The following is a 112,273-nucleotide window of genomic DNA, read 5'->3' on the forward strand; positions in this document are numbered from 1 at the left end:
GCTGGGCCCCCGCCCGGCCGCCGTCTGCCGCGAGATGACCAAATTGTTCGAGGAGGTGCGCCGCGCCCCCCTGGACGCGCTGGCCCGCCATTATGCCGAGGCGGGCCCGCCCAAGGGCGAGGTGGTGGTGGTGATCGGCCCGCCCGCCGCCGATGCCGGGCCCAGCGCCGGCGATCTCGATGCGGCGCTCCGCGCCGAACTCGCCCATGCCGGGCCGTCCGCCGCCGCCGCGCGGGTGGCCGCCGCCCTGGGCCTGCCGAAGCGCCAGGTCTATGCCAGGGCGATGGCGCTCAAGGCCGAGCCGTGAGCCGTGAAAAGCGCCGCCAGGCGGCCCGGCGCGGGCGCCGCGCGGAAACCCTAGCGGCGCTGTGGCTGATGGCGCGGGGCTGGCGCATTCTGGCGCGGGACTGGCGCTGCAAGGCGGGCGAGATCGATCTGATCGCCCGTCGCCGCCACACCGTCGCCTTCATCGAAGTCAAATATCGCCCGGCCCTGGCGGGTGCCGGCGAATCGCTGCAAGCCCGCCAGCGCCGGCGCATCATGCGGGCGGCGGGCCAGTTCATGGCGACGCGGCCGGCGCTGGCGGGCCTGGACATGCGCTTCGACGCCGTCCTCGTCTCGCCCTGGCGCCTGCCCGCCCATATCGTGGATGCATGGCGAATCGAGTGAATTCTTCGTGGAAGTGAACATGAAAACGAATGGAACCGCCGCCCTCCTCGTCCTCGCGCTTGCCGCGCCGGCCATGGGCGGCTGTGTCGCGGCGGCGGTCGGCGCCGTCGGCACCGCCGGCTATGTCGCCGCGCAGAACCGCAGCCCGACCCAGGTGGCGGATGATTCCGCGACCCGCATCTGCATCAACGACAAGCTCCTGAAGCGCTCCACCAGCCTCTTCTCCAACGTCTCGGTCGAAGTGGTGCGCGGGCGCGTGCTGCTGATCGGCACCGTCGCCTCCGAAGCCGACCGGGCGGAAGCCGAAAGCCTGACGCGAACCTGCGAGGACGTGAAGGAGATCGACAACCGCATCGAGATCGCGGACGACGGCGGTGTCGGCGGCTATGCCAGCGACAGCTGGATCACCGCCAAGGTGAAATCGAACCTGGTGACCGACTTCTCGCTGAACGGATTTTCGATCGGGGTCGAAACCGTGAATGGCATCGTCTATCTTTCGGGCGTCGTGCGCAGCGCAGAGCAGCGGGACAAGGCGGTCGAGATCGCCCGCTCCATCTCCGGCGTGCAGAAGGTGGTGAGCGCGATCCAGGTCGATCCCGAGTGAGATTCGATCCCGAATGAAGCACGCCCGTCAGTGAAACAAGCCCGAGCGAGTAACCCCATGCCGCGTCTGGACCCCGTGCCGCCCCTGCCCCGCGAGATCGAGGATGCGCTCGACGCCGCCGGACGGCAGGAGGACCGCGCGATCGATCTGGCGGAGACGGCGCTCCTTCTCGCGGCCATGGACCGGCCCGGGGTCTCGCTTTCGCCTTACCGCGACCATCTGGCGGAACTGGTCGCCGCCGTGAAGGATTGCCGCGCCCATACCGCCTTCGAGGCGGCGGCGGCGCTGCAGCGCGTCTTCACCGATCGTTTCGGCTATGACGGCGACCGCCTCACCTATGACGATCCGCAGAACGCCAATCTGATCCGGGTCATCGACCGGCGGAAGGGCCTGCCCGTCGCCCTCGGCGTCCTCTTCGCCCATGCCGCGCGCGGCGCCGGCTTCGCCCTGTCCGGCCTCGCCTTTCCGGGCCATTTCCTGATGCGCCTCGAAGTGGCGGGGGAACGGGTGATCATCGATCCCTTCAACGGCGGCCGCCAGGTCGAGGCCATGGAGATGCGCCGCCTGGTCAAGCAGTTGATGGGCCCCGAACAGGAGCTGACGCCGCAGCTGACCGACACGGTCGGCAACCGCGCCATCCTGCTGCGCCTCCAGAACAACCTGAAGACCAGGGCCCAGGCCGACGGCAACACGGAACGCGTGGCCCATCTGGCGCGCACCATGCTGCGCCTCGCGCCCGAGGACGGCGCGCTCTGGCTCGACTATGCCAAGGCGGAGCACAAGCTCGGCCGGCTCGGCGCCGCCAGCGGCGCGCTCGAACAATGCATCGAGCATTCGCTGGACGGTTTCGAGATGATCGAGGCCCAGCGCCTCCTCGAGGAACTGCGCCTGCGCCTCAACTGATCCCCCTCAACACCGCCGGACGAGACAGACCCATGGCCCTTGCCGTCGCCATCCAGATGGACCCCGTGGAGTCCTTCGACATCACCGTCGATTCGACCTTCCGCCTCGGGCTCGAAGCCCAGGCGCGCGGCCATCGCCTCAGCTATTACCTGCCCCGCGACCTCTCCCTGAAGAACGGCCGCGCGGTCGCCTTCGCGCGCGGCCTCGAACTCCGGCGCGAGGCGGGCAATCACTTCACGGCGGGCCCGGGCGCGGAGGTCGACCTCTCCACCCTGGACGTCGTCCTGATGCGCCAGGACCCGCCCTTCGACATGGCCTATATCACCGCCACCCATATCCTCGAACACATCCACCCGAAGACCCTGGTGGTGAACGACCCGGTCGAGGTGCGGAACGCGCCCGAGAAACTCTTCGTCACCCATTTCCCGCAGCTGATGCCGCCGACCCTGATCACCTCGCGGAAGGAAGAAGTCGAGGCGTTCCGGGAGGAGCATCGGGACATCATCGTGAAGCCGCTGTTCGGCAACGGCGGCGCCGGCGTCTTCCACCTGAAGCCGGGGGACGAGAATCTGGGCAGCCTCCTCGAGACCTTCACCCAGCTCTACCGCGAGCCGGTGATCGTGCAGCGCTACCTGCCGGAAGTGCGCCAGGGCGACAAGCGCATCATCCTGGTCGACGGCGTCGCGGTCGGCGCCATCAACCGCGTGCCGGCAGAAGGCGAAGCCCGCTCCAACCTCCACGTCGGCGGCAAGGCGGTGCGCAGCGCCCTGACCCCGCGCGAGATCGAGATCTGCGACACCATCGGCCCCGTCCTCGCTGAAAAAGGCCAGATCTTCGTCGGCATCGACGTCATCGGCGACTATCTGACCGAAATCAACGTCACCAGCCCGACCGGCATCCAGCAGATCGAAGCCTTCGACGGCACCAATGTCGCGGGGCTGATCTGGGACGCGATCGAGAAGCGGGTGGGCGGTTAACCCCCAATCAGCCCCAGCCCCGCCCCCGCCAGCACCAGCCACTGCACCCCGACATTGAACCGCAGCATCGCCGCGACCGTCACCCCGGCCACCGCCACCGCCCGCCAGTCCACCGCGCCGCCCGGCACCAGCACCGCTTCCCCGAAGAAGAGCGCGAGGTTGGCCATGACGCCGACGACGGCGGCGGTGATGGCCTTCAGGGCGGCGGTGGCGGCGGGGGCTTTGGCGAGATGTTCGATCAGGGGGCTGCCGGCGAGGATGAAGAGGAAGCTGGGGAGGAAGGTGACATAGGTCACCAATAGGGCGCCGAGCACGCCCGCCAGGGCGGGTTCGAGGGCGCCCGGCTGTTTCCAGGCGGCGAGGAAGCCGACGAATTCGAGGACCAGGATGGTCGGGCCCGGCGTGGTCTCGGCCAGCGCGAGGCCGTCGACCATTTCCCCCGGCGTGAGCCAGCCCTGCACCGCGACCGCCTGATCGGCGATATAGGGCAGCACGGCATAGGCGCCACCGAAGGTGACGAAGGCCGAGGTGGTGAAGAGGCGCGCCAGGTCCGGGAAGATGCCGCCCGCGAGCGCGATCACGGCGAAGACCGGCACCGCCCAGAGAGCGACGAAAAGAGCCGCGAGGCCTAGCACCCGGGCACTGTGGCGGGCAACGGTGCCCTTCGATCCAGTCGCCGGTTCGGCGGGGGCGGGTACGCTCGACCCGAAGCGCCCGGCCAGGAAGCCGATGAGCCCGGCGCCGATCACCACCAGGGGAAAGGGCGCGTGGAGGACCTGGAGGGCGAGCAGGGCAGCCAGCGCCAGGGCCGCCGGGGCCCAGCCGGTCAGGGTCTTCCGGCCGAGGCGCCAGAGGGCGGCGGCGACGATGCCGACGACGACGGGCTTCACGCCGTCGAAGAGGGCGGCGACCAGGGGCGCCTCGCCATGGGCCGCCGCGACCCATGAGAGGGCGCCGACGATCAGGGCGCCGGGCAGGATGAAGAGCGTGCCGGTGACGAGGGCGCCGCGCCAGCCGTGCAGGCGCCAGCCGATGAAGGTCGCCAGTTGCTGCGCCTCCGGGCCGGGCAGCAGCATGCAGAAATTGAGCGCGCGGAGATAGGTCGCCTCGTCCAGCCAGCGCCGTCGCGTCACCACCTCGTCATGCATCAGGGCGAGCTGGCCTGCGACGCCGCCGAAGGAGATGACGCCGATGCGGGCGAAGAGGGCGGCGAGGGCGGGCAGGCTCGGCAGGGTGGCCATGATCGGGAAACCGGATCGTTGAGGATGCGGTACAGGAATAGCGCTGGATTGTTACAGGCGGTGGGGCCCGTCATTCCCCTATCCCGTCATTCCGGCGAAGGCCGGAATCTCGTGACGAGAAGGCGCCCCTTCCGGCGGAAGGTCCCGGCCTTCGCCGGGACGACGAGTTGAACCGGAGCCTCAGTCGTTGGCGAGGATCATGTTCTTCACGCGGGGGTAGATCTGGCCTTCCCACTTCCGGCCGTTGAAGACGCCGTAATGGCCGACGCCGGGCTGGAGGTGGTGGGTCTTCTGATAGGGCCGGATCCTGGAACAGAGGTCCTGGGCGGCAACCGTCTGACCGACGGAACAGATGTCGTCGCGCTCCCCTTCGACGGTGAAGAGCGCGGTCTTGCGCACCGCCGTCGGGTCCACCTTCTGGCCCTTCCACTTCATGATGCCGCGCGGCAGTTCGTATTCCTGGAACACGCGGTTCACCGTTTCCAGATAGAATTCGGCGGTGAGATCGAGGACGGCGAAATATTCGTCGTAGAAGGTGCGGGTCTGTTCCGCCTTGTCCCATTCGCCCTTGGCCAGATTGGCGAAGAGTTCACGGTGCGACTTCACGTGGCGGTCGGCATTCATCGACATGAAGGCGGAAAGCTGGGTGAAGCCCGGGTAGACCTTGCGCCCGGCGCCCTTGAGGCGGCGCGGCACGGTGGCGATCAGATTCTTCTCGAACCATTCGATCGGATTGTCGGTGGCGAGCTTGTTGACCACGGTGGGATTCACCCGGCAGTCGATCGGGCCGGCCATCAGGGTCATGCTGCGCGGCTGCATGGGATTGCCGTTCATCGCCATGACGATGACGGCGACCAGGGCATGGACGCAGGGCTGGCAGACGGCGACCAGATGACCCGGCGTGCCGATCTTCTCGAGGAAGAGGGCGACGTGCTCGACATATTCGTCGAAGCCGAACTTGCCGGCCGAGAGGGGAATGTCGCGGGCATTGTGCCAGTCGGTGATATAGACGTCGTGGTCCTGCAGCATGGTCTCGACCGTGCCGCGCAGCAGGGTGGCGAAATGCCCGGACAGCGGCGCCACGATCAGCACCGGCGGCTGGGCGACGGGCGTGTCCTTCTTGAAATGCAGCAGGGTGCCGAAGGCGGTGGAGAATTCCTTGACCTCGGTCACCGGCACTTCGCGGTTGCCGACCTTGACGTATTTGATGCCGAAGGGCGGACGGTCGTGGGTCAGGCGGGTGTGGCCGAAGACGTCGAAGGCCGCCGTGAACGCGCGGTAGGGATAGAAGGCGGACAGTCCCGACAGCATCGGGTTGCGCAGCACCGTCGCGGTCCCGCGCGCCGCCGCGCGCAGCGGATCCAGCATATCGGACTGCGCTTGATAGATCTCATAGATCATGCGTCACCGGCTCGCTTGGCATCAGTTCCAGAAACTCCCCCTCGGGGCGAAGGCGGCGGCGGCGCCATACCGGGGCACCATCCGGGCTTTCGGAATGAAAGGGGGCATTCGCGTCGAATTCTCCCGTGCATTTTTCGCTGCACTGCCACAATATCGTCAGGACCGATCACGAAGCGCAACAGGGAACTGTCGCCACAAGGTGGGATTGGTCGAATTTAACCCCACGTCTCTCGCTCGGGCGCTACGGGCCGGCGGCGTGGCCGCCGGTTGCCTCCGCGAACCATAAAAAGGTCAGGGCAGGAACCAAGTCAGGTCAGGTACCAGATCGGGCTGGTACCCGAAACAGAGGCAGGACGTCCATGGCGAAGGCCACACTAACGATAAGCAGCAAGAATTATTCGTCCTGGTCGTTGCGCGGCTGGCTGCTGTGCAAATTCGCCGGCCTGGATTTCGAGGAGAAGGCCCTGTCGATCGACGATCCGGGCACGCGGGCCGAACTTCTGCTGCTGTCGCCGTCGTTCAAGGTGCCCGCCCTCACCCATGGCGACATCACGGTGTGGGATACGCTGGCCATCGCCGAATATCTGAACGAGGTGATCCCCGACGCCGGCCTCCTGCCGGAGGATCTGGCCGCGCGAACCCATTGCCGCGCCGTCTCGGGCGAGATGCATTCGGGCTTCGCCAACCTGCGCTCCGCCCTGCCCATGAACCTGAAGAGCCATTTTTCGGGCTTCAAGGTCTGGGCCGGCGCCCAGGCCGACATCGACCACATGATCCAGATCTGGCGCGGCTGTCTCGACACCTACGGCGGGCCGTTCCTGTTCGGGTCGAAGCCGACCATGGCGGATGCGATGTTCGCCCCCGTCTGCACCCGCTTCAAGACCTATGACGTGAAGCTGGACCGCAAGTGCCAGGCCTTCTCGAACCGCATCCTGAACCTGCCGGAAATGATCGAATGGACCGCCGCCGCGCTGGCGGAGCCGGAGGAACTCGAGGAACTCGACGTCGAATTCTGATCGTCGGGAACGGGACGCTTCGCCCGGGCCGGTCCGCCGGCCCGGGTTTTTCATGTCCGAGGTGGCGAGCGTCACAGCCTGTGGTCTATGATTTACCGGATATTCAACCGATCGGGATCCATGGTCGTCCGTCTTCGCACCGTCGCCTTCGAGGGCATCGACGTGGTCCCCGTCGATGTCGAAATCGCCTTCGCCAGCGGCCTGCCCGCCTTTTCCATCGTCGGCCTGCCGGACAAGGCGGTGGCGGAAAGCAAGGAACGGGTGCGCGCCGCCCTCGGCGCCATCGGTCTGGGCCTGCCGCCGAAGCGGATCACCGTCAATCTCGCCCCCGCCGACCTGCCGAAGGAAGGCAGCCATTTCGACCTGCCCATCGCCCTCGGCCTGATGGCCGCCATGGGCCTGATCCCGGCGGAGGAATTGGCGGGTTTCGTCGCGCTCGGCGAATTGTCGCTGGACGGGCGGCTGAACCCGGTCGCCGGGGTGCTGAACGCCGCGATCGCGGCGGCGGCGGAGGACCGGGGCCTGATATGTCCCGAAGCCTCCGGCCCCGAGGCGGCCTGGGCCGGCGGCGATCCCATCCTGGCCCCCGCCTCCCTCATCGCGCTGGCCAATCATTTCAAGGGCAGCCAGATCCTGGACACGCCCCGGCCGCGCCCGCCGGCGGAGGTTCCGGCAGGCCTCGACCTGCGTGACGTCAAGGGCCAGGAGACGGCCAAGCGGGCCCTGGAGATCGCCGCCGCCGGCGGCCACCACCTGCTGATGAGCGGCAGCCCGGGTTCCGGCAAGTCGATGCTGGCGGCGCGCCTGCCCGGCATTCTGCCGCCCCTCGAGCCGGCGGAGGCCCTGGAGCTTTCCCTCATCCAATCGGTCGCCGGGCAATTGGCGGGAGGCACGGTCACGCGGGCGCGGCCGTTCCGCAGTCCCCATCATTCCGCCAGCCAGGCGGCACTGGTCGGCGGCGGCCATCGGGCGAGGCCGGGCGAGGTCAGCCTGGCCCATCGCGGCGTCCTGTTCCTCGACGAATTGCCGGAATTCCAGCGCGCGGCGCTGGAGGCCCTGCGCCAGCCGGTCGAGACCGGCCGCGTGGTGGTCGCCCGGGCCAATGCCCATGTCGCCTATCCGGCGCGCTTTCAACTGGTCGCCGCCATGAACCCGTGCCGCTGCGGCTATCTCGAGGATGCGGAGCGCGCGTGCTCGAAGGCGCCGCGCTGCGCCGCCGACTATCAGAACCGCCTGTCCGGTCCCTTGCTCGACCGTTTCGATCTCTTCGTCGAGGTCCCGGCCGTCTCCGTCGCCGATCTCGCCCTGCCGCCGCCGGCCGAGGGCAGCGCCGAGGTCGCAAGCAGGGTCGCCGCCGCCCGCGCAGCGCAGGGATCGCGCCTTGCCGGGACCGGCCTCGTCACCAATGCCGAGATGGAGGGCGAAGTGCTGGATACCCATGCGACGCCGGACGAGGCCGGCCGCCGCCTGCTGCTCGACGCGGCGGAGCGCCTGCGGCTTTCGGCGCGCGGCTATCACCGCGTGCTGCGCGTCGCCCGTACCATCGCCGATCTCGCCGGCAGCGCCGGCGTCGCCCGCCTCCATGTCGCGGAGGCGCTGTCGTACCGGCGGCGCGTGGTGGCGTGATCCCTATGCCGCCAGCCGGTCCAGCAGGGAGAGCATGACCGCGGCTTCCGGCATGGGGGCGATGGCGTCCAGCCGTTCGGGGACCAGGGCGGCGATATCGGGATGGCCGCCGATGCCCGACGTGCCGAGGGGGCCACGGAAGCCGTGGTCGGCCCAGGCGATTTCCTGCAAGGTCTCGCTGGTCAGGGCTTCGATCAGGCCGTCGGCGGCGGCGGTCAGGCTGATCAGGGGATGGGCGGAATAGACCGTCGGCACGGGGTAGAGCGCGACCGGCGTCGCGCTGCCGCCCGCGACGCGGCGCCAGCGCTCGGGATCCGCCAGGATCCATTCGATGAGCTGGTTTTCATAGCCGACCGCCATGGGAAAGGCGCCGGGCCCGCCCGCCAGATAATCGTCGAACAGGCTGCCCGACGAATGGGACTTGTAGCCCATGCGGCGGAACAGGCTCTCCACCTCCGCCTCGACCGCCGGCAGGGTCGCCGTCGTGGCCACGTCGCCGGCCAGCAGATTGGCGACGAGGCCGGCGAACATGAAGCCCGAGTTGGAGCGGTTGGGATCGGTCGAGACGATGCGCGCCTTGCCGAAGAGTTCCGGCACCCCCAGTTCCGCCCAGGTCCTGTCGGAGAGCACGGCGCGCAGGAATTTCGGCAATTCGAAGGTCCGGTGGCCGGCGGCATCCAGGGTCACGAGGCCGGCCTTGGCGAGACCATCGGCGATGTTCGACCAGGAATAGACCACGATCGGCGAATTCAGCACGACCTGGGAACGACGCACGGCGACCTTGTTCTCGCGCGCGATCTCGACCATGACCGAGGACGACGGCCACAGGAATTCCGGGTGCTGCGACAGGAGATCCGGCGCCCGCACCATCTCGACCGAGCCGGCCTGGCGGGCATTCAGCGCGAAACCGGCCGAGGCCAGCGCATCGATGGTGCGCGGATTGGCGAGGAAGGCTTTCTTTTCGCCGCCGACGAAACCGGACAGCGCCACCGGATCGCGCAGCAGGGGCGTGTCGCGGAGATAGAGAAAGCCGCCGGTCGCGGCGACGCTGGCGCCCAGAAGGCCGAGGCCGAGGCCACGGCGGGTGATACTCATGGCCGTTGTCCCCTATCGTCCGGCAGGCGGATATCGTCCTGGATGGCGGCATCGATCAGGCGCAATTCGACGTCGAGATCGGCGAGGTCGGTGTCGAGCAGCGAATCCTTGTAGTGACTGAAGGCGTCTTCCAGCTTGGCGATGGTGCCTTCGCTCTGGGCGACCAGGGCGGGATCGGGCCGATCCATGCGTTCGAGCAGCGCATAGCGTTCCACCACCTTGCCCGCCGAGGGCAGATAATAGACCAGGAAGCGGCTGACCGTGCCGAGGCGGTTGGCGTCCTGCTCCACCCCCTTGACGATGGCGCGGGCCGTTGCCGCCAGATGCCGCACCCGGGTCTTCACCGCGTCCTTGCGCAGGCCGATGGCCGCCGCCTCCAGCCCCTCGATATGGGGCAGGGCTTCGCCCAGCACCTTGCGCGCCAGATCGACCCGCCCGCGCCCGAAGCGCGAAATGTCGATCCCTTCGAACAGTCGGCGCGGCGCCAGCAGGAACAGGAGACCGAAGAAGACCAGCACGGCGAGACCGGCCGCGACCAGCAGCGGCAGGTCGATACCGAACACGAGCGCGGGCACCACGGCGGCGCCGACGGCGCCCGCGATGAGCCAGTGACTGCCGTCCCTCGACATGCGCCGCCGTCAGTTGTAACCGCGGGCGGAACGGAAGGCACCGGTCAGGTCCTTCGTGCCGTCGAACACGCGCGCGCCGGTCGCCCCCGCCAGCACTTCGAGCTGTTGGCGATCCGCATTGCCGAAGGTGATGCCGAAGATCGGAATGCGCTTCTCGGCGTCACTGCGGCTGGCCAGGAATTGCACCGGGTCGCCCGAACTCTGGCCATCGGTCATGATCACGATGGCGGGCAGGTAATCGTCGGCGGCGATCAGGGGCGCCATCTGGGTGAAGGCCATCTGGGCGCAGGCATACATATCCGTGCCACCGCCGACCGGCTGACGCATGACCTCGTCCAACAGCTTTGCCTGATCGTCGGTACCGCCGGTACCGATCCAGATGTCGGTCACCTGGCCGCTGAAGGGCATGACGAAGATGCGGTCCTTGGACGACCATTGCACCAGCACTTCCGAGGCCCGCTCGGGCGAGAACAGGAAACTGACGGCGTGACGCAACGCGCTTTCCCCCTCGCCTTCCATGCTGCCCGAGAAATCGAGACACAGCGCGGTCAGGGACGGGCGGCGCAGCGCCTCCTGATAGAGGGTCAGGGCCTTGTAGATCACCGGTGCCTCGGGCATCTGCGCCGCCGTCACGAGGCGCGAGGGATCGAAATTCCAGTCGGGCTCCGCCGGCGCCTGATCGGCCCGGCCGAGCGCGATGCGCCGCCCCGTCACCGCGATCCGGGCCTGGGTCTCGGCCGAGAGCAGATAATCCTGAAGGGCGATGAAGAAGGCCTCGACCTCCCGCCCCCGGCCGCGTTCGAGGAAGCCGAGGGGTGAATCGGCGATGGCGACACCATCGGTCGGATAGACCGCCCACAGGGGTTCCTCGCCCCTTCCGCGTAGGGTGTCGTTCACTTCCTTGAGGACGGCTTCGTAATTCCACATGGCGTCGTAGACGATGCCGTTCTTCGCCGATTCGACATAGAGTTCGCCCAGCCAGCCGCTTGACCCCGACGAGCGTTCGACGCCGCGCAGGAGGCGCGTCACCTGATCGAGGGTGGCGGGATCGTCCAGGTCCTCCGCTTCCAGCACCGGCTTGCCGCGCGCCGCCGCCAGCATGGCGAGATAGGCCGAGGCGCCCGAATTCGACTGGGTCGCCGAGGTCATGAGGAAACGCAGATCGCGCGCGTCGACGGCGGCCAGGATGTCGGCGGTCGAGACCGGCTTCCCGGTCCAGCCCAGCGCCTCCGCCTTCGACTTGCGGATGCCGAGCACGACCGGATTCTGCGAGATCGACTTGGCGTGGGTCACCCGCCTGGCGCTGTCGAACAGATCGATCCAGATGCTGAAGGCGGGCCAGACCGCGTCCACCGTCGCCTCCTGGCCCTGGCGCAGCGAGAGCCCGATGTCGAGCGAACCGAGATAGGAGATGTGACAGTTCACACCCTGGTCGGCGCAGAATTCCTGGACCATGGGTTCCAGGATCTTGTTCTCGGACCCGGCGACGATCTCGAAATCGAACGCCGGTTTGTCGTCGCAGGCCGCGAGGCCGAACGCCGCGGCGCCCGCGAGGCAGAGGCGAAGGATAAGGTGGCGCATGGCGTCACGCCCTGTCGGCGATCAGGCTGCGCTGCAGGTCGCCGGTCATGGCTTCCATGCGCTGTTCCGCCTCCGCCCGCTTGCGGCGCCCGTCCTCCTGCACGCGGAGCACAGAACCGATGGTATCGATCAGGTCGCGGTTGGTCTGCTCCAGGGTCTCGATGTCGACGATGCCGCGCTGGGACTGTTCCTCGATCGCGATCGCCTGATCCTTCATCATTTCGGACGCCTGTTTCAGCATCTCGTTGGTGGCGTCGGTCACGGTCTTCTGGAGTTCCAGGGCCTGCTGCTGGCGGGTCAGGCCGAGCAGCACGATCATCTTCTGCTTCCAGACCGGCACTGTCAGCTGCGCCGTCGCCTGGAGGTTCTCGATCAGGGTCTCGTCGCCTGACTGCACGATGCGGATCTGCGGCAATTGCTGGATGCCGATCTGGCGCGCCTGCTGCAGGTAGTAGACGCGCTTCTCCAGCCGGTCGAGGGCCTGGACCGCATCCTGATAGGCCTGGGCCGCCAGCATGGCATCGCCCCCGGGAGCCGCCGCTTCCGCCGACGCCTTCAGGCGCGTCAATTCGGCGGTGCGATAGGTCTCGGCGAAATTCTTGCCGGCGGCGATGAAAGTGTCCAATTCGCCGATCGAGCGGAGCGTCTCTTCATGGAGGTCGTCGAGCACGGCGATGTCGCGCTTCAGACGGTCCTTGTGGCGGTCGAGTTCGATGACGATGCCGTCGATCTGGCTGGCGACATCCTCGAACTGGGCGGCGAAGCGGCGCACCCGCGCGTGGAGGGAGGAGAACAGCCGTTCGAAGAAGCCGGCATTCTTCAGGCTGGCGGGATCGAGGCCCTTCGCCTTCTCGATGATGTCGATCAGCAGCTTGCCGGTCTCGCCCATCTCCTTGTTGCGGGTCTGGGCCAGGATCTTGTCGGCATAGGCGGTGACGGAACGCTGGGCCACATCGCCGAAGCTGGCGAGCTGGGCCCGGTCGCCCAGGTCGATGCCGCCGGCGATGACGGCGACCCGATCGGGATCGACCATGACCACGGGCAAGGCGGCTGCCGCCCGCGGACTCGGGATTTCGCCTTCGATGGTCGTCATGAACCCTGTTCCCCCTCGCTGATCCACCGCATTCAACCGCGATTGGATGACAGTTTCCTGACATCGAACCCGAGGATAGCATGTCGTGACGGCAGATGCGGCAACGAGCGGGACGGGTGGCGCCGCGATCGTGCGAAGGCGGCGCCCGTGGTCTCGGATCCGGATTATTCGCCCTTGCCGATTCCGAGATCGACCGAGGCCATGGGGTCCATGGAGGCCGGATCGACGCCCTGCTGGCGTGCGACCCATTCCCAAGTGGTACGAACCCGGTCGGGATCGAAGATGCCGAGGCCGGCGACATCGGTATTGGCGTTGAACAGCAACGGCACCGTGGCATCCACCTGCTTGCGCGTCATGTCCAGTTCGATCTCGGGGATCGCCGCCTTCACTGCGGCGGCGGCCAGGGCCGGATCGTCCTGCATCAGCCTCTCCGCCTTCACGAGCGCCCGAACGAAGCGCAGGACGACGTCGCGATGCTCCGCCAGAAAGGCCTCGGAGACGAACACGGTCGAGGAATAGCCGTCCAGGCCATATTCGGCCCAGGGAACGATCGCGGGCGTCGCCCCGGTGCTTTCGAGAAGATCGACGGTCTGCGGCGCACTGGTGACATATTGGATGATGGCGTCCACCCGACCGGCCGCCAGCATGGCCGGCAGGGTGCTGGCGTCGGCCTTGATCAGTTCGACCGATTCGGGATCGACGCCGTTCGCCTGCAGAAGAAATGGCCACGGACCGTTGGACGAGGTGAAGGGAGAGGTGGCGACCTTGCGCCCGGCGACGTCCTTCAGGCCGGTGATGCCTGATGCGGCGGTGGTTACCAGCGAGTCAGGCGCCTTGGTATAGACCGGCATGACGGCCACCACGGGCACTTCGGTTCCGACCTTGGCCGTGAACAGGGCATCGAGACCGCCCTCACCCATGTCGGCCGCACCTGTGGCGACCTTGGTGATCGAATCGCTAGACCCACGACCGGAGACCAAATCGACATCGAGCCCTTCCGCCTCGAACAGCCCCTCGGACTGCGCGAGATAATAGGCCGCACGGTCACCGCCAGGCAGCCATGAGAATTGGAAGTTCACATGATCGGCCGCAAGCGCGGGCACGGCCACGCCCGTCGAAAGCGCGAGGAGTAGAGCGGCGAGTCTGATACGCATGATGGATTCCTGTTCGGTTTCGGTTTCGGTGGCTGAACGGTCATTCGGCATCACTTTCTGGAGCTATTGAAAACTGCGGCAGCACCATCCAGAAGCGTTGAATTCCGCCCTGTGCGGTGCAAAAAAGAGAACGCCATCGCCTGGGAGCGTCGCCGTGCTGCATGCCCGCATCCTGACCTATCTCGACACGGCGGTTCGAGCCGGCTCGATCCGGAAGGCAGCGGCGCGCCTCGGCATCGCCGCATCCTCCATCAGCCGTCAGATCGCCGAACTGGAGCGGGAACTGGGCTCGCCCCTGTTCGAACATCTGCCGGGCCACCTGCGCCTGACGGCCGCGGGCGAGATCCTGATGGCCCATGTGCGTCAGACCCTGAAGGAACACGATCGGGCTCTGGCTCGGATCGAGGATCTGAAATCGCCCGGCAGCGGCCAGGTGCGAATCGCGACCATGAACGGTCCCGTCGGCGGCTTCGTGCCCCACGCGGTGATGGAATTCGCGGGACGTTTCCCACAGGTCCGTTTCACTGTGCAGTCCATGGTCGCGGCGGAACTGGTGGCGACCCTGAAGGCGGGCGAAGCCGACGTCGGCATCGGTTACAACCTGCCCGACGATCCTCGCCTGACCGTGGTCGACAGCCTGGAAGTCCGCCTCGGCGCCGTGGTCGATCCTCACCACCCGCTGGCCCGGCGGGCCGGTGTCCGTCTCGCCGATTGCGCCGTTCACCCGATCGTGCTCGCGGACGGCAGCAGCGCCGTGCGCCGCCTGATTCACTTCGCGGCGGCGCGGAGCCGGTCCGAATTGACGCCGGTCATCGACACCAATTCCATCGAGCTCATCAAACGTTCCCTGATCGACGGCGAAACCGTGACGTTCCTAAGTCCCGCGGACGTGGTCGAGGAGACGGCTGCCGGGCGCCTCGTCTATCTGCCGCTGACCGACGCTTCGGTCGACAGTCAGACCCTCTCGATCGTTCAGCGCGAGGGCGCGGTGCTGAATTTCGCCGTCACGCTCTTCATCGAACAGGCCCGCCGTCGATTGGCCGACCTGATGCCGTGACGCGCTAGGACCGCGCCGCTGGCCCCGTGAGCTGACGCAGCCGCGCTTGGAGCCGGCTTGCAAAAACGGCGGAAGAAGGGCTGGCCGCAGCGGCCCCGCGTTCGATCAAGAGCAGGGGATTGGATGCCATGCGGTCACGCAGGTGCAGTGCCACGAAGATGCCAGCACGGCATTCACCGTCGATGTCGGGCGGCGACAGGAAGGTTACCGCCCCCCCGCGATGGACCATGAATTTCATCATCTGGACCGAATTGGTCTCGAAACGAGGCCGCAGCACGACCTGCGAGCGGGCGCAGGCTTCGTCCACGATCTTGCGGATTGTGAGCGACGGATCGGAAAGCACCAGCGCGTGCCCCTCCAGGTCCGACAGGCGAACGAGCGGTTTCTGGGCGAGCGGGTGGCCGGCGGCGGCAACGACGACGAGCGCGGTCTCGAACACCTCGACGATGCGATGCTTGGCGCCCGGCACCAAGTTGTAGCCCAGTCCGAAATCGACTTCGCCGTCCTCGACGGCGGTGACGATCTCCCGCGCCGTCAGACTGCGGATCTCGAAACGAACCCCCGGAAATTCCGCCATGAAATCGCTGCACATGTTGCTCATCAGGCCGCTGGCGAGCCCGTTCATGGTGGCGATGCGAACCGTGCCGCGACCGATGCCGCCGAGTTCCTTGATGCGGAAGTGCGTCCGCTCGTGGTCGCGAAGCGTTCGCCGGATATGGGTGATCAGGATCTCACCCGCCGCCGTCAAGCGGAGCCGGCGGGGCAGACGCTCGAACAGCGGCGTCCCCATCTCGGCCTCCAATTCGATGATCTGGCGATTGATCGAGGATGAAGCGACGTGCAGTTTCTCGGCCGCGCGGCGGATGGAACCGCTCCGTACCACCTCGTCCAGATATTTCAGCATCCTCGAATGCAGCATCGCCAGCCCCGATCAGCCCTTGTTGTGCCGGGCGGCGGCATTCTTGGCAAGACGGATCATCCCTTCACGCGGGACCACGGCGCCAGGACCCGCTGCACGAGATCGATCAGGCGGAAGAAGCCGAGACTCAGGGTCACCATCAGGGCGAGCCCGGCGAAAGCGGCATCCATCCTGAGGTTGGACGTGGAGAAGCTGATGTAGTAGCCGAGACCCTTGTCCGCCGTGACGAATTCCGCCACCACGGCGCCGATCAAGGACAGGGTGGTGCAGATGCGCAGCGCCGAGAAGACGTGCGGCATCGCATACGGCAGACGGATGTGCCAGATCTCGCGAGAGCGACCGGCACGAAGCGAGCGCGACAGTTCGATCAGTTCGGGCGGCGTGGCCATCAGGCCCGTGGTCGTGGAAACGACGATCGGGAAGAAGGTGATCAGGAAGGCGATCAGCACGCGGGGCAGGTCCCCGGCCCCAAGGCTGACGACGATGATCGGCGCGATCGCGACGACAGGCATCGACTGGACGACGACCAGCAACGGGTAGAGGGAACGCGACATCGACCGCGAAGTCGCGAGGGCGACCGCCAGGGGAACGGACACCAGGATCGCCAGGACGTAGCCCATCAATGCGACCCGCAGCGTGGCCCAGACGTGTTTAGCCCATTGGCCGACGTCGACCGAAACCATGGACGACAAGATGGCGCTGGGCGCGGGCAGCAGGAAAGCCGGGATCGAGAACACGCGGACCACGGCTTCCCAGAACAATACCAGGACGACGAAGGTGAGCACGGGCATCGCGGCATCGAACCAGCGCAGCAGAAAGACCGCCGGGCGCGGCCGGGCGTCGGTGCGGGACATGGCGTCAGACCTTCGGCTTGATGGTGAAGAGTTGGTCGCGAATGTGATTCGCGAGGGCGCTGAACCGATGCGCGGAGAAAGTGTCGATGGTTCGCGGGCGCGGCAGGTCGACATTGATGATCTCGCGCACGCGGCCGGGTCGCGGCGCCATGACGATGATGCGGTCGGACAGCAGCACGGCCTCCGGAATCGAATGGGTGATGAAGATCACGGTCTTCGGGCGTTCCTGCCAGATCCGCAGCAACTCGAAACTCATCTCGTCGCGGGTCAGCGCGTCGAGGGCCGAGAAAGGCTCGTCCATCAGGAGAATGTCGGGATCGAGCAGCAGGGCGCGGGCGATTGCGACGCGCTGCTGCATGCCGCCCGAGAGTTCGTCCGGGCGGCGGGCGGCGAAATCGGCGAGGCCGATCATCTCCAGCAGCTCGTCCGCACGCCGGCGGTCGTCTTTACCCACGTAACCATACTTGTGGCGCATGGGGAAAGTAACGTTGTCGCGGACATTGTACCAGGGAAGCAGATTCGGCTTCTGAAATACAATGCCGACGCCGTCCGGCGGCTCGGTCACGGACTGGCCGAAAACCGAAACGCTGCCCTTGCTGGGGCGCAGCAGGCCCGAAATCTGCCGCAGCAGGGTGGATTTGCCGCAACCCGATGGGCCCAGCACCGCCAGGAACTCGTTGCGGGCGACCGTGAAATCGAGCCCTTCCAGGGCGGTGACGGGACTGCCGTGACGGACCGGAAAGACTTGGCTGACGCCGTCGAAGCGTATGACGGGTTGGGTGGCTGGCGCTGGGGGCATCGACCTTCTTGCTCCTCGATGAGCGGACATGCGTCGACTGTAGCCGCGCCTCCAGACGCAACAAGCGCCAACAATCGCCAAGTGCGATGCCTTTTTTGCAACATGCGGGCGAAGCCACGGCGTTGCGCCACGGGCAACATCAATGCCCAAAATAGATGCTGGAACCGCAGCATGATCCGACGTTACCTCGACGACACGTGAGCCGCGGGCACGGTGCCGGGGCGGACAATCTTCCCAGGAGATTCCCATGACGTCCCACGAATACGGTCTCGCCGAACTGAACAAGGAAAAGACCATCGGCGGTGTCGGCGTCACCGTCGCACGGCAGGTGCCGCGCATCGACCTCGGCGACTTCGAGTACCGCAAGGCCGAGATCGCCGATGCGCTTTGGGCGGCGGCGACCGAGGTCGGCTTCTTTCAACTGATCAACCACGGCATTCCACAGGAACAGATCGACACCGTCTTCGCCTTGGCGGAGCGCTATTTCGCCTTGCCCCGCGACGCGAAGATGCGCCACGCCCTGCGGAAGGGCACAAATGCCGGCTGGGAATACATGGCCCAGATCCGCCCCTCCACCGGCACCGCCGACTGCAAGGAATCCTACCAGATCACGCTGACCGCCATGGAAGGCCTGTGGCCCACGGGCGAGGAACTGGCGGGCTTCAAGGCGGCCATGCTGCATTTCGAGCGCGCCAATTGGGCGCTCGCGATGCGGGTGCTGTCGTGTTTCGCGCTGAAGCTCGGCTTCGCGGAGGATTTCTTCACCGAAATGCACGATCCTCTGTCGGCGGACTACCAGAGCACCCTGCGCCTGCTGCACTACCTGCCCATGGACAATGCCAAGCCGGCCGATTTCGAGGGCTGGCGCGCCGGCGCCCACACGGATTTCGACTGTCTGACCCTGCTGCATCAGCGCCCCGGACAGGGCGGACTGCAGCTCTGCCCCGGCAAGGAAGGCACCGGCGACATCGCCTGGACCGACGTCGAGCCACTGCCCGGCGTCATCACCTGCAACATCGGCGACATGCTGATGCGCTGGAGCGACGACAGGCTCCTGTCCACCCTGCACAGGGTTCGCATGCCGCGCTCGGACGAGTATCTGGGCCCGCGCTATTCCCTGCCGTTCTTCGCCCAGGCCAACCGCAACGCGATCATCGAGGGGCCTGCCGGCAAATACGCCCCGATTTCGGCCCACGACTACCTTCAGCAGCGCGTGGCCGCCAACAAGCTGTGACGCATCCCCGGCGCGACGAGCGCCGGGGCCATTCGCTTTGCCGTTCGCTAAACTGAACATATGCGCGACGATATCTGTGCGGCGGCGCACAAGGGGGATCGTTTTCCACATGTGAACGCTTAAAAAAGGGCCGCGCCATGGAAGAGGTCTTCGTCAGGACCAATCTGATCAAGCCCGACCGCCTGCATGGCCTCAGCGCCCGATCGGACCTGAGGGGCTGGCTGCAGCTCGGCGGGCATTTCGCGGCGATCGGGGCAAGCGGCTGGCTGCTCCACCTGACACTCGGCACCTGGGCGGCGGTGCCGGTCTTCATCGTCCACGGCATCCTCCTGAATTTCCTCTATGCCGGGCAGCACGAGTTCAGCCACTGGACCGTGTTCAAGACAAGGCCGCTGAACGAGATCTTCGGGCGGATCATCGGCTTCCTGATGATCTACCCCCGCGATTTCGACCTGGTCCAGCACACCGCCCATCACCGCCATACCCAGGACTGGGCGAAGGACGGTGAGCTGGTGCGGGCACGCTATACGCTGTTCTCCTACCTGATGTGGTTCTTCGGGCCGTCCTATTGGTATGCCCGGATCACCCGCATCCTGCGCATGGCCGCCGGCCGCGTGACCGAGCCCTATGTGCCGGAGACCCGGCGCACCGACCTGATCCTGGAGGCGCGGCTCCATCTTCTGGGCTATCTGCTGATCGCCGCCGCCTCGGTCGCGTTCCAGAGCTGGGCCGCCGTCACCTATTGGCTGGCGCCCCTGCTGCTGACCAAATGCGTGCACCAGATGCAGAACACGATCGAGCATCTGGGCCTGTCCCACGAACAGAACATCCTGGTGAACACGCGGACGACGCGCACCAACGCCCTGATGCGCCTGATCTGCTGGAACATGCAGTATCACACCGCCCATCACGCCTTCCCCGGCGTGCCGTTCCACCGCCTGCCGCAACTGCACCGCGAAATCTTCGACGGCAACGGCATCGCCCCCAACAGCATGACCTATCTCGGCTTCCAGCGCCGCCTGTGGCTGGCGCTGGCCGCCCGGCCCGGCGGCGAGGCGGCCTATGGCGACGACACCGTCTGGGTCCGCGACTGATACGGCCGATCGCGCCCCGGCCATAGATTTCATCTATGCCCTCCATCGACACATCGCACCTATTGCACCGCACAAATCGACTTCATGATTTGTGATCGTTCCAATCCACGGAGGCTTCGGCCCGCAGGCACAAACCCCCATGGCGCCCGATCCGCGCGCGCATATCGTCCCGTTTCAGCTTTTCGAAGGAAGATCGTCATGAGCAGCAATGGTGAAATCATCCGTGTCCGCCGCTACTTCGAAATGAACCGACGCGACATGCTGCGCGGGGCCGCGGCCGTCGGCGCGGCCGGCATGCTCGGCCTCGGCGGCATGGGCAAGGCGCGGGCCGCGACCGACATCAATTTCGTCGGCTGGGAAGGCTATGACAGCTTCCTCGTCGGCGGCGGCTTCGACGAAGCCAAGGGCTATACCTTCCAGAAGACCCTGATCTCCTCGACCGACGAGATCATCACCAAGCTGCGCCTGGATTCGAGCGCGGTCGACGTCTGCACGCCCTATTTCGTCAATGACGACTTCCTGGCGGAGGAAGGGCTGCTCGCCCCGCTCGACCTCGCGCAGATCCCCAACTTCGAGAAGATCCACCCGACCATCAAGCAGTATGCCGAAAGCAACATGAGCCAGGACGGCACCTGGTACGCCTGTCCCTTCACCTATGGCTCGCTGTGCATGGTCTATGATTCGAAGGAGATCCCGGCGCCGACCTCCTGGGCCGACCTGATGAAGCCCGAATACAAGGGCAAGGCGGCGATCACCGCCGATTATCAGGGCAATATCTTCGCCATGGCCCGCGTGCTGGGCATCGCCAACCCGCACCGCATGACCCGCGACGAACTGGCCAAGACCACGGAACTGATGATCGACCTGAAGAAGAACCACCTGAAGGCGATCGCGCCGAGTTACGGCGACCTGATCAACATGTACGTCAACAAGGAGATCGTCATCTCGCAGGGGTGGGAGCCGCTCTCCGCCTGGATCGGCGATGGCGAGACGGTGAAGATCGCCTATCCGAAGGAAGGCAGCTTCGGCTTCATCGAAGGCTACGGCATCGGCAAGGGTTCGTCCAAATCGGCCGACGCCTATGCCCTGATCGACAATGCCCTGTCGCTCCAGGGCCAGCTCGCCGGCGCCGACCTCAATTCGATGCCCGTCGTCACCGCCGAAGCGATGGAGAAGGCCGGCCCAGCCAGCAAGGCGATCTACGACTACAATGATCTTGAAGGTTACTTCAACGGCAAGACCCTGATCATGCAGATGTATCCGCTGGACGAGGAAGGCGATCTGGCGATCTGGGACGATTACCAGGAAGCCTGGGAAAAGGTGCTGAAGGCCTGACCGTTCAAGCCCCCCGACTATCCAGAACCATGAGCGGTCCCCTCCTTCGCCTCGACACTATCTCGAAGACCTATCGCGACGTGACCGCGGTGCACCCGCTCGACCTCGAGGTCGGGCGGGGCGACTTCCTCGCCCTGCTCGGCCCGTCGGGCTGTGGCAAGACCACCCTGCTGCGCATGATCGGCGGCTTTCTGCCGCCGACCACGGGCCGGGTGGAGATCGAGGGGCGGGACGTCACCGCCCTCGGCCCCGAGAAGCGCAACACCAACATGGTGTTCCAGGGCTATGGCCTGTTCCCCCATATGACCGTGGCGCAGAACATCGGCTATGGCCCGAAGATCGCCGGGCGCGACCCGGAACAGATCGATCTCGACGTCGTCCGCATGCTGAACCTCGTCCACCTGAACGCGGTGGCGGACCGCCTGCCCGCCGCACTTTCCGGCGGCCAGCAGCAGCGCGTGGCGCTGGCCCGCGCCCTCGTCATGCGGCCTGCCATCCTCCTCCTCGACGAGCCGCTGGCCGCCCTCGACCTCAAGCTCAGAAAGGCGATGCAGGACGAATTGAAGGCCCTGCACAAGGCGATCGGCGGCACCTTCATCTTCGTCACCCACGACCAGGGGGAGGCGATCGACCTCGCCAACCGGATCGTGATCATGGAGGCGGGACGGATCGTCCAGCAGGGCACGCCGGAAGACGTCTACCGCAGGCCGGCCAGCCGTTTCGTCGCCTCCTTCGTCGGCGACGCCAACATGCTGCCCGCGAGGCGCGTGGGCGCCGAGGTGGCGATCGGCGGCGGCCGCCTGCCGGCGCCGGGCGTGGACGGCGACGTGCTGGTGGTCATAAGGCCCGACGACGTGACCCTGGACGCTACCTGTCCCATCGGCCTCGACGGCACGCTCGCCGAATGCCGCTTCATGGGCCCCTATCAGCGCCTGACCGTGACCCTGGCCGATGGCACTCAGGTGATCGTGCATCGCCCGTCGGGCGCCGATGCCGCGCCCCTGCCCGGGGTCGGCGATGCCGTCCGCCTGGGCCTGCCGCCGGCCGCCTGCAGCGTGGTGGCGCCGTGACGGCGGATCGAAAGCGCATAATGGGGCTGACGCCGGCCTTCGCGGTCTTCGGCGTCTTTTTCGCACTGCCCATGGCCTATCTGCTGGTGGTGACCTTCTGGCGCATCCGGCGCTATCGCCTGACGCCGGATTTCACCTTCGCCAATTACCAGAACGTCTATGGCGACTATCTTCATGCGCTGGTCTTCACCATCGTCATCGCCTTCGTGATCGCCTGCATCACCACCCTGCTTGCCTTCGCCATCGCCTATCTGATCCGTTTCCGCTCCGGCCTGTTCGGGCAGGTCATCCTGCTCTCGGCGCTGGCCACATTATTCGGCGGCTATCTGGTGAAGATCTACGCCTGGAAGGCCATGCTGGGTGCCCAGGGCAGCGTCAACCTGCTGCTCATCACCCTCGGCCTGATCGACCAGCCGATCGAATGGCTGCTGTACAGCCCGACCGCCGTCATCCTGACCCTGGTTCATTTCATGCTGCCCTTCGCCCTGCTGCCGATCCTGGCCGGGCTGCGCGGCATTTCGGAGGCGCCGCTGGAAGCCGCGCGCGACCTGGGCGCTGGGCCCTGGCGCATCACCAAGGACATCGTTCTCCCACAGTGCCGCACCAGCCTCTTCGCCGCCTTCACCCTGTCGTTCCTGATCCCGGCCGGCGACTATGTCACGCCCCGCCTGGTGGGCGGCACCGAGACCTTCATGGTCGGCAATTTCATCGAGAATCTGTTCATCGGCCGCATGAACGCCCCCATGGGCGCGGCGCTGGCCTTTTCGACGCTGCTTGCCTGCGCCCTCGTCCTCCTTTTCGTGAACTGGCTGCTGAAGCGCGTCTTCACGCCCAAATGGGGGCATTGAGATGCCGGGGCGCGGCAATCTGCTGTGGACCGGCTTCGGCGTTCTGGCGCTGGTGTTCCTGCTCTCGCCGCTGGCCCTCGTGGTGTTCTTCTCCTTCGCGGAAAATCAGAACGCCACCTTCCCGGCGGGCGGCGCCACCCTGCACTGGTACGGCGTGCTGTTCGACGATCCGGATTTCTGGAAGGCGCTCGGCAACAGCGCCATCGTCACACTGACCGTCGGCCTCGTCTCCATGGTCGTCGGCACGGCGGCGGCGATGACCCTGGCACGGACGCGCCCCGCGCTGGCCAATGCCCTGATCGGCGTGATCACCCTGCCGATCATGCTGCCGCCCCTCGTTCTCGCGCTGGCGCTCGCCACAGGCTATTCGTCGCTCGGCCTGCCGCTCGGCCTCGGCACCGTGATCCCCAGCCATGTGGTCTTCACCCAGCCCTTCGTGATCCTGGTGGTCCATGCCCAGATGGCCAGCTTCAACATGGCCGTGGTCGACAGTGCCCGCGATCTCGGCGCCGGGCCGTGGACCATCTTCCGCACCGTGATCCTGCCCATCATCCGGCCGACCCTGATCGGCGCCACCCTGATGGCCATGGCCGTCTCGCTGGACGATTTCATCATCACCTATTTCACCATCGGCGGCGGCATGACCCTGCCGACCATGATCTGGGGCATGCTGCGAAAGGCGCTGGACCCCAGCATCAACGCCCTCGGCGCCCTGGTCCTGGTCGCCACCGTCGGCACCAGTCTGATCGCCCTGCGCCTGACCCGTTACCGAGGCTGAGAGAGATGAGCGCCTTCGACTTCACCGGCCGCCATGTCGTGATCACCGGCGCGAGCATGGGCATCGGCTTTGCCGTCGCCCGCGCCTTCGCCGCGGCCGGCGCCGCCCTGACCATCCTGGCCGAGACGGAGGCGATCGAGGCGGCGGCGACGGCGCTGGTCGATGATTTCGGCCGCCCCGTCCGCGCCCTTCGCTGCGACATCGCCGACCGTGCCGCCGTCCATGACGCCATCGGCGCCCTGCCGGCGATCGACGTGCTGATCAACAACGCGGGCTATCAGCCGATGACGCCGCTGATCGGGGCGACGGACGCCAGCGACGCCGATTTCGAGCGCTGCATCGCGGTCAATGTGCTCGGCACCTATCACGTCACGCGGGCCGCCCTGCCCCTAATGTCGCGGGGCGGGCGGATCATCGTCACCTCCTCGATCTGGGGCAAGACCGGGGCCGCCGGCTTTTCCGGCTATGCCGCCTCGAAACATGCGGTCGCCGGCTTCATGCGTTCGCTCGCCATGGAGCTGGGCCCGCTCGGCATCACGGTCAATGCCGTCTGCCCCGGCTGGGTCACGACCGAGGGCGCCATGTGGACCATCCGTGCGGAGGCGGCGGATCTGGGCATGCCCGTGTCCGACCTGATCGCCCGCTATCTGGGCGACCAGCCGATCCCGGGCATGATGCCGCCCGACGCGGTGGCGCCGACCTATCTCTTCCTCGCGTCCGACGGCGCCGGCGACATCACCGGTCAGGCCTTCAACGTCGATCGCGGCAGTTTCATCGGCTGAGGAGTTTCAGATGATCGAGAACCCCGTGCCCTGGCCGAATGGCGCGCGCTGCGCCGTCGCCTATACCTTCGACATCGACACCGATGCCGGCCTGCATCTCGATCATCGGGACAAGGCGCCGGATCTCGTCACCACCAATTCCTGGCTGCGCTACGACGAGATCGCGGTGCCCCGCATCCTGCGCCTCTATCGCGACATGGGCCTGAAGCAGACCTTCTTCTATCCGGCCTGGTGCATGGAGACCTACCCCCATCTGGTCGAGGCGATCCTGAAGGACGGTCACGAGATCGCCCACCACGGCTATATCCACGAGAATTACAATCAGATGCCCTTCGACCAGCAGGAGGCATTCTTCGCCCGCGCGGTCGAGACCATCGAACGCATGACGGGCCGGAAGCCGCGCGGCTTCCGCGCGCCGATCTATAATTTCTCGCGCCATACCGCCGCCCTCCTGGTCAAATACGGCTTTCTCTATGACGCCACCCTGATGTCCGACGACGTGCCCCATATGGTCGACGCCGAGGGCGGCAGCTTCGTCGAAATCCCGTCGCACTGGTCGCTGGACGATTGGCCGCAATATGTCCACGAACCGAACTTCGCCTATATGATGACCGTGCGCGCCCCGGCCGAGGCGACGGCCGTCTATATGGCGGATTTCGAGAGTGCGTGGCGCCACGGCGGCCTCTGGGTCGCTGTCTGGCATCCCTGGGTCAGCGGCCGTCCGGCCCGCATGGATGCGATCGCCGCCATGATCGAGACCATGCGGGAAAAGGGCGACGTCTGGTTCGCCACCATGGAAGAGATCGCCGCCCATCTGAAGAAGGTGACGGCCGACGGCAGCTACAGCCCGCGCCGGGTGCGCCTGCCCTATTACGAGAACGGATTGCCCGCCAGCTACCTGCCCTGAGGTTCAAACGGTAACATTCTCCGTTGCGGGCGCGGAATGTTACAATTCAAAGTATGATCCGGCTCAATGACAGGGCGGGCGGAGCTGCGATCATGGGCCCATGAACGCGATCGGACATGCCCCCACCAAATTCGGCGACGCCCATCACCACGATGGCCTGCCGGTGAAACTCTCCGTGCGTGACGTCGATGCCTGGTATGGCGACAAGCAGGCGCTCTACGGCATCACGCTCGACATCCATGACCGGGAGACGACGGCCTTCATCGGCCCTTCCGGCTGCGGCAAGTCCACCTTGCTGCGCAGCTTCAACCGCATCAACGAAACCATCCCGGGCTTTCGCCTGACCGGCGAGATCGACCTCGACGGCAAGACCATCTTCGATCCCGAGATCGAGATCGACCGTTTCCGCGCCCGCTTCGGCTGGGTCGCCCAGGCACCCAATCCCTTCCCCTGGTCGATCCACGAGAATGTCGCCTATGGCGCCCGCATCCACGGTCTGGTCTTCGGCCATGCCGAGACCGAAGCCCATGTCGAGCGCTGCCTCAAGCGCGCCAATCTGTGGGACGAGGTGAAGGACATCCTGCACGATCCCGGCACCAGCCTGTCGGGCGGCCAGCAGCAGCGCCTGTGCATCGCCCGCGCGCTGTCGACCGAGCCGGACGTCATCCTGATGGACGAGCCCTGTTCCGCCCTCGATCCCATCGCCACCGCCCATGTCGAGGAATTGATGGAGGACCTGCGAAAGCATGTCGCCATCGTCATCATCACCCACAACCTGCAGCAGGCGGCGCGGGTGGCCCAGCGCACGGCCTATTTCCACCTCGGCGAGCTGATCGAGGTGGGCGATACGGAAGACATCTTCATCCGCCCGAAGACCGAGCTTTGCGCCGCCTATGTCACGGGGCGTTTCGGCTGATCAGTCGCCGTCCGGCTCGATCGCCACTTCGACCATGGCGGGGGGCAGCGACTTGCTGGGTTTCACGCCCAGGGTTTTCAGCATCTCGGCCTGGCGGATGACGTTGCCCTTGTTGGTGCTGAGCTTCGCATAGGCGTCATCGTAGCTCTTCTGCGCCGAGCGGATACCGTTGCCGACCTTCTCGAGATCGGCGACGAAGCCGGCGAGACGGTCGTAGAGTTCGCCGCCGCGCCGGGCGATTTCCTGGGCATTGCGGCTCTGCGCTTCCTGGCGCCACAGATGGGCGACGGTGCGCACCACGAACAGCAGGGTCGAGGGGCTGACCAGCAGCACGCTCTTGTCCCAGGCCTCCATGAAAAGGTCGCGCTCGTGGGTGACCGCCAGCATGAAGGCGGGTTCGATCGGCACGAACATCAGGACAAAGTCGAGGGATTTCAGGCCATAGAGATCCTGATAGTTCCGCGCCGACAGACCCTTGATGTGGTTGCGCACGGACTCGATGTGGCGCCGCGCCGCCGCTGCCCGCGCGTCCTCGCTCTCGGCCAGCGCGAATTCCTCGTAGGCGAGGAGAGAAACCTTGGCATCGACCACCAGGTTGCGCCCCTCGGGCAGCCGGATCACCACGTCGGGCTGGGCGCGGCTGCCGTCCTCCCGCGTGTGGCTTTCCTGGACATCGTATTCATGGCCCTTGCGCAGGCCGGACTGTTCCAGCACCCGTTCCAGGATCAGCTCGCCCCAATTGCCCTGTGTCTTGCTGGATCCCTTGAGGGCCTGGGTCAGGTTCTTCGCCTCCTTGCTCAGGGACTGGTTCAATTCCATGAGCTGGCGTACCTGTTCGGCCAGCGCGCTGCGATCCTTGCCCTCCTGCACGTAGACCTGCTCGACCTTGCCCTGGAATTCGTTGATGCGCAGCTTCAGGGGTTCCAGCAATTGCCCGAGGTTGGTCTGGTTCTGGTCGGTGAATTTCTTCGATTTCTCTTCCAGGATGTCGTTCGCCAGGGTCTTGAACTGGTTCGACAGGCTCTCCCGCGCCTCGCTCAGCAGGGCCAGCTTCTCCTGGGCCTGGGCCCGTTCGGCTTCGAGCCGGGCCTTCAGGTCGGCCAGCGCCGCCTTGTCGATCGCGGTTTGCGCCTGATGCTCGCGCAAGATCTCGCCGGTGCTGGCGAGATCCGCCAGCAGACCCGCCTTTTCGTCTGACAGGGCCCGTACCCGCTCGTCCAGGGTGGCGCGCTCGACCGCGCCCGCCGCCGCCGCCCGCGCCACGCCACCGCGCAGCGCCAGCCACGCCAGCAGGGCGCCGACCACGCCGCCGATCGCCAGCCCCAACAGGATCGTCATATCACCTGGCATTGCCTGTCTTCCCTAAGCCCGCCCCCCAGACTCGTCATCCCGGCGAAGGCCGGGATCTCCATCCGCTTCGAGCACTTTCGTCGAAGGGCCCCGGCCTACGCCGGGGCGACGCGTATGGGACGACGCGTATGAGAGGCGCATCGCGCGATTCCGATTCCCCCGAGTCTAGCCCAGCCCCCCGCCCCCTGCATGAATTCCTCGCCTCGGGGCGGGCCGAGAGGTCAGGATGGTGAGGCTTTCGAATCGGGAAGGGATCATGAGCGACAGCGAGACGGCGCCGCCGGCCAAGGGCCTGGGGGTCTATTGGGAACGGCGCACGATCGTCATGCTGGCGCTGGGCTTTTCCGCCGGCCTGCCCAATCTGCTGGTGTTCGACACCTTGTCCGCCTGGCTCCGGGACGACGGCGTCTCGCTGTCGGTGATCGGCTTCTTCTCCCTGGCGACATTGGCCTATTCCGCCAAGTTCCTGTGGGCGCCGCTGGTCGATCGCTTCGACGTGCCGCTGCTGACGCGCCTGGTCGGGCATCGGCGCTCGTGGATGCTGGTGGCCCAGGTCGCCGTCTTCGCCGGGCTCTTGCTGATCGCCGGCGGCTCGCCCGCCGGCAATCTGGCGCTGACCGCCGCCTTCGCCGTCTTCGTCGGCTTTTCGGGCGCCACCCAGGACATCGTGATCGACGCCTGGCGCATCGAGGCGGTGGACGACAGCCGTCAGGGCGCCATGGCCGCCGCCTATCAATGGGGCTATCGGATCGCCGGCCTCGTCGCCGGCGGCGCCTCCCTGGCGCTGGCCGAATGGGTGAACTGGAATTTCTCCTATGCCGCCATGGCCTTCCTGATGGCCGTCGGCATGGGCGCCGTGCTGCTGGCCCCGGCCGAAAAGGCCCGCCCCGTCCTCGCCCGGCGGCCCGGCCCGCCGCCGCGGCCCCTGGCGGAAGCGGCGGAATGGGGCGGACGGGCGCTGGTCCTGGCGATCGCGGCCCTGATCCTGGGCGCCGGGCTGTCGGGCAATCCCTTCACCCTGACGTGGCTGACGCTATCCGACGACGCGCTGGGCCTCGTGCCCCTGTGGCGGCAGGCGCCGGAGGGGGCTTTCCTGCAATTCGGCGCGGTCATCCTGGGGCTGTTGCTGCTGGTCGCCGCCTGCTGGCCGCTGCCCGGCCGGCGCACGCGCCCGGGGCTGGCGCTGGTCCAGGCCTTCGGCGCCCCGCTCGGCGCCTTCTTTCGCAGTTTCGGCGCGCTGGCGGTGCCGATCCTGGCCCTGATCTGCGTCTATCGCCTGTCGGATTTCGTGCTGAACATCATGAACCCCTTCTACCTCGACCTCGGCTTTTCCAAGACCGAGGTGGCGGAGGTGCGAAAGCTCTTCGGCATGATCATGACCATGGCCGGGGTCTTTCTGGGGGGCTGGGCGGTGGCGCGGCTGGGCCTGTTGCGGGCCTTGATGATCGGCGCCTTCGCCGGCCCCGTCTCCAACCTCGCCTTCGCCTGGCTGGCCATGGAAGGGCCCTGGCTGCCGGCCCTCTTCGTCGCCATCGGCATCGACAATCTGGCGTCCGGCTTCTCGGGCACCTGCCTGATCGCCTATATGTCGGGCCTGACCTCGGCCGGTTTCACGGCCACCCAATATGCCTTGTTCTCGTCGCTCTATGCCCTGCCGGGCAAGCTGATCGCGTCCCAGTCGGGGCGCATCGTCGAGGGTGCGGCGCGGGCGGCGGCGGACGGCGGCGGCATGCCCGCCCTGTTCCTGCCCCTGTTCGACCGCCTGCCACCCCAGGCCTTCGCCGAGGGTGCGGCCAAAGTGGGGACATCGGCAGCGGCCCTCGGTGCTGGATATGTAACATTCTTCCTGTATTCGGTGGTGATTGGACTCGTCGCCATCGCGCTCTGTGTCCTTGTGACCCGCCGCCAGGGTGCCGCGCATCATGGACGGACGTCCAAGGCCGTTTGACCGGGACCGGTGGCGAGGGATAAGGTAAACCCGTGTTCGACATGGCGCCCGGCCAGGGGACGCGGTCCGCAAGGGCACATGTCGGGGACGAAATGCGGCCGTCCGGAAGACGCCCGACCGATAGGGGACGTCGTACCGGGGTGCACATGAAATAGGACGATCGTGGCCCTGAACAACGTGAAGACCGAGGACGCCTTGGACGAGGTGGCGCCTGCCCGACGCTCGGTCAATGTCGCCGACCTCGAAGTGCGCCTCGCCAAGGACGCGGCGGAACTGCTGGCCGCGCAACGCCTGCGCTATCGTGTCTTCTACGACGAGATGGGCGCGACGCCGACACCCGAACTGGCGGCGGAACGGCGTGATTTCGACCGCTTCGATCCGATCTGCGACCATCTTCTGGTGCTGGACCACGGGGTCGCGGCCGGCGAGCCGGCGGTGGTCGGCACCTATCGTCTGCTGCGCGAGGACGTGGCGCGCGAGCACGGCGGCTTCTATTCCGCCAGCGAATTCGATCTCTCGGTCCTGGAGCGCCAGCGCCGGGCGGACGACAATTTCCTGGAACTCGGCCGCTCCTGCGTCGCCCCGGAATATCGCACCAATGCGGTCATCCAGCTTCTGTGGCGCGCCATCGCCGGCTATATCGTCGAGCACCGGATCAGCCTGATGTTCGGCTGCGGCAGCCTGCACGGCACCGACCCGGATGCCCTGGCGGTGCCGCTGTCCTATCTGCACCACAACCACATGGCCCCGCCGGAGCGGCGCGTGCGCGCCTTGCCGGAACGCTTCGTCTCGATGGACCGGCTGCCCAAGACGGCGATCAGCCCGCGCGATGGGCTCCGCACCCTGCCGCCCCTGATCAAGGGCTATCTGCGGCTCGGCGGCTATGTCGGCGAGGGGGCGGTGATCGATCCCGAATTCAAGACCGTCGACTGCTTCATCATGGTGCCCTGCGACACCCTGACGGAGCGCTATATGGCACGCTACAACAAGGACGACGCGGGCGCCTGATCTTGCTCCCGTGATCCGCGCAAAGAAAAAGGGCGGCGGTGCCGAAGCACCACCGCCCTCTTCGTTTCGGCCTTCGATCAGGCGCCGGCGTCGAGGGTGGTGACCTCTTCCATGCGCTTCTCGACGAAGCTCCAGTCGACCAGGCTGTCGATGAAGGTCTCGGCGAAACCCTTACGGTTGTTGCGGTAGTCGATGTAATAGGCGTGCTCCCAGACGTCCATGACGGCGAGCGCGTCCTTGCCGGCGGTCAGCGGGGTCTCGGCATTGCCGGTGGTGGTGATGGCCAGCTTGTCGCCGTCCTTCACCAGCCACACCCAGCCCGAGCCGAACTGGCCCAGCGCCGCGGTCGTCCAGGCGCTCTTGAAGCCGGCGAAATCACCGAAGGAAGCGTCGATCAGCGACGACAGGGCCGCCGACGGCTTGGTCGAGCCCGGCACCGAGAGCGACAGCCAGTAGAGGGTGTGGTTGTAGTGCTGGCCGGCATTGTTGAAGAGCTTCTTGCCCGCCGGATCGGCGGCCGCGATCTTCACCACTTCCTCGACGGTCTTGCCCTGCAGGGCCGGGGTCGCCGCCACGATCTCGTTCGCGACGGTGATATAGGCCTGATGGTGCTTGCCATGATGGTACGAGAAGCTCTCGGCCGACAGGGCGGGGGCGAGGGCGCTCGGATCGAATTTCAGTTCGGGAAGCTTGAAGGCCATATCGCAATCCTCAGGTGGTTGTGGTCCCCACGGGTGTCCGCGGATCGCGGCCGGCGGCGAATTGGAATCCTTCGCCGCTCGTCCGCAAGTGACTGATCATCCCCGCCAATCACATAGGACCTGCCACCGCCCGATGCCAGTCTTTTATTATCACTGAAGCCATCCGGCGAGCGCATCCTCGGCCAGCGCGAAACCCGTGGACATGCCGGTACCGCTGGTCACCATGACCGCGCGCACGCCGGGCGCCGCGTCCTCGATCAGGGCCGCCGCCGTCGCCGAATGGGGATAGACGCCGAGCCAGCGTTCGACGACCCGGTCGCTGTGAAGGCGAAGGGCCCGGCGCGCGTGGCCGATCATGAGTTCGTCGACCGCGTCGGGGGCGAAGGGATCGGGCGTCGCCGCGTAATGATGCGAATCGCCGACCACCAGGGAGCCGTCGGCGGATTGCACCACGATCAGATGGATGCCGTTCTCGAGGCTCGGCCCCTCTTCCGCCGCCAGCACCGCCTTCAGGTCCGCCGCCGCCGGCAGTTCCGAGAAGCCGAGATACCGCCCCAGCGACATGTCGTTCATGATCGAACCGGGCAACACCCAGCCGGCGCCCTGGGGCGCGAGGCGCAGCATGTGCAGCTTGCAGAGGTCGAGGCCGCGCTTCGCCCAGACCTCGGGATAGAGGCTCAGCAGGTCGCCGCCCGGGCAGACCACGGCCTGCCCCGCCTCGACGGTGCCGGACGTGGTCTTCACGCGCGGCAGCTCGATCTCCTTGACCAGGGTGTTGCGCAGGAAGGTGACGCCCTTCTCCCGCTCCAGCCAGGCGGCGAGCAGGGGAATGGCGTGGCGCGGCTCCACCCGCATCTCGTGCGGGCTCCACAGGCAGGCGGCGGCGTCCTCGTGACGCAGCAAGGGCAGACGCTCCGCCATCCGCGCCGGCGTCAGCATCTCGCAGCCCGGGCCCATTTCGGGATGGGCGACGAAGGCTTCGACCACGGCGGCGGCTTCCGGACGATGGGCGATCACGGCGGTGCCCCGGTGGATCACCGGGATGCCGGCCCTGGGCGCCACCTCGGCCCAGATGTCGCGGCTGCGCCGGGCGCGGTTCCAGACCGTGCCGACCTGCTGGCCGGTCACGGTGACGAAGCCGAAATTGCGGATCGAGGCACTGTTGGCCTGGGCGTCCCGGTCGATGACCACCACGCGCTTGCCCGCCCGCGTGGCCGCCAGGGCATGGGCGAGGCCGACGATGCCGGCACCGACGACGGCGAGATCAAAAGGACCGGACGACATTTGAGGGCTCCCTCGGCGACACGCGATAGGCTAACGTCCGGATCGGTCACTTCCATGACGGAACCGGGCCCAGGCACGGCGGCATGCGGGCGATAGGGCGATCCGGGGGGATTCGCCGCGCCGCACCGCCACCACCCGGCGGGCGACCGACTTATGCTCCCGGGGGGAACGAGATGTCCATGTTGAAACAGGGGCCGGGCGCCGTTTTGCGGCGTGTCGGCATCGGCGCCGCGGTCTTCTTCGGCGCCGTCGTCGTGATGTCGAGTTGGTACACGATCGACGAGGGCGAAGTCGGCGTTGTACTGCGGAACGGCGCGGTCCATGACGTCGCCGGCCCCGGCCTTCATTTCAAGATGCCGATCGTCGACGACGTCGTCGCCCTCTCCACCCGCACGGAAAAGCTGGAACTGGCGCAGGTCGCCGCCTATTCCCAGGATATCCAGGCGGCGGAGATGTATATGTCCGTCAACTACCGGATCAATGCCGGCCAGGCCCCGGACATCTATGCCCGCCTCGGCGTGAATTACGCCGACCGCGTGCTGGTGCCGGCCCTCCTCGACCGCACCAAGGCGGTGTTCGGGCGCTACAACGCCCCGACCATCGTCGGCGAACGCTCGCGCCTCGTCGCCGAGATCACCGAGAGCCTGCGCGAGGCGGTGGCGGACGAAGGCATTCTGGTCAGCAGCGTGCAGATCGAGAACATCGATTTCTCGGATGCCTTCGAACAGGCGATCGAGCAGCGCATGCAGGCCGAGGTCGAGGTGACGCGACTGCGCCAGAACCTGGAACGCGAGAAGGTCCAGGCCGAAATCCGCCGCACCGCCGCCCAGGGCCAGGCGGATTCGACCGTGGTCCAGGCCCGCGCCGAAGCGGACGCCCGCGCCCTTCAGGCCCGCGCCGAAGCCGAGGCGATCCGCCTGCGCGGCGAGGCGGAGGCTTCCGCGATCCGCGCCAAGGGCATCGCCATGAAGGAGAACCCGGCCCTGATCGACATGATCCGCGCCGAACGATGGAACGGCCAATTGCCCCAGACCATGGTCCCCGGCACCGCCGTTCCCTTCGTCGACATCGGACAGTAAGGGGATTTCCCCTCACCCCCGCCCTCTCCCCGCAAGCGGGGCGAGGGAGTTCGTTCAGTGCTCTGTCAGCCCCCTCGCCCCCCTGGGGAGAGGGTTGGGGTGAGGAGCTGAACCCGCCCTATTTCACCGGCAATACAGTCACCGTGCCCATGGCATCGCGGCCGCGATACTCGGGGCGGTACATATCCTCCGCCACCACCGCCGGCACGCGATAGGTGCCGGGGGTCACGGCGCGGACGATATAGGCGATGGCGAATTTCTGGCGGCCCGAGGTGTTGAAGGCCGCGACGAAGCGATCGTCCAGGGCCTCGGAATAATCGGGCACCGTCATCTCCGGCAGCCAGCCGATCTCCTCCGCCGTGGCCGAACCGGCGAGGCGGGGGTTCTCGATCTCGAAGCCGGCGGGCAGCAGGTCGATGACCATGAGCTGGTTGTCCTGGCCGGACGTCGTCTCGCCGGTCACCACCGCCACCATCATGGTGCCCTGGGGCACGGCCTTGGGATCGATCGCCTTGCCGTCCAGGGTGAAGAAGCGGCGGCCGACGGTCATGCCGTTGCCTTCCGCCGGCATGTCCCTGTTGGGCACGCCGATGACCGTGCCGGTGTACCAGACCGAGCCCTCGCCCTTGTTGTCCAGGCGAACGCCCTTGGCCACCGTCGCAACGTCGGGCCGGATCGAATAGGCGGTGCTGCGCGGCGGGATCGCCTCGCCGCCGACCGCGACCGTCATCTTGTTGCCGCCGTCGGCGAGCGCCCGCGCCGCCAGCAGCAGCCAGGCGCTTTCCTGGGTCGAGAGCCAGCGCTGGCCCGCCACCATGTCGGTCACCTTGGCCGCCAGGGCTTCGGCGTCGATGCCCGGCACCCTGGCTTCCATGGCGAGGGTGGCGATGGCGGCGAGATCGCGCACGCGGCTGCCGTAGTCGCGGCCGACGTTGCGCCGCTCCTGGGCCGCCAGCGCGCGATCGAAGGCTTCCGCCGCCCGACCGCCGTCGCCCATGAGGGCGAGCGCCGCGCCGACCTGCGCCATGGCGAGCGGCGTCGGCAGGTCGAGGCCGACGGCGTCATGCATGTAACGGGTCGCGCCCAATTCGCCGACCCCTGCCGCCGCCAGGACATAGAGCGAATAGGCGCGCGAGGCCAGCGCGTCCGGCCCGTCGTCGCGCCGGTTCTCGCCATGGCGCTTCAGCCAGGCGAGGCCGCGGCGATAGGCGAATTCCGGCACCTTCACGTCTTCCGCCCGGGCCCTCGTCAGGAAGTCCATGGCATAGGCGGTGAGCCAGGGCTCCGGCTGGCCGGCATAGCTCCAGAGGGCGAAGGAACCATCGCCCCGCTGCATTTCGAGCATGCGGCCGATCGCCTTCTGGACGCGCGCGGTCATGTCCGGCTCGTCCTTCTGTTCCCAGAGGCGTGCCACCTCGCCGACATAGAGCAGCGGCAGGGCGCGGCTCGTGGTCTGCTCCAGGCAGCCATAGGGATAGCGGTCGAGGGTCCGCAGCAGGCCCGCGACGTCGACATTCGGCCGGGGGCTGAGGCTGAGCAGCAGTTCCGGCGTGCCGGGCACATAGGACGCGAGCGCCTTCGGCCCGACGGACAGCCCCTCGCCCGGCTTCAATTGGCGCACCAGCCGGTCGACCGAGGGAAGTTGCGGCGCACGGGTGCCGAGGCCGATCTCGCGCTCGAGCCGGAAATCGCCCGGCCCTTCCACGGTCAGGGCGAGCTTGCCGAGGCCGGCGCCGACCGCCTTGATCGGCAGCGTGACCGTGCCGGTCGCGCCGAGGGCGAGGTCGAGCCTGGCGGGCTTGCCGCCGTCGACGGTCACCACGTCGTCGCCGGCGGCGGTGACCGTATAGGTTCCGGGCGTGCCGCCGACGTTGGAGAGCGTGACGGTGAGGCGCGAACTATCGCCGACCGCGAGGAAGCGTGCCGTCGACGACAGCACCACGACCGGGTCGCGCACGGTGAGGCCGCGGTCGGCGGCGCCGACCTGACGCGCGTTCCAGGCGATGGCCATCAGGCGCAGGCGGCCGTTGTAATCCGGCACGTCGAGATCGATCGTGCCCTTGCCGTCCTGATCGAGGGCGACGATGCCCGAGAACAGGGACACCATCTTGATGTCGGAGGGCGGCGCGCCGCGCCGGCCGAGCGCATCGCCGTCGCCGCCTTCGCGCAGTGCACCGGGCTTGCCCAGCTTGGCGTTCAGGAGCTTGCCGTAGGCATCGCGGATGTCGAGGCCGAGACGGCGCTTGCCGAAGAGTTGGGCGACCGGGTCCGGGGTTTCGAAATCGGTCAGTTGCAGGATGCCCTCGTCCACCGCCGCGACGGTGACGAAGGTGGGGGCGGCGCCGGCGATACCCTTGATCTCGATCGGGATCGAGACTTTCTGGCGCGGCGTCACCACATCGGGCCCGGCGATCGCGACGTCGAGCCTTCGCGCGGCGGGATCGATGCCGAGCCAGGCGAGGCCGATGGCCCGGCCCGGGCCCCGCGCCGTATCCCCCTCGCCCGGCGCCTCGCCCGGACGGAAGGCGGTGGCGAGGACATAGGCGCCCGCGCCCCAGGCTTCGGACACGGGCACATCGATGTCCAGCCCTTCGGCCGGCAGGGCGATGCTGCGGGTTTCGAGCACGCGGTCGGTCGCGATGGTCAGCAGCAATTCGCCGGCGAAGGGCGCCTGGATGCGCATATGGGCATTTTCGCCCGGAACATAGAGGTCCTTGTCGGCGGTCACCGTCATCTTGTCGGGGGTGTCGCCGATGGTCGGCGCGACGAACCAGCCGGCCTGGAAGCGCAGCGAACTCGCGGCGCCGGTGGCGGCGTCCGTCACCTCGATCCGATAGCGGCCATAGTCGACCGCGGGGGCCTCCAGCATGGCCGGCGCCTTGCCCGTGACGTCCAGCGTGCCGGAGGACATCAGGCGGTCGCGCACCACGACTTCATAGGCCCAGCGCCCGTCGCGATAATACCACTGGTAATTCCAGTCTTCCTTGATCAGGGACCAGCGCAGATCGCGCGCGGGCCGGGTCTTGCCGTTGCGGTCCAGGGTGATCACCTGGAACGAGGGCGTGCCGTTCTCGGCGAGGCGCGCATCCTCGAAGCCGGACTTCAGGCCGATCCAGAGCGGGCGGTTGCGCACCGGCATTTCGAGACGCCGGGCGATCGGGCGGCCGCTGCTCTCGTAGACGTCGGCGCGGATGACGGCGGCCAGCGGCTGCACCGTGTCCGGCAGGTCGGTCACGGTGATCTCATAGGCGGCATGGCCCTTGGCGTCGGTCGTCACCTCGTCGACGTTGACGCGCTTCGCCGCCACCGTCTCGTCGACGAGGCCGAAGCTGTAGTCGGCATGATCGGGAAAGGGTTCGTCGGTCGCCCCGATCACCACCTGGAGGGAAGAGCGCAGATCCGCCGCCGGCGCGCCGAACAGATATTGCGCATCGATGGTCAGGTCGAGCTTGCGGCCCGGCTCGATCGTCTCGGCACTGGTGGCGACCGTCGTCTCGACCGAGGCGGGCACCACGTCCTCGACCAGCACGGAAAGGCCGCCGATCGCCGGGCGGTCGGGATCCGTATGCCACGACAGGGTCCAGGTGCCGGTCCGGGCCGAGGCGCCGATCGCCCAATCGATCTGATAGCCGCCGGCCCCGCCAGGCGTGAGGGCGCGGCGCTCGACCTCGACACCGTCCGGACGGCGGATGGTCAGGGTCAGCGGCAGGCCGTCGACGGCATTGCCCGCATCGTCGCGCAGCAGGGCCATGACGTGCGCCGTCTCGCCCGGGCGGTAGACGCCGCGTTCGGCATAGGCGACGACGTCGAGGGGGCCGGGCTGCATGCGGCCCGAAACGCCCCGGTCGGACAGATCGAAGGCGGGGCCCGAGAGGTCCAGCAGGGTGAAATCGCCGCCGCCCGCAAACGCCATGACCGCCGTCGGCTGGCGTCCGCCCTCGCCCCGCATCAGGCCGGGATCGAAGCGCAGCCGGCCCTGTTCGTCGGTGGCGAGGCGGGCCAGTTCGTCGTTGTTCCGCGCATAGAGGCCGACCTCGATCCCCGGCATGGGCTTGCCGGTCGAAAGCGAGCGGGCGACGACGGTCAGGCCGTCGTTGCCGGCGAAGGTGGTCAGGCCGACGTCGGTGACGACGACCCATTGGGTCGCCATGTCTTCCCAGCCCTCGATCTCGCCGGTGGCGGGGACGGCGGTCAGGACATAGATGCCGGGCTCGGCGGTCTTGCGCATCTGTTCGATGTCGATCGCGGTGACGACGCGCTTGTTGCGCTCGTTCTCGATCGAAACCTCGCCCTTCCAGACCAGTTCGCCGGTCGTATCCTCGATGTCGCGCGTACCCCAGTTCGACAGGGCGTACATCAGGTTGCCATAGGTCATCATGGGCACGATGTTGCGGTCGTCGACCCGGTAGAGGGCGAGCGCCGCCTTGTCCAGATTGACCGACTGCAGGGGAATGCCGGTGGCGCCGACCTTGGGCAGGATATAGGCGTCCTGGGTGAAGCCCAGGCTCTCCGGCCGGTCGCCGATCGAGACCGCGCCCTCCTCGACCCGGTCGAGGCGGGTGCCGGAGGCGGCGGGCAGGCCCTTGGCGACCATGATGTCATAGGCCTGGCCGAAGCGCGCGCCTTCGACACAGAGCGTATTGCCCTTCATGACATAGGCGGCGTCGAAGGACGGCGTCACCTCGACGTAATCCTCGAACCGGGTGCCGGCGGCGAGATCGCCGTAGAATTCGAGGCAGATCGAAGGCTGGTCGGCATTGTCCTGGGCATAGGCGCCGATCACGCGAAAGCGCGTCGCTTCCTCGAGCTGGGCCACGCGCTCCAGAAGATCGGGGCTGGACTTGATTTCCACCGCCTTGCGATAGGCGTCGAGGGCGGCTTCGGGATCGCCGTTCCGTTCCAGCGCCGTGCCCAGGATGTCGAGGGCCGCCACGCGCGTCTCGGGCGTCGTCGCCTTGTCGAAGGCGCGGAAGGCGGCGCCGGTGGCGCGCCAATAGTTGGAATTGCGCAGCTGCACTTCGGCCAGTGCCGACCAGGTCGCGCCGTCGTCGGCGCCATAGGCGATCGCGCTTTCATAGAGATTGGCGGCCTGCCACCAGCGCTGGCGTTCCGCCGCGACCTTGGCCGCGTCCAGCGCCTTCTTGGCGTCGGCGGCGTTTCGGGCGGCATCCCGGTTCTCGCGCAGCACGTCGGCGCGATACGAATCCGCGCGGCTCGACAATTCGCCGAAATCGGTGGCCGATGCCGCCGCTGTCACCCCGAACGCCGCGCCCGTCAGGGCCAATGCACACAGCAGATTGCGAAACGTCGAGGCGACGCGCGTCATGATTCGACCCCCCTCAGATGCCGGCCGATCCTACACCAGGGCCCCGGACTTGCCGATACGATCACGGACATATTCGAGGGTATGATCGCAGGTTTGTCCGGGGCGGCGCGTGACGTGGATCACAGGCCTCGGGGCGGAGCCTGACCCGACAATATGGCGAGGTGAAGACGCGGCCCCGAAACCCCAGGTCTCGAAACCTCAGGTCTCGAAACCTCAGGTCCCGAAACAGAAACCTCAGGCCCCCAAGACCTCAGGCGATGCGCCGCGTCTCGCCCTGCCAGTAGCGGTCCTTGAGGAGACGCTTGTAGAGCTTGCCGGTCGGATGGCGCGGCAGTTCGGCCTCGAAGTCCACCGTCTTCGGGCATTTGACGTGGGAGAGATGCGTGCGGCAGAAGGCGATCAGTTCGGCTTCCAGGTCGGGCCCGGCGTCGCGCATGTCGGCGGGCTGGACCACGGCCTTCACCTGTTCGCCCCATTCGGGATCGGGCACGCCGAACACCGCGACGTCGGCCACCTTGGGATGGGTGATCAGCAGATTCTCGGCTTCCTGGGGATAGATGTTCACCCCGCCCGAAATGATCATATTGGCCTTGCGGTCGGTCAGATAGAGATAGCCGTCCGCGTCCAGATAGCCGATGTCGCCGAGGGTGGACCAGCCCTTGTCGTTGCGGCTGCTCTCCGTCTTGGCGCTGTCGTTGTGATATTCGAACTGCGGCCCGTCGGAGAAGAAGATGGCGCCCGGCTCATAGGGCGGCAGTTCGTTGCCGTCGTCGTCCAGGATATGGGGCACGCCCAGCATGGCCCGGCCGACCGAACCCTTGTGTTCCAGCCATTCCGCGCTGGTGATGGCGCAGAAGCCGTTGCCTTCCGTGCCGGCGTAATATTCGTGGATCACCGGGCCCCACCAGTCGATCATCTGTTCCTTGACCGGGATCGGACAGGGCGCCGCCGCGTGGATCGCGCATCGCAGCGACGAGACGTCGTATCGGCTACGGATCGCGGGATCGAGCTTCAGCAGGCGCACGAACATGGTCGGCACCACCTGGGTGTGGGTGACGCGGTATTTCTCGATCAGGGCCAGATAGTGCTCGGGCTCGAAGTGCTCCATCACGATCACGGTGGCGCCGAAGCGCATCATGGTCAGTGAGAAGCGCAAGGGGGCGGCGTGATAGAGCGGCGCGGGCGAGAGATAGACCGTCTCGGCATTCGGCTGATAGAGCGCGGCGTTCAGCATGTAGAGGGTGCCGGGCTGACCGTATTCCTCTTCCGGCAGGGGCACCTTCACGCCCTTGGGCCGGCCCGTGGTGCCCGACGAATAGAGCATGTCGGCGCCGTTGGAGGGATCGGCGATCATGGTCGCGGGCTTGCCCGCCACCGCGTCCTCGTAAGACTCGAAGCCGGCGGCGGTGCCGTCCATCATCAGCCGGGTCGAAAGCGCCGGCGCTTGCCCCGCCACCCGGGTCGCGAGATCGGCCATGTATTTGGACGTAACCAGCAGCCTGGCGCCGCAGTCGTTGACGATATAGGCCGCCTCCGCCGCCGTCAGACGGGTCGAGATCGCGGTATAATAGAGACCGGCCCGGAGCGCCGCCCATGTCACCTCGAAGAAGCGGGGATGATTCTCCATGATGATGGCGATGCCGTCGCCCCGCTTCAGGCCGAGATCGCGGAACAGATGAGCACAGGCATTGGCCCGCGCCTCCAGCTCGGCATAGGTGACGGCGATGCCGCTGCCGGCCATGCGATAGGCGATCTTGTCGGGCGTATTCTGGGCGTGGATTCCCGGATGCATGTCTCTCTCCCCTTGCGCCGCCGGTTTGCCCGGCGATGTCGCTTTTCGTTATGATGCGGGAAAGCCTAACCCGAAGCTGACGCCTTCGTCATCTTGATCGACATGCGATGACCGACAAACCCGCCCCCCGAAAGACCGAAGCCGACCTGAAGGCGGAAAGACTGGCCCAGGCGCTGCGCGACAACCTGAAACGCCGCAAGGCCCAGGCCCGCGGCCGCGAGGCGGAAAAGGCGCCGGACGGCGAGGATTGAAGTCAGGCCGCCCCGGGGGCCAGGGGCAGGCGCAGCACGACTCGGGCGCCGCCCCCCGGCCGATCGCCGACTTCCAGGCCGCCGCCGAGGCCGGCGGCGATTTCCCGGGCGATCGCGAGGCCGAGGCCGGCACCGCCGCCGTTCCGGGTGCGCGCCGCATCGGCCTGCTGGAACGGCGTGCCGATCGCGGCGCGCATGTCGAGCGGGATGCCCGGCCCCCGGTCTTCCACCGCCAGCACGGCGAAGGGGCCTTCCACGGTCAGCGAAAGCTCGGCGGAGCCGCCGTATTTGAGAGCATTGTCGACCAGATTGCCGAGAGCGCGGGCGATCGCCGCCTCGCTGCCGACGACGGCGAGCGGGCCTGCCGGCATGGTACCGGCCGTCACCGCGGCGCCGAGGGCCGCGCGCTCCTCGACCTCGTGGGTCAGGATGCGGGCGACGTCCGAACGGGCACCGCGATCGGCGCCGAAGCTGACGCGGGCGAAGGTCAGGCTGTCCTCGACCAGTTGGTGCATGTGATCGAGATTGCGCACCCAGCCTTCGCGATCGGAATCGTCGGGCAGCATTTCGGCGCGCAGCCGCAGCCGCGTCAGATAGGTGCGCAGGTCGTGCGCCATGGCCCCCAGCACGAAGGCGCGGTTTCGCATCAGGTCCGCGAGCCGCATCTGCATGTCGTTGAAGGCGCGGATCAGCACCCGGACCTCCGACGCACCGGCCTCCTTCACCGGGCGCGGCTCGGGATCGCGGCCGAAGGCCTGCACGGCCCCGGCGAGGCGGCGCAGCGGCCGGGATTCCCGTGTGAACAGGACCACCGCGAGCAGGGCGACGGTGAAGCCGATGATGCCGGCGAAGAAGCCCGGCTGAAGGCCGAACAGCCGGGTCATCAGTTCGCCGTCCGCCACCGCCTTCAGATAGCGCCCGTCGGCAAGGCCCACGGTGACGACCACCCGGTTGGCCATGAACCGGCCGAGGATGCGGCGGCGCGGCGCCGATCCGTCCCGCGACGGCTGATACTGGATGGAGACGAGGCGCGGCGGGTCGAGCGGCGGCAGGCTCTCGCGGATCAGGGCCTCGATCGGCCGCCGGGGCTGGCGTTCGTCGCGGATCGCGCCATGGCCGTCGGCGACCGTGACCAGGAGATCGGGTCCGTTGAAGGCGCGCAGCAGGACCGGCAGTTCCTCGGGCGAGGCCTTCTCGACCAGGGCCACCATGGCCGTCGCCTGATCGGCGAGCGGCGAGCTCAGCCGCGCGTCGAAGGCCTGGTCCCGGCGCCACAGATAGATCGCGGTGGTGACGAGTTGCACCAGCACCAGCGCCGCCAGCAGGATCAGGATCAGCCGCCCGACGATGCCCACGCGCGCCATCACGGCCCGATGCCCTCGATGTCGGCGGACAGGATGTAGCCGCCGTTGCGGACCGTGGTGATGCCCTGGGCGGCGCGCGCATCGGCCGCTTCGAGCTTGCGGCGCAGGCGCGAGATGCCGACGTCGATGGTGCGGTCGAAGGGATCGGCGCTGCGCCCCCGGGTCCAGTCCAGCAATTGGTCGCGGCTGAGCACCCGGCGCGGATGCTCGACCAGACAGGCGAGAAGGTCGAATTCGGCCGAGGTCAGGGCGACCCGCTCCCCGGCGGCGGTCTCGACCATGCGCCCGTCGAGATCGACCACGAGATCGAACAGGCGCAGCCGCCGCGTCGCCTGCGCCGCCGCCTGACGCTCGCCCCGGCGCAGCACGGCCCTGATGCGCGCCAGCAGTTCGCGCGGGTTGAAGGGTTTCGGCAGATAGTCGTCGGCCCCGATCTCGAGGCCGATGATGCGGTCCACGTCCTCGCCCTTCGCCGTCAGCATGACGATCGGGAACGGCACCTGCCCGGCGAGGCGGCGGCAGATCGAAAGCCCGTCCTCGCCCGGCAGCATGAGGTCGAGGACCATGAGCGCCGGCACCATGCGCGCCAGGATCATGTCCATGGCGCGGGCGTCCGCCGCCCCTTCGACCGCGAAACCCTCGCGGCGCAGGAAATGGGAGAGAAGGTCGCGGATCTCGGCGTCGTCCTCGACCAGGAGGATGGTCTTCATCGTCATGGCGCGATTGTCCGCCAACCCCGGCCGGGCGCAAGGGCGGTAACAAATCGTTACAAATCCGCCCTCGCCCGAAACATCCGGGCAAAGCGCCGGCCCCAAGATCGCCCTCGTTCCCGATGGGGAAACGGATTTCGCCCGATCAGGAAATGATTTTCGAAGGAGAGCGATCATGAACAAGCCCCTGCAGATCACCCTGGCCGCCCTGGCCACCACGCTTGCCCTGGCCGGCGCCGCGGCCGAGAGCTTCGCCCGCGACCGCAGTGTTTCCGGCACCGGGGCCGGCGGCCGCTCCTATTCCCGCAGCCTCGACAGCGGCTGCCTGAACGGCACCTGCGGCCGCAGCCGCGAAGGCACCACCCGGGGCGGCAATTCCTGGTATTCGAACCGCGGCGTCAGCAACAATGGCGACGGTACCTATTCGGCCAGCCGCAGCGCGGCCGGCCCGCGCGGCGCCACCGTGAACGGCACCGGCACCACCGACGGCAACGGCACCTGGTCCTACTCCGGCACGGCGACCGGCCCGAACGGCGGCGCCGTCGAGGTCGACAAGAGCGTCACCGTCACCCCCGCCAACTGATCCGAATAGCCCGAAGGAAAAGCCCCATGTTCCGCAAGCTCGCCTTGATCACCGTCGTCCTGGCCGCCGCCGTTCCCGCCCTCGCCCCCGCCGCCATGGCCCAGGGCGGGCCGATCGCCCAGAAGGTGCGCGCCGCCTGCACCAACGACGTCCAGACCCTGTGCCCCGACGTGCAGCCCGGCGGCGGCCGCATCCTGCAATGCCTGAAGGAGAAGCAGTCGCAGGTCTCGCCCGACTGCATCGCCGCCCTCGAGGAAGCCAAGGCCGCGCGCGCGGCCCAGCAGTAAGCGGCGGGATCTCGACTCCCCCCTCACCCCAACCCCTCTCCCCGAGCGGGGGGAGGGGGTATCGCATCAGGACGAGGACCGATGGAAGCGCTGTTGCAATCGCCCCTGGCCGGCACCGGCCCGCGCCTGGTGCCGCTCCTGATCCTGATCGGTCTCGTGACGATCGAGGCCGGCCTCTCCTGGTATCGCGGGCGGGCCGCCTACGACCTCGGCGAGACGGCGGCGACCGGCGTGATCATGGCCGGCCAGCGCCTGATCGGGCTGATCGCCGCGCCCCTCGTACTGGTGCCCCTGTTCGCCGCCGCCGAGCTTCGCCCGTTCGAAATCGATCCGGCGACACCGCTCGGTCTTGCCGCGCTCTTTCTCGGTGTCGAGTTCTGCTACTACTGGCATCACCGCGCGATGCACCGTGTCCGCCTGCTGTGGGCGACCCACGGCGTCCACCATTCGGCGACGAGGCTGAACCTCACCGCCGCCTTTCGGCTGGGCTGGGGCGGGCAGTTGACGGGCGGCTTCCTGTTCTATCTGCCGCTGGTGCTGATCGGCTTTCCGCCGTTCGCGGTGCTGGCGATGCTGGCGGCCAATCTCTTCTACCAATTGTTCCTGCACACGGCCTGGATGCCGCGCCTCGGCCCCCTGGAGGCGGTCATGAACACGCCGCGCCACCACCATGTCCACCATGCGGTGAACGACGTCTGCATCGACCGCAATTTCGGCGGCGTGACCATCGTCTTCGACCGAATGTTCGGCACCTTCCAGCCCGTCCCGGCAGAGGAACTGCGCTACGGCCGGGTGGATGGCGCGCCGACCCGCAATCCCTTCCGGGTGGCGCTGGGCGGCTGGATCGATCTCGGCCGGCGCCTCGGCACAGCCCGCAGCCTGAAATCGGGGCTCGCCGCCGTCTTCGGCCGCCCCTGACTCCCATCCGGCCCCGGCACTTCCCCCCGCCGCCGGCCGGTCCCGATCCGGGGCCTGGCTTCCGCCACTCCCCAGCGCCGCCGGATCGAACCTCGGCGCGGCCGGATGTGTCCCTCCGGCCGCGCCATCCTTTTAAAGCTCTTGGCCGGGACGACGCGGGGGGCGACGGTTCAGGCCGCGCCCTTCTCCGTCTTGGCGTAGCCGACCGTGCGCAGCGAATCCGTGATCTCGTCGAGGATCATGGGATCGTCGATGGTCGCCGGCATCGACCATTTCTCGCCGTCGGCGATCTTGCGCATGGTGCCGCGCAGGATCTTGCCCGAGCGGGTCTTCGGCAGGCGCTTGACGACGGTCACGGTCTTGAAGGCGGCGACCGGGCCGATCTTCTCGCGCACCAGCTTCACCAGTTCCTTCTCGATCTCTTCGTCCGGGCGGTTGACGCCGGCCTTGAGGACGACGAAGCCGACCGGCACCTGACCCTTCAGGGCATCGGCCGCGCCGATGACCGCGCATTCGGCGACGTCGGGGTGATAGGCCAGCACTTCCTCCATGCCGCCGGTCGAAAGCCTATGACCGGCGACATTGATGATGTCGTCGGTCCGGCTCATGACGAAGAGATAGCCGTCCTCGTCGATATAGCCGGCGTCGCCGGTCTTGTAGTAGCCGGGGAAATCCGAGAGGTAGGAGCGGATATAACCCTCGTCGTTGTGCCACAGCGTCGGCAGGGCGCCGGGGGCGAGCGGCAATTTCACGACGATGGAACCGATGTCGCCCCGCTTCACCTCGTTGTTCTCGTTGTCGAGGACGCGGATGTCGTAACCGGGCACGGCGCAGGTGGGCGAGCCGTATTTCACCGGCAGCAGCTCGACGCCGACCATGTTGGCGGCCATGGGCCAGCCCGATTCGGTCTGCCACCAATGGTCGATCACCGGGACCTTCACCATGCGCTCCGCCCATTGCACGGTGTCCGGGTCCGCGCGCTCGCCCGCCAGGAACAGGGTGCGCAGGCCCGAGATGTCGTAGGTCTCGAGGAACTTGCCCTCCGGATCTTCCTTCTTGATGGCGCGGAAGGCCGTCGGGGCGCAGAACAGCACCTTGCAGTCGTATTCGGCGATCATGCGCCAGAAGGCGCCGGCGTCGGGCGTGCCGACCGGCTTTCCCTCGTAGAGGATGGTGGTCGCGCCGATCAGCAAGGGGCCATAGGTAATATAGGAATGGCCGACGACCCAGCCGACGTCGGAGGCCGCCCAGAACACTTCGCCGGGCGCGACGCCGTAGATGTTCTTCATCGACCAGGCGAGCGCCACCATGTGCCCGGCATTGTCGCGCACCACGCCCTTCGGCACGCCCGTGGTGCCGGAGGTGTAGAGGACATAGAGCGGATCGGTGGAGGCGACGGGCACGCAGTCGGCCGGCGCCGCGGCCCCGACCACCTGAGCCCAGTCGAAGTCGCGGCCCGCGACCAGGGGGGCTTCCAGCATCGGGCGCTGCAGGACGAAGGTGAAGTCCGGCTTGTTGGTGGCGAGGTCGATCGCCTCGTCCAGCAGCGGCTTATAGGCGACGGTGCGCCCCGGCTCCACGCCGCAGGAGGCGGTGAGGATCGCCTTCGGCTTGGCGTCGTTGATGCGGGTCGCCAGCTCCTTGGCGGCGAAGCCGCCGAAGACGACGGAATGGATGGCGCCGAGACGGGCACAGGCCAGCATGGCCATCACCGCCTCGGGCACCATGGGCATGTAGATGATGACCCGGTCGCCCTTCTCGACACCCTTTTCGGCCATGGCACCGGCCAGAAGGGCGACCGCGTCGCGCATCTCGCGATAGGTGAAGCGCGCCTTCACGCCGGTCACCGGGCTGTCGTAGATCAGGGCGTCCTGATCGCCGCGCCCGGCCTCGACGTGGCGGTCCAGGCAGTTCCAGGCCGTGTTCACCGTGCCACCGGGGAACCAGCGATAGAGCGGCGCGGCGCTGTCGTCGAGGACCTGGGCCGCCGGCTCGATCCAGTCGATCGCCTGGGCCGCCTCGTTCCAGAAGCCCTGCGGATCCGCCTGCCAGCGTGCATACATTTCGGAATAGGCGCCCACGGTCGTGTCCTCCCCGTTCGGCTGATTTTTCTCTATGGCGCGGATTCAGCAAAATGCGGGCGTGGATTTCAACGTCCAATCCGCCGATGCCCGTCACACTTTGGTCGCAAGTGCCGGCCCGACCGGGCTTTTCGCCAGCGTCATTTCGTCTTCTGCGGGCATCGGGCGGATTAGAACGATGCGCTGCGCCGCGTTCATGCTATGCTGCGCGGAGTAACCATACCCTCCGATGACTCTCGACCTTACGATCCTCGTCCTGCTCGTCGCGCTCAACGGCTTCCTCGTCATGGCCGAACTGGCCATCGTGGCGGCCAAGCGGGCCCGATTGAAGCGGGCGGCGGATGCCGGCAGCGCGGCTGCCCGCACCGCGCTCGACCTTGCCGGCGACCCCGGCAAGTTCCTCTCCACCGTCCAGATCGGCATCACGGCGATCGGCACGCTGTCCGGCGCCTTCGGCGGCCAGGCGCTGGCCGGGCCGCTGTCGGAATTCCTGGCCGGCTTTCCCTCGGTGGCGCCCTATGCCGACACGATGGCGATCGCGATCATCGTCGCCGGCCTGACCTATGTGACGCTGATCCTGGGCGAACTGGTGCCGAAGCGCCTGGCGCTGGCCAGGGCGGAATCCGTCGCCCTCTTCGTCTCGCGGCCGCTGCGCTTCCTGTCGGTGGTCGCGGCGCCGGCCGTCGCGCTGATCAATTTCTCGACCAACATGGTCCTGAAGATCCTGCCCCAGGGCTCGAAGGAACCCGAGGTGACGGACGAGGAAGTGCGCGTCCTGATGCAGGAAGGCGCCGCCGCCGGCCATTTCCAGGAGGCGGAGCGCGCCATCGTCGAAATGACGCTGCGTCTGGGCGACCGCTATGTCGACGCCCTGATGACGCCGCGCCCGCAGATCGAATGGCTGGACGTCACCGACCCGCCGGAAGAGACCTGGCGCAAGATCACCGAGAGCCATTATTCCCGCTTCCCGGTGAAGAAGGGCACGACCAAGACCGTGCTCGGCTTCGTCCAGGTGAAGGATCTCTTCGCGCAGGCCCAGGTGCGGCAGGGCAAGGCGCCGGATCTCGACGCCGCGATCCACACCGCCCTCTATATCCCCGAGACGACGCCCGCCCTGAAGGCGCTGGAGGCGTTTCGCCTGAACGGCAGCCCGATCGCCCTGATCGTCGACGAATATGGCGACATCCAGGGCCTCGTCACCCTGACCGACCTTCTCGAAGCCCTGATCGGCGAACTCGAGGAAGCGGACACGCCCGAGGACGAGCGTTCGGTCGTGCAGCGCGACGACGGCTCCTTCCTGATCGACGGCGGCTATTCCCTCGACCGGCTGTGGGACCTTCTCGGCATGCCTGAGGCGTATGACGAGGATGCGGACTACAACACGCTGGGCGGCTTGATGATGCACCGCCTGAAGCGTATCCCCTCGGCGGGGGACAAGTTCGACCTCGGCCCCTATCGCTTCGAGGTCATGGACATGGACGGCAGGCGGGTGGACAAGGTGCTGGTCGGTCCCGTGGAGACCGAGGCCTGACGCAGGCCGGCCCCGTGCCGCCGTATCGAGGAGTCATCGTGGACTGGAATCTGCTGACCGAACAATTGGTCGCCTTCGGCGGCATCGTCCTGGTCGATCTGGTGATGGCCGGCGACAATGCCATCGTGATCGGCATCGCCGCTTCGGCCGTGGCGCCCGAGATGCGGCGCAAGGTGATCTTCTGGGGCCTCGTCGGCGCCATGGTCATGCGCATCGGCTTCGCGGCGGTCACCACCGAGTTGATGGGCCTGATCGGACTGACCCTGGCCGGCGGCCTGCTGCTGCTCTGGGTCTCGTGGAAGATGTGGCGCGAGATCGAGGCCCAGCGCAAGGCGAAGCGCGGCGAGGACGCGGAGGAGGAATTCCTGCCGGGCGAGAAGGCGCCGACCACCTTTCGGGGCGCCGTCGGCCAGATCATCCTGGCCGATGTCTCCATGTCGCTCGACAATGTTCTCGCCGTCGCCGGCATAGCCAAGGAGCATCTCTGGGTGCTGGCGGCGGGCCTCATCCTGTCCATCGCGCTGATGGGCGCGGCCGCCACCCTGGTGGCCCAGCTTCTCAAGCGTTACCACTGGATCGCCTATGTCGGTCTGGCGGTCGTTACCTATGTCGCGCTGGACATGATCTATCGGGGGACGGTACAGGTCGTCGAGGCCGCCACATAACAACGACAACGCCGAACCCCGGCGGCCGCCAAACACCGCGTCGAGAGGGCCAGTTCTCGAAACCGCCAATAAGCCTCGCCAAGGGGGCACGTAGAAGACGATGACGAATCCTTACGAAACCGACCTCGACAAGAATCCCGCCAACTACGTTCCCCTGACGCCCATCGGCTTTCTGGAACGTTCGGCGGCGATCTATCCGAACCGGACCGCCATCATCCATGGCGACCGCCGCATCTCCTATGCCGATGCCTATGCCCGCGCCCGGCGCCTCGCCTCGGCGCTGGCGGCGAAGGGGGTCGGCCTCGGCGATACGGTCTCGGTCATGGCGCCGAACATCCCGCCGGTGCTGGACGCCCATTTCGGCGTGCCCATGCTGGGCGCGATCCTGAACACGCTGAACATCCGCCTCGATGCCGCGACCATCGCCTTCACCCTGGATCATGCCGAGACCAAGGTGCTGATCACCGACCGCGAATTCGCCCATGTGATCAAGCCGGCGCTCGAGATGTGCAAGGTGAAGCCGCTCGTCATCGACATCGACGATCCGGTCTATACCGGCAAGGGGGACCGCCTCGGCGACATCGAATACGAGGACTTCATCGCCGCCGGCGACCCGGACTTCGCCTGGACGGGTCCGGACGACGAGTGGCGCGCCATCAGCCTGAACTACACCTCGGGCACGACGGGCAATCCCAAGGGCGTCGTCTATCACCACCGTGGCGCCTATCTGAACGCAGTCGACAACATCGTCTCGGCCGGCATGACCGGTTCGTCGGTCTATCTCTGGACCCTGCCGATGTTCCACTGCAACGGCTGGTGCTTCACCTGGTCGCTGGCGGTCGTCGGCGGCACCCATGTCTGCCTGCGCCGGGTCGAGGCCGGCGCCATCTATTCGGCGATCGCCGAGCACAAGGTGACCCACCTCTGCGGCGCGCCCATCGTCATGGGCATGCTGATCAACGCCGCCGCCGACCTGAAGAAGCCGCTGCCCAACAAGGTCGAACTCTTCACCGCCGCCGCCCCGCCGCCCGCCGCCGTCATCGCGGCAATGGAAGCGAACGGCTTCAAGATCACCCATCTCTACGGCCTGACCGAGACCTATGGTCCCTCGACGCTCTGCGCCTGGAACGAGGATTGGGACGCGCTCCCCGCCGACAAGCAGGCCGAGCTGAAGGCGCGCCAGGGCGTGAAATCGCCCATGCTGGCCGGCCTCGACGTCATGGATCCCGCGACCATGGAACCGGTGCCGCGCGACGGCAAGACCATGGGCGAGGTCATGTTCCGCGGCAATCTGGTCATGAAGGGCTACCTGAAGAACCCCAAGGCCTCGCAGGAAGCCTTCGCCGGCGGCTGGTTCCATTCGGGCGACCTGGGCGTCATCCATCCCGACGGCTACATCCAGCTTCGCGACCGCTCGAAGGACATCATCATCTCGGGCGGCGAGAACATCTCGACCATCGAGGTGGAGGACGTCCTCTACAAGCACCCGAAGATCCTGGAAGCCGCCGTCGTCGCCCGCCCGGACGAGAAATGGGGCGAAACGCCCTGCGCCTTCATCAGCCTGAAGGCGGGCGAGAGCCTGACCGAGGCGGAGGTGATCGCCTTCTGCAAGGACAATCTGGCGGGTTACAAGGTGCCGCGCACGGTGGTGTTCGAGGAACTGCCCAAGACCTCCACCGGCAAGGTCCAGAAATTCATCCTGCGCGACCGCGCCAAGGCACTGTAATCAAACACATTGCATCGCCCCGGCCTGCGCCGGGGCGACGCGTAAGGCGAAAAGGCCGGGCGGATCATCTCCGCCCGGCCTTTCTTTTGATCAAGCTGCCTGTTTCAGGGCGGGTTCGGCCGGGGCGTCGGTGAATTCCGTCTCGAAGGCCGCGATGCCGCTCTTCTCGTTGGCGCGGGCTGCCAGCCGGCGTTCGCCGGGGGACGCATAGTGGCGGTCCCAGTCGATGACCTTGGGGGTCATCAGGCGGTGCCAGAGGGGCGGCACCATGGCGACCAGGATCGTGGTCAGATAGCCGCTGATCATCTGGGGCGCCTCGGGGAAGGGCTTCAGGTCCTGATAGGGCACCTCGCCCTGGGCGTGATGGTGCGAGTGGCGGGTCAGGTTGAACATGGACCAGGACGAGATGCGCTTGGTGGTGTTCCAGGAATGGCGCGGCTGCACCGGGGTCGCGGGATCGCGGACGATGCCGTAGTGCTCCATGTAATTGACGATCTCGAGCAGCGCCTTGCCCCAGAGCGCGCAGGCGATGAAGAAGCCCGCCGCGACCGGCCCGCCGATGGCGAAGGCGAGAGCGACCAGGGCGACACTCATCATATGGCCGCGCAGGAAGGCATTGTGCCACGACCAGACCGCATGACCCCGGCGCTGCAGGCGGCGCTTCTCGATCTTCCAGGCGCTCAGATTGCCCTTCAGGGTCGAGGCCAGGATGTGATGATAGACGTTGCGGCCGCGCGGCGCCGTCGCCGGGTCATGGGCGGTCGAGACATAGCGGTGATGGCCGTAGACATGCTCGATGGCGAAGGAGGTATCGAAGGAGAAGGCGAGCAGCCAGCGCCCGAAGAACATGGAGACCCGGTCCCAGGTCCGATGGGTCAGCTCGTGAGCCGTGATCGTGCCGATCATGCCGATCATCAGGCCGGTCAGCACGAAGGCCGAGACATGATGGCCGATGGCCGTGGCATCGCGCGCCGCGATGGCGTCGTAACCCGTCAGGCCCGCGATGAGCGCGCCGAAGCCGAGCGGATCGCCCGGGCTGACGCTCCAGACCGCGGCGAAGACGATGAGGCCGAGCAGCGGCAGGGCCAGCCACAATTGCACCGTCAGGATCGCCGGGCGGCTGAAATGCGGGGTCGACTTGTCGTCGCCCGAAAAACCGTCGCCGACCAGATAGAGCGCGAGGATGCCGAGAAGTCCGATGGTGGTATAGGCGCCGCCCGCGAGGATGGTCGCCGCCGCCGCCAGGCCGACGCCGTGGAACAGGAAGAATTTCAGATAGTCGAAGACGCCGGCCACCTTCTGACCGCCAGCCGCGACCTTGGCCCCCGCGCCTTTGCCCCCTGCCCCCTTGGCGAGATCGGCCCGGGTCAGGAAGCGGTCGGCGTGGATCTGGGCGCCGCCGACGCCGCGCTCGCGCAGCAGGGCCTCCGCCGCGTCGATCATGCCCGGCGGGCCGCAGAGATAGGCGTCCGCCCCGGTGTCGAGACCGTCGAGCAGATGATCGGTGACGAGGCCCCGGGCACCGGCCCAGCCGTCATCCGGCTTGCCGTCGGAGAGCACCGGCACGAAGCGGAAGGGCGCCTGCCAGGAAGCGCGCAGCGCCTCAATCTCCGCCATGGCATAGAGGTCGCGGGCTTCGCGGGCGCCGAACAGCAGGGTCACCGGCCGGGTCCGGTCGGTCGCGCCGGCGCCGCGCAGCAGGGCCAGGATCGGCGCGAGACCGGAACCGCCCGCGATCAGCAGCAGGGGCGTGATGCCGGGCCGCAGGAAGAAGTCGCCGCCCGGGCCCTCGACCGTCAGGGTCTCGCCCACCACGTCGCGGTCGTTGGCGAGGGTCGAGAAGGCGCCGCCCGGCACCTTGCGCACGAAGAATTCGACGGTGCCGTCGGCCTGGGGCGGCGTGGCGAAGGAATAGCTGCGGGTCGTATCCGGCAGGGCGTCGAAGGTGACGTCGGCGAATTGCCCGGCGCGATAGGCGATGGGCGCGTCCAGGCGGATGGTCAGGCGGGTGATGTCATGGGTCAGGCGCCGCTGGTCCACCACTTCGCCCCGGCGGGTCTGACGCTCGCCCTGGACCGGCAGGTCGACGGCGAGGCGCAGATCCGATTTCGGCACGCTCTGGCAGGCCAGGATATAGCCGTCGTCCAGTTCCTGGTCCGAGAGGATATAGGTCGCCTCGGTCAGTTCGCGGACCTTGCCGCCTTCCAGCTTGCATTTGCAGGTGGCGCAGCCGCCGACCCGGCAGCTGTAGGGGAAATCGATCCCCTGGCGCAGCGCGGCCTGAAGGATCGTCTCCTTCGGCGCGACCTCGATCATGCGGTCGTTGACCGCGACCTGGAATGCTTCACCCGTCTCCCGTTGCATGGTCCTGGCCTCCCATCGGCGTGTTTTCGATGCTTCAGGGAATACGCCGGTGCCGCCAGGGCCGGGAGGGGCGGCATTGACAACAGGGGGTCATTTATTGACAAAGTGACGCCATGACCCCCGAACGCCTGCCGCTCGCCGCCAATTACCTGCGCCAGATCGCCGAGCAGGTCGCGGCCTGCGGCATCGATACGGCCCGCTGGCTGGCGCCTTCGGGCCTGAGCCCGGACCAATTGGCCGACCCCGCCTTGGAGGTGCCGCTCAGCCAGTTCAAGGGCCTGGTGCGCGACGGCATCGCCATCACCGGCGAAAAGGCCCTGGGCCTGCTGGTCGGCGACCGGCTGACGGCGACGACCCACGGCATGCTCGGCTATGCCGCCCTGAACAGCGGCAGCCTGCGCCAGGCGATCGAACTGACCCGCCATTACCTCCCGGTGCGCACCTCGCTGGTCACGCTCCGGGTGGAGGAGCGGGGCGGCTTCATGCGCGTGATCTTCGAAACCCCGGTCGAATTGGGCGACATCGCCCAGCCGGTGCTGGAAGCCGTGGTGCTCACCATCCGCAACATGCTGGAGACCGCCAGCATGGGGGCTGCCGGCGTCACCATGGTCGGCTTTCCCTTCCCGGTCCCCGACTATGCCGGCCTCGCCCACGCCCTGTTCCGCATGGACGTCGAATACGAACGGGATTGGGCCGGTTTCGCCCTGCCCCTCGACGTGGTGGACGCGCCGCTGCGCATGGCCGATCCCGCCGCCTTCGAGGATGCCCGCCAGATCTGCCAGCGCGAATTGGAGAAGCTGACGCGGGCGGAGACCCTGTCGGCGCGGGTGCGCCGCCTGCTGCTCGACAAGCAGGGCGCCTATCCGACCCTGGAGATCGTGGCGCGCCTGTTCAACATGACGCCCCGCACCCTGCACCGCCGTCTCGTCGACGAGGGCACGAGCTTTCGCGACATCGTGGAAGACGTGCGCCATACCCTGGCCATCGAGCACCTGAAGGCCGCCCATATGAGCATCGAGGAAATCGCCTATACCATCGGCTATGGCGAACCGGCCAACTTCCGCCGCGCCTTCAAACGCTGGGAAGGCGTCGCCCCTGCCGTCTATCGCGACAGGCTGCGAACTGAAGCTGGCTGATCAGCCGTTCACCCGGTCGAACGGGTGGAGCGGGTGGCGCAGCGCGCGGTAGTCGAGCTTCGAATTGTCCGAGGTGGTCACGCCTTCGCCGTCGAGGGTGATGGTGGCGCGGGCCAGGGGCGCGAAACCGGCGCGGTAGTGGATGCGCGACTTCAGGAGGAGATAGCGTTTCGCCTCCGGCTCGATCCCGACCGAGGTGAAGACGCCCCGGTCCCAGGGCTCGTGATGATGCGAGGTGATCACCACGTCGACCCTGCCGTCGTCGATGGACAGCACCGCCGTCGGCCCCATCTCGACCGTGACGCCGGTGTACATGGGCCCGCGCACCACGAAGCGCCCGTCGGTCACCGCCTTCACCCGGCCGGTGAGGCGAAGCGGCCGACCCCTCAGGCCGATCGCCGGCATGTCCGTCCGCCCGCCGAGATCGAGGGTGACCTCGACGCCCGGGCCCGCCGCCACCATCCGGCGCACCGCCTCCGGATCCCAGATCGCGCCGACGGCGACGTCCTTCAGGCCTTTCTCGATCACGGCGGCGAGAACGCCCATGACGTCCTGGGTGCCGCCCGAACCGCAATTGTCGGCATGATCGAGCAGGATCACCGGCCCGCCCAGATCGCCGAGGGCCGCCGCCCGCTCGAGGGCCGTCTCCAGGGCTTCATGGGCATAGAGGAAGTCGTCGCGCCGATCCGCCGCCAGCCGGGCGAGCGCGTCCGCCGCCGCCTGGGCCGCGACCGGATCGCCGTCGCCGACCACCACCGCCGCCATGCCGGCATGCGCGACATCGGCCATGGGAAAGCCGCCGAACACGGTCGCCGCCGGCATGCCCCCGGCTTCGAGCGCACGGGCCGCGTCGATCATGCTCTTCATCGGTTCGTCGTCGGTGCCCATGCGCAGCGTCTGGGCCAGCACGGGAATGGGGGCGAAGCCCATGACCGGCTTCACCTTGCCGTCGATCATGTCGAACAGCACGCGGGCGATGCGCTCGCCCTGTTCCGCCATGTCGACATGGGGATAGGTCTTGTAGCCGATCAGGGCATCGCAATTCTCGACCATGGCTTCGGTCAGATTGCAGTGCAGGTCGCAGGTGACGGCGATCGGCACATCGGGGGCCACGGCGCGCAGACGGCGCAGCAATTCCCCCTCCCCGTCCGGGACGTGTTCGGCCACCATGGCGCCATGCAGGTCGAGGAGGACGGCGTCGCAACCCGCCGCCACGGCCTCGACGATCGCGGTCGCCAGGCGCTCGTAGGCGTCGCTGGTGACGATGCCGCCGGGCATCGCCTCCGCCGCGACGGGGGTGACCACCTCGGCGCCGCGTTCCCGGCACAGGCGCAGATAGGCGCCCATGGGCATGGCGGTATCGGCATAGGCGCGCTCCGCCGCCGGCCCGAAATGAAGGCCCCAAGCCTCGAAGCGGGCGAGGTCGGTGACGATGGGCGAGAATGTGTTGGTCTCGTGCTTCATCATCGCGACCACCACCTTCATGACCGGGCTCCTTTCCCTTGCCCGTCCAGTCTAGGGCATTCGGTCAGCCGGCGGAATCCCGGGCGAGCGGGCGGCAGACGAGGGTCCGCCGGGCCGTCTCCGCCGCTTCCGCCAGCGCCGGCGTCGCCGCCAGCCCGCGCAGGAGGAGGAGCCCCGTCGTGGTCGGCAGGGTGACCAGATGGGCATCGTCGGGCAGCGCGGGCGCCGCCGTGTCCTCCCCCGCGATCACCAGGTGGATCGGCCCCGTGCCCGTGGTCGCATTGCTGATCACGGCGACATTGTCGGTGATGGCATCGAAGACCGAGAGCGAGAAATAGGAGGCCGGCGGCGTCGCCGTCACCTCGACCGGCCCCGCCGAAAGGTCGAGCGCGCAGATCGAATAGCGGATGTCGGGCGACGGCAGCACGACGGTGCGCGCCTTGTCGTCGATCGGTGGCGGATGATAGGCGCGGTTGTAACCCGCCGCCGCCTCGGCAACGCCGCCGATGACCAGGGCCATGATGCCCCGGGGCACGGCCCAGATGGCGCCGACATGGGTGACGGCGGCGATCGCCAGCACGATCAGGGCGGTGCGGAAAAACCGGCTCATGAGCAGGCCTCCCGCTTGATGGACGGCAATCGGGCGGTGGCGGGATCGGCCGCGACCGTGCCCTCGGGGTTATAGAGGCGGAGGAAGAGGAACAGCCGGTCCGCCGACCCCGTCGGCAGCCAGTCGCCCTCGACCGGCGTCCGCGACAGGGTCAGGTTGAAATCGCCGCCGGCATCGCGGGTCACGGTCTGATCGTTCACCGACCAGCGGTTCTGGTCGTTCGGGATCAGGTAATGGTCGCCGGCATAGAGGGTGATCGACCACCAGCGCGCGGGCATGTCGCGCCCGGTCAGGACATAGCGGCAGTCGCCGCGCAGCACCTCGCCCGTATCGTCCCGTTCGGCCATGAAATAGATCGTCTCGGTCCGGCTGAGGGCCAGCAGGGCCCCGACCGCGACCATCGCCCGCGTATAGAGATCACGGCCGGTGCCGCCCGCATCGGTCGGCGTCCGCCACGGCCCGACATGGATCGCGGTCTGATCCAGCGCGAGGCGAAGTGCTGCATAGGCCGAACCGAGGCCGAGCCCCAGCCCGAGCAGGAGGATCACCATCCCCCGCAACAAGCGCCGCATGTTCTCCCTCCCCCGTCATATTCGTTGGCGGCATGGTCGGTCGCGGCCCGATGGAGGACAAGTGCCCGTTCCGGGCACCGGGGCGAGGCTCAGTCCAGACTGCGCAGCACCGCCGCCGGGCGCCCGGCCAGCGCGCCCCAGGTCCCGGCGAGGCCGAGCGCCACGGTCAGCACCACGCCGGCCGAAGCCGCCAGCACCGCCGTCACGGGGTCGAAGACGAAGGGCGAGCGCATCAGGCCGACGATGACGCCGTAACCCGCCGCCGTGCCGGCGCCAAGCGCGATGACGCCGGTGGCGAGCCCGAGCACGGCATATTCGACGACGAAGGCGCCGAGCACCTGGGCCCTTGATGCCCCGAGCGTCTTCAGGATGACGGCGTCATAGAGCCGCTGGCGATGGCCGGCGGCGAGCGAGCCCGCCAGCACCAGGAGGCCGGCGACCAGGGTGACCGACGCGGTCACCTGCACCGCGAGGCCGAGTTGGCCGAGCAGGCTGTCGACCATCTCCAAGGCGTCCTTCATGCGGATGACGGAGACATTGGCGAAACGGTCGGTCACGGCGCGGAACACCTTGGGTTCCGCCTCCGGCGTCGCGCGGACGGTGGCGAGATAGCCGTGGGGCGCCGCCTCCAGCATGCCGGGGGAGAACACCAGGGCGAAATTGATGGTCAGCGTCGTATAGTCGATGTCGCGGAGGCTGGCGATCCTCGCCTCGATGTCGCGGCCGAGCAGATTGATGGTGATCGTGTCGCCGACCGCAAGGTCCATGGCATCCGCCAGTCGTGCGTCGAAGGAGACGAGGGGCGGCCCGCGATAGTCGGCCGGCCACCATTCGCCCGCGACGAGGCGCGTGCCTTCGGGCGGCAGGGGCGCATAGGTGACGCCCCGGTCGCCCCGGAGTGCCCAGCGCCCGTCCGGCTTCACCGGATAATCCTCCGCCGGGATGCCCTTGATGGCGGCGATCCGCCCGCGCATGGCGGGCACGACCTTGAGGTCGGAGGCGCCGTCGACGCCATCCACGGTGGCGACGAAATCACCGTATTGGTCGCGCTGGATGTCGACGAAGAAGAAGGACGGCGCGGCACTCGGCAGGCGCTCCGCAACCTGGTTGCCGAGGTTGAACTGCACCAGCGCGACACCGACCAGCAGCGTCAGCCCGAGCCCGAGGGAGAGCACGACCGAGCCGGTCGCCGCCCCCGGCCGGTGCAGATTGGCGATCGCGAGGCGCGGTCCCGGCCGGCGCGGCCGGGGCAGGCGCGCGGCCACGAGGGCGACCAGCCAGCCGGCCAAGCGAAGCGCCACGAAGACCAGCAGCGTGCCGACGATGAAATAGAGCCCGAAGGAAATCTCGTCGGCCGAGAACAGCGCGAGGGCGGCGAGCGCCAGCACCAGCAGCCCGGTCGCCACCAGGTAGCGCGGCCGGGGCCAGACCCGGTCGGGCGCCACCAGATCGCGGAACAGATGGGCCGCCGGCACTTCGCGAGCCCGCGCCAGGGGCCAGAGCGCGAAGAGTGCTGCGACGATCAGGCCGAAGACGGCGGCGCGCACCAGCGGCGCCAGATAGACGCCCATCGCCGCCGGCACCGGCAGGGCCGCGCCGATGACGCCGCCGAGCGCGATCGGCAGCACGGCGCCGAGTGCCAGACCGAGCAGGATGCCGACCACCGCGACCGCCATCACCTGAAGCATGAAGACGGAGAAGACGAGGCCGGCAGGCGCGCCGATCGACTTCAGGATGGCGATGGTCCGCGTCTTGGTCGCCATATGGGCACGAACGGCACTGCCGACGCCGACCCCGCCGACCACCAGGGCGGTCAGGCCGACCAGGGTCAGGAACTGGCCGATGCGATCGACGAATTGCCGCGTCCCGGGCGCGGCATTGGCGCGGTTGCGGATGCGCCAGCCGGCTTCGGGATATTGTGCCTCGACCGCGGCGACGACCGGGCGGAAACTGGCCCCGGGGGCGAGCTTCAGGTGATAGCCGGTCTGGATCTGGCTGCCGGTCTGGACGAGGCCGGTGGCGGCGAGATCGTCGAGCGCGATCATCACCCGGGGCCCCAGGCCGAAGGCGCCGGAGCCGACGTCCGGCTCGCTCTCGATGACGGCGGTGACGACGAAGCGCGCATTGCCGATGGCGAGGACGTCGCCGACCTTGGCGTCGATCCGTGCCAGCAGTTCGGGCGCGACGGCGGCGCCTGGCAGGCCGTCCCTTCCGGCGAAGGCATCGGCGGGCGCGAGGGCGGGGGCGAGATCGAGGCTGCCGTAGAGCGGATAGGCGCCGTCGACCGCCTTCAGTTCGACCAGGGTGCGGCCCTGCCCCCCGCCTTCCAGCCTGGCCATGGCGCGCATCTGGCGCTGTTCCGACAGGGTCTCGCCCTGCCCGGCGAGGAAGGCGCGTTCGTCGGCCGTCGCCTCGCGCTGGATCAGGCGGAATTCGAGATCGCCGCCCAGCAGGGCCTGTCCGTTCTCGGCAAGGCCCCGGTTGATCGCCGCCCCCAGATTGCCGATGCCGGCAATGGCGCCGACACCCAGCACCAGACAGGCGAGGAAGATGCGAAAGCCGCCGATGCCGGAACGCAATTCGCGCCGGGCGAGCGTCAGGACGAGACGGAACTGGCCGTTCATCAGGCGCGTTCGTCGGCGACGACGCGGCCGTCGGCAAGGCGGATGCGCCGCCCGCACATGTCGGCGAGGCCGGCGTCGTGGGTGACCAGCACCAGGGTGGCGCCCTGACGGCGGCCCAGGTCGAACAGCATGTCGATGATGGTGGCCCCGGTCTTGCCGTCCAGATTGCCCGTCGGCTCGTCGGCGAAGAGGATGCGGGGATTGCCGATGAGAGCCCTGGCGAGGGCGACGCGCTGCTGTTCCCCGCCCGACAATTGGGCCGGATAATGGTCCAGCCGATGGCCGAGACCGACATGGTCCAATTCCGCCTCCGCCCGTTCGCGCGCGTCGGCGGCGCCGGCCAGTTCCAGCGGCAGGGCGGCGTTTTCGAGCGCGGTCATGGTCGGGATCAGGTGGAAAGACTGGAACACGATCCCCACATTGTCGCGACGGAAGCGCGCCAAGCGGTCCTCGTCCAGCGCATGGAGCGCCTGGCCGGCGACCGTGACCGTGCCGGAGGTCGGTTTCTCGAGGCCGGCCATGACCGACAGCAGGGTCGATTTCCCGGAGCCCGAGGGACCGATCAGGCCGACGGTCTCGCCGGGGTCGACGGCGAGGTCGATGCCCCTCAGGATGTCGACCGGCCCGGCGGCGCTGCCGAGGGTGAGACGGACGGCGTCGAGCTTGATTTCGGGATCGGCCAAGGATGGAACCTGTGCGAACGAAGAACGGACTTTGGTCATATGGCCTGCGGGCCCTGGTTTTCAACCTGATGCTGATCCTCGGCGTCGCGGGCCCGGCCGTCGCGGAGGCGGCGCCGAAGCGGATTCTCGCCCTCGGCGATTCACTGACCCATGGCTATGGCCTGCCGGACGGCGAGATCTTTCCGGTTCAGTTGGAGAACGCCCTGGCCGAAAACGGCGTCGAGGCCGAGGTGATCAACGCCGGCGTCTCGGGCGACACCTCGGCCGGCGGCCTCGCTCGGCTGGACTGGGCGCTGGGCGATCCGGCCGCGCCACCCGACCTCGTCATCGTCGAACTGGGCGCCAATGATGCGCTCCGCGCCCTCGACCCCGCCGCGACCGAAGCCAATCTCGACCAGATCCTGACCCGGCTCGACGAAAAGGGCATTCCGGCGCTGCTGACCGGCATGTACGCGCCCCCCAACCTGGGGCCCGAATATGGCGCCGCCTTCAACGCGATCTATCCGCGACTTGCGGAAAAGCATCAGGTGCCGTTCTATCCCTTCTTCCTCGATGGCGTCGCGGCCGAGCCCGATCTGAATCAGGCCGACGGCATGCACCCCAATGGTGCCGGCGTCGCCATCATCGCCGACCGGATCGCCCCCCTGGTGATCGACGCCCTGCAGTAGAGGGATTACCCATGAAGTATCGCCGTCTCGGCCGCACCGATCTCGACGTCAGCGTGATCTGCCTCGGCACCATGACCTGGGGCAAGCAGAACACCGAGGCCGAAGCCCACGAACAGCTCGACTATGCCCTCGACCAGGGCGTGAACTTCATCGACACCGCCGAAATGTATCCCGTCCCGCCCGAGGCCGAAACCCAGGGACGGACCGAGGCCTATATCGGCACCTGGCTGAAGGCGCGCGGCAATCGCGACAAGGTGATCCTGGCGACCAAGGTGGCGGGCCGCGACGGCCCCGGCGCCCATATCCGCAAGCCGACGACGCGTCTGAACAAGGTCCAGATCGAGCAGGCGGTCGACGACAGCCTGAAGCGCCTGAACACGGACTATGTCGACCTCTATCAGGTCCATTGGCCGGAACGCATCACCAATGCCTTCGGCATGGCGGAATACAAGCATTTCGAGCAGGACGACCTGATCCCCATCGCCGAGACGCTGGACGCGCTGGCCGGCCTCGTGAAGGCGGGCAAGGTCCGCTACCTGGGCCTGTCCAACGAGAGCCCCTGGGGCGTCATGAGCTATCTGGCCGCGGCCGAGAAACTGGGCCTGCCCCGCGTCGTCTCGGTGCAGAACGCCTATAACCTCGTCAATCGCCTGTTCGAGATCGGCAATGCCGAGATCGCGCACCGCGAAGGGGTGGAGCTTCTCGCCTATTCGCCGCTCGCCATGGGTCTTCTCTCCGGCAAATATTTCGGCGGCGCGCGGCCGGAAGGCGCGCGCCTCACCCTGTTCTCGCGTTTCGTGCGCTATGCGACGCCGGGCGCCCAGACGGCGGCCGACGCCTATGTGACGCTGGCGCGCGAGCACGGGCTGGACCCGGCGCAGATGGCGCTGGCCTATGTCAATACGCGTCCCTTCCTCGGTGCCAACATCATCGGCGCGACGACGATGGATCAGTTGAAGATGGACATCGCCTCGATCGACGTCGAACTGTCGGAGCCGGTACTGAAAGGCATCGAAGCGATCCACCGCGCCGGCCCCAACCCCTGTCCCTGAGGACGCGGGCGTCATCCCGGCGCAGAGCAAGGTCATCCGCATGGTCCGCCTCTTCGTCGCCCTGCCCCTGCCGGCGATGCTGCGCCAGAGCCTGGCGCTGCTGGCAGGCGGCATTCCGGGCGCCAGATGGACGCCGGTCGAGAATTTCCATATCACCCTGAAGTTCATCGGCGATGTCGAGGAACATGTGGCGGACGACGTCGTGGCGGCTCTGGACGGCATTCATGCCGATGCCTTCGATGTCGCGGTCAAGGGCGTCGGCACCTTCGACGGGCGGCGCGGCGCGCGCCTGCTCTATGCCGCCGTGCCCCCGGTCGCGGGCCTGGCGGACCTGGCGGGCCGGGTCGAATCGGCGCTGCGCCGGGTGCCGGGGCTGGAGGTCGAGAACCGGCGATTCGTGCCCCATGTCACGCTCGCGCGTCTCAAGGCGCCCGACGTCCAGCGCCTCGGCGCCTTCATCGAACGGAACGGCACCCTGTCGTACCCGGCCTGGCGCGCCGATCATTTCGCGCTCTATTCCAGCGTGACCGGCAACGAGCATTCGGTCTATACGCTCGAGGAACGTTTCGATCTGGACGAAGGGGATTGATGCCATGGGTTACGGCCATATCGTCATCCTGACCGGCGCCGGCATTTCGGCCGAATCCGGCCTCGGCACCTTCAGGGACAAGGACGGGCTCTGGACCCGCTACAATCTCGAGGACGTGGCGACGCCGGAGGGCTTCGCCCGCAACCCCGTCTTCGTCCACGAATTCTACAACGCGCGGCGCGCCAACCTGCGCGACGCCCGGCCCAATGCCGCCCATGAGGCGCTGGCCCGTCTGGAGACCGCCTGGCCGGGCGACGTGCTGATCGTCACCCAGAACGTCGACGATCTTCACGAACAGGCGGGCAGCCGCAACGTCATCCACATGCACGGCGAACTCTCCCGCATCCGCTGCGGCGCCTGCGAGACCGTGAGCGAGCATCGCCACGATCTCTTCGTCGACTCGGAATGCGCCGATTGCGGCGTCGCCGGCACGCTCCGCCCCCATGTCGTGTGGTTCGGCGAAATGCCCCTGCGGATGGAGGAGATCTTCACCGCCCTCGACGAATGCGATCTCTTCGTCTCGATCGGCACCTCGGGCACGGTCTATCCGGCGGCGGGTTTCGTCGCCCATGTCCGGCGTTTCGGCCATGCCCGCACGGTCGAATTGAATCTCGACCCGTCGGAGGGCCATTCCCTCTTCGCCGAAACCCGCTACGGCCCCGCCAGCGAGCTCGTGCCCGCCTTCGTCGATGAGTTGTTGAAGGCGTGAAATAAAATCACTCGTCGTCCCGGCGCAGGCCGGGACCTCCCACCGGAAAAGGCGCGCTTCGCCCACGAGATCCCGGCCTTCGCCGGGATGACGATGACTTGAATCGCCCCCCTATTCCAGGGCGTCCATGTCGTCGTCGGAAAAGCCGAAGTGATGGCCGATCTCGTGGATCAGCACCTCGCGCACCAGATCGCCCAGCGCCCCGCCGGTCTCGCACCATTCGTCGAGGATCGGGCGGCGGTAGAGGTGGATCATGTCGGGCAGGCCGCCCGAATCGATGACCGACTTGTCCTTCAGCGGCACCCCGCGATAGAGCCCGGTCAGGGTGAAGGGATCCTCGATGCCCATGTGGCTCAGGGTTTCCTCGTCGGCGAATTCCTCGGCGCGAATCACCACGTCCCTGATCTTGTCCCGGAGGTTCTCGGGGATCTCGGCGAGGGCCTGGAGGGCCAGGGCTTCGATGTCGTCGAGGCTCGGCGCGACGAGCCTGTCGAGAAATTTCGCATGGGTCATCGGGCGTGACGTTAGCGCCTTGCGGCGCGCTGTCCAGTCCCGTAGGACTGAAATATTCTTGAAAAGGGGCCCGGGAACAGGGCCCGCGCCGGGGCCGAGAGGGAACGTCATGCGCGAGAAACTGACCGAAGACGCAAGGGCCGCCGCCCTCGCCAGCCTGCCGCTGTGGCACATGGCGGAGGTGCGCGACGCGATCGAACGCCGGCTGGTGTTCCGCGACTTCAACCAGGCCTTCGCCTTCATGACCCGCGTCGCCCTGGTGGCCGAACAGATGGATCACCACCCCGAATGGTTCAACGTCTACAAGACCGTGGACGTCCTGCTGTCGACCCATGACGCCGGCGGCCTTTCGGAACTCGACATCGCCATGGCCCGCAAGATCGACGCCTTCGCCGCCGAATTCGGGCTCTGACCGCGATGGCGAAACCGCCCGGCCCGCCGCCGTTCTTCATCTCGCAATGGTCGCCCAGCATCCTCGCCTTCTTCGCGCTCGGCGTTCTTCTGCTGATGTTCGGGCCGGCCCTCATCGGCCTCGCTGCCAACGGCGTCATGCCGGAGGACAGCGGCTTCCTCTTCACCTCGGCGCTGATCGCGATCATCGCCTTCCTGGCGCTGACCGTGATCCGGTCGCGCAAGGGGATCGAGGTCAATGCCGACGGCAGTATCGCCGTCTGGAAGAAATCCGCCTTCGGCACGCGGCGGACCGATCTGATCCCGGCGGGCGACGCCGTCGCCGTCACGGCGCGCCGGGTCGTCGTGCGCCGGTCGTCGTCGTCCCGGCACGGCGGTTCAGGCGGTTCCTCCACCTACTACAAGACTTATCTGGCGGTGCCGGGCAACCGGCATCGCCTTCTGCTCGACACCGCGCACAGCCTGCGCGCCCAGCGCGCCATGGGCGAAGCCTGGGGCCGCGCCCTCGGCCTGCCGGTCGAGACCATGGACGATACCGGTTCCATAGTCGGCGCGCGCGCGCCGGAACATCTGGACAGCAGCTATCGCGACATGGTCCTCGGCGGTCACATCGAAAGCGATGCGCCGGCGATTCGTCCGCCGCAGTGGCGCGAGACAATCTACAGCGACCGCCTGGTGCTGGCCCGCGAGATGCCGGAAATTCCACCTGCCATCGGCCTCGGCGCCTTTCTGATCGGCCTGTTGAGCGCCGGGGTCTGCATCTATCTGGTCGTGAAAGACGGTTTCGGCGATTCGACGGCCTTTCTGCTGTTCGGCGCCGCCGTCTCGCTGATGGTCACTTTCGCCCTGACCGTGCTGGTCCGGTCGCGCATGGGCACGAAGCGCCTCGGCATCGTCGTGGATCGCACCGGGATCACCCTGGGCGAGGCCGGCGAGAACGACGCCGTCGCCCCGCGCCACCGCCTGCCCTGGGCGCGCATCGAGGAGATCCACGCCAAGGACCGCCGCCTGATGTTCCTCGGCGACGATCTCGACATTTCGATCGGGCTGCTGCTCGGCGCGGACGAGATCCACTTCCTGAAGGCGGCGATCACGCGTTCGACCAAGGCGATGGGGTGATCAGTTCCGCTTCGGCCCGCCGAGGGTCAGGAAGGCGGCCATTTCGGCCGGCAGCGGCGCATCCGTATCCTTGAGTCGCGAGCCCAGTTTGTCGCCGCCCAGAATGCGAGTGAGCTGGGTGCGCGCGCGGGAAACGCGGCTCTTGATGGTGCCGACGGCGCAATTGCAGATTTCCGCCGCCTCCTCGTAGGAAACGCCGGAGGCACCGACCAGGATCAGCACTTCGCGCTGTTCCTCGGTCAGACGCCAGAAGGCGCGGCGGAAATCGTCGAATTCGAGGCCGGCTTCCTGGGTCGGGCCGGCGGCGTGCTGGTTCTCGGTCACCTCGTCCAAGGGGTCCATCTTCACCCGCGCCTTCCGCCCCTCGTTGTAGAAGAGGTTGCGCAGGATGGTGAACATCCAGGCCTTGAAATTGGTGCCGGGCTGGAACTGATGGGCCGCCGTCAGGGCGCGCACCACCGCGTCCTGCACCAGGTCGTCCGCCCGTTCGCGATTGCCGGTCAGGAAGCGGGCGAAGGCGCGCAGATGCGGCATTACCGCGATCACCTCGGCGCGTATGTCGAACTTCACGGGCGTTTCCGCGCCGTTGCCGCCGCGCGCCTCGGTCAAGACCGCCCCCCGCCCTTGCCCGAGTCGCCCCCCTCGCCGCCGACGTCGATCTTGTCGAGCAGGTCGAGGAGATCCTGCGGCAGGGGCTCCGCCGCGACGTCGTCGTACAACTTGCGCAGCTTGTCGTCGACCCATTGCTCGGGAACGGGCTTGCCGGCTTTCGATTTCGGGGACTTGGGCTTATCGGGCATGGCACTTCGAGGCTAGCGACCTTGGAACCAACGGGGAAGGGGCCGCATTGGTTCCCAAGCATATTTGTGGCACGGTTCGGCCGGGACGGGCCGGAGCCTTGTCGGCCGTCCGAGAGGAAAGACAAGATGACCGACCTGAAGCAGGAAATCGCCCGAATCCTGCCGTTCCTGCGTCGCTATGCCCGCGCCCTGACCGGCGCCCAGGCGACGGGCGACGCCCTGATCCGCGAGGCTCTGCAGGCGCTGGCCGGCGGCGGCGCGCGCCTGGATCCGGCGCGCGACCTCAAACCCCAGCTCTATGCCCTGGTCCATGCCGCCGCCGACGGGCTTTCGACCGAGACCGCGCCCGAAGACGACAGCGGCTTCAAGGCCCGCCTCGGCGCCCTGCCGGCGGCCCCGCGCCGCGCCCTTCTCCTTTCGGTGCTGGAAGGCCTGAGCCGGGCCGAGACCGCGACCATCCTCGGCACCGATGTCGACACCGTCGGCGCCTGGCTGGCGCAAGCCCATGACGAGCTCGCCGCCCAGCCGAGCGCCCGCGTCCTGGTGATCGAGGACGAACCGATCATCGCGCTCCACATCACCGAGATCGTGCGGGACGCCGGCCACGAGGTGATCGGCAATGCGACCCGGAAGAGCGAGGCGGTGGCGCTGGCGACCGAGCATCGGCCCGACCTGGTGCTGGCCGACATCCAGCTCGACGACGGTTCGACCGGGATCGAGGCGGCGCAGGAGATCCTGGAATCCCTGGACGTGCCGGTGGTCTTCGTCACCGCCTTTCCCGAACGCCTGCTGACGGGCGAGCGCATGGAGCCGACCTATCTGGTCGCCAAGCCGTTCGATCCCGAAACCCTGGTGGTTACCATGGCGCAAGCCCTGTTCCACCATCCGGGCCGCTGACGCGGCATCGGCGAAAACCGTGTCCGGCCTGCTGCGTCTCCTCGATCCCCTGCGTTCCCGCCTCATCGTCCTTATGCTGTTCGTTCTGGCGGCACCGGCGGCGGGCGGGGCCTTGGTGGCGCGCCAGGCCTATGACGAACAGACGCGCCGGGCCGAGACCCAGGTCCATCAGTTCGCCAGCCTCGCCGCCGCCCACGAACGCGATTTCTTCCTCGACACCTGGCGCCTGCTGGTCGGCCTGACCACCGACATTTCGCTGCCCTCGGCCGGGACCCGCTGCCCGCGGGTCTTCACCGCCTTTCTCGAGATCTACCCGGAATACGGCAGCCTTGCGATGGTCGCGCCGGACGGCCGCCAGGTCTGTTCCACCGATCTGCCGCCGTCCCGCGAGCTGATCAGCTACGCCGATGCGCCGTGGTTCAAGCGCCTGACCCTGCTGCAGGACTTCACCCTGTCCGACCAGGTGGCGGCCCCCGGGGACGGCGCGCCGGCACTGGTCGCCGCCATGCCCATGATCGACGCGAAGGGGGATATCGAAGGCGTGGTCGCCGCCTGGATCAAGCTCGACCGGCTGGAGCGCGTGGCCCGCGACACCGGCCTGCCGGCGGAAGGCGTGATCTACGTCCTGGATCGTCAGGGCGAGGTGCTGACACGGCGCACCGGCGGCGTCGCCGGCGATGGCGGCCTGCCCGCGCCCGAAATCGTGACCCAGGTGGTGAACGACGAAGTGCTGGAATTCCGCGCCGACGACCGCGACGGCAACGAGCGCGCCTATTCCGTCGTCGTGCTGCAGGGCGGCGCCATCCATGTGCTGTTCGGCCTGCCCGTCGCCTCCACCTTCGGCTGGATCGACCGCGATCTGACCTCGCGCCTCGCGATGATCGGCGTGACCCTGCTGGCGGCCGCCCTCGCCGCCGCCATCGGTGGCCATTTCCTGGTCACGCGCTGGGTGCGCCGCCTGCGCGGACTTGCCGCCGAATTCACGGCGGGCCATCTGGATCATCGGGTCAACCTGTCGGGCGCCCCCGCCGAACTGCGGGAGCTGGGCGACGGTTTCGCCACCCTGGGACGCCGCGTCGCGACCCGCGAGGCGGAGTTGAAGCGCAACATCGGCGAGAGGGATCTGCTGATCCGCGAGATCCACCACCGGGTGAAGAACAATCTCCAGACCGTGCTTTCGATGCTGTCGCTGCACCTCAGGAAGGCCGGCGCGCCGGCCGCGCGGGACGCCCTGTCGGATGTCGAGAAACGGGTGCGCGCGCTCGCCCTCGTGCAGCGCCATCTCTATCTCGACGATGCCCGCAGCCTGGTGGACGTCAGCGCCCTGCTGACCGAACTGGCCCGCAGCCTCGCGGGCGAGGCCCCCGACGTCCATCTGACCGTCGCCCTGCCGCCGCTCGCGATCGAGCAGGACCGGGCGACGCCGCTCGCCCTTCTGGTCACGGAATGGATCGGCAACGCGCTCGCCCATGCATTCGGGCCCGGGGGCGGCACGATACGTCTCGACGGCACCGTCGCCGGCGAGACGGTCACCGTGACGGTCGCGGACGACGGCCGGGGCTTCGATCCCGACGCGGCCTCCGGCCTCGGCCTCGCCCTGGTGCCGGGGCTGGTCAAGCAGATGGACGCGGCCAGCACACTCGATACCGCGCCGGGCCGCGGCACCGCCTGGGCCGTCACCTTCCGCCTCGCCCCGCCGGCCGCCCCGCCGCTGGAGGCGGGGGCGTAGTCACGCCCGTCGCGCGCCGCGTCCTTCGCCCTATTCCCTGCGCTTCGGGAACAGGAAGGACAGCCGCCGGCTGAGGATGCGGAAGTTGAGCGGCGGCACCAGATGCACCAGTTCGCCATCCAGGGCGACCCGTATGCGGTGGCGCTTCGATGCGACGGTGACGGAGCGGCAGGCGGCGAAGCGGATCGCCGGGGCCGTCTCCCAATGGCCGGCGGCGACGGCGGTGGCGAGGCGCAGCAGGGACAGCGGCCCCTTGGTCTCGGCGACATAGACCGCCAGTTCGCCGTCGGCCAGGCTGGCCCGGGACGGCACCGGACCGGCGCCATCGACGAATCGATTGTTCGCGACGACCAGAAGCGGTGTCCGGATCTGCGCCGTCTCGCCCGAATCGGTGGCCAGCACCACCTCGACCTCCAGCTCGTGGCGGCGGAACAGGGCGCGCCAGGCGGCCCGCACCATGGCCGGCCATTTGCGCAGACCCCGGCGCCGGCGCGCCCGTTCCCGGTCCAGGATCATCCAGGGATAGAAGCCGAGCACGGCGCTGTGCAGGAAGCGGACGTTGTTGACCATGGCGACGTCGACCGGCGCCACGGTACCCCGCGCCAGCGCCTTGGCCGCCGCCGCCGGGTCCAGCGGCAGGCCGATGTCGCGCGCCGTCAGGTTCATGGTGCCGAGGGGCAGGACGCCCAGCACCATGGGCGTGTCGCGGACCTGGTTGACGGCGCCGTGCAGGGTGCCGTCGCCCCCCCCGATCACCAGGGCATCGGGCCGCGCGGTGATGGCCTTGCCGAGGGCGAGACGCATGTCCTGCGGCTTGGCGGTGACCAGATTGATCGTGTGCCCGGCGTGGGCGAAAGCGGCGCGGATATCGCTGGCGATGGCGCCGGGCTCCCGATCGGCCAAGGTGCCGGCTTTTTCGTTCAGCAGGACCATGATACGCATGTAGCTTCCTTGGAACGGGTCGACCGCGACGGACAGGTGCGTGGTCGGTCTGGCACTGGAACGGTCTGGCGCATGGTCGGCAAGGGATGTCCGCATGGCAAGTTGGGATCCGGGACAATATGCCAGATTCGCCGGCCCCCGGCTGCGCCCGGCGGCCGATCTCGTCGCGCGCCTGCCGGACCGCGCCTTTCGCGCCGGCCTCGATCTCGGCTGCGGCGGGGGCCAGCTGACGGCGCTGCTCGCCGCGCGCTTCCCGGGCCTCGCCCTGACCGGCGTCGACAATTCGCCCGACATGCTGGCGGTCGCCGCGAAGAAGATGCCCGAAGCCGTGTTTCGCGCGGGCGACATCGGCGATGTCGCCCTCGGCGCCGGGTTCGACCTCATCGCCTCCAATGCCGCGTTCCATTGGCTGGAGAACCATCGCGACATCCTGGCCGACCTGATGGCGGGGCTGCCGGCGGACGGCGTGCTGGCGGTGCAGATGCCGCGCAACCACGCCGCCCCGTCCCACACCCTGCTGGCCGAGACCGTGGCCGAGCCGCGCTTCGCCGCCCGCCTTTCCGGCGTGCAGGGCATCCGCCCGGTCGAAGCCGCCGAAACCTATGCGAGCCTGCTGCTGGATGCCGGGGCGGGGGAGGTGGATGCCTGGGAGACGACCTATATCCATGCCCTGGCACCGGCGCCCGGCTCCCACCCCGTGCTGGAATGGGTGAAGGGCACGGCGCTGCGCCCCTATCTCGATGCGCTCGACGAGGATGCGGCGGCGGATTTCACCGCCGCCTTCCGCGAGAAGCTCGCCGCCGCCTACCCGGTCAGGGCCGACGGCGGCGTGCTGTTCCCGTTCCGGCGGGTGTTCTTCGTCGCCACCCGCCGGCCCTGACCCGGGCGCCCGGATCGCGCCTTACGGCCGCGACCAGATCTCCGTGTCGATCTCGCCCTTCAGTTCGGGCATTTCGTCGGCCACGAAATGGGGCACCTCGCCGCGCTTGCGCTTGGCCAGATAATCCTTCACCAGCCGCGCCACCAGACCCGACAGCAGCACGATCGCGACCAGATTGATCGTCGCCATCAGGCCCATGGAGGCATCCGCCGCGTTGAACACGGTGGAAACGCTCTCATAGGCGCCCCACAGCACCATGCCCAGCACGGCGACCCGCAGGATCGTCTTGCCGGCGGTGCTGTCGACCCCGAGATAGACCAGGGCGTTCTCGGCATAGGAGTAGTTGCCGATGATCGAGGTGAAGGCGAAGAAGAAGATCGCCACGGCGATGAAATAGGCGCCGAAGCTGCCGACATGGGTTTCCATCGCCGCCTGGGTGAGCTGGGTGCCGGTCAGGCCCGAGCCCGGTTCCAGCTGGCCCGACAGCAGGATCACGATCGCCGTCGCGGTACAGATCAGCAGGGTGTCGATGAAGACGCCGAGCGCCTGCACGAAGCCCTGGCTGACCGGATGGTGCGGATCGGGTGTCGCGACGGCGGCGATGTTGGGTGCGGAACCCATGCCCGCCTCGTTGGAGAACAGGCCGCGCTTCACGCCGTTCAGCAGCGCCGCCATGATGCCGCCGGTGACGCCGCCCGCCGCCTGTTCGAAGCCGAAGGCGGAGGAGACGATGGTGCCGATGACGCCAGGCACTTCGCCGATGTTCATGATCAGGGCGATGAGCGCGACGGCGAGATAGCCGAGCGCCATGAAGGGCACCACCACTTCCGCCACCCGGGCGATCACGGATATGCCGCCGAAGATGATCACGCCGGTCAGCGCCGCGGTGACCACGCCGCTGACCACCTTGTCGACGCCGAAGGCGCCCTGGACGGCATCGGCGATCGAATTCGCCTGAACGGCGTTGAACACCAGTCCGAAGGAGAGGATCAGGCAGATCGAGAACAGCACCGCCGCCCAGGGCGCGCCCAGGCCGCGTGCGATGTAGAAGGCCGGGCCGCCCCGGTAGTTGCCGTTGTGGTCCCTGACCTTGTAGAGCTGGGCCAGCGTGCTTTCGGCCAGCGCCGTCGCCATGCCGAGGGCGGCGACCACCCACATCCAGAAGATCGCCCCCGGGCCGCCGAGATAGAGCGCCACCGCGACACCGGCGATGTTACCCGTCCCGACCCGCGACGCGAGACTTGTGCACAGCGCCTGAAAGGGCGAAATGCCCGCATGGTCCCCCGCGCGCGAGCCGCGCACCGCCTTGATCATCTCGGGAAAATGCAGAAGCTGCACCAGCTTCAGCCGGATCGTGAAATAGATGCCGACGGCCAGCAGGCCGTAGATCAGCACATAGCCCCAGAAGACCGTATTCAGAAAGTCGATCACCGTATCCATGCTGCCCCACACCCCTTGTTGTGCCTACACGAAACGGTAACACGCGAAGGATGCGGGTAAAGCACGAATGCGAATGCTTTCTTGAATGAGTCTTGTTACTCGGCGGCGGCATCCCCCGGCCGCTTGTCGTGGCGGACCACGGCCCTGGGCAGGCGCGCGGTGATCACCGCTTCCGCTTCCTCGACCGTGCGGCGCAGGATCTCGGCCGCCGGCAGGATCTCGTGGATGGCGCCCGAGCCCTGGCCTGCGGCGAGGCAGGCGCGTTTGGCGTCGATACCGTCGGTCACGCCCATCAGGGTCAGATTGGCGCCCGCCTGGGCCGAGATCATGGCCTGCATGGGGAAGGGCTGGATCTGGTCCGTCTTGCCGTCCCATTCGGTCGTATAGTCATTGCGGATGGCGCGCAGCGTCTTGCCGGTGAAGCAGCGGGTGATCACCGTATCCTCGTCGCGGGCGGCGACGATCGCCTCCTTGTAACCCTGGGCGGCATTGGCCTCGGTCGAGGCGATGAAGCGCGTGCCCATCCAGACCCCGACCGCCCCGAAGGCGAGCGCGGCGGCGAGGCCGCGGCCGTCGACGATGGAACCGGCCGCGACCACCGGGATGTCCAGCGCGTCGACCATCTGCGGGATCAGCGCCATGCCCGCCACCTTGCCGGTATGGCCGCCGCCTTCCGTCCCTTGCGCGATCACGGCGTCGCAGCCCGCCGCCTGGGCCTTGCGGCCATGGTTCACCGTGCCGCAGACGGCCATGACCTTCAGGCCCGCGCCCTTCAGCCTCTCCATGATCGGGGCCGGCACGCCGAGACCGGCGACGAAGGCGGAAGCACCTTCCTCGATGATGATGTCGACGGCGGCGGTCAGGGTTTCCGGCAGGGCGGTCAGCAGGTCGACGGCGAAGGGCTTCGCCGTCAGGGACCGCACCTTGCGCATTTCCTCGCGGATCTTCTCGGGCGGCAGCGCCGCCATGCCGAGACAGCCATAGCCGCCCGCCTCGGAAACGGCGGCGCAGACCTCGGCGAAGGCAACGCCGCCCATGCCGGCGAGCATGACCGGATGCTCGATGCCGAGCAGGTCGCAGAGCTTTGTGTGCAGGCCCATGTCTCTCCTCCCCCGGTTTCGGGTCATTGTTTTCGTTGTTGCGGCAAGTGTCGCTGCCAGCGGGGTCTCAGGGCAAGCCGGACCTCAGGGCAAGGCCGCGATTTCCATGGTGACATAGTGATGGACCATGCGCGCCAGCCCCGCGCCCAGCTCGGCGAAGCTGAAGGCCGGGTTTTCGTCCGACAGATGCTGGACGACGATATAGACGCTGGCATGGATCAGCAGATGGCTCATCACCGCGAGGTCGGGCAGGCGCGCCATCTGCGGATGACGCAGCACATATTGCAGCAAGAGGTCCATCAGCACGTCCCGCACCGGACCGAAGTCGAAGGCCTGGCTGTTGGCGAAGGTCGCGCGCACGAAGCGCAGGTAGCGTTCGTCGTCGCGGCGCAGGACCGCCTCGATACCCTCGATCAGATGACGCACCGCATCGGCGATCTCCATCCGAACGAGGGTCTGGATCTGGGGCCGGACGAAGCCCACCACCTCGGCGACGAAGTGGCGGTTCATCGCCTTGTAGATCGCTTCCTTATTGTCGAAATATTCGTAGATCGAGCCGACGCCGAGGCCCGCGACATCGGCGATGCGCCGCGTCGTCGTCGCCTGCAGGCCGTGCCGGGCAACGCAGATGAAGCCCGCCTCGATGATCGTCTCCACCGTCGCCTTGGCGCGCTGCTGTGTCGGTCGTCTTGCCATGGAAACCCGAATTGTATCCGAACAATAGGTCGGATTATGTTCGAGGACATGGGAGTTCCGGTCAAGCGGGAGGAGTAAGCCATGTCCATCGTCCCCGACAGCGCCAATGTCGGCGTGCCGCCGCGCAACATGGTGTTCGACCATGACGCCGGCCGCGCGCGTCTGCCCTTCTTCGAGGGCAACGTCCTGACCAATGCCATGTTCGTCGTCTTCTCCGGCGTCTTTCCGGACGGCGAGCGCTTCTTCCTCGACAGTGTCCGCGCCTTTCGCAAGGAGATCGAGGATCCGACCCTGAAGGCGCGGGTCTCCGGCTTCATCGGGCAGGAAGCGCTTCATGGGCGCGAGCACGAGCGGCTGAACAGGCTCTTCGCCGAACGCGGCCTCGCCGTCGCCGTGCCGGAGCGCCTGATCCGCTCGGCGCTGGCGGTCCTGAAGCGCGCGCCGAAGCGCCAGCAACTGGCGGCCACCATCTTCATGGAACATTTCACCGCGGCGCTGGCCGAACAATGGCTGACCGACGCGCGCTTCCACGCCACGACGGAGCCGGAGGCGATGAAACTCTGGCTGTGGCACGCGGTCGAGGAGCTGGAGCACAAGTCCGTCGCCTATGACGTCTTCGAGGCGATCGGCGGCACGCGGGCGGAACGGGCCCAGGGCGCGGCCCTGACCCTCGGCGTGGTGATCCCGGCCGTGCTGGCCGCCTGGGCGGTGGTGTTCCTGCGCGAGGCGCGCATCCGCGACCTGCGGGATCACGCGCGCGGCATGGGCCTGCTGTTCGGCCGGGGCGGTTTCCTGACCGGCGTCGTCCGGCAATTGCCGTCGTTCCTGCGCCCGCGCTTCCACCCGGCCGATCACGACACCAGGGCGCTGGAAGCCGAATGGCACGAGAAGCTGTTCGGCGACGCCGGCCTGTTGAACGCGGAATTCCGCAACAAGGCCGCGCTGGCGGCCTGACCGCCGCCCCGGACCGGCGATCAGTCGCCGGTCCAGACGGGCTTGCGCTTCTCCGCGAAGGCGCGCGGCCCCTCGCGGAAATTCTTCGACATGAACAGGCGCCCGACTTCCGGGTAATTGCCCATCATCGCCGCTTCCAGCCCCGGCTGCTCCAGGCCGCGCATCGCGCTTTCCTTGGTCGCGCGGATCGAGGACGGCGCGCATTCCAGGATCATCTCGGCCCAGCGCCGGGCGCCCGCCAGGGCCTCGCCCTCGGGCACCACCTCGTTCACGAAGCCGAGGTCCTTGCCTTCCGCCGCCGGCACCCGGCGCCCGGTCAGCAGCATGCCCATGGCCGCCTTCTGGCCGATCTGGCGCGGCAGGCGGTGCATGCCGCCGGCGAGCGCGGCGAGACCCACGCGCGGCTCCGGCAGGGCGAAGACGGCATTTTCCGAGGCGACGATCAGATCGCAGGCGAGCGCGATTTCGAAACCGCCGCCCATGGCGAAGCCGTTGACGGCGGCGATCACCGGCTTCGTCAGGTCGAAGCGGTTGGTCAACCCGCCGAAACCGCTGGGCGGGATCTCGATCGCGCCGCCCTTGGCCTGGAACACCAGGTCGTTGCCGGTCGAAAAGGCCCGGTCCCCGGCGCCGGTGATGATCGCGACCCAGAGATCGGGATCGGCGGCGAAGGCGTCGAAGGCGTCATGCAGTTCGAAATTGGCCGGCGGGTGCAGGGCATTCATCGCCGCCGGCCGGTTGATGGTCACGGTCAGCAGATGGCCGTCGCGCTCGATCGTGCAGAACTCGCCCATGACATCCTCCCCTTTATGGTTGAGGGGAGGATGCACGGTCGGCGCCGCGCCCACAATGGGCACGCGGAACCCCCAAGGTGACGCGGCGTCAGATGTGGATGCGGCCTTCGAGGTAGAGCCGGCACCGGCCGGAAATGGTCACGCGCGGCCCCTGATCCTCGACCGTGAGGAAGCCGCCCCGAGCCGAAATCTGCCGCGCCTCCATCACCGGCTTGCCCAGGCGCGCGGCCCAGAACGGGGTCAGGCTGCAATGGGCGGCGCCGGTTACCGGGTCTTCGTCGATGCCGATGCCGGGAGCGAAGAAGCGAGAGACGAAATCGACATCGTCCCCCGGCGCGGTCGCGATCACTTCGCCGACGGCAGCCAGCGCCCGGAAATTCGGGGCCAGGGCCGCCACCTCCGCCGCCGTCGGGAAGACGGCCATCAGGAAGCCGCCGGTGCGCCAGCATTCGGCCGGCGCGGCGCCGAGGGCGGCCGAGAGAGCCGCCGGGATCTCGATCCGCTCGTGGCCCCGGGCGGGAAAATCCAGGCTCAGGACATCCCCCGACTTTGTCACCGCCAGAAGGCCGGAGGCCGAATCGAATGTCACCGCCGGAAGGTGCGGCGCCATGATTGTCATGATGACAAATGCGCTGGCCAGGGTGGCATGGCCGCACAGCGGTACTTCCACCGTGGGGGTGAACCAGCGCAGACGATAGTGGCCCTCGCCATTGCCGGGCACGAAGAAGGCCGTCTCCGGCAGATTGTTCGCGGCCGCGATCGCCTGCAGGGTCGCATCGGGCGGAAACTCGTCCATCGGCACGACGGCCGCCGGATTGCCCCGGAAGGGCAGGCCGGCGCCGAACGCCTCGACCTCGAAAATGTCGAGAATGGTCATGGGAATCAGCCCTTCCAGAAGGGTTTGGTCGCCTCGCCCTCGATATCGGCCCGCGACAGGCCGATGTCCTGGAGCATGCGGTCGTCCATCATCCTCAGATGGTTCCGCTCCATGACGCGGCTCTGCCAGGTCAGGAGCAGAGTCACAGCGCGGGCAGCGAGCGTCCACACGGTCACGCGGCCAACGGTCTTGCCCTGTTCGGCGGGACGCGGCAGGGCGGGGGAGTTTGTCTCGATACACTCGGTCATGATTGCCTCCTCACATCGGGCATTGTCTCTATATCTTGACAGAACAATCGTGACAAGATATTTATTGTCCCCATGACAATTACCGCCACCACCGTTCCCAGCCTCACCCCGCAGATCCGTCGCGGGGCCGATGCCTGGGCCCCGAATCTGGCCGGCCACGACGGCCCGCTCTATCTGGCGATTGCGGACTCATTGGCTTCGGCCATCGCCGACGGCACCCTGCCGTCGGGCACGCGCCTGCCCACCCATCGCGATCTCGCGGTCCGCCTGGGCGTCACCATCGGCACCGTCACGCGGGCCTATGCCGAGGCGGCGCGCCGGGGCCTGACCGACGGCACGGTCGGGCGCGGCACCTTCGTGCGCGGGCTGGAACTGGCCGTGCCGGGCAGTGGCGGACTCGTCGGCATCGACCACGAGCGGGCGACCCCGGGGGCCGGGGCCGGCGTCATCAATCTCTCGGTCAACCGACCGGCCATGGGCCCGCAGGTGGAGGCCCTGAAGGCGGCGCTGGCCGAACTTTCGGCATCGGACGATCTGGCGACCGTCATGGGCTATCAATTCCCGGCCGGCGCCCCCGCTCATCGTGCCGCCGGCACCGAATGGCTGAAACGCGCAGGCGTCCAGGTCACGCCGGACCGGGTGCTGGTGACCACCGGCTGCCAGAACGCCCAGACCATCGCCCTGATGACGGTGGCCCGGCCGGGCGACATCCTGCTGACCGAAGCCCTCGCCTATCCCGGCCTGACGTCGCTGGCCCGGCGCCTCGGCCTGACCCTCGAACCCGTGGCGCTGGACGAGTCGGGCATGCGCCCCGACGCGCTGGAGGCGGCGTGCCGGGGCGGCGGCCGGCGCTTCGTCTATCTGACGCCGACGATCCAGAATCCGACCGGCTCGGTCATGCCGGAGGACCGGCGCCGCGCCATCGCCGAGGTCGCCGAACGCTGCGACGCCATCCTGATCGAGGACGACGTCCATGGCTTCCTCGCCGCGCCGCAGGTGCCCATCGCCATGCTGGCACCGGAGCGCACGATCTTCGTCACCTCGGTCTCCAAGGCCCTGATGCCGGGCCTGCGCACCGGCTATATGGCGATGCCCCGCCGCATGATGGTGGCCGCGACCGAAACCCTGCGCGCCACGACCCTGATGGCCCCGCCCCTGATGGCGGAAATCGTGGCGCGCTGGCTGGCCGACGGCACGGCCGAGGCCCTGACCCGCTGGCAGGTGCAGGAAGCGGCCCGCCGCAACGAGATCGCCGAACGCATCCTCGACCTGCCGGGACCGGCGGACGGTCGCGTGCGCTCCTTCCATCTGTGGCTGAAGCTGGAGAACGGCCGCCGCGCCACCGACGTGGTGGAGGCGGCCCGCGCCCAGGGCGTCCATGTCGCGACCGGCGCCGCCTTCGCGGTCGGCCGCGGCCCGGCGCCCGAAGCGATCCGCATCAGCCTGTCGGCCGCCGCCGACCATGGCGAACTGGCCGCCGGCCTGAGCCGGCTGGCCGAGGCGCTCCGCTTCTGCCCGGACGAACCGGCGCTGATCTGAGGCGGCGGTCTGGCACGTTGCCCCCCTTCACGCTAAGGTAGAGGCACCGTTGTCATCCTGGGGCCCGCCGCCATGACCGTTCTGCTCCGCAGCTTCGCATTCGGCCTGCTGCTGGCGGCCTCCACCGCGGCCTCAGCCCTGCGGGCCGAGACCGTCGGCCCCCTCGCCGGGCGCATTTGGGGCACGGGTGATGCCGTGACGGTCGTCCTGATCCATGGTGATGTTTCGTCCGGTGGTCCCGCCGACTATCTGTATCCCATGGCCGAACTGCTGGCGGCCGCGCATCCGGATGCGCGGGTCGTCGCCCTGCTGCGCCCCGGCTACGAGGATTCCGACGGCCGGAAGAGCGAGGGCAGCAACAACGGCCGCCGCGATCATTACACCGAAACGAACAATGACCTGCTGGCGGCCGCGCTGAAGGCGGCCAGGGGTGCCAGCCGCCGGCTGGTCGTGATGGGTCATTCCGGCGGTTCGGCCCAATTGGGCGCCGTGATCGGCCGCCACCCCGGGATCGTCGATTCGGCGATCCTGGTGTCCTGCCCCTGCGATCTGCGGCGATGGCGGAAGGATCGCAACCGCAAGGTCTGGAGCAACAGCCAGTCACCCAGCACCTATGCCGAGGATGTGCCGGCGACGACGCGGGTGATCGCCATCACCGGTGCCCGTGACGACAATACCTTTGCCTATCTGGCCAGCGATTATGTGGCGGATCTGCGCGAAGCCGGCGTCGACGCCAGCTTCACCGAAGTGGCGGGCGCCGGCCACCGCTTCGATGCGCTGTCGGCGGCGGTCGCACAGGCCATCGCGGGGGAAATCGCGCGCTGAACGCCAGGCTCCTGATCGCAGGGCCCCAATCGCCGCGCCCTTGATCCATGTCTGGTCGCGGGCACGCGAATGACGGCATGATCGCTGCGGATCAACCCGCCAGGAGCCCGCCCGATGAACACCGGCGTCATCATCGTCATCGCCTATTGGCTCGCCTGGCTCGCCATCACGAGTTTCGACCTGCTGGGTTTCGGCAAGGCGGACGTCTTCGGTTTCAGCGGCCCCGTGCTCTATTTCGGCCTCGGCCTCGTCGTCTTCCTGGCCGGGGCCATGACCTATGGCATCTTCGTTCAGGTCGGTCGGCGGTGACGTCGGTTTCCGGGCGATAAATCAATCGGCCGGCGGGCACGCCCCATCGGCGCGCCCACCGGCACGACAGGTCAGACGAAGATGAAGTCGGTGGCGTGGACATTGACGCCGTTGGCGATCTCGATCACGTCGTGGACGGCGCCATTGGCCGAATTGATCTGCCAATGGGTGGCGTCGAGCCGGACCAGGCTGGCGCCGGCCGCGGCACTGCCGTAGCCCGAAAAGACGAAGCTGTCGCCGGCACCGGCGCCGCCGCCGACGAAATCGGTCACCGTGTCGCCGTCCGCCTGGCCGGCACTGAAGGCAAAGACGTCGCGGCCTGCACCGCCGGTCAGCACGTCGATGCCGGCACCGCCGTCCAGCGTGTCGTTGCCGCCGAGACCGAGAAGGACGTCGGCACCGCCGAGCCCGGACAAAGTGTTCGCCCCGCCGGCACCGGTCAGCATGTTGTCGCCCGCATTGCCGGTTGCGTCGATCGCCGTGTTCCGGGTCAGGACAAGATTCTCGATGCCGCTGGCGATGGTGAAGGAGATGGCGGCCCGCACGGTATCCACGCCGTCACCGCCGGCCTCACTCGCTGTATCGCCGGCGGTGTCGACGACATAGGTATCGTCGCCCAGGCCGCCGCGCATGGTGTCGTCGCCCGCGCCGCCGTCGAGCGTGTCGCGGCCGGCGTCGCCGAAGAGCATGTCGTCGTCGTTTCCGCCGAGAAGCTCGTCGTCGCCGTCGCCGCCCTCGAGACGGTCCGCACCGGCCCGGCCGTCGATCAGGTCGTCGCCGGCTTCGCCGAGCAGGCGGTTATTGCCGCCATTGCCGGTCATCGTATTCGCCAACTCGTTGCCGGTGGCGGCGATATTGGCCGAGCCCGACTGGCGAAGATCCTCAATGCCGGCCATCAGCGTGTAGGTGACGCTCGCATAAACGAGATCGTGACCGGAACCGACGCTTTCATCGGCGACGTCGGTGGCGATGTCGACATAGTAGATGTCGTCGCCATGGCCGCCGTGCATGATATCGGCCCCGGCACCACCCTGGAGGACGTCGTCACCCCACCTGCCTTCGAGCTGGTCCGCCGCCGCGCCGCCGTTCAGGAAGTCGTTGTCGTCACCGCCGTCGAGCCTGTCTTCGCCTGCACCGCCGATCAGGGTGTCGTCGCCGGCTTCGCCCTGCAGCCTGTCCTCGCCCGTGCCGCCCACCAGGGTATCGTCGCCGGCTTGGCCCTGCAGCAGGTCGTCGCCGCCATTGCCGACCAGCCGGTCCGCGTCGCTGCCGCCGGTGACGTTGTTGTCGCTGTTGTTGCCGGTGCCCCGGAAGCTGCCGGTCCCGTCGAACACCAGCTTCTCTACATTGGCGCGCAGACCGTAGGCGGCAAGAGAGGTCACGACCGTATCGCTGCCCTCGCCGGCCTTTTCGACCGTCTTGTCCGCCGTGTCGTCGATCCGGTAGAGATCGTTGCCGTCACCGCCCGCGAGGAGGTCCGTGCCGGTGCCGCCGTCCAATTGGTCGTTGCCGTCGTCGCCGAACAGGCGATCGTCGCCCTCGTCGCCGAAGAGCATGTCGCCGCTGTCGCCGCCATGCACATTGTCGTCGTCGGCACCGCCGTGGAGGACCTGGACGCCCAGCGCACCGTCCATCCGATCGTCGCCGGCGTCGCCGAAAGCCTCGTCGAAGCCGCTACCGGAACTGTTGCCGGCATCGATCCTGTCGTTGCCGTCGCCGCCGTGGATGACGTCGTCACCCGGCCCCCCCAGCAGAATGTCGTCGCCGGCCGCGCCGTCGAGTTGGTCGTCGCCCCCCGCGCCGTCGAGCCAGTCGATGAGGGCGCTGCCGACGATCACGTCGGCATAGCGGCTGCCGTCCAGGGCAACCCGCTCGATGTCGATCAGGGTGATGTCGGTGTTGGTGTCCAGAGTGCTGGCACGGGAGGCCGAAAAATCGAAATAGGCGGTGTCGAAGCCGGCGCCGCCGTCGAGAATGTCCGCTTCGACGATCGCCCCGGGCCAGAGAATGTCGTTGCCGGCGCCACCCGACAGTTGGTCGGTGCCAGTGCCGCCGTCGATCAGGTCGTTACCGTCGCCACCTTCGATTTCGTCGTCGCCGGCCTCGCCAAGGAGACCGTCGTCGCCCGCGCCACCAAAGATCTGGTCGTTGCCCCCCTCGCCGGAGATGAGGTCGGCGCCGTCATTGCCGTTGAGCACGTCGGGCCCGTTGCCGCCGACGATGATGTCGTCACCGCCGAGACCACTGATGGTGTTGCTGCTGGTGTCCGCCCCCGGATAGGAGCCATAGGGAAAGGCGGCGATCCTGTCGTTGCCGTTCGTCCCGGTGATGTTGTCGCTGCCCGTGGTGCCAAACCGATCGGCCATGATCGCCCTCTATGTCTCTTCTTACGGTTGATACGGCAGTATGCCGGTAAGTGAGACCGCGGGAAGTCATTTCAATGGCATGAATATGTCCGATACACGTTTTTGGGGAGATCGGCGATCAGACGAAGACATAGTCCGTCGCGTGGACGTTCGCACCATTGGCCGGTTCGATGGCGTCGTGGATGGTGCCGCCGGCCGAATTGATTTGCCATGCGTTGAAGCGATCCGCACGAAGCTGGCGCCGGTGTTCGCCGTGTCGTTGCCCCGCCGCCATCGAGCCGGTCGACGCCCTCGTCGAGGGCCGGGCCTTCGTCCGATGGATAGCCGACGGTGCGATCGTCCCCGGCCGTTTCGTTCAGATTGACGACCCCATGGGTCCCCACGATGACAGGCATCCGATTCCACCCCGCTCTCGACGCCTTGCGCATGCTCGCGTGAGGGGAACCATGGTGTCCGGGACCCGCACCGCCATGACGACCGCCACGATCGGGCCGGCCGCACCGACTCAATATGCGCGATCTTCGCGTGAGTTCCGCTCGACGGCCTCCGAGACGCGGGCCCGGCGGATGTGTTTGCCGGCTCGTGCCCAAGCGCGCCGCCGCGACGGCGACGGGAACGCCATGGTCGGCGCCGAACATTGCCCGACCGTTGCCGGGGGGCCGATCATCGATTTTCAGGAGATTTCGCGGGCTTGGGTACGGTGGTGGAGCTGAGGGGAATCGAACCCCTGACCTCCTCATTGCGAACGAGGCGCTCTCCCATCTGAGCTACAGCCCCGTACCCGCCGTTTGCGAGGCGCGAAAAATGCTCTAAGGCTTATCGTCTGTCAAGCGGGTTGCGCGCGCGCGTCCCACGTCCTACATCGGCAGGGTTGCCGCCGCGGATGGATGCTCATGATTGCCTTGGTTCAGACGATCGACCTCGTCCTCAATCTCTACTCCTGGGTGCTGATCATCTCGGCGATCATGTCCTGGCTGATCGCCTTCAACGTGATCAATCCCTACAGCCCGGCGGTCCGATCCATCGGCCAGGGGCTCTATGTCATCACCGAGCCGCTGCTCAGGCCGATCCGTCAGGTGATCCCGACCGCGGGGGGGATCGACTTCGCGCCCCTCGTGCTGCTGATCATCATCTTCTTCCTGCGCCGCTTCATTCCCGAGATCCTTCTCGGCATCTGATGAGCGCGCCGCCCTACAGCGCCGAGGCCGGGGGCGAGGCGGTGCGGCTCGCCGTGCGGCTGTCGCCGCGCGCGTCGCGGAATGCGCTGGACGGGGTGGTCACCGGCGCCGACGGGCGCACGGCCGTCGCCATCAAGCTGAATGCGCCGCCGGTCGACGGCGCCGCCAACGACGCCCTGATCCGCTTCCTGGCCGATGCCCTGGACGTGCCGAAATCTTCCGTGGCGATCCGTTCCGGCCACACCTCGCGACAAAAGCTGGTCCAGATCCAGGGTGCGGCGACGGTGCTGTTGCAGCGCCTCGACAAATGGCTTACGCCCGCTTCTCCAGCCAAGTGACGGGGATTCCCATGACCGCAGCAGTGATCGACGGCAAGGCCTTCGCGGCCGGCCTGCGCGCCCGCGTCGCCGCCGAAGTGGCGCGGCTGAAACAGGAAAACGGCCTGGTGCCGGGCCTCGCGGTGGTGCTGGTGGGCGACGATCCGGCAAGCCATGTCTATGTCCGCAACAAGGGCGAGCAGACCCGCGCCGCCGGCATGAAGTCCTTCGAATTCCGCCTGCCCGCCGATGCCCCCGAAAGCGCCCTTCTGGATCAGGTCGCGGCGCTGAACGCCGACCCCGCCGTCCATGGCATCCTGGTGCAGCTGCCCCTGCCGAAACACATGGATTCCGCCAAGGTGATCGACCTGATCGACCCCGCGAAGGATGTCGACGGCTTTCACGTCATCAATGCCGGCAGGCTGGCGGTCGGCCAGCCCGGCATGGTGCCCTGCACCCCGCTCGGCTGCCTGATGCTGATCAAGGACCGGCTGGGGCCGAATCTGTCCGGGTTCGACGCCCTGGTCGTCGGGCGTTCCAACATCGTCGGCAAGCCCATGGCGCAACTGCTGCTGCGCGAAAGCTGCACCGTCACCATCGCCCATTCCCGGACCCGCGATCTGCCGGCCCTGGCGCGCAAGGCCGATATTCTCGTGGCGGCCGTCGGCGTGCCCGAAATGGTGAAGGGCGACTGGGTGAAGCCCGGCGCCGTCGTCATCGACGTCGGCATGAACCGCATCCCCAAGGACGGCGGCGGCACGCGGCTGGTCGGCGACGTCGCCTATGGCGAAGCGGCGGCGGTCGCGGGCCATATCACCCCGGTGCCCGGCGGGGTCGGCCCCATGACCATCGCCTGCCTGCTGGCCAATTGCTTGACGGCGGCCTGCGCCCAGGCTGGAGTGGACGCGCCCGCGCTCTGAGCGCGGCCCCCTTCGTCCCGGAAACCACCCCGGAAACCGCCATGTCGCTGTCGCTGCCGTTCGACGCCCATCTGCTGCAACTCTATCTGGTCGCCGTGATCGTGCTGGTGCTGATCCCGGGGCCGGATTTCCTGCTGGTGCTGGGCCGCGCCCTGTTCGACGGGCGGCCGGCCGCCTGGACCGCGATCGCCGGCATCACCCTCGGCAATTTCATTCACTCCAGCCTCGCCGCCGCCGGGATCTCCGCCCTGGTCGCCGCCTCGCCCGATCTCTTCAACGGGCTGAAGACGCTCGGCGCGCTCTATCTCGCCTGGCTCGGCGTTCGGGCGCTGCGGGAGGCCTGGCGGCAATGGCGCGGCCCGGCGGCCGACGGCGCCCGCCGCCCGTCTGTCGAGGGGCGGCGCCGCATCTTCACCCAGGCCCTGGTCAACAATCTGCTGAACGCCAAGGTGATCCTGTTCTATCTCGCCTTCGTGCCGCAGTTCGTCGCCCCCGGCCTCGGCCATGTCGCCCTGCAGACCTTCGTCATGGGCCAGATGGTCGCCGTGATCGGCGGGCTCTATCTGGCCGCGATCGCCGCCTTCGCCGCCGGCACCGCGAACCGGATCGCCGCCAACCGCTGGTTCCGGACCGCGGTCGACGGCCTGTCGGGCCTGATCTTCGTCGGCTTCGCGCTGCGCCTGTTCTTCACCGAGCGCAAACTGGTCTGAACGACCGTTCAGCCGCCATACATGGCGGCGGCCCGGCGCGACAATTCCTCCGGATCGACGTCCTCGATATGGGTCGAGACGTGCCAGACGTGGCCGAAGGGATCGGCCAGGGTGGCCATGCGGTCGCCGTAGAACTTGTCCTCGGCCGGCGATCGCACCTCCGCCCCGGCGGCCTCGGCCTTCGCCACCACCGCATCGACGTCCGGACAATAGAACATCAGGGTATAAGCCGATCCCGCCCCCTTCACCGGCGCCACCGCGCCCATTTCGGGGTGGGGATCGGCCAGCATGACCACGCCGCCGCCGATCCGCACCTCGGCATGGCCGATGCGGCCGCCGGGCGCCGCGATGCGGAACAATTCGACCGCGCCGAAGACCGAGACATAGAAGTCGATCGCCGCCGATGCACCATCGACGATGATATAGGGGGTGACGGCCTCATAGCCGTCGGGAATTGCCTTGACCATGTCGCCCTCCTGAATGTTCTCATAACGTTCTCATCGGGACCGAGGAGAGTCAACACGCCGAATATGAAGTTTCGGCGACCCCCAATTGTCGGGGCCTTTGGGCCGGAAGGCGCGTTTGCCTGGGGAAGATCCCGTCCTGCGCCGGGATGACACCCGGGTCAAATGGGGTGGCGCGCCTTCAGGCTGAACAGGAGGGGGGTGTCGGGACCGGCATCCTTGGCGCGGTGCCAATAGTGGCGCTCGGCGTCCGGCGTCATGGCGGGAAGCGCCTCCCAGGCGGCGAAGGGATATTCGCGGAAGGCGAAGACCTGGAGCCCCGCGTCCTCCAGCGCCGCCATGACGTCGGCGATGGTCCAGGCCCAGCCGATGCCGGGCTCCTTCGGCAGATAGTCGGGCTCGGCATAGTCCGGTACGCCGTCGAGGTTCAGGGGCTCCGCCGCGTGGAAATAGGGAAAGCGCTGATAGAGCCGGCCTTCGCCGTCGACGTCGAGGGCGAGACCGACGGGATGCGCCTCCATCATGTAGAAGACGCCGTCGGGCGCCAGATGGCGCGCCACCACGCGCCCCCAGGCGCCGATGTCGGACAGCCAGTTGATGGCGCCATGCGACGTGAAGATCCGGTCGAAGCGCCGGCCGAGATCGAGATCCAGCACGTCCGCCTCGATGAAATCGGCCCAGGACGACAGTTTCAACCGGTCCGCCAGGCGCCGGGCCTCGGCGATCGCGGGGGCGGAGAAATCGACCCCCGTCACCCGCGCCGCGCCGAGACGCAGCAGGCTGAGGGTGTCGAGCCCGAAATGGCATTGCAGATGCAGGAGGTTCCGCCGCAGCAGGGGCGCCAGGGCCTCGCGCTCGATCGGGCCGATGGTACAGCGCCCGGCCAGGAAGCCCTCGACGTCATAGAAGGCGCTGTCGCGATGAAGCGCCGTCACCTCGTCCCAGTGCCGGCGGTTGGCGTCGTGCGGATGGGCCATGGCGGGGACTCGATCGGGCTGTTGCGGGGGCGAAACGGCGGGCCCGGATCATAGGCCCCCACCCCTGCCGCGCCAAGCCCGGGAACCCCCGACGGCGATCAGGCCGCCGCCTCGAGCTTCTTCCTGAGCTTGGAGAGGCCGCCGCCGATGATCGTGCGCACCAGCATTTCCGTGGGCAGGCCCAGGAAGGAGACAACGGGATCGAATTCGATCCGATAGTCGATCTCGGTGCCGCCGTCGGCGCCGTCCTTCAGGCGGATGCGGCCCAGGTGATTCTTCACCGGCCCGCCCTTCACCACGGTGTATTCGACATATTCGTCGGGAACGATGGCGGTCACCTTCTCGTCGGTATAGCCGATGCCGAAGGAGACCCGGCGGATCGAGCCGGCCCCGTTGACGCCGCCCGGCCCTTCGCCGTCGACGATGCGTTTCGTCTTGCCGGGCAGGAGCGAGCCGAATTTCTCGTGATCGCCGAGCCAGGCGAAGACCGCGCCGCGCGGCGCCTTCATCGTCGTCTGGAAATGCACCATGCGGCTGGCCATGACACCCGTCCCCCCTGTTCTGTCCCGAGAGGATCGGACGGATGCGGGCCGGCGCCTACGTCCCTTTGGATTAGGTGCCGGCTGGATCGAAACCGGCCGTCGCGGACCTCAGAGCAGGCCTTCGAGCACGCGGTCGGGCGGGCGGTGGCCGTCGGCGAAGGTCTTGATGTTGATGATGACCTTCTCGCCCATGTCCATGCGCCCCTCGATGGTGGCGGAGCCCATGTGCGGCAGCAGCACGACATTGTCGAGGGCGACGAGCTTGGGGTTCACCGCCGGCTCGTGCTCGAAGACGTCGAGGCCGGCACCGGCGAGATCGCCGCCGACCAGCATGCGGGTGAGCGCGTTCTCGTCGATCACTTCGCCGCGCGCGGTATTGACCAGGATCGCCTGCTTGGGCAGCAGCTTCAGACGCCGCGCCGAGAGAAGGTGATAGGTCGCCGGCGTATGCGGGCAGTTGACCGAGATGATGTCCATCCGCGCCAGCATCTGGTCCAGGCTTTCCCAATAGGTCGCCTCGAGTTCCTGTTCCAGGTCCTCGGCCACGCGGTTGCGGTTGTGATAGTGGATCGACATGCCGAAGGCGCGGGCCCGGCGCGCCAGCGCGGTGCCGATGCGGCCCATGCCGATGATGCCGAGACGTTTGCCCCAGATGCGGCGGCCCAGCATCCAGGTCGGCGACCAGCCGGTCCATTCGCCGCCGCGCATCAGGCGCTCGCCCTCGGCGACGCGGCGCGCGACGGCGAGGATCAGGGCGATGGTCATGTCCGCCGTATCCTCGGTCAGGACGCCCGGGGTGTTGGTCACGGTGATGCCGCGCTGGCGGGCGGCGGCCAGGTCGATATGGTCGACGCCGGTGCCGAAATTGGCGATCAGCCGCAGGTTCGGATTGGCATGGGCGAGGATGCGGCCGTCGATCCGGTCGGTCACGGTGGGGACCAGGACGTCGGCGGTCTTCACCGCCTCCACCAGTTCGGCATGGCTCATGGGATGGTCGTCGGGATTGAGCTTGGTGTTGAACAGCTCCATCATCCGCGTCTCGATCGCTTCCGGCAGTTTACGTGTGACGATCACGAGCGGCTTCTTGACTGGCATCATCCTCTCCCTTAGCGGCGGATCTGGCCTTCCGCGGCTGGAACACGGCTCTTCCTAGCAGACTTGGCCCAAGGTGCAAGCGCGCGAATGCCGCGTCGTGACCGAAGCCCGGCCCGCCCACCTTGACCGAAAGCCGGCGGCGACGGACATTGGCGGTGCAGCGAATCCTCATCCGTCAGGCCGCCCACGATCGCACGACATGCCGTTCCGCCCCACGACGTTCCGTTTTCTCCTGTGCCTGTTCATCGCCCTCGCGGCCCTGTCGCCGCCGACGGGCGCGCCCGCCACGGCCCAGGACGGGGAAGAGGGCGATGCCGGCGGCCTGCGGGTGCCGCGCTTCGCCACCACCGGCTCGAACGAGATCAACGTGCGCACCGGGCCCGGCTCGCAATATCCGATCGCCTGGAAATACGTCCGCGCCGGCCTGCCGGTGGAGATCGTGGCCGATTTCGAATATTGGCGGAAGATCCGCGACCATGACGGCACCATCGGCTGGGTCCACAAGAGCCTGCTGTCGGGCCGGCGCAGCGCCCTGGTCGAAGGCGGCATCAGGGTGCTGCGCGGCGATCCGTCGGATGGCGCCCGCCCCCTGCTGCGGCTGGAGGCGGGGGTGATCGTCCGCCTGGACCGCTGCCGGGGCGACTGGTGCCGCGCCACGGTCGAGGGGCGGACGGGCTGGCTGCACCGCGACGCGCTCTGGGGCGTCTATCCCGGCGAAACCCTGGACTGACCGTGAGCGGCGATCCCGTCCTGGTCGAGGTTCTGCGGGGCGGGATCCTGGAAAGCCGGCATCGCGGCGCCTATGCGGTCATGGACGCCGACGGCCGCCTTGTCGCGGGCGCGGGCGATCTGGAACGGCCGCGCTTTCCCCGGTCCGCCATGAAGATCCTCCAGGCCCTGCCCCTGGTCGAAAGCGGCGCGGCGGATGCCTTCGCCTGCACCCCGGTCGAACTGGCCATGGCCTGCGCCAGCCACAATGGCGAGCCCTTCCACGTCGAGGCGGCCGCCGGCCTGCTCGCCCGTCTCGGCCTCGGCGAGAGCGACCTCGCCTGCGGTCCCCAGAAGCCGAGCTTCGGCCCGGCGGCCCGGGCGCTGGCGGCGGCGGGCGAGGCGCCGTGCCGCCTGCACAACAATTGCTCGGGCAAGCATGCCGGCTTCCTCACCCTCGCCCGCCATTTCGGCGCGCCGACACGAGGCTACGAGCGGCGCGAGCATCCGGTGCAGCAGGCTGTCTTCGAGACGGTGGCGGCGATGGCGGGAACGACGCCGGACATGCCCCATGGCATCGACGGCTGCGCCGCGCCCAATCCGGTCATGCCGCTTTCCGCCCTCGCCCTCGCCATGGCGCGGCTGGCGGCGCCGGACGGGCTTTCGCCGGTCCGGGCACGGGCGGCGGCGCGGCTGCGCCGGGCGATGGCGGATCATCCCGACCATGTCGCCGGCACCGGGCGTGCCTGCACCCGCCTGATGCGCGCCTGCCGGCCCGGCACCGTGGTGAAGACCGGGGCCGAGGGTGTCTTCACCGCGATCGCGCCCGACCTCGGCCTCGGCTTCGCCTGCAAGATCGACGACGGCGCGACCCGGGCCTCGACCGTGCTGATCGCCGCCCTGCTGGACCACCACGGCCTGATCCGCGAAGAGGCGCGCCGGGATGTCGCCGATCTGATCGAAACCCCGCTGACGAATTGGAACGGCACCGCCATCGGCCTGGTGCGCATGGCGGCCGACTGGGCCCGAAGGCCGACGACGCCTTGACCGGGAATTCCGAACGGGCGAGGTCAGGGCCTAGAACGAAACCAATTCGAATGGGGAGACACCGACCGTGGTCAAGGTTCTGAACTGCAAGGCATACGGCCCGCCCGAATCCCTGGTGCTGGAGGATGTGCCGCCCGCCGCCGTCGGCCGGGGCGAGGTCCGGGTCAAGCTTCATGCCGCCGGCGTGAATTTTCCGGACGTGCTGATCATCCAGGGCAAATATCAGTTCAAGCCCGAACTGCCCTTCGCCCCCGGCGGCGAGGCGGCGGGCGTGATCACCGAGGTCGGCGAGAAGGTCGAGAATTATTCGCCGGGCGACAAGGTCATCGTCATGACCGGCTGGGGCGCCTTCGCCGAGGAGATCGTGGTGAGCGAGGACCGTCTGGCCGCCCTGCCGCCGGGCATGTCCTTCGAGGAAGGCTCGGCCTTCCTGCTGACCTATGCCACCTCCTATCACGCGCTGAAGCAGCGCGGCCGCCTGCAGGAGGGCGAGACCCTGCTGGTGCTCGGCGCCGCCGGCGGCGTCGGCCTCGCCACGGTCGAATTGGGCAAGGCCATGGGCGCGCGCGTCATCGCCGGCGTCTCGACCGACGAGAAGGCGGCGATCGCCAAGGCCCATGGCGCCGACGAGGTCATCGTCTACGGCCGCGAGAAGCTGCGCGACCGCCTGAAGGAACTGGCGCCCACGGGCGTCGACGTCGTCTACGATCCGGTGGGCGGCGATTTCTCGGAACAGGCGCTGCGCTCCATCGCCTGGAAGGGCCGCTTCCTGGTGATCGGCTTCGCGTCGGGGCCGATCCCGTCGATCCCGCTGAACCTCGCGCTGCTCAAGGGCTGCGAGATCGTCGGCGTGTTCTGGGGCGCCTTCACCGCGCGCGAGCCGGACGTCCACCGCGAGAACGTCTCGGAACTGGTTCAGCTGTTCGAGGCGGAAAAGATCCGCCCCATGGTCAGCAAGACCTATCCGCTTGCCGAAGGCGGCCAGGCGATCCGTGACATGATGGATCGCAAGGTCACCGGCAAGGTCGTGGTGACGATGTAATCTTCTTAATTACGTCGAGCAGAGTCTCGCCCCTCACCCCAGCGACTGCCGGGGCAGCAGGCGGTCCCGCAGCGGGATGTCGGCGCCGGGGCCGGGCATGGCGCGGATGTCGGTCCGGGTCAGGATGCGGCCGTCGGCGGCAAGGACCTCGACCGGCGGCAGGGGCGTGCCGGTCGCGCGGTCGGTCAGGATCACCGGCGGCGGATCGTCGTTGGCATGGGCATCGCCCCATTGCATCAGGGTGACGAGCACCGGCAGCAGCGCCTCCCCCTTGCGTGTCAGCGTATATTCGACGGCGCCGCCCGCCCCTTCCATGCGTGCCAGCACGCCTTCGGTCACCAGGCGCTTCAGCCGGTTCGAGAGGATGTTGCGCGCGATGCCGAGGTTGGCGGCGAAATCCTGGAAGCGCCGCGTGCCGAAGAAGGCTTCCCGGACCAGCAGCAGGCTCCACCATTCCCCGACCACGTCCAGGGCGCGGGCGAGCGAGCAGTTCTTTTCGGCGAGGGAATTGCGGGTCATGATCGTCCGGGCATCGCGAAAACGGCCGACGTCGTCCGCCGGATCCGGTCGGCGACTCTACCGCACATGGTTTCATTATGCAACCATCGCCGCCGCAGGGCGGCGATGACCGATCAGGTAGTTGCGTCATGCAACCTTACATGCGGCAATGAGGCCATGACGAAGCCTTTCGACGGACGACGCCCGATGACGATGCGCGAATCCCTGTCCTTCCCGGTCGAGAAACTGTTCCCGCCCCCGGCCCCCGTTTCAGTTGAAACCGGGCCGGTCGAAGCCGCGCCGGCGGTGCCCGATGATCGCCTGTTCGTCGAGGAGGACGGCGCCTTCCGGCCCCTGGCCCTGGCGAACGGCCCCTTCGATGCCCTGCACGGCGGCGCCATCGGCGGCCTGATGGCCAATGCGGCCGAGGCGCTGGCGGCGGAACGGGACCTGGGCACGCCGATCGCCGCCCATATCCAGTTCCTGCGCCCCCTGAAATCGGATCACCGCCTGGTGGTGACGGCGGAAGTGGCCCAGCCGGGCCGCCGCCTGACCCTGGTCGACGCCTTCATCGAGGCGGATGACGGGCTGCGTGCCGAGGCCCGCTTCACCTTCGTCCGCGACGCCGAGGCGATCCGCGGCCTGACGCCCCTGCCCGAAGGCCCGGTGCACGACCCCGAGACCCTGGCGGACATGGAGGCGCCGCACCGCCCGCCGAAGCGCTGGTTCAAGGACGCGCTGGACTGGCGTCCGGCACCGGACGGCACCATGTGGATGCGCGCCCGCGTGCCGCTCGGGCTCGACGCCCATGTCCTGCCCCGGGTGATCGCCGCCGCCGACTGGTCGGCCGGCATCGGCCGTCCCGACGGCTGGGACCGCCCGCGCGCCGCCGGTTTCCCCAATCCGGCCCTGACCGTGAACCTGTGGCGCCGGCCGGTCGGCGACTGGATCGGCCTGAAACCGGTCAGCCATTGGAACGCCGCCGGCTTCGGCTTCGCCCAGGCGACCCTGTCCGACACCCACGGCGAGATCGGCGCCGCCGCCATGCCGGTGATCCTGATCCCCTTCCCGGCCAGGCCCGCCCCCTGATTCCCCGAATCAGGGCCGCCCTTGAGCAAGGGGCGCAAATGCCTATACTGCGCGCGCCCGACGACGGGCGGATCCAAGGACGATGATCATGGCGCGCGACGTGAAGAAGGTCGTGCTCGCCTATTCGGGCGGGCTCGACACCTCGGTTATTCTCAAGTGGTTGCAGGAAACCTATGGCTGCGAGGTGGTGACCTTCACCGCCGACCTCGGCCAGGGCGAGGAACTGGAACCCGCGCGCAAGAAGGCCGAGATGTTCGGCGTGAAGGAGATCTTCATCGAGGATCTGCGCGAGGAATTCGTCCGCGACTACGTCTTCCCGATGTTCCGGGCCAATGCGCTCTATGAGGGCGTCTACCTGCTCGGCACCTCGATCGCCCGGCCGCTGATCGCCAAGCGCCAGATCGAGATCGCCAAGGCGACCGGCGCCGACGCGGTGGCCCATGGCGCGACCGGCAAGGGCAACGACCAGGTCCGCTTCGAACTGTCCTATTACGCCCTGGAGCCCGGCATCCAGGTGATCGCGCCGTGGCGCGAATGGGATCTGACCTCCCGCACCCGTCTGATCGACTTCGCCGAGAAGCACCAGATTCCGATCGCCAAGGACAAGCGCGGCGAGGCGCCCTTCTCGGTCGACGCCAACCTGCTGCACACCTCGTCCGAGGGCAAGGCGCTGGAGGATCCGTGGCAGGAGGCCGAGGAATTCGTCTATTCCCGCACCGTCTCGCCCGAGGCGGCACCGGACAAGCCGACCTATGTCGAGATCGACTTCGAGAAGGGCGATGCCGTCGCCATCGACGGCGAGCGCCTGTCGCCGGCCGCCCTGCTGACCCGGCTGAATGCGCTCGGCGGGGCCAATGGCATCGGCCGCCTGGATCTTCTCGAGAATCGTTTCGTCGGCATGAAGTCGCGCGGCATCTACGAGACGCCGGGCGGCACCGTCCTCCTCGCCGCCCATCGCGGCATCGAGCAGGTCACCCTCGACCGGGGCGCCATGCACCTCAAGGACGAGCTGATGCCGCGCTATGCCGAGCTGATCTACAACGGCTTCTGGTTCAGCCCGGAGCGCGAGATGCTGCAGGCCCTGATCGACAAGAGCCAGGAGCATGTCACCGGCACGGTCCGGCTGAAGCTCTACAAGGGTTCGGTCAGCGTCGTCGGCCGCAAGAGCCCCCATTCGCTCTACAGCCTCAGCCACGTCACTTTCGAGGAAGACGCGGTCTACGACCAGCGCGACGCCGAAGGCTTCGTCAAGCTGAACGCGCTGCGCCTGAAGCTGCTGCGCCGCCGTGGCATGAACGACTGAGGCTCAGCCGCCCATCAGGCGCTGGACGATGCCGAGCGCCCCGGTCAGGCGGACCGGGGCATCGAGCACGGCGAAGACCAGGCACATCTCGCCCGGCTCGGCCACCGGCTTGTGGCGTACGCTGTCGTCGGTGATCGAGAGATCGCCCGCCGCGAAACGCCCGCGCTCGTCGTTGAAGGCGCCCGACAGCACCAGGGTGAACTCGCGGCCCCGATGGGTGTGTCGCGGGATCCCCCGGCCGCCGTCGATATGAAGCAGCATCGCGCTGCCCTCGGGCCCGACCGGCAGGTCGAGGTCCAGGCAGCGGACGCCCGGCACCAGCGTTCGCCATCTGGCCTTTTCGCGGGACCGGGCCCAGACCGGGCGCAGCACCGGAGGCAGGCGCATGCCCACCGGATCGTCCACCCAGGGCAGGGCGGCCGGTTCGGGGGCATCCGCCGCCTCGTTCCCCTCGTCGTCCTGGAGGATTCGGGCGAACAGCCGGTCCAGACCGTCGTCGGCCATGGGGACCGGTTCCAAACCGTCCAGCAATTCGCCGCCGACCGCCTCGCAGAGCGCATGTTCGGCGCGGCATTCGGCACAGAGCGCGAGGTGAGCATCCACCATCATCGTCATTGCCGGCGGCAGCGCGCCGGCGGCACGCTCCACGAGCAAATCGAACGGCACATGGTGAGCAGGGGTCACTGATACGGCTCCATGACGCGGCGCAGACGATTGAAAGCAAGTCTCATTCGCGACTTTACCGTACCCAGGGGAATATCACGAAGTACCGCGATCTCGGCATGTGATTTTCCCTCATAGAAGGCAAGTTGCAGAAGTTCCGCCTGTTCGGGCGGAAGTTCGCGAATCGCATCGCGCAGGCGCTCGTCGCGCCGCCCCTCGTCGACCAGGCGGTCGGCGGCGGGCGCGGGCGAAGGCTGCAGCGCCGGTTCCTCCGGATCGAGGTCGGGGCGCTGCTCGCGCCGGATGAGGTCGATTCGGCGGTTGCGGGCGATGGTGAAGGTCCAGGTCGTGACCGAGGCCTGGCGCCGGTCGAAACTGGCGGCCTTGCGCCAGATCGTCAGCATCACGTCCTGGACCACTTCCTCGGCGGCGGTGGGCCCCGCCCCCAGGCGAATCAGATAGGCCTTCAGACGGGGCGCCAGATAGGCGAAGAGTTCCGCGAAGGCCGGCCTGTCCCCGCGCGCCGCGACCGCCTCCACCCAGTCCGCCAATTGCTCGCGATCAATGGCCGGCGCCGTTTCCACGCTGTTCGTCAATGCTTCAATCCAGGTCTCTTATCGAGGGGACGGGACCAAATGAAACGGGTGGGGTGGAAAAGCGGGGCCCGCCTCGCTATCTTGGCGCCTCTCGCTCATGTTTGTGAACAGGTGCCATGAAACGCTTCCTATTCGCCGCGTTCGGCATGTTGATGTCAATGGCCGCGGTCGTCGCGGTGGATACCGGCGCCAAGGCCGAGGAAACGCCCCTGCTCGCCGAGCACGGCGACTGGCAGGCGTTCAAGACCAAGCAGAACGGCAAGGACGTCTGCTTCGTCTCGTCGAAGCCGGTCGATTCGGAGCCGAAGAACGTGCGCCGTGGCGACATCTTCTTCCTGGTGTCCTATTTCCAGGACGGCAGCGTGAAGGATCAGGTGCAGGTGCTGATCGGCTATCCGTTCAAGACCGGCTCCACCGCCCATATCTCCATCGACGGCAAGAAGAAGTTCGAGCTCTTCACCGACGGCGAGAACGCCTGGGCCCGCAAGGCCGAGACCGACAGCGAGATCGTGGCCGCCATGAAGCGCGGCGCGAAGGCGGTCGTGACCGGCACCTCCCAGCGCGGCACCGACACCACCGACGTCTTCAGCCTGAAGGGCATCACCGCCGCCATCAGCGCGGTGATGAAGGCCTGCAACGTCTAAGGCCCCCACCGGATCCACCATGACCGCCGACACGACCGATTCCATCCTTCCCGCCGACGGTTCGAAGCTGAACCTGATCGGCCTCGACCGGGAGGCGCTCGGCCGCGTGCTCGACGCCGTGGGCCAGGGCGGCAAGCCCCGCCGCATGCGGGTGCAGCAGCTCTGGCACTGGATCTACAACCGGGGTGCGCGCTCGATCGGGGAGATGACGTCGCTCTCCAAGGATCTGCGCGCGGCGCTGGACGATGTCGCGACCGTCGACAGGCCGGAGATCAGCCGCGCCCTGCTGTCGGTCGACGGCACCCGCAAATGGCTGGTGAAATGGCCCGACGGCCAGGAGGTGGAGAGCGTCTTCATCCCCGACGACGACCGGGGCACGCTCTGCGTCTCGTCGCAGGTCGGCTGCACCCTGACCTGCCGCTTCTGCCACACCGGCACCCAGACCCTGGTGCGCAACCTGGGCCCGGCCGAAATCGTGCAGCAGATCATGATCGCGCGCGACGCGCTCGGGGAGTGGCCGTCGCCCGCCGACGGCCGGCTGCTCTCCAACATCGTCATGATGGGCATGGGCGAGCCGCTCTATAACCTCGACAATGTCGCGGCCGGCCTGAAGATCGTCATGGACAACGAGGGCATCTCGCTCTCGAAGCGGCGTATCACGCTGTCGACCGCCGGCGTCGTCCCCATGATGAAGCGCGCGGGCGAGGAACTGGGGGTCAATCTGGCCGTCTCGCTCCACGCCGTGACCGACGAGGTGCGCGACAGGATCGTGCCCCTGAACAAGAAATACCCGATCGCCGAGTTGATGCAGGCCTGCCGCGATTATCCGGGCGTGAACAATGCCCGGCGCATCACCTTCGAATACGTCATGCTGCGCGACGTGAACGACAGCCCGGCGGACGCCCGCGCCCTGGTCCGCCTGATCAAGGGCATTCCGGCCAAGGTGAACCTGATCCCCTTCAACCCCTGGCCCGGCGCCCCCTTCGAGCGCTCGACGCCGGAGGCGATCAAGACCTTCTCCCAGATCGTCTTCGATGCCGGCTATGCCAGCCCCGTGCGCACCCCGCGCGGGGAGGACATCATGGCCGCCTGCGGCCAGCTCAAGTCCGACTCGGTCCGCCAGCGCAAGGCCGACCTCCTGCGCCGCGAAGTCGAGGCCGCCTTCGCCGCCAAGGACGCCACCGCCGTCGCCTAGCCCGCGATCAGATCGCCCCGCCCCACCCGGCGGCGGGAGGCGTTGCGGCGCCCCTCGTCGCGGCGGATGTCCTCGATCGCCCCGACGATGAAGCGCAGGTGATCCACCGCCGCCTTCTCCGCCCGATCCGGATCGCGCGCCAGCACCGCCTCGGCGATCGTCCGGTGCTGGGCCATCACCGCGTCGCGAAGGCCCGGCCGGCCGTAGAACTGCTCACGGCTGTAGAAGATGCCCCGTCGCAGGAGATCCGCGATGGCGCGCATCATGTGCAGCAGGACGACATTGTGGGCGGCCTCGTAGATCAGCATGTGCAGATCGACGTCGGCCGCGGCTTCCCCGCCGTGGTCTTCCTCGGCATGGGCCGCCTCGAGGACGGTCAATTGCTCGCGGATCGCGGCGAGATCGAGATCGGTCGCCCGCAGCGCGGCAAGGCGGGCCGCCTGGCTCTCCATCATCAGCCGGAACTCGAAATAATCGGCGGTCACCCTTTCGTCTTCCTCGAACAGGGTGGCGATCGGCTCCGACAGGGGCGCCAGGAAGGACGCGACTGCGGTTCCCGCCCGCGAGGTGACGAGGAGACCGCTCCGCTCCAGCAGGTCGACGGCATCGCGGAGCGACGGCCGCGACACGCCGAGCTTTTCCGCCAACTCGCGCTCCGGCGCCAGACGATCGCCGGGCCGGAGCACGCCCTGCAGGATCAGTTCGCGCAGATGCGCGGCGATCTGATCCGCGAGACGCGGCGGCTTGATTTCCTCGCTCATGGGTGCCTCGACATGGCCGGATCGACAATTGGTAAAATTATTTTACCCGTTTTCATCGCTGGTAAAAAGTTTTATCCATGACCGGTGCCGGGCACCATGCCGGGGATCGGAGCCGTCCATGACCATCGTCACCAATACCGAGGACCTGCGCCTGCTGGCGCGAAAGCGTATCCCCCGCGCCATCTTCGATTATGCCGATCGCGGCTCCTACGAGGAGCACACCATCGCCGCCAACCGGGCCGATCTCGCCGCCCTTCGCCTGCGCCAGCGGGTCATGGTCGACGTCTCGGACCGGACCACCGCCACCACCATGCTGGGCGAAGCCGTGACCATGCCGCTCGCCATCGCGCCGACGGGGCTGACCGGCCTGTTCCACGGCAATGGCGAGATCCACGGCGCCCGTGCCGCGCAGGCCTTCGGCGTGCCCTTCACGCTCTCCACCATGTCGATCTGCTCGATCGAGGACGTGGCGGCGGCGGTTACGAAACCCTTCTGGTTCCAGCTCTACGTGATGCGCGATCGCGGCTTTTCCGAGAGCCTGATCCGGCGCGCGGCGGCGGCCAGATGCTCGGCGCTGATGCTGACCATGGACCTGCAGATCCATGGCCAGCGCCACCGCGACATCAAGAACGGCCTGAACGTGCCGCCGCGCCTGACCCTCGCCAATGCCCTCGACATCGCGACCAAGCCGGCCTGGGCGACGCGCGTGCTGTTCGGCAAGCGGCGCAGTTTCGGTAACCTCGACGGTCATGTGAAGGGCGCCGACGACCTGAGCACGCTGGCGGAATGGACGGCATCGCAATTCGATCCCTCCCTGTCCTGGAAGGATGTCGAATGGGTGCGCAAGCTCTGGCCCGGCAAGCTGATCATGAAGGGTCTGCTGGACGCCGATGATGCACGCATGGCGGCTTCGGTGGGGGCCGATGCGGTGGTCGTCTCCAACCACGGCGGGCGCCAGCTCGACAGCGCCATTTCCTCGATCAAGGCCCTGCCCCGGGTGGTGGAGGCCATCGGCGACAAGACCGAGGTCTGGTTCGACGGCGGCATCCGCAGCGGACAGGACGTCTTGAAGGCCCTGGCCCTGGGCGCCAGGGGCTGCCTGATCGGCAAGGCCTTTCTCTATGGTCTCGGCGCCATGGGCGAGGCGGGCGTGACCCGCACCCTCGAGATCATCCGCAAGGAACTCGACGTCTCCATGGCCCTGACCGGCACGCGCCGGGTTGCCGAGGTCGGCGAGCACATCCTCGACCGCTAGCGTGCCCCTCCTCATTCGTCTTCCCGGCGCGGGCCGGGGCGACGGGAATTGTTTCGGCGCCCCGCTATTTCATATAGACATCTATACCTTTTATCCCACCCCTCCGTCTTCACGAAACCGTCACGAAAGCGCATGATCCCGGCCCTGCCACCATAGGGAGCCGCCGATCATGACCTGGACCGTCCTCGCACTCGTTCTCGGCGCGGCGGCGCTTCATGCCGGCTGGAACACGGCGGTGAAGGCGGCCGGCAGTCCTTTCGTGGCGACGGCGCGGATCTGCATCGGCGGCATCGCGCTGGCGGCCCCGGTACTGCCTTTCCTGCCCCTGCCGGCGCCGGCGGCCTGGCCCTTCCTCGCCGCCTCCGTCCTCGTCCATCTCGTCTATTTCGTGCTGACGGCGGCGGCCTATGCACGGGTCGATCTCTCCGTCGCCTATCCGATCATGCGCGGCGGCGGCATCATGGTGACGGCCCTGGCGGCACCCTTCCTCTTTTCCGACCACCTCCCGCCCTTCGGCCTCGCCGGCATCGTCCTGGTCGGGCTGGCGCTGGCGGCGCTGGCGCTCGGCACCGGCGGCCGGGGGTTCGGGCGCGGCGGCCTCGCGGTGGTCACGGCCAATGCGCTGACGATCGGGGCCTATTCCCTGCTCGACGGGCTGGGCGCGCGGGCGTCCGGCGCGCCTTTCGCCTATACGCTCTGGGTGTTTTCGCTGGGGGCGGCGTGCAACCTCGGCCTGATGGTGCTGCGGGGCCGGATCGGCGCGCTGCGCGCCCTGCTGAATGCCCGCGACTTCGGCCTCGCGGTCCTCGGCGGGGCGTCGGCCATGGGCTCCTACGGCCTGGTGCTGACCGCCATGACGCTGGCGCCCGTCGCCCTGGTGGCGGCGCTGCGCGAAACCTCCATGCTCTTCGCCACGGGCCTCGCTCTCTTCCTCCTGCATGAGAAAGTGGGCGCCCGGCGCGTGGCGGCCGCCTGCCTGGTCGCCGCCGGTGCCGTGCTGATCAAGCTGGCATGATTCGAGAACGCCAAAGGTTGCCTTGGAAATCGACAATCGCGCCATAATTGTCCACCCTGATCGGCGACCGGTCCGCTGATCAGGGTAGAGGTGCATGCGAATCCTTCTGATATTGGCCGCCGCCTTGTTCGGCGCCACGGTGGTGACGCTTCTCGTCCACCATGTGACGCATCGTCGTCGGTTCCGTCTCGACCAGTCACACGCCGACCGGCCAAATGTCGATCGGCCGGATGTCGGGCAACGGCCAGCGCCCGGCGATGTCGCGGCGGCCGCGCGGCGCTATCGCATGAACCGCCTGATCGAGGATTATTATGCTCTCGGCCTCGCCGATCTCGCCGATCCGGCATTCATCGCCAAGGCCCACGCCGGCCTCGCCTTCGTCATTCCGCAGGCCTTGGCGGTCGTCCGCAACGGGTGCAGGCACGGCGGCGACCTCGTGCCGCCGGACTACGCGGCGCTGACCGACCGGGAGAAAACGGCGGCCCGGCTCCTTCATGACTGCCTGAGCGGCTCCCTCGCCGACCTGCATCGATTTCAGCGGCTGTGCCAGGACAATGATCTGAAGAGCGCGGCCGGCCGCCTGTTCTCCGCGAATGAAGCCCATTGGCAGCTGCCGACCATGGTGGACGACGTGCCGAATTTCACGCGCATCCATCTGCCGGAAACACCGCTGTCCGACCCGGCCCCCCTGCCCCGGTCGAGCCTCGGCACGGGCAAGGGCGTGACCGGCCTCGAACAGGCGGTTCAGATCGTCGCGATCCTGGCGCCGGGCGATGCACCGCCCCCTGCCCGGGCCCCGGCGGACGGGCCCCGGCCCACCGTGCCGCCGCTCCTCGTCCTGCGCCGGCCTCGGCACAGGGACATGCCCTGGGCCGGCGCCGAATGCTGGTTCGGCGGGCGGCCGCGACTGGGTGCGGACGCCTGGCCGCGGGGCGCGACGAGCGGCCTGCCGCTTCATTTCATCGCCCAGATCGACTTGTCCCGCGTCCAGCTCATGGCCGGCACGACGGCCCTGCCGGCCGACGGCTGGCTCGCCTTCTTCATGGGTCAGGAGGACGGGCCCGAGGGCGCGGTGGTCCATGTCGCGCCGGGTAGCCCGGCCGAAACCGCGCCGCCCGACGACCTGCCGCCCCTCGATCACTGGATGGGTGGCCCCCCCTTGTTCACGACCCGGGCGGACCGCCCGGCCCGTGGCCGGGAATTGCCCTATTGGCCGATGGAACTCCGCCCGATACCGCCCGAAATGTCGACCACGACCGAAGACATCCGCGACGAACTCGAACGCCAGTTCGGCACGCCGGCCAGCGGTTTCAACGCCCGCCTCGCCTTTGCCGAAATCGGCATGGGAGAGCCGCTCCTCTGGTGGTACGGCGCGCATTACCTGCTGCAGGGCCTCGTGGTGGCGCGAAGCCAGGCGGATTCGATCCGCGAGCGGATGCGCCGGCACCGTCCGCCATCGTCGGATGCCTTGCCCGTCGAGACGCTGTGGTCGGATTTCGAGAGACTGGCCGACGAGGTCGCCCGAGCGGTTCGCGGCAAACCCCATGGCCAGATGATGACGCCGGAGGACCGGCACCGCCTCGATGATTGGCTGGCACGCCTGGCCGGCCCCCTTCGCGAAATCCGGCGCTTCTGCCATTTCCTGCCGCAGGATATCGGGACGGTCGAAACCGCGACCCTGCAGGCCCTGATGACGGCCGACGACGCGACTTACGCCAGCACCATGCCCGATGCCCTGGCGACGATGCTGAACACGCGCTATCAGCGGCCTGCCGGCACCTTCCGGCAATGGCACCAGATGTTCGGCCCCGGCGACACGATCCAGGGCGATGCCCTCTTCCTGCATGAGGACCGGGGCGACATCCTTCTCCTGCAACTCGCGGACGATGCCGTGGGACATCTCGACCTCGGCGGCCTCGTCCAGTTCTGGATTTCGCCCGATGCGGCGCGACGCCGGGAATGGGGCGCGGCGGATTTCGTCTACGAAACGGACTGAAACCCGCCGCGCCCTCAGGCCGGTTTGCCGTCGAAGCGGAATTCGGCGAAGTCGGGGTGGCGCATCATCCACCAGTAGCCGACGGTGAAGCCCGGCCAATTGTTGGTGATCTTGCCGGCCGCGTTCTTGTACCAGCTGTCGCAATTGGCGTTCCACACCGTGTCGGCGAAGGCTTCCTGGAGGTGGGTGTTGTAGTCCGACATGGCGCCCGCCGTAACGTCCAGGGTGGCGGCATTCCGCTTCGCCACCTCGGCCAGGCACTGCATGATGTAGTTCACTTGGCGCTCGATCATGAAGATGATCGAATTGTGGCCGAGATTGGTGTTCGGACCGTAGAGGATGAAGAAATTGGGGAAGCCCGCGACGGCGACGCCCTTGTGCGCCTCGGCGCCGTTCCGCCAGCGTTCGTTCAGTTCGGCGCCCTGGCGGCCCCAGACCTTCATCGGCGCGATATAGCTCTGGGTCTCGAAACCGGTGCCATAGATGATGCAGTCGACGTCATGGGCCGTGCCGTCGGAGGAGATCACCCCCGTCTCCGTCACTTCCGAGACCGCCTGGGTCACCACCTCGACATTCGGCTGCGCCAGGGCCGGATACCAGTCGTTGGAGATCAGGATGCGCTTGCAGCCGACCGGATAGTCGGGCTGGAGCTTGGCCTTCAGGGCGGGATCGGTGACCTGCTTGTCGAGCTGGTCCTGGCACTGCCTGGTCGCCATGCGCGCGAAAAAGGAATTCGCCCGGCGCAGCGAGACGAAACGCGCCTCGAGCAGCAGATAGGTATAGGTGCGGTAGAGCCATTGCCAGCCGGGCAGGTTGCGGAACGCCCATCTGTCGAAGGCGGAGAAGGCGCGGTCGTCCTTGGAGATCATCCAGGCGGGGCTGCGCTGGAACAGGGTGAGTTTCTTCACCTGTTTCTGGATCTCGGGCAGGAACTGGATGGCGCTGGCGCCGGAGCCGATCACCGCCACGGTCTTGCCGCTCAGGTCGTAGCCGTGATCCCAATGGGCCGAGTGGAAGGCCTTGCCCTTGAAGCGGTCGAGACCCGGGATGCGCGGATATTGCGGGCGCGACAATTGGCCGAGACCGGAGACGACGAATTGCGCCTCGATCGTCTCGCCGCCGGCCGTCGTGACGGTCCAGAGGCCGCGGCCCTCGTCGAAACGGGCCTCGGTCACTTCGGTCTCGAAGCGGATGTGGCGGTACAGGTCGTATTTCGTCGCGCAATGTTCGATGTAGTCGATGATTTCCGGCTGCTTCGCGAAGCGCCGCGACCAGTTCGGATTCAGCTCGAACGAGAAGGAATAGAGGTGGCAGGGCACGTCGCAACCCGCCCCCGGGTAGGTGTTCTCGCGCCAGGTGCCGCCCACCTTGGCCGCCTTGTCGAGGACGACGAAATTGTCGATGCCGGCGCGCTTCAACTGAATGGCCATGCACAGGCCGGCAAATCCGGTGCCGATCACGCAAACCTTCACGGGCGCCATGGTGCTCTCTCCTCCCGAAAATGGCGGTCTTTCCGATTGCCGCCGTGGCATGAGAATAGAAAGAAGTCGGCACCGCATCCATGTTCGCATCGGCCAGCGACTTGATAGTTTCGGCCAAACGGCGCAGGATCCGGCCATGCAGACCGACCTGCACCGCCGTCGCTGGCCCGTGACCAGCCTTTGCGTGCTGCGCGACGCCCTGGTGGCCCGGGGCGGCGCCATGGCGCCCTATCTGCGCGTTGCCGGACTCGATGCGGCGTTGCTGGAAACCCCTGGGGCGGAGGTCACGGCGGCGGACGAGATGCGCGTGATCGAGGCCTGTCTCGCGGACCTCGGCCATCCGGAGGGTTTCGGCCTCGAGGTCGGGCCGCGCTATCGGGTGGCGGCCTACGGCGTCTGGGGTTTCGCCCTGCTGGCCAGCCCGAACCTGCGCGCCGCCCTCATGCTCGGCCTCGAATATCAGGATCTGACCTACAGCATCATGCCGATCGACTTCCGCCCGGTCGGCGGCAATTACGCCGTGATCTTCGACGACGGCCCGGTGGCGCCGGACCTGCGCCGCTACATGGCCGAGCGCGACATCGCGGCGGCGCGGCGCATCGCCGAGGATCTGTGGGGCCATCCGCCCGCCTGCCGCGGCGCCAGCTTCCGCTTCCCGGCCCCGGCCGATCCCGCCCCCTACGAGGCCGCGCTGCAATGTCCGGTCACCTTCGGAGCGGAGGTGAATGCCCTGTTCTACGATCACATGGAACTGGAAAGCCCCCTGCCCCAGGCCAATCCGGTGCTGGCGGCCCTGAACGTCGAAGCCTGCAACGCCCGCCTCCGCGCCCTTCGCGGCGAGGATTCCTTCGTCGAGCGGGTGACCGGCGCGATCCTGGCCCGGCCCGGCCATTTCCCGGCCATGGAGGATGTCGCCGCCCATCTGGGCATGGCGCCGCGCACGCTCCGCCGGCGCCTGGGCGAAAAGGGCATCGGCTATCGCGATCTGGTGGCACGCCTGCGACAGGATCTGGCGACGGAAATGCTGTCCGAGGTGGGTCTTCGGGTGGAGGCGGTGGCGGAGCGCCTCGGCTATGCCGAAACCGCCAGCTTCACCCACGCCTTCCGGCGCTGGACGGGCGTCAGTCCGAGTACTTTCGCCCGTCGCCGATAAGGCTTCGCCGGTGGTCGGTCAGTGGCGCAGGCCGCGCCCGGCCCCCTGGGTGTCGATGGCATAGCCGGCGGAGCGGACGGTGCGGATCATGTCCTTGCCGCCATAGGCGTTCAGGGCCTTGCGCAGGCGGCGGATGTGGACGTCGACCGTGCGCTGTTCGATGTAGATGTCGCGGCCCCAGACCGCGTCCAGGATCTGCTCGCGGCTGAACACCCGGCCCGGGTTCTCGAGGAAATGCCGCAGCAGGCGGAATTCCGTCGGACCCAGGTGGATCTCCGTGCCGCCCCGGGTCACCCGATGGGCCGAGAGATCCATGACCACGTCGGCATAGGTCAGGCCTTCCTCCGACAGGGCCGGGCGCGAGCGGCGCAGGACGGCGCGGATGCGGGCCAGCAGTTCGCTCGGCGAGAACGGCTTGGTGATGTAATCGTCCGCGCCGGATTCGAGGCCGCGGACGCGGTCGCTCTCTTCCGAGCGGGCGGTCAGCAGGATGATCGGCACCTGCCGCGTCGCCGGCTTGCGGCGCAGCTGGCGGCATATCTCGATGCCCGAGACGGACGGCAGCATCCAGTCCAGCACGATCAGGTCGGGCAGGCGCTCGTCCACCAGCATCAGTGCTTCTTCACCGTCCATGCCCGCGCGGACCTCGAAGCCATTGGCCTCGAGGTTGTAGCGCAGCAGGTCGACCAGGGCGGATTCGTCCTCGACGATCAGAATGGAAGGCTTCATCGGCGTCACGGTTCGATCAGGCGACCTGGCTGGGGTCGGAGATTTCGGCGGTCACGTCGGCCTTGGGGCGGTCGGCGTGCATGCGCTTGCCGGTCACGATGTAATACACCGCTTCCGCCATGTTGGTCGCGTGATCGCCGATCCGTTCCAGGTTCTTGGCGATGAACAGGAGATGCGTGCAGCCGGTGATGGTGCGCGGATCCTCCATCATGTAGGTCAGCAGTTCGCGGAACACGCTGTTGTAGAGTTCGTCCAGAATGGCGTCGCGGTCGCGCACCGCCACCGCCTTCTCGACGTCTTCCGCCGACAGGCTGTCCAGCACGTCCTTCACCATGCCCAGCACCATTTCGCCCATGCGCGGAATGGCGTGCATCGGCTGCGTCGGCACGGCCGTGCCGATCGCCGTGGTGCGCTTGGCGATGTTCTTGGCGTAGTCGCCGATGCGTTCCAGGTCGGTCGCGATCTTCAGGGTGCCGACGATGAAGCGCAGATCCACCGCCATCGGCTGGCGCAGCGCCAGCAGGCGGGTGACCAGTTCCGAGATTTCGCCGTCGAAGACGTCGATGCGCTGGTCGGACGAGATGGTGCGGTCGGCCAGGGCCTTGTCGCGGCGCACGATGGCCTGGATCGCGGCGGCCACATTGGCTTCCGCGATGCCGCCCATGCGCAGGACCTTGGTCTTCAGGGCATTCAGTTCCTGGTCGAACGCGGAGACGGTATGATTGTCGGCCATGGATGAGCTCCTTGCCAGGTCAGCCGAAGCGGCCGGTGACGTAATCCTGGGTGCGCTTGTCGATCGGGCTCGTGAAGATCCCCTCGGTCGGACCGTTCTCGACCAGCACGCCCAGATGGAAGAAGGCGGTGCGCTGGGAAACGCGGGCCGCCTGCTGCATCGAGTGGGTGACGATGGCGATGGTGAAATTCTCGCGCAATTCGTCGATCAGTTCCTCGACTTTCGCGGTCGCGATCGGATCGAGCGCCGAGCAGGGCTCGTCCATCAGGATCACTTCCGGCGAGACCGCGATGGCGCGGGCGATGCACAGGCGCTGCTGCTGGCCGCCCGAAAGACCGGTGCCCGGCGACAGCAGGCGATCCGACACTTCCTTCCAGAGGCCTGCGCGCTCGAGGCTGGACTTCACGATATGCTCGAGATGGTCCTTCGATTCCGAGAGCCCGTGCAGGCGCGGGCCGTAGGCGACGTTGTCGAAGATCGACTTCGGGAAGGGGTTCGGCTTCTGGAACACCATGCCGACGCGGGCGCGCAGGTGCACGACGTCCAGCGACTGGGCGTAGATGTCGTCGCCGTCGATGGAGATGTCGCCCTGGATGCGGCACGAGGGGATCGTGTCGTTCATCCGGTTGAGGCAGCGCAGGAAGGTGGACTTGCCGCAGCCCGACGGGCCGATCAGCGCGGTCACCTGGTTCTCGCCAACCTCGAGGTTGATGTTGTGCAGAGCCTGCTTCTCGCCATACCAGAGGTTGACGTTCTTCGCGGAGATCTTGGACTTCCCCTCGAGGGGGATGGTGTGGGTGGTAAAGTCGAGGGCGGTCATGGCACTCACCACTTGCGTTCGAATTTCTTGCGGAGGTAGATCGCGATCGCGTTCATGAACACCAGGAACACCAGGAGTACCATGATCGCGGCCGAGGTCTTTTCGACGAAGGCCCGTTCGGGACTGTCGGCCCAGAGATAGATCTGTACCGGCAGCACCGTCGCGGGCGAGGTGAAGCCACCCGGAACGTCGACGATGAAGGCGACCATGCCGATCATGAGGAGCGGCGCGGTTTCACCCAGGGCGTGAGCCATGCCGAGGATCGCGCCGGTCAGCATGCCCGGCATCGACAGCGGCAGGGTGTGGTGCAGCACGGTCTGCAGCGGCGAGGCGCCCATGCCCAGCGCCGCCTCGCGGATCGAGGGCGGCACCGCCTTGATGGCGGCGCGGGACGCGATGATGATGATCGGCAGGGCCTGGAGCGCGAGCACCAGACCGCCGACCAGCGGCGCCGAGCGCGGCATCCCGAAGAAGTTCAGGAACACCGCGAGACCGAGGAGACCGAAGACGATCGAGGGCACCGCCGCGAGGTTGTTGATATTCACCTCGATCATGTCGGTGATGCGGTTCTTCGGCGCGAACTCCTCGAGATAGATCGCCGCCATCACGCCGAGCGGGAAGGCGATGCCGAGCGTCACCACGAGGGTGAAGAACGAGCCGACGACGGCGCCCCAGAGGCCGGCGTTCTCCGGCTCGCGGCTGTCGCCGGTGGTCAGCAACTCGGTATTGAAGGTGCCGTAGAGCGCCCCCGAGGCGACGAGCTTGTCGAAGATGCCGATCTGGAAGTCGTTCAGCTTGCGGTCTTCCTCGGGGACGTTGCGCTCGATGTAACCCTTGCGCAGCATGTCGACGAGATCGTCGGTCAGAACGTCGAACTTGATGGTCTGGCCGATCAACTCCGGGTTGTCGCGGACATGGGCCGCGAGCTCGAAGGCGGCGCCCGAGGAGATGAGATCCATCATGTCGCGCCGCTCGCGCCGGGACTCGACCTCGGGGAAGAGGCTTTGCATGGCGTTGCGCAGGATCTTGTTGTAGTCCGCGCTGGCGATGACCATGGGATCATTCGTGCCCTGGGGATCGATGATCTCGCGGTCGAGGCTCACTTCCAGCTCCACCTTGGTGGTGACGAAGGCGGAAGAGCCCTGGAGGATGATCGAGCCGAGCAGCAGCACGAGGAAGACGACCGCGACCGAGACGGCGGCAATGCCCCACATCTTGAAGCGCGCCTCGGAGGCATAGCGCTTCTTCAGCAGACGATTGAACTTCTCGCGTTTCTCGGTGGAGGCCGAGAACGGCTCGACCGTGTATTTGCCCGCGATGTCGGTCATTCGTACTGCTCCCGATACTTGCGGACGATCCGCAGGGCGATGATGTTGAGGATGAGCGTGACGACGAAGAGCACGAGGCCGAGCGCGAAGGTGGCCAGGGTCTTCGGGCTGTCGAATTCCTGGTCGCCGACCAGCAGGGTCGCGATCTGGACCGTCACGGTCGTCACCGCCTCGAAGGGATTGGCGGTCAGATTGGCGGAGAGGCCGGCGGCCATCACGACGATCATGGTTTCGCCGATGGCGCGCGAGATGGCCAGCATCACCGCGCCGACGATGCCGGGCAGCGCGGCCGGCAGGATCACGCGCTTGATGGTTTCCGACTTGGTGGCGCCGAGGCCGTAGGACCCGTCACGCATGGCCTGGGGCACGGCCGTCATGACGTCGTCCGAGAGCGAGGAGACGAAGGGCACGATCATGATGCCCATGACGACACCGGCGGCGAGCGCCGATTCGGAGGCGACGTCGAGGCCGACCGACTGGCCGAGCGTGCGCACGAAGGGCGCGACGGTCAGGGCGGCGAAGAAGCCGTAGACGACGGTCGGGATGCCGGCCAGCACTTCGAGCAGCGGCTTCAGCACCGAGCGCACGCGGCGGTCGGCGTATTCCGACATGTAGATCGCCGACATCAGGCCGATCGGGGCCGCGACCGCCATGGCGATCGCCGTGATCAGCAGGGTGCCGGCGAACAGCGGCACGGCACCGAAGGTGCCCGACGAGCCGACCTGGTCGGCGCGCATCGCGGTCTGCGGGCTCCACTGGATGCCGAAGAGGAATTCGGTCAGCGGCACCTTCTCGAAGAAGAGCGCCGATTCGAACAGCAGCGACAGGATGATGCCGACCGTGGTCAGGATGGCGATGGTCGATGCCGCCATCAGCGCGATCATCAGTGCCTTTTCGACCTTGGGGCGCGAGCGGAGCGTGGGGCCGACGCGGGTCTGGGAATAGGCGAGACCGACGACCGCGAGAGCGATGGCGCCGATCGACAGCATGATCGCCGAATATTGCTTGAGAGAGACGTAGCGATCCGCCGCGGCGACCAGCGTGTCGGTCACGCCGCCCGAGGCGATGCCGTTCTCGACGTAGTTCTTGACGTCCGTCATGAACAGGCTGGGGTTCTGCACGTCGACCCCGCCGAGGACCATGCCCTCGATGATGCTGTTCTGGAAGACCAGCCACAGGAAGGCGAGAGCCAGCGCCGGCAGCGCGCACCACAGCGCCATGTAGTAGCCGTAATAGCCGGGCAGCGAATGCAGCCCCTTGGACTTGCCGCCGTTCCGCGCCACCGCGGTGGAGCGGCCCATGTAGTAGCCGATCACCGACAGGACGAGAATCGTCGCGATGAGAATATAGGTCGGCATCGTTGCGTCTTTCGTCTGCCCCAGTAATGAGGACGCGAGGCCGGAAAGGGAGGGGCGGCCGTCGACCGGCCGCCCCCGTTACGCGTTTACGCGGATCAGAACGCGGCCGGATCCAGCGGGGTCATGTTGGCGACCGTGGTGCGGATCTTGCTGGCTTCGGATTCCGGCAGGGCGATCAGACCCTTGTCGGCCAGGTAGCCGTCTTCACCCATGGCCTTGCCCGAGGTGTATTCGGTCATGAATTCCTGGATGCCCGGAACGGTGCCGATGTGGGCCTTCTTCACGTAGACGAAGAGCGAACGCGACACGCCGTACTTGCCCGACGAGATGTTGTCGTATTCCGGCTCGACGCCTTCGATCTTGGCGCCCTGGATCTTGTCGGCGTTCTCTTCGAGGAACGAGTAGCCGAAGATGCCGAAGGCGTCCTTGTTGGCGACCAGCTTCTGAACGATCAGGTTGTCGTTCTCGCCGGCTTCGATGTAGGCGCCGTCCTCACGGATCTTCATGCAGCCCTTGGCCTTCTCGTCGCCCGCGGCCTTGAAGGCCTCGACGGCTTCGGCTTCCTCGCAACCCGTTTCCATCACGAGTTCCGAGAAGGCGTCGCGGGTGCCCGAGGTCGGGGGCGGGCCGAGGACTTCGATCTTGGTCGCGGGCAGGCCGCCGTCGATCTCGTTCCACATGGTGTAGGGGTTGTCGACCAGCGCGCCGTCAACGACGACCTGGGCCGACAGGGCCTTCCAGATCTGAGCCTTGGTCAGGTCCAGAACCGGGCCTTCCTTGGAATTGGCGAAGACGATGCCGTCGAAGCCGATCTTCACTTCCACGATCTCGGCGACGCCGTTCTTGGCGCACAGCTCGATCTCGGACTTCTTGATGCGGCGCGAAGCGCCGGTCAGGTCCGGGGTGTCGGTGCCGACGCCGCCGCAGAACAGCTTCATGCCGCCGCCCGTGCCGGTCGATTCGACCACCGGGGTCTTGAACGAACCGAGCTTGCCGAAGGCTTCGGCAGTCGCGGTGGTGAAGGGGAACACCGTCGACGAGCCGACGATGTGGATCTGGTCGCGCGCAGCGGCCTGGCCGGCGAAGGCGGTCGCCAGCACGGCGGCAGCGCCCAGGGCGGCGAAGCTGGTCTTGAGGGCCATGGGGTTTTTCCTCGAAATTCGATCGTTACGGTCGCGAGGCGGCGTCACGCCTTTCCGGCACCGTCCCGCGGGACAGCGCCGTCGCGCCCAGCACATTAGTCAGCCGACGGGACGTTCATATGACATTTGTATTTCGTTTTGATGACACAGAAATATACCATATATTCCAGCACCTTAGCGCGGCGGCGGCGCACCTCGGCGCGTGCCGACCGTCATTTTAGGGCGCCAGATGACACTCAGCCGGCGGCGGGCAGATAGACGGTGAAGGTGCTGCCCTCGCCCAGGGCGGAATCGATCGTCAGGGCGCCCCGGTGGCGGTTCACGATATGCTTGACGATGGCGAGCCCGAGGCCGGTGCCGCCGAGGTCGCGGCTGCGCGCGGCGTCGACGCGATAGAAGCGTTCGGTCAGGCGGGGCAGATGCTCGCGGCCGATGCCCGGGCCCTGGTCGGAAATGGCGATGGCGACCGGCCGCGCCGTCTCGGGCCAGCCGGTCCGGCCCGGCGGCACATGGTCGAGGACATGGGCCTCGATGCGCACCTCGCCGCGCTGGCGGCCGTATTTGATGGCATTGTCGATCAGGTTGGTGAACACCTGTTCCAGTTCGCCCTCGTCGCCCACCACCGGCGGCAGGTCGGCCGGCAGGTCGAGGATCACCTTCGCCTCCTTGGCCCGCGCGCGGAATTCGAGGGCGGTGACGACGCGCCGGATCAGGGGCGACACCGGCACCGGATCGGCCGGCGGCGTATGCTCCGTCAACTCGACCCGCGACAGCGACAGCAGGTCGCCCACCAGGCGCGTCATGCGCGTCACCATGTCGGCCATGGCGGCGAGAAAGCGTTCACGCGCCGCCGCATCGTCGCGCGCCGGGCCCTGCAGGGTTTCGATATAGCCGCCGAGGGCGGCGAGCGGGGTGCGGATCTCGTGGCTGGCATTGGCGACGAAGTCCGCGCGCATCCTCTCCACCCGCTTCGACTGGGTGAGATCGCGGAACACCAGGGCCGCCACCACCTCGTCGGGCCCCGGCCGCTCGACCAGGGCGATGCGGCAGGTCAGTTCGCGGGCCACCGGCACCGGCAGGGAAACCTCGATCTGGATCGCCGCCTCCTCGCCGCTGACGACGAGATCGACCGCCTCCAGGATCTCGGGGTGGCGTACCGTGGCGGTCAGGGGGCGGCCCGCCGGCCCCTCGCCGAAGAGCGTGCGCGCCGCCTTGTTGAGATGGCGCACGCCCAGTTGGCGGTCGATCAGGATCAGCGGATCGGGCAGCAGGTCGAGGACGGCGCGATGGCCCTGGGTGAGGGACCATTCCTGGCTGCGCAGGCGGCGGATCTCCCGTTCCTGGCCCTGGATCCGCTCGTGGGTGTCGAAATCCTGGCGCCGCGCCTCGGCGAGACTCGCCTCGAGCAGCGCCCGGTC

Annotated in this window: 108 protein-coding genes and 1 tRNA gene (2 of these 109 running past the window's edge); 56 read left to right on the top strand and 53 right to left on the bottom strand. The window is 67.7% G+C overall.

The genetic code is table 11. The features are described from left to right. The 5 genes in view from rsmI to gshB are tightly spaced (at most 57 nt apart) and all read left to right on the top strand, a layout consistent with a single transcriptional unit that may run on beyond the window. A protein-coding gene (gene rsmI / locus L2U69_RS06600; RefSeq protein ID WP_329605372.1) for a 16S rRNA (cytidine(1402)-2'-O)-methyltransferase crosses the window boundary here: on the top strand, positions 1-307 show its 3' end. It extends 506 nt beyond the left edge of the window; only the last 307 of its 813 coding nucleotides appear in the window; the start codon falls outside the window, past its left edge; it ends in the stop codon at positions 305-307. After that, positions 304-669, top strand: coding sequence for a YraN family protein (locus tag L2U69_RS06605; protein WP_236105999.1), 366 nt, complete (start codon positions 304-306; stop codon positions 667-669). The genes rsmI and L2U69_RS06605 overlap by 4 nt, the downstream gene beginning before the upstream one ends. A 19-nt stretch (positions 670-688) precedes the next feature. Beyond that, entirely contained in the window at positions 689-1,273 is a 585-nt protein-coding gene (locus L2U69_RS06610; protein WP_236106000.1) for a BON domain-containing protein, read from the top strand. Positions 1,274-1,330: 57 nt separating this feature from the next. After that, the gene (locus L2U69_RS06615; protein WP_236106001.1) at positions 1,331-2,176 is read left to right on the top strand and encodes a SirB1 family protein; all 846 of its coding nucleotides are present in this window, start codon (positions 1,331-1,333) and stop codon (positions 2,174-2,176) included. Positions 2,177-2,208: 32 nt separating this feature from the next. Continuing rightward, positions 2,209-3,153 carry a glutathione synthase gene (gshB, locus tag L2U69_RS06620; protein WP_236106002.1) on the top strand — a complete coding sequence of 315 codons (945 nt, stop codon included), beginning with the start codon at positions 2,209-2,211 and terminating at the stop codon, positions 3,151-3,153. Here the strand turns inward: gshB and chrA are convergent. Together chrA and L2U69_RS06630 are read right to left on the bottom strand one after the other, a co-directional pair. After that, on the bottom strand, positions 3,150-4,394 hold the full coding sequence (chrA, locus tag L2U69_RS06625) for a chromate efflux transporter (RefSeq protein WP_236106003.1): 1,245 nt from the start codon (positions 4,392-4,394) through the stop codon (positions 3,150-3,152). The two genes, gshB and chrA, sit on opposite strands and share 4 nt — an antisense overlap. Before the next feature lie 180 nt (positions 4,395-4,574). Beyond that, the gene (locus L2U69_RS06630) at positions 4,575-5,795 is read right to left on the bottom strand and encodes a polyhydroxyalkanoate depolymerase (protein ID WP_236106004.1); all 1,221 of its coding nucleotides are present in this window, start codon (positions 5,793-5,795) and stop codon (positions 4,575-4,577) included. A 359-nt stretch (positions 5,796-6,154) separates the two neighbouring features. On the opposite strand from L2U69_RS06630, the gene L2U69_RS06635 reads away from it, so the two are divergent. Beyond that, complete coding sequence (locus L2U69_RS06635; RefSeq protein WP_236106005.1) at positions 6,155-6,811, top strand: glutathione S-transferase family protein; 657 nt, start codon at positions 6,155-6,157, stop codon at positions 6,809-6,811. A gap of 120 nt (positions 6,812-6,931) precedes the next feature. Further along, entirely contained in the window at positions 6,932-8,437 is a 1,506-nt protein-coding gene (locus L2U69_RS06640; protein WP_236106006.1) for a YifB family Mg chelatase-like AAA ATPase, read from the top strand. 3 nt (positions 8,438-8,440) lie between these two features. Here L2U69_RS06640 and L2U69_RS06645 read toward each other — a convergent pair whose 3' ends face one another. The 5 genes from L2U69_RS06645 to L2U69_RS06665 all read right to left on the bottom strand — a co-directional run bounded on the left by L2U69_RS06645 (position 8,441) and on the right by L2U69_RS06665 (position 13,989). After that, a complete protein-coding gene (locus tag L2U69_RS06645; RefSeq protein ID WP_236106007.1) occupies positions 8,441-9,532 on the bottom strand; it encodes a hypothetical protein in 1,092 nt (363 codons plus the stop codon). Beyond that, on the bottom strand, positions 9,529-10,161 hold the full coding sequence (locus L2U69_RS06650; RefSeq protein WP_236106008.1) for a 5-bromo-4-chloroindolyl phosphate hydrolysis family protein: 633 nt from the start codon (positions 10,159-10,161) through the stop codon (positions 9,529-9,531). The genes L2U69_RS06645 and L2U69_RS06650 overlap by 4 nt, the downstream gene beginning before the upstream one ends. A gap of 9 nt (positions 10,162-10,170) precedes the next feature. Continuing rightward, complete coding sequence (locus tag L2U69_RS06655) at positions 10,171-11,742, bottom strand: substrate-binding domain-containing protein (RefSeq protein WP_236106009.1); 1,572 nt, start codon at positions 11,740-11,742, stop codon at positions 10,171-10,173. 4 nt (positions 11,743-11,746) lie between these two features. Continuing rightward, positions 11,747-12,835, bottom strand: a complete 1,089-nt coding sequence (locus tag L2U69_RS06660) for a toxic anion resistance protein (RefSeq protein ID WP_236106010.1) — start codon at positions 12,833-12,835, stop codon at positions 11,747-11,749. Positions 12,836-12,999: 164 nt separating this feature from the next. Continuing rightward, positions 13,000-13,989, bottom strand: coding sequence for an ABC transporter substrate-binding protein (locus tag L2U69_RS06665; RefSeq protein WP_236106011.1), 990 nt, complete (start codon positions 13,987-13,989; stop codon positions 13,000-13,002). Positions 13,990-14,143: 154 nt separating this feature from the next. Here L2U69_RS06665 and L2U69_RS06670 point away from each other — a divergent pair, with 154 nt between their 5' ends. Beyond that, the gene (locus L2U69_RS06670) at positions 14,144-15,046 is read left to right on the top strand and encodes a LysR family transcriptional regulator (RefSeq protein WP_236106012.1); all 903 of its coding nucleotides are present in this window, start codon (positions 14,144-14,146) and stop codon (positions 15,044-15,046) included. 4 nt (positions 15,047-15,050) lie between these two features. On the opposite strand, the gene L2U69_RS06675 is transcribed toward L2U69_RS06670, so the two are convergent. The 3 genes from L2U69_RS06675 to L2U69_RS06685 form a co-directional block, all read right to left on the bottom strand. Beyond that, positions 15,051-15,950, bottom strand: a complete 900-nt coding sequence (locus L2U69_RS06675; protein WP_236106013.1) for a LysR family transcriptional regulator — start codon at positions 15,948-15,950, stop codon at positions 15,051-15,053. A gap of 71 nt (positions 15,951-16,021) precedes the next feature. Continuing rightward, entirely contained in the window at positions 16,022-16,819 is a 798-nt protein-coding gene (locus L2U69_RS06680) for an ABC transporter permease (protein WP_236106014.1), read from the bottom strand. A 4-nt stretch (positions 16,820-16,823) separates the two neighbouring features. Continuing rightward, positions 16,824-17,618, bottom strand: a complete 795-nt coding sequence (locus L2U69_RS06685; RefSeq protein WP_236106015.1) for an ABC transporter ATP-binding protein — start codon at positions 17,616-17,618, stop codon at positions 16,824-16,826. Positions 17,619-17,865: 247 nt separating this feature from the next. Here L2U69_RS06685 and L2U69_RS06690 point away from each other — a divergent pair, with 247 nt between their 5' ends. The 9 genes from L2U69_RS06690 to L2U69_RS06730 all read left to right on the top strand — a co-directional run bounded on the left by L2U69_RS06690 (position 17,866) and on the right by L2U69_RS06730 (position 26,582). Continuing rightward, positions 17,866-18,852, top strand: a complete 987-nt coding sequence (locus tag L2U69_RS06690; protein ID WP_236106016.1) for an isopenicillin N synthase family dioxygenase — start codon at positions 17,866-17,868, stop codon at positions 18,850-18,852. A gap of 137 nt (positions 18,853-18,989) precedes the next feature. Next, positions 18,990-19,946 (top strand): fatty acid desaturase, encoded by a 957-nt coding sequence (locus L2U69_RS06695; protein WP_236106017.1) that lies wholly within the window; start codon positions 18,990-18,992, stop codon positions 19,944-19,946. A 198-nt stretch (positions 19,947-20,144) separates the two neighbouring features. After that, entirely contained in the window at positions 20,145-21,281 is a 1,137-nt protein-coding gene (locus L2U69_RS06700) for an ABC transporter substrate-binding protein (protein ID WP_236106018.1), read from the top strand. A gap of 29 nt (positions 21,282-21,310) precedes the next feature. Beyond that, positions 21,311-22,351, top strand: coding sequence for an ABC transporter ATP-binding protein (locus L2U69_RS06705; protein ID WP_236106019.1), 1,041 nt, complete (start codon positions 21,311-21,313; stop codon positions 22,349-22,351). Between the two features lie 20 nt (positions 22,352-22,371). Then, complete coding sequence (locus L2U69_RS06710) at positions 22,372-23,199, top strand: ABC transporter permease (RefSeq protein WP_236106020.1); 828 nt, start codon at positions 22,372-22,374, stop codon at positions 23,197-23,199. A gap of 1 nt (position 23,200) precedes the next feature. Next, entirely contained in the window at positions 23,201-23,977 is a 777-nt protein-coding gene (locus tag L2U69_RS06715) for an ABC transporter permease (protein WP_236106021.1), read from the top strand. A 5-nt stretch (positions 23,978-23,982) separates the two neighbouring features. Continuing rightward, entirely contained in the window at positions 23,983-24,759 is a 777-nt protein-coding gene (locus L2U69_RS06720; protein WP_236106022.1) for an SDR family NAD(P)-dependent oxidoreductase, read from the top strand. Between the two features lie 10 nt (positions 24,760-24,769). Further along, positions 24,770-25,666: a polysaccharide deacetylase family protein gene (locus L2U69_RS06725; protein WP_236106023.1), complete on the top strand. Its 897-nt coding sequence runs from the start codon at positions 24,770-24,772 to the stop codon at positions 25,664-25,666. A gap of 100 nt (positions 25,667-25,766) precedes the next feature. Continuing rightward, positions 25,767-26,582: a phosphate ABC transporter ATP-binding protein gene (locus tag L2U69_RS06730; RefSeq protein ID WP_236106024.1), complete on the top strand. Its 816-nt coding sequence runs from the start codon at positions 25,767-25,769 to the stop codon at positions 26,580-26,582. Here L2U69_RS06730 and L2U69_RS06735 read toward each other — a convergent pair whose 3' ends face one another. After that, positions 26,583-27,932: a DNA recombination protein RmuC gene (locus L2U69_RS06735; RefSeq protein WP_236106025.1), complete on the bottom strand. Its 1,350-nt coding sequence runs from the start codon at positions 27,930-27,932 to the stop codon at positions 26,583-26,585. Between the two features lie 256 nt (positions 27,933-28,188). Between L2U69_RS06735 and L2U69_RS06740 the strand changes: the two genes are divergently transcribed. Continuing rightward, entirely contained in the window at positions 28,189-29,880 is a 1,692-nt protein-coding gene (locus L2U69_RS06740; protein WP_236106026.1) for an AmpG family muropeptide MFS transporter, read from the top strand. 162 nt (positions 29,881-30,042) lie between these two features. Continuing rightward, positions 30,043-30,888, top strand: coding sequence for a GNAT family N-acetyltransferase (locus tag L2U69_RS06745; RefSeq protein WP_236106027.1), 846 nt, complete (start codon positions 30,043-30,045; stop codon positions 30,886-30,888). 77 nt (positions 30,889-30,965) lie between these two features. On the opposite strand, the gene L2U69_RS06750 is transcribed toward L2U69_RS06745, so the two are convergent. Together L2U69_RS06750 and L2U69_RS06755 are read right to left on the bottom strand one after the other, a co-directional pair. Further along, a complete protein-coding gene (locus tag L2U69_RS06750; protein WP_236106028.1) occupies positions 30,966-31,589 on the bottom strand; it encodes a superoxide dismutase in 624 nt (207 codons plus the stop codon). A gap of 150 nt (positions 31,590-31,739) precedes the next feature. After that, positions 31,740-32,873, bottom strand: a complete 1,134-nt coding sequence (locus L2U69_RS06755; RefSeq protein WP_236106029.1) for a TIGR03364 family FAD-dependent oxidoreductase — start codon at positions 32,871-32,873, stop codon at positions 31,740-31,742. A gap of 173 nt (positions 32,874-33,046) precedes the next feature. On the opposite strand from L2U69_RS06755, the gene L2U69_RS06760 reads away from it, so the two are divergent. Beyond that, the gene (locus L2U69_RS06760) at positions 33,047-33,952 is read left to right on the top strand and encodes an SPFH domain-containing protein (protein WP_236106030.1); all 906 of its coding nucleotides are present in this window, start codon (positions 33,047-33,049) and stop codon (positions 33,950-33,952) included. Between the two features lie 118 nt (positions 33,953-34,070). On the opposite strand, the gene L2U69_RS06765 is transcribed toward L2U69_RS06760, so the two are convergent. Beyond that, entirely contained in the window at positions 34,071-39,278 is a 5,208-nt protein-coding gene (locus tag L2U69_RS06765; protein ID WP_236106031.1) for an alpha-2-macroglobulin family protein, read from the bottom strand. Positions 39,279-39,528: 250 nt separating this feature from the next. Then, positions 39,529-41,070, bottom strand: coding sequence for an AMP-binding protein (locus tag L2U69_RS06770; RefSeq protein ID WP_236106032.1), 1,542 nt, complete (start codon positions 41,068-41,070; stop codon positions 39,529-39,531). A gap of 107 nt (positions 41,071-41,177) precedes the next feature. Between L2U69_RS06770 and L2U69_RS06775 the strand changes: the two genes are divergently transcribed. Beyond that, a complete protein-coding gene (locus L2U69_RS06775) occupies positions 41,178-41,321 on the top strand; it encodes a hypothetical protein (RefSeq protein WP_236106033.1) in 144 nt (47 codons plus the stop codon). 2 nt (positions 41,322-41,323) lie between these two features. Here the strand turns inward: L2U69_RS06775 and L2U69_RS06780 are convergent, their stop codons facing one another. Together L2U69_RS06780 and L2U69_RS06785 are read right to left on the bottom strand one after the other, a co-directional pair. Next, complete coding sequence (locus L2U69_RS06780; protein ID WP_236106435.1) at positions 41,324-42,685, bottom strand: ATP-binding protein; 1,362 nt, start codon at positions 42,683-42,685, stop codon at positions 41,324-41,326. Then, positions 42,685-43,401: a response regulator gene (locus L2U69_RS06785; protein ID WP_236106034.1), complete on the bottom strand. Its 717-nt coding sequence runs from the start codon at positions 43,399-43,401 to the stop codon at positions 42,685-42,687. Before L2U69_RS06785 ends, L2U69_RS06780 begins: the two co-directional genes overlap by 1 nt. Positions 43,402-43,570: 169 nt before the next feature. Here L2U69_RS06785 and L2U69_RS06790 point away from each other — a divergent pair, with 169 nt between their 5' ends. The 3 genes from L2U69_RS06790 to L2U69_RS06800 all read left to right on the top strand — a co-directional run bounded on the left by L2U69_RS06790 (position 43,571) and on the right by L2U69_RS06800 (position 45,183). Beyond that, complete coding sequence (locus L2U69_RS06790; RefSeq protein WP_236106035.1) at positions 43,571-43,978, top strand: hypothetical protein; 408 nt, start codon at positions 43,571-43,573, stop codon at positions 43,976-43,978. A 26-nt stretch (positions 43,979-44,004) separates the two neighbouring features. After that, entirely contained in the window at positions 44,005-44,265 is a 261-nt protein-coding gene (locus tag L2U69_RS06795) for a cysteine rich repeat-containing protein (RefSeq protein WP_236106036.1), read from the top strand. Between the two features lie 81 nt (positions 44,266-44,346). After that, entirely contained in the window at positions 44,347-45,183 is an 837-nt protein-coding gene (locus L2U69_RS06800) for a sterol desaturase family protein (protein WP_236106037.1), read from the top strand. A 170-nt stretch (positions 45,184-45,353) separates the two neighbouring features. Here the strand turns inward: L2U69_RS06800 and L2U69_RS06805 are convergent, their stop codons facing one another. Continuing rightward, entirely contained in the window at positions 45,354-47,246 is a 1,893-nt protein-coding gene (locus L2U69_RS06805; protein WP_236106436.1) for a propionyl-CoA synthetase, read from the bottom strand. Between the two features lie 247 nt (positions 47,247-47,493). On the opposite strand from L2U69_RS06805, the gene L2U69_RS06810 reads away from it, so the two are divergent. The 3 genes from L2U69_RS06810 (at position 47,494) to L2U69_RS06820 (ending at position 51,186) form a co-directional block, all read left to right on the top strand. Then, the gene (locus L2U69_RS06810; protein WP_236106038.1) at positions 47,494-48,795 is read left to right on the top strand and encodes a hemolysin family protein; all 1,302 of its coding nucleotides are present in this window, start codon (positions 47,494-47,496) and stop codon (positions 48,793-48,795) included. Positions 48,796-48,833: 38 nt separating this feature from the next. Continuing rightward, positions 48,834-49,460, top strand: coding sequence for a YjbE family putative metal transport protein (locus tag L2U69_RS06815; RefSeq protein WP_236106039.1), 627 nt, complete (start codon positions 48,834-48,836; stop codon positions 49,458-49,460). A gap of 100 nt (positions 49,461-49,560) precedes the next feature. Further along, a complete protein-coding gene (locus L2U69_RS06820; RefSeq protein ID WP_236106040.1) occupies positions 49,561-51,186 on the top strand; it encodes an acyl-CoA synthetase in 1,626 nt (541 codons plus the stop codon). Positions 51,187-51,276: 90 nt separating this feature from the next. On the opposite strand, the gene L2U69_RS06825 is transcribed toward L2U69_RS06820, so the two are convergent. Then, positions 51,277-53,550 carry a fatty acid desaturase gene (locus tag L2U69_RS06825; RefSeq protein WP_236106041.1) on the bottom strand — a complete coding sequence of 758 codons (2,274 nt, stop codon included), beginning with the start codon at positions 53,548-53,550 and terminating at the stop codon, positions 51,277-51,279. A gap of 113 nt (positions 53,551-53,663) precedes the next feature. Between L2U69_RS06825 and L2U69_RS06830 the strand changes: the two genes are divergently transcribed. Then, positions 53,664-54,686, top strand: coding sequence for an AraC family transcriptional regulator (locus L2U69_RS06830; protein WP_236106042.1), 1,023 nt, complete (start codon positions 53,664-53,666; stop codon positions 54,684-54,686). On the opposite strand, the gene L2U69_RS06835 is transcribed toward L2U69_RS06830, so the two are convergent. The 5 genes from L2U69_RS06835 to L2U69_RS06855 all read right to left on the bottom strand — a co-directional run bounded on the left by L2U69_RS06835 (position 54,687) and on the right by L2U69_RS06855 (position 60,678). Beyond that, positions 54,687-56,171 (bottom strand): M81 family metallopeptidase, encoded by a 1,485-nt coding sequence (locus L2U69_RS06835; RefSeq protein ID WP_236106043.1) that lies wholly within the window; start codon positions 56,169-56,171, stop codon positions 54,687-54,689. A 43-nt stretch (positions 56,172-56,214) separates the two neighbouring features. Then, a complete protein-coding gene (locus tag L2U69_RS06840; protein WP_236106044.1) occupies positions 56,215-56,760 on the bottom strand; it encodes a DUF1254 domain-containing protein in 546 nt (181 codons plus the stop codon). Further along, the gene (locus L2U69_RS06845) at positions 56,757-57,332 is read right to left on the bottom strand and encodes a DUF1214 domain-containing protein (RefSeq protein WP_236106045.1); all 576 of its coding nucleotides are present in this window, start codon (positions 57,330-57,332) and stop codon (positions 56,757-56,759) included. Before L2U69_RS06845 ends, L2U69_RS06840 begins: the two co-directional genes overlap by 4 nt. An 89-nt stretch (positions 57,333-57,421) precedes the next feature. Continuing rightward, entirely contained in the window at positions 57,422-59,956 is a 2,535-nt protein-coding gene (locus tag L2U69_RS06850) for an ABC transporter permease (RefSeq protein WP_236106046.1), read from the bottom strand. Beyond that, the gene (locus tag L2U69_RS06855) at positions 59,956-60,678 is read right to left on the bottom strand and encodes an ABC transporter ATP-binding protein (RefSeq protein WP_408065803.1); all 723 of its coding nucleotides are present in this window, start codon (positions 60,676-60,678) and stop codon (positions 59,956-59,958) included. Before L2U69_RS06855 ends, L2U69_RS06850 begins: the two co-directional genes overlap by 1 nt. Between L2U69_RS06855 and L2U69_RS06860 the strand changes: the two genes are divergently transcribed. The 4 genes from L2U69_RS06860 to L2U69_RS06875 are packed head-to-tail and all read left to right on the top strand — an operon-like array spanning position 60,651 to position 63,657. Further along, a complete protein-coding gene (locus tag L2U69_RS06860) occupies positions 60,651-61,307 on the top strand; it encodes an arylesterase (protein WP_329605373.1) in 657 nt (218 codons plus the stop codon). The two genes, L2U69_RS06855 and L2U69_RS06860, sit on opposite strands and share 28 nt — an antisense overlap. Before the next feature lie 11 nt (positions 61,308-61,318). Further along, positions 61,319-62,359: an NADP(H)-dependent aldo-keto reductase gene (locus tag L2U69_RS06865; RefSeq protein ID WP_236106048.1), complete on the top strand. Its 1,041-nt coding sequence runs from the start codon at positions 61,319-61,321 to the stop codon at positions 62,357-62,359. A gap of 40 nt (positions 62,360-62,399) precedes the next feature. Next, positions 62,400-62,948 carry an RNA 2',3'-cyclic phosphodiesterase gene (gene thpR / locus L2U69_RS06870; RefSeq protein WP_236106049.1) on the top strand — a complete coding sequence of 183 codons (549 nt, stop codon included), beginning with the start codon at positions 62,400-62,402 and terminating at the stop codon, positions 62,946-62,948. Positions 62,949-62,952: 4 nt separating this feature from the next. Further along, complete coding sequence (locus tag L2U69_RS06875) at positions 62,953-63,657, top strand: NAD-dependent deacylase (protein WP_236106050.1); 705 nt, start codon at positions 62,953-62,955, stop codon at positions 63,655-63,657. Positions 63,658-63,768: 111 nt separating this feature from the next. On the opposite strand, the gene L2U69_RS06880 is transcribed toward L2U69_RS06875, so the two are convergent. After that, the gene (locus L2U69_RS06880) at positions 63,769-64,170 is read right to left on the bottom strand and encodes a metallopeptidase family protein (RefSeq protein WP_236106051.1); all 402 of its coding nucleotides are present in this window, start codon (positions 64,168-64,170) and stop codon (positions 63,769-63,771) included. Positions 64,171-64,279: 109 nt separating this feature from the next. Here L2U69_RS06880 and L2U69_RS06885 point away from each other — a divergent pair, with 109 nt between their 5' ends. Continuing rightward, complete coding sequence (locus tag L2U69_RS06885) at positions 64,280-64,582, top strand: 4a-hydroxytetrahydrobiopterin dehydratase (RefSeq protein WP_236106052.1); 303 nt, start codon at positions 64,280-64,282, stop codon at positions 64,580-64,582. A gap of 5 nt (positions 64,583-64,587) precedes the next feature. Further along, complete coding sequence (locus tag L2U69_RS06890) at positions 64,588-65,700, top strand: hypothetical protein (protein WP_236106053.1); 1,113 nt, start codon at positions 64,588-64,590, stop codon at positions 65,698-65,700. Here the strand turns inward: L2U69_RS06890 and L2U69_RS06895 are convergent, their stop codons facing one another. Then, positions 65,701-66,309 (bottom strand): sigma-70 family RNA polymerase sigma factor, encoded by a 609-nt coding sequence (locus tag L2U69_RS06895; protein WP_236106054.1) that lies wholly within the window; start codon positions 66,307-66,309, stop codon positions 65,701-65,703. After that, positions 66,306-66,500, bottom strand: a complete 195-nt coding sequence (locus tag L2U69_RS06900) for a NepR family anti-sigma factor (protein WP_236106055.1) — start codon at positions 66,498-66,500, stop codon at positions 66,306-66,308. Before L2U69_RS06900 ends, L2U69_RS06895 begins: the two co-directional genes overlap by 4 nt. A 126-nt stretch (positions 66,501-66,626) precedes the next feature. On the opposite strand from L2U69_RS06900, the gene L2U69_RS06905 reads away from it, so the two are divergent. Further along, positions 66,627-67,397 carry a response regulator gene (locus tag L2U69_RS06905; RefSeq protein WP_236106056.1) on the top strand — a complete coding sequence of 257 codons (771 nt, stop codon included), beginning with the start codon at positions 66,627-66,629 and terminating at the stop codon, positions 67,395-67,397. 19 nt (positions 67,398-67,416) lie between these two features. Continuing rightward, a complete protein-coding gene (locus L2U69_RS06910) occupies positions 67,417-69,126 on the top strand; it encodes a sensor histidine kinase (protein WP_236106057.1) in 1,710 nt (569 codons plus the stop codon). A gap of 30 nt (positions 69,127-69,156) precedes the next feature. On the opposite strand, the gene L2U69_RS06915 is transcribed toward L2U69_RS06910, so the two are convergent. Then, a complete protein-coding gene (locus tag L2U69_RS06915; protein ID WP_236106058.1) occupies positions 69,157-70,068 on the bottom strand; it encodes a diacylglycerol kinase family protein in 912 nt (303 codons plus the stop codon). A 94-nt stretch (positions 70,069-70,162) separates the two neighbouring features. Between L2U69_RS06915 and L2U69_RS06920 the strand changes: the two genes are divergently transcribed. Further along, positions 70,163-70,948 carry a methyltransferase domain-containing protein gene (locus L2U69_RS06920; protein ID WP_236106059.1) on the top strand — a complete coding sequence of 262 codons (786 nt, stop codon included), beginning with the start codon at positions 70,163-70,165 and terminating at the stop codon, positions 70,946-70,948. Between the two features lie 21 nt (positions 70,949-70,969). On the opposite strand, the gene L2U69_RS06925 is transcribed toward L2U69_RS06920, so the two are convergent. The 3 genes from L2U69_RS06925 to L2U69_RS06935 form a co-directional block, all read right to left on the bottom strand. Further along, a complete protein-coding gene (locus L2U69_RS06925; RefSeq protein ID WP_329605374.1) occupies positions 70,970-72,379 on the bottom strand; it encodes an alanine/glycine:cation symporter family protein in 1,410 nt (469 codons plus the stop codon). Positions 72,380-72,483: 104 nt separating this feature from the next. Next, positions 72,484-73,488, bottom strand: coding sequence for an NAD(P)H-dependent flavin oxidoreductase (locus L2U69_RS06930; RefSeq protein WP_236106061.1), 1,005 nt, complete (start codon positions 73,486-73,488; stop codon positions 72,484-72,486). 84 nt (positions 73,489-73,572) lie between these two features. Then, positions 73,573-74,184 (bottom strand): TetR/AcrR family transcriptional regulator, encoded by a 612-nt coding sequence (locus L2U69_RS06935; protein ID WP_236106062.1) that lies wholly within the window; start codon positions 74,182-74,184, stop codon positions 73,573-73,575. A gap of 81 nt (positions 74,185-74,265) precedes the next feature. Here L2U69_RS06935 and L2U69_RS06940 point away from each other — a divergent pair, with 81 nt between their 5' ends. Then, positions 74,266-75,138: a metal-dependent hydrolase gene (locus tag L2U69_RS06940; protein ID WP_236106063.1), complete on the top strand. Its 873-nt coding sequence runs from the start codon at positions 74,266-74,268 to the stop codon at positions 75,136-75,138. A gap of 20 nt (positions 75,139-75,158) precedes the next feature. Here the strand turns inward: L2U69_RS06940 and L2U69_RS06945 are convergent, their stop codons facing one another. The 3 genes from L2U69_RS06945 to L2U69_RS06955 form a co-directional block, all read right to left on the bottom strand. After that, on the bottom strand, positions 75,159-75,932 hold the full coding sequence (locus L2U69_RS06945; RefSeq protein WP_236106064.1) for an enoyl-CoA hydratase-related protein: 774 nt from the start codon (positions 75,930-75,932) through the stop codon (positions 75,159-75,161). A gap of 88 nt (positions 75,933-76,020) precedes the next feature. Beyond that, complete coding sequence (locus L2U69_RS06950) at positions 76,021-76,809, bottom strand: PhzF family phenazine biosynthesis protein (RefSeq protein WP_236106065.1); 789 nt, start codon at positions 76,807-76,809, stop codon at positions 76,021-76,023. 5 nt (positions 76,810-76,814) lie between these two features. Continuing rightward, the gene (locus L2U69_RS06955) at positions 76,815-77,057 is read right to left on the bottom strand and encodes a DUF1127 domain-containing protein (protein WP_236106066.1); all 243 of its coding nucleotides are present in this window, start codon (positions 77,055-77,057) and stop codon (positions 76,815-76,817) included. 72 nt (positions 77,058-77,129) lie between these two features. Between L2U69_RS06955 and L2U69_RS06960 the strand changes: the two genes are divergently transcribed. The 3 genes from L2U69_RS06960 to L2U69_RS06970 all read left to right on the top strand — a co-directional run bounded on the left by L2U69_RS06960 (position 77,130) and on the right by L2U69_RS06970 (position 79,730). After that, positions 77,130-78,596, top strand: a complete 1,467-nt coding sequence (locus L2U69_RS06960) for an aminotransferase-like domain-containing protein (protein ID WP_236106067.1) — start codon at positions 77,130-77,132, stop codon at positions 78,594-78,596. 72 nt (positions 78,597-78,668) lie between these two features. Further along, positions 78,669-79,421, top strand: a complete 753-nt coding sequence (locus L2U69_RS06965) for an alpha/beta hydrolase (RefSeq protein WP_236106068.1) — start codon at positions 78,669-78,671, stop codon at positions 79,419-79,421. Between the two features lie 114 nt (positions 79,422-79,535). Then, positions 79,536-79,730 carry a hypothetical protein gene (locus L2U69_RS06970; protein ID WP_236106069.1) on the top strand — a complete coding sequence of 65 codons (195 nt, stop codon included), beginning with the start codon at positions 79,536-79,538 and terminating at the stop codon, positions 79,728-79,730. Between the two features lie 71 nt (positions 79,731-79,801). Here L2U69_RS06970 and L2U69_RS06975 read toward each other — a convergent pair whose 3' ends face one another. The 3 genes from L2U69_RS06975 to L2U69_RS06990 all read right to left on the bottom strand — a co-directional run bounded on the left by L2U69_RS06975 (position 79,802) and on the right by L2U69_RS06990 (position 82,873). Then, positions 79,802-82,096 carry a calcium-binding protein gene (locus L2U69_RS06975; RefSeq protein ID WP_268967287.1) on the bottom strand — a complete coding sequence of 765 codons (2,295 nt, stop codon included), beginning with the start codon at positions 82,094-82,096 and terminating at the stop codon, positions 79,802-79,804. Between the two features lie 118 nt (positions 82,097-82,214). Then, positions 82,215-82,370 (bottom strand): hypothetical protein, encoded by a 156-nt coding sequence (locus L2U69_RS06985; protein WP_236106070.1) that lies wholly within the window; start codon positions 82,368-82,370, stop codon positions 82,215-82,217. A 427-nt stretch (positions 82,371-82,797) separates the two neighbouring features. After that, positions 82,798-82,873, bottom strand: a tRNA-Ala gene (locus L2U69_RS06990). Positions 82,874-82,989: 116 nt separating this feature from the next. On the opposite strand from L2U69_RS06990, the gene L2U69_RS06995 reads away from it, so the two are divergent. The 4 genes from L2U69_RS06995 to L2U69_RS07010 are packed head-to-tail and all read left to right on the top strand — an operon-like array spanning position 82,990 to position 85,221. Then, positions 82,990-83,274, top strand: a complete 285-nt coding sequence (locus L2U69_RS06995) for a YggT family protein (RefSeq protein ID WP_236106071.1) — start codon at positions 82,990-82,992, stop codon at positions 83,272-83,274. Then, positions 83,274-83,612 (top strand): DUF167 domain-containing protein, encoded by a 339-nt coding sequence (locus L2U69_RS07000; RefSeq protein ID WP_236106072.1) that lies wholly within the window; start codon positions 83,274-83,276, stop codon positions 83,610-83,612. The genes L2U69_RS06995 and L2U69_RS07000 overlap by 1 nt, the downstream gene beginning before the upstream one ends. A gap of 11 nt (positions 83,613-83,623) precedes the next feature. Further along, on the top strand, positions 83,624-84,511 hold the full coding sequence (folD, locus tag L2U69_RS07005; protein ID WP_236106073.1) for a bifunctional methylenetetrahydrofolate dehydrogenase/methenyltetrahydrofolate cyclohydrolase FolD: 888 nt from the start codon (positions 83,624-83,626) through the stop codon (positions 84,509-84,511). 41 nt (positions 84,512-84,552) lie between these two features. Further along, entirely contained in the window at positions 84,553-85,221 is a 669-nt protein-coding gene (locus L2U69_RS07010; protein WP_236106074.1) for a LysE family translocator, read from the top strand. A gap of 8 nt (positions 85,222-85,229) precedes the next feature. Here L2U69_RS07010 and L2U69_RS07015 read toward each other — a convergent pair whose 3' ends face one another. The 4 genes from L2U69_RS07015 to L2U69_RS07030 form a co-directional block, all read right to left on the bottom strand. Then, complete coding sequence (locus L2U69_RS07015) at positions 85,230-85,688, bottom strand: VOC family protein (RefSeq protein WP_236106075.1); 459 nt, start codon at positions 85,686-85,688, stop codon at positions 85,230-85,232. 158 nt (positions 85,689-85,846) lie between these two features. Next, on the bottom strand, positions 85,847-86,662 hold the full coding sequence (locus tag L2U69_RS07020; protein ID WP_236106076.1) for a class I SAM-dependent methyltransferase: 816 nt from the start codon (positions 86,660-86,662) through the stop codon (positions 85,847-85,849). A gap of 98 nt (positions 86,663-86,760) precedes the next feature. Continuing rightward, complete coding sequence (locus L2U69_RS07025; RefSeq protein WP_236106077.1) at positions 86,761-87,204, bottom strand: SRPBCC family protein; 444 nt, start codon at positions 87,202-87,204, stop codon at positions 86,761-86,763. Between the two features lie 108 nt (positions 87,205-87,312). After that, positions 87,313-88,299: a 2-hydroxyacid dehydrogenase gene (locus L2U69_RS07030; RefSeq protein ID WP_236106078.1), complete on the bottom strand. Its 987-nt coding sequence runs from the start codon at positions 88,297-88,299 to the stop codon at positions 87,313-87,315. A gap of 199 nt (positions 88,300-88,498) precedes the next feature. Here L2U69_RS07030 and L2U69_RS07035 point away from each other — a divergent pair, with 199 nt between their 5' ends. The 3 genes from L2U69_RS07035 to L2U69_RS07045 all read left to right on the top strand — a co-directional run bounded on the left by L2U69_RS07035 (position 88,499) and on the right by L2U69_RS07045 (position 91,096). After that, a complete protein-coding gene (locus L2U69_RS07035; RefSeq protein ID WP_236106079.1) occupies positions 88,499-89,029 on the top strand; it encodes an SH3 domain-containing protein in 531 nt (176 codons plus the stop codon). Positions 89,030-89,031: 2 nt separating this feature from the next. Beyond that, complete coding sequence (locus L2U69_RS07040) at positions 89,032-90,054, top strand: asparaginase (RefSeq protein WP_236106080.1); 1,023 nt, start codon at positions 89,032-89,034, stop codon at positions 90,052-90,054. A gap of 67 nt (positions 90,055-90,121) precedes the next feature. Further along, positions 90,122-91,096, top strand: coding sequence for an NADPH:quinone oxidoreductase family protein (locus L2U69_RS07045; protein ID WP_236106081.1), 975 nt, complete (start codon positions 90,122-90,124; stop codon positions 91,094-91,096). Positions 91,097-91,129: 33 nt separating this feature from the next. On the opposite strand, the gene L2U69_RS07050 is transcribed toward L2U69_RS07045, so the two are convergent. Further along, the gene (locus L2U69_RS07050; RefSeq protein WP_236106082.1) at positions 91,130-91,615 is read right to left on the bottom strand and encodes a winged helix-turn-helix transcriptional regulator; all 486 of its coding nucleotides are present in this window, start codon (positions 91,613-91,615) and stop codon (positions 91,130-91,132) included. Positions 91,616-91,801: 186 nt separating this feature from the next. Between L2U69_RS07050 and L2U69_RS07055 the strand changes: the two genes are divergently transcribed. Both L2U69_RS07055 and L2U69_RS07060 read left to right on the top strand, forming a co-directional pair. Beyond that, positions 91,802-92,683 (top strand): acyl-CoA thioesterase domain-containing protein, encoded by an 882-nt coding sequence (locus L2U69_RS07055; RefSeq protein WP_236106083.1) that lies wholly within the window; start codon positions 91,802-91,804, stop codon positions 92,681-92,683. Between the two features lie 88 nt (positions 92,684-92,771). Continuing rightward, positions 92,772-93,986, top strand: coding sequence for an argininosuccinate synthase (locus tag L2U69_RS07060; protein WP_236106084.1), 1,215 nt, complete (start codon positions 92,772-92,774; stop codon positions 93,984-93,986). 3 nt (positions 93,987-93,989) lie between these two features. On the opposite strand, the gene L2U69_RS07065 is transcribed toward L2U69_RS07060, so the two are convergent. Together L2U69_RS07065 and L2U69_RS07070 are read right to left on the bottom strand one after the other, a co-directional pair. Further along, a complete protein-coding gene (locus L2U69_RS07065; RefSeq protein ID WP_236106085.1) occupies positions 93,990-94,670 on the bottom strand; it encodes a ChrR family anti-sigma-E factor in 681 nt (226 codons plus the stop codon). Beyond that, entirely contained in the window at positions 94,667-95,245 is a 579-nt protein-coding gene (locus L2U69_RS07070; protein ID WP_236106086.1) for a sigma-70 family RNA polymerase sigma factor, read from the bottom strand. The genes L2U69_RS07065 and L2U69_RS07070 overlap by 4 nt, the downstream gene beginning before the upstream one ends. Positions 95,246-95,403: 158 nt before the next feature. Between L2U69_RS07070 and L2U69_RS07075 the strand changes: the two genes are divergently transcribed. Further along, positions 95,404-95,889 (top strand): invasion associated locus B family protein, encoded by a 486-nt coding sequence (locus L2U69_RS07075; protein WP_236106087.1) that lies wholly within the window; start codon positions 95,404-95,406, stop codon positions 95,887-95,889. Positions 95,890-95,908: 19 nt separating this feature from the next. Beyond that, on the top strand, positions 95,909-97,084 hold the full coding sequence (gene rlmN / locus L2U69_RS07080; protein WP_236106088.1) for a 23S rRNA (adenine(2503)-C(2))-methyltransferase RlmN: 1,176 nt from the start codon (positions 95,909-95,911) through the stop codon (positions 97,082-97,084). Here rlmN and L2U69_RS07085 read toward each other — a convergent pair. Beyond that, the gene (locus L2U69_RS07085; protein WP_236106089.1) at positions 97,081-97,845 is read right to left on the bottom strand and encodes an FCD domain-containing protein; all 765 of its coding nucleotides are present in this window, start codon (positions 97,843-97,845) and stop codon (positions 97,081-97,083) included. The two genes, rlmN and L2U69_RS07085, sit on opposite strands and share 4 nt — an antisense overlap. 118 nt (positions 97,846-97,963) lie before the next feature. Here L2U69_RS07085 and L2U69_RS07090 point away from each other — a divergent pair, with 118 nt between their 5' ends. The 3 genes from L2U69_RS07090 to L2U69_RS07100 all read left to right on the top strand — a co-directional run bounded on the left by L2U69_RS07090 (position 97,964) and on the right by L2U69_RS07100 (position 102,111). After that, complete coding sequence (locus L2U69_RS07090; protein WP_236106090.1) at positions 97,964-99,100, top strand: alpha-hydroxy acid oxidase; 1,137 nt, start codon at positions 97,964-97,966, stop codon at positions 99,098-99,100. 169 nt (positions 99,101-99,269) lie between these two features. Next, positions 99,270-100,115, top strand: a complete 846-nt coding sequence (locus L2U69_RS07095; RefSeq protein ID WP_236106091.1) for an SMR family transporter — start codon at positions 99,270-99,272, stop codon at positions 100,113-100,115. A 94-nt stretch (positions 100,116-100,209) separates the two neighbouring features. Continuing rightward, positions 100,210-102,111 (top strand): DUF1963 domain-containing protein, encoded by a 1,902-nt coding sequence (locus tag L2U69_RS07100; protein ID WP_236106092.1) that lies wholly within the window; start codon positions 100,210-100,212, stop codon positions 102,109-102,111. A gap of 14 nt (positions 102,112-102,125) precedes the next feature. Here L2U69_RS07100 and L2U69_RS07105 read toward each other — a convergent pair whose 3' ends face one another. After that, positions 102,126-103,592: a flavin-containing monooxygenase gene (locus L2U69_RS07105; protein ID WP_236106093.1), complete on the bottom strand. Its 1,467-nt coding sequence runs from the start codon at positions 103,590-103,592 to the stop codon at positions 102,126-102,128. A gap of 136 nt (positions 103,593-103,728) precedes the next feature. Here L2U69_RS07105 and L2U69_RS07110 point away from each other — a divergent pair, with 136 nt between their 5' ends. After that, entirely contained in the window at positions 103,729-104,745 is a 1,017-nt protein-coding gene (locus L2U69_RS07110; protein ID WP_236106094.1) for an AraC family transcriptional regulator, read from the top strand. Positions 104,746-104,763: 18 nt separating this feature from the next. On the opposite strand, the gene phoB is transcribed toward L2U69_RS07110, so the two are convergent. From phoB to L2U69_RS07145, 7 genes are all read right to left on the bottom strand, one after another. Next, complete coding sequence (gene phoB / locus L2U69_RS07115) at positions 104,764-105,474, bottom strand: phosphate regulon transcriptional regulator PhoB (RefSeq protein ID WP_236106095.1); 711 nt, start codon at positions 105,472-105,474, stop codon at positions 104,764-104,766. 16 nt (positions 105,475-105,490) lie between these two features. After that, a complete protein-coding gene (phoU, locus tag L2U69_RS07120) occupies positions 105,491-106,207 on the bottom strand; it encodes a phosphate signaling complex protein PhoU (RefSeq protein ID WP_236106096.1) in 717 nt (238 codons plus the stop codon). Positions 106,208-106,226: 19 nt separating this feature from the next. Beyond that, complete coding sequence (pstB, locus tag L2U69_RS07125) at positions 106,227-107,027, bottom strand: phosphate ABC transporter ATP-binding protein PstB (RefSeq protein WP_236106097.1); 801 nt, start codon at positions 107,025-107,027, stop codon at positions 106,227-106,229. Positions 107,028-107,032: 5 nt separating this feature from the next. After that, positions 107,033-108,355, bottom strand: coding sequence for a phosphate ABC transporter permease PstA (gene pstA / locus L2U69_RS07130; RefSeq protein ID WP_236106098.1), 1,323 nt, complete (start codon positions 108,353-108,355; stop codon positions 107,033-107,035). Further along, the gene (gene pstC / locus L2U69_RS07135) at positions 108,352-109,713 is read right to left on the bottom strand and encodes a phosphate ABC transporter permease subunit PstC (protein WP_236106099.1); all 1,362 of its coding nucleotides are present in this window, start codon (positions 109,711-109,713) and stop codon (positions 108,352-108,354) included. The genes pstA and pstC overlap by 4 nt, the downstream gene beginning before the upstream one ends. 95 nt (positions 109,714-109,808) lie before the next feature. Then, the gene (locus L2U69_RS07140) at positions 109,809-110,855 is read right to left on the bottom strand and encodes a PstS family phosphate ABC transporter substrate-binding protein (protein ID WP_236106100.1); all 1,047 of its coding nucleotides are present in this window, start codon (positions 110,853-110,855) and stop codon (positions 109,809-109,811) included. Between the two features lie 236 nt (positions 110,856-111,091). Then, positions 111,092-112,273, bottom strand: the 3' portion of a protein-coding gene (locus L2U69_RS07145) for an ATP-binding protein (protein WP_236106101.1). 177 nt of this gene lie beyond the right edge of the window; only the last 1,182 of its 1,359 coding nucleotides appear in the window; the start codon falls outside the window, past its right edge; the stop codon is at positions 111,092-111,094.

The organism is Zavarzinia marina (assembly GCF_021568905.1).
GTDB classification, from domain to species: Bacteria; Pseudomonadota; Alphaproteobacteria; order Zavarziniales; family Zavarziniaceae; genus Zavarzinia; species Zavarzinia marina.

Bases quoted from the DNA above. Each gene is read 5' to 3' on its own strand.
- L2U69_RS06610 (WP_236106000.1), top strand. From the start codon at position 689: ATGAAAACGAATGGAACCGCCGCCCTCCTCGTCCTCGCGCTTGCCGCG.
- L2U69_RS06615 (WP_236106001.1), top strand. From the start codon at position 1,331: ATGCCGCGTCTGGACCCCGTGCCGCCCCTGCCCCGCGAGATCGAGGAT.
- gshB (WP_236106002.1), top strand. From the start codon at position 2,209: ATGGCCCTTGCCGTCGCCATCCAGATGGACCCCGTGGAGTCCTTCGAC.
- chrA (WP_236106003.1), bottom strand. From the start codon at position 4,394: ATGGCCACCCTGCCGAGCCTGCCCGCCCTCGCCGCCCTCTTCGCCCGC.
- L2U69_RS06630 (WP_236106004.1), bottom strand. From the start codon at position 5,795: ATGATCTATGAGATCTATCAAGCGCAGTCCGATATGCTGGATCCGCTG.
- L2U69_RS06635 (WP_236106005.1), top strand. From the start codon at position 6,155: ATGGCGAAGGCCACACTAACGATAAGCAGCAAGAATTATTCGTCCTGG.
- L2U69_RS06640 (WP_236106006.1), top strand. From the start codon at position 6,932: ATGGTCGTCCGTCTTCGCACCGTCGCCTTCGAGGGCATCGACGTGGTC.
- L2U69_RS06645 (WP_236106007.1), bottom strand. From the start codon at position 9,532: ATGAGTATCACCCGCCGTGGCCTCGGCCTCGGCCTTCTGGGCGCCAGC.
- L2U69_RS06650 (WP_236106008.1), bottom strand. From the start codon at position 10,161: ATGTCGAGGGACGGCAGTCACTGGCTCATCGCGGGCGCCGTCGGCGCC.
- L2U69_RS06655 (WP_236106009.1), bottom strand. From the start codon at position 11,742: ATGCGCCACCTTATCCTTCGCCTCTGCCTCGCGGGCGCCGCGGCGTTC.
- L2U69_RS06660 (WP_236106010.1), bottom strand. From the start codon at position 12,835: ATGACGACCATCGAAGGCGAAATCCCGAGTCCGCGGGCGGCAGCCGCC.
- L2U69_RS06665 (WP_236106011.1), bottom strand. From the start codon at position 13,989: ATGCGTATCAGACTCGCCGCTCTACTCCTCGCGCTTTCGACGGGCGTG.
- L2U69_RS06675 (WP_236106013.1), bottom strand. From the start codon at position 15,950: ATGCTGAAATATCTGGACGAGGTGGTACGGAGCGGTTCCATCCGCCGC.
- L2U69_RS06680 (WP_236106014.1), bottom strand. From the start codon at position 16,819: ATGTCCCGCACCGACGCCCGGCCGCGCCCGGCGGTCTTTCTGCTGCGC.
- L2U69_RS06685 (WP_236106015.1), bottom strand. From the start codon at position 17,618: ATGCCCCCAGCGCCAGCCACCCAACCCGTCATACGCTTCGACGGCGTC.
- L2U69_RS06690 (WP_236106016.1), top strand. From the start codon at position 17,866: ATGACGTCCCACGAATACGGTCTCGCCGAACTGAACAAGGAAAAGACC.
- L2U69_RS06695 (WP_236106017.1), top strand. From the start codon at position 18,990: ATGGAAGAGGTCTTCGTCAGGACCAATCTGATCAAGCCCGACCGCCTG.
- L2U69_RS06700 (WP_236106018.1), top strand. From the start codon at position 20,145: ATGAGCAGCAATGGTGAAATCATCCGTGTCCGCCGCTACTTCGAAATG.
- L2U69_RS06705 (WP_236106019.1), top strand. From the start codon at position 21,311: ATGAGCGGTCCCCTCCTTCGCCTCGACACTATCTCGAAGACCTATCGC.
- L2U69_RS06710 (WP_236106020.1), top strand. From the start codon at position 22,372: ATGGGGCTGACGCCGGCCTTCGCGGTCTTCGGCGTCTTTTTCGCACTG.
- L2U69_RS06715 (WP_236106021.1), top strand. From the start codon at position 23,201: ATGCCGGGGCGCGGCAATCTGCTGTGGACCGGCTTCGGCGTTCTGGCG.
- L2U69_RS06720 (WP_236106022.1), top strand. From the start codon at position 23,983: ATGAGCGCCTTCGACTTCACCGGCCGCCATGTCGTGATCACCGGCGCG.
- L2U69_RS06725 (WP_236106023.1), top strand. From the start codon at position 24,770: ATGATCGAGAACCCCGTGCCCTGGCCGAATGGCGCGCGCTGCGCCGTC.
- L2U69_RS06730 (WP_236106024.1), top strand. From the start codon at position 25,767: ATGAACGCGATCGGACATGCCCCCACCAAATTCGGCGACGCCCATCAC.
- L2U69_RS06735 (WP_236106025.1), bottom strand. From the start codon at position 27,932: ATGCCAGGTGATATGACGATCCTGTTGGGGCTGGCGATCGGCGGCGTG.
- L2U69_RS06740 (WP_236106026.1), top strand. From the start codon at position 28,189: ATGAGCGACAGCGAGACGGCGCCGCCGGCCAAGGGCCTGGGGGTCTAT.
- L2U69_RS06750 (WP_236106028.1), bottom strand. From the start codon at position 31,589: ATGGCCTTCAAGCTTCCCGAACTGAAATTCGATCCGAGCGCCCTCGCC.
- L2U69_RS06755 (WP_236106029.1), bottom strand. From the start codon at position 32,873: ATGTCGTCCGGTCCTTTTGATCTCGCCGTCGTCGGTGCCGGCATCGTC.
- L2U69_RS06760 (WP_236106030.1), top strand. From the start codon at position 33,047: ATGTCCATGTTGAAACAGGGGCCGGGCGCCGTTTTGCGGCGTGTCGGC.
- L2U69_RS06765 (WP_236106031.1), bottom strand. From the start codon at position 39,278: ATGACGCGCGTCGCCTCGACGTTTCGCAATCTGCTGTGTGCATTGGCC.
- L2U69_RS06770 (WP_236106032.1), bottom strand. From the start codon at position 41,070: ATGCATCCGGGAATCCACGCCCAGAATACGCCCGACAAGATCGCCTAT.
- L2U69_RS06775 (WP_236106033.1), top strand. From the start codon at position 41,178: ATGACCGACAAACCCGCCCCCCGAAAGACCGAAGCCGACCTGAAGGCG.
- L2U69_RS06780 (WP_236106435.1), bottom strand. From the start codon at position 42,685: ATGGCGCGCGTGGGCATCGTCGGGCGGCTGATCCTGATCCTGCTGGCG.
- L2U69_RS06785 (WP_236106034.1), bottom strand. From the start codon at position 43,401: ATGACGATGAAGACCATCCTCCTGGTCGAGGACGACGCCGAGATCCGC.
- L2U69_RS06790 (WP_236106035.1), top strand. From the start codon at position 43,571: ATGAACAAGCCCCTGCAGATCACCCTGGCCGCCCTGGCCACCACGCTT.
- L2U69_RS06795 (WP_236106036.1), top strand. From the start codon at position 44,005: ATGTTCCGCAAGCTCGCCTTGATCACCGTCGTCCTGGCCGCCGCCGTT.
- L2U69_RS06800 (WP_236106037.1), top strand. From the start codon at position 44,347: ATGGAAGCGCTGTTGCAATCGCCCCTGGCCGGCACCGGCCCGCGCCTG.
- L2U69_RS06805 (WP_236106436.1), bottom strand. From the start codon at position 47,246: ATGTATGCACGCTGGCAGGCGGATCCGCAGGGCTTCTGGAACGAGGCG.
- L2U69_RS06810 (WP_236106038.1), top strand. From the start codon at position 47,494: ATGACTCTCGACCTTACGATCCTCGTCCTGCTCGTCGCGCTCAACGGC.
- L2U69_RS06820 (WP_236106040.1), top strand. From the start codon at position 49,561: ATGACGAATCCTTACGAAACCGACCTCGACAAGAATCCCGCCAACTAC.
- L2U69_RS06825 (WP_236106041.1), bottom strand. From the start codon at position 53,550: ATGCAACGGGAGACGGGTGAAGCATTCCAGGTCGCGGTCAACGACCGC.
- L2U69_RS06830 (WP_236106042.1), top strand. From the start codon at position 53,664: ATGACCCCCGAACGCCTGCCGCTCGCCGCCAATTACCTGCGCCAGATC.
- L2U69_RS06835 (WP_236106043.1), bottom strand. From the start codon at position 56,171: ATGAAGGTGGTGGTCGCGATGATGAAGCACGAGACCAACACATTCTCG.
- L2U69_RS06840 (WP_236106044.1), bottom strand. From the start codon at position 56,760: ATGAGCCGGTTTTTCCGCACCGCCCTGATCGTGCTGGCGATCGCCGCC.
- L2U69_RS06845 (WP_236106045.1), bottom strand. From the start codon at position 57,332: ATGCGGCGCTTGTTGCGGGGGATGGTGATCCTCCTGCTCGGGCTGGGG.
- L2U69_RS06850 (WP_236106046.1), bottom strand. From the start codon at position 59,956: ATGAACGGCCAGTTCCGTCTCGTCCTGACGCTCGCCCGGCGCGAATTG.
- L2U69_RS06855 (WP_408065803.1), bottom strand. From the start codon at position 60,678: ATGACCAAAGTCCGTTCTTCGTTCGCACAGGTTCCATCCTTGGCCGAT.
- L2U69_RS06865 (WP_236106048.1), top strand. From the start codon at position 61,319: ATGAAGTATCGCCGTCTCGGCCGCACCGATCTCGACGTCAGCGTGATC.
- thpR (WP_236106049.1), top strand. From the start codon at position 62,400: ATGGTCCGCCTCTTCGTCGCCCTGCCCCTGCCGGCGATGCTGCGCCAG.
- L2U69_RS06875 (WP_236106050.1), top strand. From the start codon at position 62,953: ATGGGTTACGGCCATATCGTCATCCTGACCGGCGCCGGCATTTCGGCC.
- L2U69_RS06880 (WP_236106051.1), bottom strand. From the start codon at position 64,170: ATGACCCATGCGAAATTTCTCGACAGGCTCGTCGCGCCGAGCCTCGAC.
- L2U69_RS06885 (WP_236106052.1), top strand. From the start codon at position 64,280: ATGCGCGAGAAACTGACCGAAGACGCAAGGGCCGCCGCCCTCGCCAGC.
- L2U69_RS06890 (WP_236106053.1), top strand. From the start codon at position 64,588: ATGGCGAAACCGCCCGGCCCGCCGCCGTTCTTCATCTCGCAATGGTCG.
- L2U69_RS06900 (WP_236106055.1), bottom strand. From the start codon at position 66,500: ATGCCCGATAAGCCCAAGTCCCCGAAATCGAAAGCCGGCAAGCCCGTT.
- L2U69_RS06905 (WP_236106056.1), top strand. From the start codon at position 66,627: ATGACCGACCTGAAGCAGGAAATCGCCCGAATCCTGCCGTTCCTGCGT.
- L2U69_RS06915 (WP_236106058.1), bottom strand. From the start codon at position 70,068: ATGCGTATCATGGTCCTGCTGAACGAAAAAGCCGGCACCTTGGCCGAT.
- L2U69_RS06920 (WP_236106059.1), top strand. From the start codon at position 70,163: ATGGCAAGTTGGGATCCGGGACAATATGCCAGATTCGCCGGCCCCCGG.
- L2U69_RS06930 (WP_236106061.1), bottom strand. From the start codon at position 73,488: ATGGGCCTGCACACAAAGCTCTGCGACCTGCTCGGCATCGAGCATCCG.
- L2U69_RS06935 (WP_236106062.1), bottom strand. From the start codon at position 74,184: ATGGCAAGACGACCGACACAGCAGCGCGCCAAGGCGACGGTGGAGACG.
- L2U69_RS06940 (WP_236106063.1), top strand. From the start codon at position 74,266: ATGTCCATCGTCCCCGACAGCGCCAATGTCGGCGTGCCGCCGCGCAAC.
- L2U69_RS06945 (WP_236106064.1), bottom strand. From the start codon at position 75,932: ATGGGCGAGTTCTGCACGATCGAGCGCGACGGCCATCTGCTGACCGTG.
- L2U69_RS06950 (WP_236106065.1), bottom strand. From the start codon at position 76,809: ATGACCATTCTCGACATTTTCGAGGTCGAGGCGTTCGGCGCCGGCCTG.
- L2U69_RS06955 (WP_236106066.1), bottom strand. From the start codon at position 77,057: ATGACCGAGTGTATCGAGACAAACTCCCCCGCCCTGCCGCGTCCCGCC.
- L2U69_RS06960 (WP_236106067.1), top strand. From the start codon at position 77,130: ATGACAATTACCGCCACCACCGTTCCCAGCCTCACCCCGCAGATCCGT.
- L2U69_RS06965 (WP_236106068.1), top strand. From the start codon at position 78,669: ATGACCGTTCTGCTCCGCAGCTTCGCATTCGGCCTGCTGCTGGCGGCC.
- L2U69_RS06970 (WP_236106069.1), top strand. From the start codon at position 79,536: ATGAACACCGGCGTCATCATCGTCATCGCCTATTGGCTCGCCTGGCTC.
- L2U69_RS06975 (WP_268967287.1), bottom strand. From the start codon at position 82,096: ATGGCCGATCGGTTTGGCACCACGGGCAGCGACAACATCACCGGGACG.
- L2U69_RS06985 (WP_236106070.1), bottom strand. From the start codon at position 82,370: ATGGCGGCGGGGCAACGACACGGCGAACACCGGCGCCAGCTTCGTGCG.
- L2U69_RS06995 (WP_236106071.1), top strand. From the start codon at position 82,990: ATGATTGCCTTGGTTCAGACGATCGACCTCGTCCTCAATCTCTACTCC.
- L2U69_RS07000 (WP_236106072.1), top strand. From the start codon at position 83,274: ATGAGCGCGCCGCCCTACAGCGCCGAGGCCGGGGGCGAGGCGGTGCGG.
- folD (WP_236106073.1), top strand. From the start codon at position 83,624: ATGACCGCAGCAGTGATCGACGGCAAGGCCTTCGCGGCCGGCCTGCGC.
- L2U69_RS07010 (WP_236106074.1), top strand. From the start codon at position 84,553: ATGTCGCTGTCGCTGCCGTTCGACGCCCATCTGCTGCAACTCTATCTG.
- L2U69_RS07015 (WP_236106075.1), bottom strand. From the start codon at position 85,688: ATGGTCAAGGCAATTCCCGACGGCTATGAGGCCGTCACCCCCTATATC.
- L2U69_RS07020 (WP_236106076.1), bottom strand. From the start codon at position 86,662: ATGGCCCATCCGCACGACGCCAACCGCCGGCACTGGGACGAGGTGACG.
- L2U69_RS07025 (WP_236106077.1), bottom strand. From the start codon at position 87,204: ATGGCCAGCCGCATGGTGCATTTCCAGACGACGATGAAGGCGCCGCGC.
- L2U69_RS07030 (WP_236106078.1), bottom strand. From the start codon at position 88,299: ATGCCAGTCAAGAAGCCGCTCGTGATCGTCACACGTAAACTGCCGGAA.
- L2U69_RS07035 (WP_236106079.1), top strand. From the start codon at position 88,499: ATGCCGTTCCGCCCCACGACGTTCCGTTTTCTCCTGTGCCTGTTCATC.
- L2U69_RS07050 (WP_236106082.1), bottom strand. From the start codon at position 91,615: ATGACCCGCAATTCCCTCGCCGAAAAGAACTGCTCGCTCGCCCGCGCC.
- L2U69_RS07055 (WP_236106083.1), top strand. From the start codon at position 91,802: ATGACGATGCGCGAATCCCTGTCCTTCCCGGTCGAGAAACTGTTCCCG.
- L2U69_RS07060 (WP_236106084.1), top strand. From the start codon at position 92,772: ATGGCGCGCGACGTGAAGAAGGTCGTGCTCGCCTATTCGGGCGGGCTC.
- L2U69_RS07075 (WP_236106087.1), top strand. From the start codon at position 95,404: ATGGCCGCGGTCGTCGCGGTGGATACCGGCGCCAAGGCCGAGGAAACG.
- rlmN (WP_236106088.1), top strand. From the start codon at position 95,909: ATGACCGCCGACACGACCGATTCCATCCTTCCCGCCGACGGTTCGAAG.
- L2U69_RS07085 (WP_236106089.1), bottom strand. From the start codon at position 97,845: ATGAGCGAGGAAATCAAGCCGCCGCGTCTCGCGGATCAGATCGCCGCG.
- L2U69_RS07090 (WP_236106090.1), top strand. From the start codon at position 97,964: ATGACCATCGTCACCAATACCGAGGACCTGCGCCTGCTGGCGCGAAAG.
- L2U69_RS07095 (WP_236106091.1), top strand. From the start codon at position 99,270: ATGACCTGGACCGTCCTCGCACTCGTTCTCGGCGCGGCGGCGCTTCAT.
- L2U69_RS07100 (WP_236106092.1), top strand. From the start codon at position 100,210: ATGCGAATCCTTCTGATATTGGCCGCCGCCTTGTTCGGCGCCACGGTG.
- L2U69_RS07105 (WP_236106093.1), bottom strand. From the start codon at position 103,592: ATGGCGCCCGTGAAGGTTTGCGTGATCGGCACCGGATTTGCCGGCCTG.
- L2U69_RS07110 (WP_236106094.1), top strand. From the start codon at position 103,729: ATGCAGACCGACCTGCACCGCCGTCGCTGGCCCGTGACCAGCCTTTGC.
- phoB (WP_236106095.1), bottom strand. From the start codon at position 105,474: ATGAAGCCTTCCATTCTGATCGTCGAGGACGAATCCGCCCTGGTCGAC.
- phoU (WP_236106096.1), bottom strand. From the start codon at position 106,207: ATGGCCGACAATCATACCGTCTCCGCGTTCGACCAGGAACTGAATGCC.
- pstB (WP_236106097.1), bottom strand. From the start codon at position 107,027: ATGACCGCCCTCGACTTTACCACCCACACCATCCCCCTCGAGGGGAAG.
- pstA (WP_236106098.1), bottom strand. From the start codon at position 108,355: ATGACCGACATCGCGGGCAAATACACGGTCGAGCCGTTCTCGGCCTCC.
- pstC (WP_236106099.1), bottom strand. From the start codon at position 109,713: ATGCCGACCTATATTCTCATCGCGACGATTCTCGTCCTGTCGGTGATC.
- L2U69_RS07140 (WP_236106100.1), bottom strand. From the start codon at position 110,855: ATGGCCCTCAAGACCAGCTTCGCCGCCCTGGGCGCTGCCGCCGTGCTG.